Below are 113,116 nucleotides of genomic sequence, written 5' to 3' on the forward strand. Positions count from 1 at the left end.
GCCATGCGATGGACGACTTCGACGGCGACAACTTCGACCACGGGCCGCTGGGCTTCGTCGGCGGCGCGACCATCAACTGCATCAACACCGGCGGCCGGCCGATCCAGCAACTCGCGTTGCCGGCCGGCACGCCGACCTGGGGCGCGGCCTGGAAGAAGGCGGCCAAGGAGAACTACGTCTACCAGACCAGCGTCGGCAGCCAGGGCTCGGTCATGGCCTACCGCGACAACTACCTCGACCTCGACCCCACCTACAAGGACGCCTTCGGCCAGCCGCTGCTGCGCATGACCTTCGACTGGAAGGACAACGACATGGCGATGACTGCCTTCATCGGCACGAAGGTGGAGCAGATCGCCAAGGCGATGGGGCCGAAGCACATCAGCATGGGCTTCAAGAAGAAGGGCGAACACTACGACGTGCGGCCCTACCAGTCGACCCACAACACGGGTGGTGCCGTGATGGGCACCGACCCGAAGACCAGCGCCATCAACCGCTACCTGCAGACCTGGGACGTGCCCAACGTGTTCGTGATGGGCGCCAGCGCCTTTCCGCAGAACTTCGGCTACAACCCGACGGCCGTCGTGGGCGCGCTGGCATACTGGTCGGCCAAGGCGATCCGCGAAACCTACCTGAAGAACCCGGGAGCGCTCGCATGAACGCGGCCACCAAGACGCGCTTGCGGGTGACGGGGCTCGGCATCGTCGTGGCCGCGCTGCTGTCGACCTGGGCCTTCGGCCAGAAGGCGAACCCGGTGTCGGGTGGCGTACCCTCGACGCCTGCCGTGGCGACCACTGGCGCCAGCCAGGCGCCGTCGTCCGACCCGACGGTCGAACGAGGCCGCTACCTCGCGCGTGCCGGCGACTGCGTCAGCTGCCACACCGGCCCCTCGAACGTGCCCTTCGCGGGCGGTCTGCCGATGGCGACGCCCTTCGGGACGATCGTGTCGAGCAACATCACGCCCGACAAGGGCGCGGGCATCGGCGATTACACCGAGGCCGAGTTCGCCCGCGCGCTGCGCGAGGGCGTGCGGCGCGACGGCCAGCACCTGTACCCCGCCATGCCGTACCCCTCGTTCGCCAAGCTGAACGACGCGGACATGCATGCGCTCTACGTCTACTTCCAGCAGGGCGTGGCGCCTTCGTCCGCCAAGCCGCCGCCGACCGAGCTGCCATGGCCCTTCAGCCAGCGCTGGCTGATGACGGGCTGGAACCTGCTGTACCTCGACAAGCACACGTACCAGCCCGACAGCGCGCGCAGCGCCGAATGGAACCGCGGGGCCTATCTCGTCCAGGGCCTGGGCCATTGCGGCGACTGCCACACGCCGCGCAGCCTGGCCGGCGGCGTGAAGGCGTCCAACGAGCGGCAGGGCGACAGCTATCTGGCCGGTGCACTGATCGATGGATGGCTCGCGCAACCGCTGCGCCACAACGACCGCGGCGGCGCGGCGCAATGGTCGACCGACGACATGGTCGCTTATCTGCAGACCGGCCGCACCGCGCACACCGCGGCCTTCGGCCCCATGGCGCAGGTGGTGCAGAACAGCACGCAGTACATGCGCCGCGAAGACCTGGCGTCGATCGCGACCTACCTGCAGTCGATCGGCACGCCGCCCGCGACGCCGGCGCCGATGCAGGCTGCGGTGGTGGCTGCGGCCGAAACGCACACGAGCACGCAGAAGCTGCGTGCGGGCACGGTCGAAGATGCGGGTGGCATGGTCTATCTGAACAACTGCAACGCCTGCCACCGTTCGAGCGGCGCGGGCGCGGATGGGGTGTTCCCGTCACTGGCGGGCAACAGCGTGGTCAATGCGAAGGACCCGACCTCGCTGATCCGCATCGTGCTGGCTGGCTCGGCGATGCCGAGCACCGAGTCGCGCCCGTCGGCGCTTGACATGCCGGGCTTCGGCTGGCGGCTGAGCGACGACAACGTCGCTGCATTGCTGAGCTTCGTGCGCAGCAGTTGGGGAAACAAGGGAGAGGCCGTGACACCGGCCGAGGTGGCGAAGGTGAGAAAGACGATCGAACCCGACGAGAAGAGCGCGCAGCCCTCGAGCCGTTGACCGGCCCGCTTGTTGCGGCCGACGGGTCAGTCCTTGTCGGACGCTGCGCTGTCGTCGTCCTTGTCCGTGTGCTTCAGCGCCGGCTTCATGCCGGGCTGAGGCGCATGCTCGGCGTCAGGGGCGATCTCCTCGCCGTGGTTCTTCTTTTCCTGGTGCACTTTTTTGTCGTGCGCGACATTGCGTGGATCGGTCATGCCTCGACCATGCGTGCGCATGCAGAGGCGCCACGTCGGACGGCGTGCCGGCTGCGGGTCCGCCTGTCCTACCTTGCGACCGGTGGCGAGCTGTCGGGGTGCGATCCATTTCTGCGTCGGATGCGTATGCGTACGTGGATCCAGCGCGCCAAGTCCAGTATCCGGGCGCGCAACCCACGCATCCGGAGCAGATCATGACGAGCCCTGTCCACACCGTTTCCCGTCGCGCCTGGTTGGGCGCGCTGACGCTTCCCTGGCTGGTGGGCGGCTGCAGCACGCCGCTGCCGCTGGTCCCGTCGCCGGCTGGCGACGCGAATGCCGCGGCGCGACTGCGCGAGAGCGCGGACGCGCACGGACTCGACGCGTATCGGGCGCTGACCGACATCAACGTCAGCTACGACGGCCAGTGGCGACCGCTGATCAACCGCATCCAGCCCGAGGTCGTCGACCAGGGCTTTCGCGGAAGCTCTCAGGAACGACTGCTTCCTGCGGCCGGCATCGTCGCGCAGGCCTACACCGGGCCGATGGGCCGCAAGCAGGTCACCTGGCGCCGTGGACGTGGAGCGCCCGACGACCCGGGCGAGGTGGCGGTGTGGGTCAACGGCGTGCGCAGCGACGATGCGGCCGCGCGCGATGCCGCCGCGCTGGTGGCCGAGGGCTACGGGCTTTTCCTGCTCGGGCCGCTCTGGTTGGTGGACCGCGGGCTTCGTGTGCAGATGGCCGGCACGGAGCGGGTCGACGGCCGCACCTGCGACGTGGTGGACGTCTGGCTCACGCCGGGGCTCGGCCGCGTCGCGACCGACCGTGTGGCGCTGTGCATCGACCGCGTCGACCAGCGCGTGCACCGCATGCGCTTCACGCTCGAGGGCTTCGCCGGCACCCGGGGCGCGGTGGCCGAAGTCGACACCTTCGAGCACGAAGAGCGCTTCGGCGTGGTCTGGCCGATGCGATCCTACGAGCGCATCGTGCACCCGATCGCCTTGCCGGCGCACGACTGGCATGTCACCGGACTGGATGTCAACCGGCGCTACGGGCCGGGTGACGTGGCCGGGCCGTCGTTCACCGGCGCGGCGGCTGCGCCGGCACAGGCGCTGTAGCGCTACTGCGGCACCAGCCCCGCCGCCTTCACCAGCTCGGCATGGATCCGGATCTCCTCGCCGATGACCTGGCCGAGCGGTTTGACGTCGTCGACGGCGGGCTCCATCCCCACCTCCAGCAGCTTGGTCCTGGCGTCGCCGCGGAGCATCGACTTCACCGATTGGTTCAACCGGTCGAGGATGGGCTGCGGTGTCCGGGCCGGCGCCAGCAGCCCGATCCAGGCCGACAGCACGACGTTGTCGATACCGCCTTCACGCAGTGTCGGAATGTCCGGCGCCGAGACCGCGCGCTTCTCGCTCAGCACGCCGATCGGGAACAGCTTGCCGGCCTTGATGTGCGGCAGCGCCTCGGGCAGCGGCGCGAACGCCATGTCGACCACGCCGCCGATCAGGTCGGTGATGGCCGGGGCGCCGCCCTTGTACGGAATGTGCAGCAGCTTGGTGCCGGTGCGGCTCTCGAACATCAGGCCTGCCAGGTGCTGGGGGCTGCCGTCGCCCGAGGACGCATAGGTCAGTTTGCCCGGGTTGGCCTTGGCGGCCGCCAGCACGTCGGCCGCGGTGGCGAAGCGCGTCTTGTCGCGCACCACCAGCACCATCGCCTGGTTGACCAGCTTGGTCACCGGGGCGAAGTCGGCTTCGGGGTTGTAGGGCAGCGTCTTGAAGATGCTCTTGTTGGTGGTGAGGAAGGAGGCCGGCGACACCATGATCGTGTAGCCGTCCGGCAGCGCCTTCGCCACCACCGGCACGCCGATCTGGCCGGACGCGCCGGCGCGGTTGTCGATCACGAAGGGCTGGCCCAGGTCGGTCGACAGCTGCTGGCTCACCATGCGCGCGACCATGTCGACGCTGCCGCCGGCCGGCAGCGCGACGATGACCTTGACGGGGCGGCTGGGGTAGGGGTCTTGTGCCCAGGACGGCGCGACGATCACCAAGGCGGACGCGGCACCGAGTGCCGGGAGGAGGGAGCGGGCAAAGAACATGGGTCGTTCGCTTTCAAGAATCAGACAAGTCGGACGGGTCTTCAGCGCTTCGCCAGCATCGCGTCCGGCGCCGCCGCGCCGCGCTGCGCGCCGGTCAGCAGGAAGTAGCCGTAGGCCGCGGCCATCAGCGCGAGGAACAGCAGCGTCAGCATGCCGTTGAACCACACCATGGCGCCCAGGCAGACCACGCCCAGCCCGAGCGCGACGGCCGGGAACACCGGGTAGAAGGGCGCGCGGTAGGTGCGTTCCAGGCCCGGCTCGGTGCGGCGCAGGCGGAACAGCGCGGCCATCGACACGAGGTACATGACGATCGCGCCGAGCACCGCCATGGTCACGATGTTGGCGGTCAGCGTCTGGCCGCCGAAGCTCACCCATTCGTCGCTGAAGATCGCCACGATACCGATGACGCCACCGGCCAGCAGCGCGCGGTGCGGCGTGTTGAAGCGCGGGCTCAGCGCGGCGAAATAGGCCGGCAGGTACCCGGCGCGGGCCAGCGCGAAGATCTGGCGCGAGTAACCCATGATGATCCCGTGGAAGGACGCGACCAGCCCGAAGAGGCCGATCCACACCAGCATGTGCAGCCAGCCGCTGTTCTCGCCGACCACCACCTTCATCGCCTGCGGCAACGGGTCGTTGATGTTGGCGAGCGTGCGCCAGTCGCCCACGCCGCCGGCGAAGACCATCACGCCGAAGGCCAGCACCACCAGCGTGACGATGCCGGTGGTGTAGGCGATGGGGATGGTGCGGTGCGGGTCGCGCGCCTCCTCGGCCGCCATGGCGGCGCCCTCGATGGCCAGGAAGAACCAGATCGCGAAGGGGATCGACGCGAAGATGCCCGAAATGGCCGCGCCGTTGAGCACGTCGCCGCCCGCCCAGCCGTGGGCCACGAAGTTCGCCATCGACCAGCCCGGCGCGACCACGCCCATAAAGACCAGCAACTCGAAGATGGCCAGCACCGTCACGAAGAGCTCGAACGCCGCCGCGATGCCCACGCCGATCCAGTTGAGGCCGATGAAGAGCACGTAGGCCCCGAGCGCGAACCACTTGGGGTTGACGGCCGGGAACTGCACGTTGAGGTAGGCGCCGATGGCCAGCGCAATGGCCGGCGGCGCGAAGACGAATTCGACCAGCGTCGCGAAGCCGGCAACGAAGCCGCCGGTCGGCCCGAAGGCGCGCCGCGCATAGGCGAAGGGCCCGCCCGCGTGCGGGATGGCGGTCGACAGCTCGGTGAAGCTGAAGATGAAGGTGGTGTACATCGTGGCCACCAGCACCGTGGCGACCAGGAAGCCGAGCGTGCCGGCGGTGGCCCAGCCGTAGCTCCAGCCGAAGTACTCGCCCGAGATCACCAGCCCGACGGCGATGCCCCACAGCTGGAAGGGGCCGAGCACTTTCTTGAGACCTGTCGTCACGGGCTGTTCTCCTGGTTGGGACTAACCAGTGCACCCGTGCAAAAACAGTGCCACGGCAGGCCGCGGCGTGGCGCGAGGCCCTAGCCCGCCCGCGTCGCGATCAGCACGGCGTTGGTACCGCCGAAGGCAAACGAGTTGGTGAGCGCATGTCTGAGATGCGGCGCCGGACGCGCAGAGCCCCGCACGAGGTCGAGATGGATGTCGGGATCGACGTCAGCCCGGTTCGACATGGGCGGCAGCCGGCCATGGGTGAGGGCGCGCAGCGCGACGATCAGCTCCACCGCACCGCCGCTGCCCAGGAGGTGGCCGTGCAGCGGCTTGGTCGAGCTGATCGGCACCGCGCTGCCGAAGACGGCGGCCACCGAACTCGCCTCGGCCGCGTCGCCGGCCTGCGTGCCGGTGCCGTGCGCATTGATGTAGCCGATGTCCGCGGGCTGCAGGCCGGCGTCGGCCAGGGCGGTGCGCAGGGTCCGCATCTGGCCCGCCGGGTCGGGCTGGGTCATGTGGGTGCCGTCGCAGTGGGTCGCATAGCCGGCGAGCGACCATTCCACGGCGGCGCCACGCGCCTGGGCGTGCGCCGCCGATTCGATCACCAGGGCCGCGGCGCCCTCGCCGAGCGCGAAGCCGGTGCGGTCCGCCGCGAACGGGCGGCAACTGGTGCCGGGGTCGTCGCCCGGCGGCGCGGTCACGCGCATCGCGTGCCAGCTCGCGAGTGTCCCCGGCGTGAGCATCGCTTCGTGCCCGCCGACGATGGCGACGTCGATCCAGCCGCCGCGAATCGCCCGCATCGCCTCGCCGATGGCCACCGCGGACGAGGCGCAGGCACAGGCATAGGACAGCGCCGCGCCGCGCGCGCCGAAATGCAGGCCGATCTCGGCCGCCGCGGCGTTCGGCATGGTGGTCAGCACGGTGGTCGGCCGCACGCGCTGCGCATCGGCATACAGCCCGCGGGCCGTGGCGTCGAAGCTGGCGCTGCCGGCCATGCCGCTGCCCCAGTAGACGCCGAGACGATCGCCGTCGAACGCCTGCGCGCCCAGCCCGGAGGCCGTGAAGGCGGCGCGGGCGGCGCCCATCGCCATCGCCGTGCCCCGGTCGAGCGGCAGGCGTGAGCTGCTGCGCCCGCTGTCGTCGAAGTCGCACGCCGCAACGCCCATCGTGAAGGGCTCCATGCGCGGCAGCGCCACGCTGTGCGAGCGCACGGCCGAGCGCATGTTGAACAGGGCGTCGTCGAAGGCTTCCAGCGTGGTGCCCAGGGGCGTGATCAGGCCCAGCCCCGTGACGGCGATCTGGCCGGTGCGTGGCGCCGGTCGGCGTGGCGCGACCGCGGCCGCGGCATAGGGATCCCTCATGCGTGAGCGGCCAGTGGTGCGAGCACCGTGACGGGCTGGTCCAGCATCTCGTCGACCACGCCGCACAGCTGTTCGAGCGTGATGCCGGCCTCGCGCGGGTCGAGTCGGTCTTCCGGGATGCGAAGCTGGAAGGCGTCCTCCACGGCGAAGACGAACTCCATCAACGCCAGCGAGTCCAGGCCGAGGTCGACCAGCGTCGTGTCAGGGCCTATCTGTTCGGAAGGGATCTTGAAATCGCCTTCGAGGATGGCGGCGATGCTGTTGAAAACGGGGGATGGCATGCAAAAGACTCCTGCAGGTTCAAAGGCGAGCCGCGCCTTCAAGCGGTGTCGTGCGCGAGCGCAGCGGCGAACGCGGTCGTCGCACGGACGACCTCTTGACGGTCGTTGTCGATGGTGATCATGTGGAAGCTGTTGCCCAGCACCACGGCGCGGAACGAGCCACAGCAGAGGCCGCGTGCCAGGAGGGCCACGTTCGCGACGCTGGCCACCTCGTCCTCGCGGGCGTGCAACACGAGAATGCGGGCGCACACGACCTGGTCGAGGCGCGCGCGCACATGGCGCCGCAGGCGGTCGTGCTCGCGAAGATGGCCGATGTCGATCACGGCGCTGCCGGCGCGCGAGATCCGGCGCGCCTGAAGCTCGCGTGCGATCCAGGCGCGCACCCGCTCGTTCTTGACGCCATAGGGTGGGCATTCCCTATAGCGCCAGAAGCGACCGAGCGGGGTGTAGAGCGCCAGCGGCAGCAGCGCATGCAGCCGCGAAATGGCCCAGCCGTCGACACGCAGCGGGGTGGACATCAGCACCAGCGCATCGACGCGCGTGCCGCAGCGGATCGCCGTGCCCAGCGCCAGCGTCGCACCGGCGGAGAGGCCGATGAGCATCACGCGCGCATGCGTCGTACGGAGGGCGTCGACCCGGCGTTCGACGGCGTCGATCCAGCACGACCAGGGCGCAGCGGTCTGCACCGTGGCGGCGGGGTCGAAGGCATAGCCCTCGATGCGCGGCGCTTCGACGGTGTAGCCGAGGCTGCGCAGCGGGGTCTCCACGGCACGCAGTTCTTCGGGCGTGCTGCACAGGCCGTGCAGCAGCACGATGGCGGTGCGCGCGGTGGCCGAAGGGTCGCCCTGCAGCGCCTCGGACCAGGCATCGCGGGCGCTCATAAGGCAACCTTCGCCCTGCGGGCTGCGGTGCGAGCGCCTTCGGGCGGCCGGGCGGCATTCATGCCAGAAGCTCGAAAGTCATCGCCGGTTTATCGTCCCCGGGCCCTGACCGAGCGCTGACATGCCGTTTGTGGTGTTAATCGCCCGCCTGATAGCCTTGGCGCATGCGAATTCTGGTGGTCGAAGACGATGCGGTGCTCAGCGACGTGATGGTGCGCAGCCTCACCGACGCGGGCCACCGCATCGACCTGGCATCCAGTCTGGCCGACGCCGATGGCCTGTGGCAGGTCCAGGTCTTCGACGCCGTGCTGCTCGACTTGAACCTGCCGCAGGCCACCGGCGCGCATGCGATGGGCAACGACAGCAGCGGCCTCACCGCCTTGCGCAAGGCGCGGGCGCGCGGCGATCGCACGCCGGTGCTGGTGCTGACCGCACGCAACCGGACCGAGGAGCGCATCGCGGGCCTCGACGCGGGCGCCGACGACTACCTGGGCAAGCCTTTCGATCTCGCGGAAGTCGAGGCGCGCCTGCGTGCGCTGGTGCGGCGCGCCAAGGACACCGAGGACTACGTGTCGGTCGCCGAACTCAACCTCGATCGCAAGCTGCGCCGGTTCAGCATCGGTCGCGACCCGCTCGAGCTGCCGGCGCGCGAGTTCGAGGTGCTGGTCGAGCTGATGACGCCGCCCGGTCGGGTGGTGAGCAAGCGGGCCCTCTCCGACAAGCTGTCGAGCTTCGACGAGGCGCTGGGCGACAACGCCCTGGAAGCGTTCATCTCGCGCCTGCGCAAGAAGCTCATCGGCAGCGGTGCCGGCATTCGCACGCTGCGCGGCATCGGCTATCTGGTGGAACCCGAGACCTGATCGTTTGGCGGCCCCATCCCCCTGGGCATGGCGCATGGCAATAATGGCCACTTCCAACTCTGCAAGGAAGCTCTCGTGCGATCCATTCTCAAGGCGGCCTTCGTGTCGCTGTGCGCCATCTCCGCCGTCTCTGCCATGTCTGTCGCCTCGGCCCAAAGCGCCCCGGTCACCACGCCCAGCGGCCTGATCTACCAGTCGCTCAAGGAGGGCAGCGGCACCTCGCCGGCCGCCAGCGACACCGTCAAGGTGCACTACCGCGGCACCTTCCCCGACAGCGGCAAGGAATTCGACAGCTCCTACAAGCGCGGCGAACCGATCGAGTTCCCGCTCTCGGGCGTGATCCCCTGCTGGACCGAGGGCGTGCAGAAGATGAAGCCGGGCGGCAAGGCCAAGCTGGTGTGCCCGCCGAACATCGCGTACGGCGCACGTGGCGCCGGCGGGGTGATTCCGCCGAACGCCACGCTGAACTTCGAGGTCGAGCTGATCTCGGTCAAGGGGCGCTAAGGGGCGCTGAGCGCACGGGGCGCGCGGCCCAGCGTGCCCGTCACCAGTGCGGCGCCTACCACCAGGGCGCTGCCGAGCAGCATGGCGCTCGCGATGCCGCTGCCATCGACCACGAGGCCGCCGAGCAGCGCGCCCGAGGCGATCGCCACCTGGAAGGCCGTGACCAGCATTGCCTGGCCGGCTTCCGGCGCTTCCGGCAACGCGTTCAGCATCCAGCCGGTGGCGGCCACCGGCACCATCCCGAAGGCGACGCCCCAGGCCAGCACCACTGCCGCGCCGGCCAGCAGCCCGTCACCCACCACCGTCGACATCGCCAGCGAGGCGGCCAGCAGCACGGCGGTGGCCAGCAGGCCGAGCCGCGGGCTGCGCGCCACCAGTTGCCCGCCGATGAAATTCCCGATGAAGCCGGCGGCGCCGTAGGTCAGCAGCAGGGCGGTCACGAGCACGGGCGACAGGCCGAACACGGCCTGCAGCAAGGGCTTGAGGTAGGTGTAGGCCGCGAAGTGGCCGGCCACCAGCAGCACGATGGCGCCCAGGCCGACGCGCGACAGGCGCCGGGTCAGCGGCAGCAGCAGGTCGCGCGGGCGGATGGCGCGGGCGGCGGGCAGCGCCGGCAGCAGCCACAGCTGCATGGCGAGCACTACGACGGTCAGCGCTGCCGACACGGCGAAGGCCGAGCGCCAGCCGGCGACGCTGCCCAGCAGCGCCCCGGCCGGCACGCCGAGCACGGTGCCCACCGAGATGCCGGCCAGGATGATCGACATCGCGCGGGCCTGCGCCATCGGCGGCACCAGCTGCGTGCCCACACCCGGCGCGAAGGCCCAGAAGCCGCCCACGCACAGGCCAAGCAGCAGTCGCGCCGCCAGCATCGTTCCGAAGTTCGGCGCGAAGGTGGCGAGCAGGTTCGACAGCAGCAGCAAGGTGCTCAGCGCGATCATCACGGTACGCCGGTCGAGCCGGCCCGCGGCTACTGTCAGCGCCGGTGCGGCGATGGCGGCGAGCACGCCGGGCATGGTCATCATCAGGCCGGCGGTGCCGTCGGACACGTTCAGCCCGCGCGCGATGTCGGTGAGCAGGCCCACCGGCAGGAATTCGGTGGTCACCATCACGAAGGTGCCGACGGCGATCGAGCCAACAGCCAGCCAGGCGGCGCGCGAGGCGTCGGCCGGGGTGGTCGCGGCCCGTGCGGGCGGCGCGTCGAGCAGGTCGTCGCAGGTGGTGCAGGAGGAGGAAGAAGGCGTCATCGGGAAGGCGGGCGGCAGCGTGGCGATAGGGCCTCGCAGTGTGGTCGCCCTGCGTGACGAGACCAAGTGGCCGTGGGCCAGCAGTGTGTTTCCCTGCCGCCAACAATGCGCCGTGCGTCAACCGATCTCGGTGGGGTGGCCCGAGGCGAGCCAGGCGTCCAGGCCGCCGGCCAGCGGCCGGGCCTGCTTCACGCCGTGGGCCGCCAGCAGCCGCGCCCCCATGGCGGCGGTCACCTCGTTGGGACAGTTGCAGTAGAGGATGACATGGCGGTCGTGGGGCAGCGCGGGAATGCCGCGGTTCTTCTTCATGTCCTGCAGGTGCACCACCAGCGCGCCGGGAATGCGGCGGGGTTCCAGCTCGGCGCCGGCCGGCGAGCGCACGTCGATCACCACCGGCGGTGCCTCCGAGGCCATCAACGCGTGCAGTTCGTCGACCGTGACGCGCGGGATGTCGATGGCGAGCAGCATCGCGCGCCGTCGCCAGTAGCGCAGGCCGATCCCCGCGGCCACCGCCACCAGCAGCACCAGCAGCGCCGCCGCGCCGGCGTCGGCCATGGCGTCGAGCACCGCCTGGATCTGCGTGCTGAAGAGCCAGCCGGGAATCAGGAAGGCCGCCGACCAGATGGCCGCGGCGAGGGTGTCGAAGCCGATGAAGCGCGCCGTCGACATGTGCAGCGCGCCGGCCATCGGCGGCGCCACCACCGACACGCCCGGCACGAACTTGGCGGCGATCAGCGAGGCCCCGCCCCAGCGCGTGATGAGCGATTCGCTCTGCCGCACGCAGGTGTCCGGCGACAGCGACACCTTGCACAGCAGCCGCATCATCCGGTGGCCGAAGCGGCGTCCGGCATAGAACCAGGCGGCATCGCCCAGCAGGTTCCCGAGCAGCGCGCCCAGCACCGTGGACCAGAGGGGGATCTGCCCCATGGCGACCAGCCCGCCCGCCACCACCAGCACCGCCGACGCCGGGATCGGCGCACCCAGCCGCGCCGCGAGCGTGGCGAAAAAGACCACCGCGACGCCGCGCTCGGTGGCCAGGGACAACAGTTCTTGCATGCGGGCAATCTAACCGTTTCGTCCCCGCGTTGCCGGCGCCCATGCGCCGACCGAAAGAAACGTCAGGCGGCTTGCGCGGCCGAGTAGCTGGGAACGTGCAGCGTGGGCCGCATGAAGTGCGACGGCACGGGCAGGGTCGGGCGCCTCACCTCGCGTTCGATGGCGATCAGCCCGCGCCGCGACGCCACGGCGGCCGCTTCGGTGCGGCTGCGCGCATCGAGCTTGCCGAGGATGGCCTTGACGTGCGTCTTCACGGTGCCCACGGCGATGTCGAGCCCGCTGGCGATGGCCTTGTTGCCGCGGCCTTCGGCGATGAGCTGCAGCACGTCGAGTTCGCGCGGCGTGAGTGCCTCGTGGATCAGGCTGTCGGCCAGGCGATGGCTGACGGCCGCGCAGAGCGCCCGCGCCCCGCGTGCCACCGACCGGATGCCGTCGGCCAGCTCCTGCAGCTGGCAGCTCAGCAGCAGGTAGCCGTGCACGCCGGCCTCGAGGGCGGCGCGCACCTCGCGTTCGCGGTCGATGGTGGTGACGACCATCACCCGGCACAGCGGATGCGCATGCTTGCGCGCCTGCAGTGCCCAGGCAACGCCGCCGCTGTAGTCGGCGATGACGATGTCGGCGGAGGCCGGGTCGGCGTCGACGCCGTGCACCGAGACCTCGAAGTCCGGTTGCTGGCGCAGCGCGGTGGCAAGACCGATGGCCACCAGCGGCTCGTCGTGCATCACGAGCACCTGAAGTCGGTCGGTGAGATGTTGCATGGGCGTTCTCCGGAGCGTTGGGGGGGGCCACCAGTGTCGTGACGCCATGCTGGCGTCCCGTGTCGAAGCACCCCCGCCCATATGTCATCTGAAACAAAGCGGCCATCGATGCGTGACGCCGGTTCCCGCGGGCCGGGCCGGAGCGCATTTGTTCGGTGGTAGCGTCCAGGGCATGTTGCCGCCCGATGCGTCCGATGTTCCCTGCTGGGTCGTCCATTGCGACGGCAGTGCCCAGCCCAATCCGGGGCGCATGGGACTGGGTGCGGTGCTCGTCGCGCCGGACGGCAGCCGCCAGGCGCTGTCGGAAGCGGCCCCCGAGCGGGGCTGCAACAACGAGGCCGAGCTGCGCGCCCTGATGGCGGCGCTGCATCGGCTGATCGCCCAGGGCGCGACGGCGGCCCGTCTCTACAGCGATAACAGCATCCTGGTCGAGCAGCTTCGGGGCGCGGGCGAGATTCCGCCGGTGGCGCGCCTCGCGCCGCTGTTCGACGAGGCCCGGGCCTTGCTTGCACGGGTCGAGCGCAGCAGCGTTCAATGGGTGCCGCGACACCGCAACGCCGAGGCCGACGCGCTGGCCCGTGCGGCGCTGGGGCTGGCGCCCAAGCCAGCCCGCAAGCCGGGATCGGGTCGCAGGCGCTGACGTCCGCCGCGGCGAACGCCCGGCCGCATGCGCCGTCCCGTCTATCCTCGGGCCGTGTCCTGATGTCCTGATGTCCACCGAGGTTCTGCCAGCGCGATGAAAGCCATTCCGAAACAACAGGGGCCCGGCGTCCTGCGGTTCAACCTGTTCGTCTGGCTGCTGCTGGTGAGCCTGCTCGCCACGCTGCCCATGCTCACCTATTCGGTCTTCACGTTCCGCAACCGGGTGGCGGAGCGACAGGTGCAGGGTCAGGAGGCGCTCGGGCGCCGGGCGGCTGCCTCCGCCATGGCCATCCAGCAGGAACTCAAGAGCGTCGAGCTGGAGCTTCGTACGCTCGCGCAGTCCGACATCGTGATCAATGGCGACCTCTCCACGCTCCACGAATTCGCCCGACGCGTCGTGGTGGCCGACCCACGCATCGCGGCATTCCGTCTGGCCGACAGGAACGGCCGGCAGTTGTTGCGCACCGACGAACCCTTCGGCAAGGACCTGCCGCCCGTGCCCGCCGGCCAGGCGACGCTGCGGGTTTTCGCGCTCGGCGAGCCCGAGGTCTCGCCGGTCTTTCTCGACGAACGCAGCCGGGAAGGGCACGTGGCGTTGACGGTGCCGATGAAGGTGGGCGCAGACGCGCTCTATGCGATCACCGCCTTCCTGAAAAGCGGCGCGATCACGGGCCGGCTGAACGAAGCCGAGTGGCCGCCCGGGTGGGTCGCCGTCGTCCTTGATGGACAGCGCCGGATCGTGGCCCGTTCCCAGGATTCGCAGCGTTTCATCGGCGAACCGAGCACGCCGTCGCTGACCGACGCCCTCGATCGCGGGCTGACGTCGTTCAGGTCGCAGACGAAGGACGGCGTCGAGGTGATCACCCGGATCGCGGACGTCCCGGCGTTCGGCTGGAAGGTGGTGGTCGGCCGATCGTCGTCGGCGATCGATCGGGAGGTCCGGGCCGCGCTGGCCAGCGTGCTGATGGGCGGGCTCGGCTGTGCCGCGCTGGGCATCGTGTGCGCGCTCTATGTGGCGCATGTGCTGCGCAAGCGCATCCGCGCCGTCATCGATGCGGTGCGCGAAGGGGGCGACACGGTCCACACGTCCAGCGCCGTGAAGGAGATCGATCAGCTGGCGATGGCGCTGACCTCCGCCCGCAAAAGCGTGGGCCGCACGATCGCCGAGCTCGATGCGGCCCGGCGCGATGCACTGACCGGCCTGCGCGGCCGCGCGCTCTTCATGCAGGACGCTGCAGCCGTCATCGATGCGGCGCGGATCGGCGGCCCCGACGACCGGGTCGCGCTGCTCTACATCGACCTGGACGGCTTCAAGGAGGTCAACGACCGTTACGGCCACGAAGCCGGCGACCGGGTGCTCAAGGGCGTGGCCGAGGTGCTGCTGACGAGTCTTCGCGGCAGCGATGTGGTCGGGCGTATCGGTGGCGACGAGTTCGCCGCCTGCCTGTGTGCGCCGGCCGACAAGATCGCCAGTGTGAGTTCCCACGCTGCCGAGCGCATCGTCACGGCGGTCGCTGCCCTGGGGAACGGGGTCGGCTGCAGCATCGGGGTCGCGATCGGTGGCGACTCCGAGCTGGAAGTGCTGCTCGACCGCGCCGACAAGCGGATGCTGGCCGAGAAGAAGCAGCGCCGCAGTCGCAGCGGCTAAACGCCCGTCCGGGCGGCGCTAGGACGGCCGGTACTGGTAGAGCCAGGTTTCCGACAGCGCCTGGGTGCCGCGCCGCAGGAAGAGCCGCATGTCCACCGGTTCGTCGTCTTCAGCCGCATGGTCGAACTGCGCGCGCCAATGGCCCGGCACGCCGTTGGGCACTGGCTCGGCAAAGGTGTAAGAGAAGCTGCCGCGTGTGGCGGTCAGCACGAGTTCGGGCCGCGTGCCGAAGGGCAATGCGGCGAGCGGCGCGCCGACGAACTCGACCATGAACTTGCGCAGGCCGGCCGGCCGTGGCTTGCCCGGCTGCCCGCCGCGGCCGGTGCGGGTGGCCACGCAGCGCGCCAGTGGTGTGGGGTGGGGCTCGGCGTCGGTCCAGTGCAACCGGTAGCGCAGGCGGTAGCGCGCACCGGCGGTCGCCGGCGCCTGGGGCACCCAGAAGGCGACCACGTTGTCGTGGATTTCGTCGTCCGTCGGGATCTCGACGAGTTGCACCGCGCCTTCACCCCAGTCGCCGATCGGCTCGACCCACAGGCTGGGCCGCCGCTCGTAGTGCACGCCATCCAGGTAGTGGTCGAAGGCGCGGTCGCGTTGCAGCAGGCCGAAGCCGCGCGGCTTGGCATCGGCGAAGGCAGATGCCGTCGTCTGCGCCGGGTTGTTGAGCGGGCGCCAGACACGCTCGCCGTTGCCGCGCCACAACGCCAGACCATCGGAGTCGTGCACTTCGGGGCGCCAGTCGGCGGCGGTCGGGCGCGTTTCCGAATACCAGTACATCGAGGTCAGCGGCGCGATGCCCAGCCGCGCCACATCGCGGCGCAGGAACAGCCGGCAGTCCACCTCCATCACGACGGCCTGCCCGCGCTGCATCACGAAGCGGTAGGCGCCGGCGAGGCTGGGGCCTTCGAGCAATGCGAAGACCGTGACGCTGTCGCCGCCGTCCGCCGGCGGCTCGAAGTAGAAATGGGTGAAGGCCGGGAATTCCTCGGCCTGGCCCGGCACCGCCACGTTCAGCGCGATGCCGCGGGCCGATAGGCCGTACTGGTAGAGCGCACCGATCGCGCGGAAGTAGGAGGCGCCGAGGAAGGCGACCCAGTCGTTCTTGCGCCAGTCCGGCGCGCTGGCGTCGCCCCGTCGGCTCTCCTGGAAGCGGAAACCGGCGAAGCCGGCACCCGGGGGCAGCTGCCGCGCCGGGCTGTCGGCCGGCATGTCGAAATAGCCGGGGTCGTAGAGGATCTCGCGCTCGAAGCCGTCGCCGGCCGCGGTCTCGATCAGGTGCATGCGGACCGGTGTCGGGAAGAAGCGCCCGAGGTGGAAGAAGGTGACCGGGAAGGCGCCGGGGCCGTCACGAAAGAGAGCGCTGCCGGGGTCGAAGCGGATCTTCCCGTGCGCCTCGTAGTCGATCCGATCGAGCACGCCGGCGGGCGGCGTCGGCGCGGCCATGAAAGGGCGCCCCGCCAGCGACTCGGCTTGTGCGGCGAGGCGTTCGAAGGAAAAGGGGCCGGGGCGGCCCAGCCTCAGGCCGGTCGCGGCGAAGGCTGTCTCGGTGGTTCCCAGGGCGGCGAACGCGGCGGCGGCGCTGCCGGCCGCGAGAAAGGTGCGTCGGTCGAGCATGGCCGTCCATGCTGCCGAAGATGCCGTGCGCGCGCTGTAGGCGCAGGGCCGGCCTTGCTACAAATCAGTGAGGATCAGGCGAATTCCGCCGGGGCCTTGCCCCACGAGCGTGTCGACATGCGGCGCAGCAGGTCGAGCTGCCGAACTTCCTCGGCGTCGCGCAGGCTCTTGGCCGCCCGGGCTGCGACATAGTCGACGAACAGGGCGTCGACCCGGCCTGCCCATTCGCGCGCCGCCTCGGGGCAGGCAGGAATGTCGAGGCCACTCTTGCGGAGGATGTCGGCTTTCTGAACGGTGGTGAGCATGGCGTGGCCTGAAGAAACGGGACGATGTCAATCTATCGGCAGCGTAAGCCCTGAGCCATTGGCTACATGGCGTATGCAGGTGTCGGACGATGCCAACTACTACCGGAATCGGCATCTGCATGCGTCCGGCGGCGGGTTCCGGGCGCCGATCAGCCCGCCATCAGCTTCTGAACCAGTTCGGCCGTGGTCGCCGCGGCGTACTTGCGCATCAGCCGGGCGCGGTGCAGTTCGACCGTCCGGTGGCTGATGTCGAGCACCTTGCCGATCTCCTTGGAGGTCAGCCCCTGCATCACCTGCGCGGCCACCTCGCGCTCGCGCGGCGTGAGCTGGGCCTGCCCCGAACTGGTCGACGGGGCCTTGGCCGTCCGGCGCGAGCCGAGGTCCTCGAAGGTCCAGATGCCGGCCTCGTGCGGCGCGGCCCGGTTGAGCGCATGGCCGGTCACGTGGCACCAGAAGGTCTCGCCGGCGAAGGCGCCGTGCAGGTCGCCCAGGCGCCGCATCATGCGGTTGTCGGCATAGCGGCCGCTGGCGTTGAGGATCGGCACCATGCGCTTGCCGATGCGCTCGAATTCGGCGACGCTCGGGTACAGCACGCGGAAGGACTGGCCCACCAGCATCTCGCGGGCCGCACCGAACATCTCGCAAAGCCGTTCGTTGCAGTCGACCATCGTGCGGTCGCGCGACAGCACCATACCGACCGGCGCGTGCTCGAAGGCCAGCCGGTAGTCGATGACGGCGGTCGCTGCGGTGGCGCTCTCGGGTGTCTCCATTACGAAATACTACGTATGCGGGTACGTAGTATCGTCGCAGGCAGTTTCCCTCTCATTCACACGCACCTCGCGAGGATCACGACCCATGGTGAACAAGATCTATGCCTCCGCCAAGGAGGCACTGGCCGGCGTCGTCGCCGACGACCAGATGCTCGCCGTCGGCGGCTTCGGCCTCTGCGGCATTCCCGAGGCGCTGATCGACGCGCTCAAGGAAAGCAACGTACAGAACCTGACGGTCGTCTCGAACAACGCGGGCGTCGACGGTTTCGGCCTCGGCAAGCTGCTCGAAACGCGGCAGATCAAGAAGATGATCGCCAGCTACGTCGGCGAGAACAAGGAGTTCGAGCGCCAGTACCTGGCCGGCGAACTCGAACTCGAATTCACGCCGCAGGGCACGCTGGCCGAGAAGTTGCGCGCCGGCGGCGCCGGCATCCCGGCCTTCTTCACCAAGACCGGTGTCGGCACCCAGGTGGCCGAGGGCAAGGAACTGCGCGACTTCGACGGCGAGACCTACGTCATGGAGCGCTCGCTGGTGCCCGACGTGGCGCTGGTCAAGGCCGACGTGGCCGACACATCGGGCAACCTGCGCTTTCGCCTGACGGCGCGCAACTTCAACCCGGCCGCGGCGATGGCCGGCAAGGTCTGCATCGTCGAGGTCGAGCGCATCGTCGAACTGGGCGAGCTGGCGCCCGACGACATCCACCTGCCGGGCATCTACGTGCACCGCATCGTGCTCAACGCCAACCCCGAAAAGCGCATCGAGAAGCGCACCGTGAGCGCCGCGGCGAAGGTCGATGTCGAGGCCGCCAAGGTCGAGGCGCAGGCCGTGATCGCGCAGGCCGCGGTCATCGACGAAATACCCGTCCCCAAAGTCCCCGCCAACAAGAAAGAGGGAGCCTGACATGCCCTGGACCCAAGACCAGATGGCCGCGCGCGCGGCCCGCGAGCTCGAAGACGGCTTCTACGTGAACCTGGGCATCGGCATCCCGACGCTGGTGGCGAACCACACCGGCGACAAGGAAGTCTGGCTGCAGAGCGAGAACGGCATGCTGGGCATCGGCGCGTTCCCGACCGAAGACGCGGTCGATGCCGACCTGATCAACGCCGGCAAGCAGACGGTGACCACGCTCCCGGGCAGCGCCATCTTCGGCAGCCACGACAGCTTCGCGATGATCCGTGGCGGCAAGATCAACCTGTCGATCCTTGGCGCCATGCAGGTGAGTGCCAAGGGCGACCTCGCCAACTGGATGATCCCCGGCAAGATGGTCAAGGGCATGGGCGGCGCCATGGACCTGGTGGCTGGCGTGAAGCGCGTGATCGTGCTGATGGAGCACGTCGCCAAGAAGAAGGACGGCACCGAAGACCTGAAGATCCTCGAGCAGTGCACCCTGCCGCTGACCGGCGTGGGCGTGGTCGACCGCATCATCACCGACCTCGCGGTGCTCGACGTGACGCCCGAGGGCCTGAAGGTGATCGAACTGGCCGAGGGCGTCAGCTTCGACGCGCTGCAGGCCAAGACCGGCGTGCAGTTGATCCGCTGATCGACCCACCCGAACCTTCGAGGCGCTGACCCGCCAGAGCTGCCCTCAGTGCAGGTTCTGCGGCAGCGCCTCTTTCGTTGGCGCCTCGCCGGTGCGCATGCCCAGCCCCTGCCGCGGCAGCAGGAACGCCAGCGCCACGATGCCCAGCGTGACGACCAGCATGATGAGGAAGGTGAACTGCAGCGAGCCGGCCAGCGCGGCGCGGATGGCGGTGTCACTCACGGTGGCGGCGGTGCCGCCATGCGCGCCCTGCAGCAGCTGGCGCAGTTGCGCCTCCGAGATCATCGTGCCGCCGTTCGCACGGCTTAAGCCCACGTTGAAGATCGCACCGAAGAAGGTGGCCCCCAGCGCGCTGCCCAGATTGCGCGAGAAGATGTTCGAGGCCGTCGCGATGCCGCGCTGCGACAGCGCCACCGATTCCTGGATGACGATCAGCGAGCCGAGGCTGAGCAGGCCCATGCCGAGGCCGATCACGAACGAGCCCACGCCGGCCAGCACGGGCGAACTGCCGGGCCGCAACAGGGCGAAGGCCAGCGCGCCGAGCGGGATCAGTGCGGACCCCACGAACACGATGCGCCACAGGCCGAAGCGGTGGAAGGTGCGCGACGCCAGCGTCGCGCCCAGCGGCCAGCCGAGCATCACCATCGTGAGTGCCAGCCCGGCCACGACCGACGAGCGCTCGAGCACCACCAGCACGTACATCGGCAGGAAGGTCGTGATGCCGATGAGCGACATGCCCACCAGGATCGAGGCGCCGTTGACGGTCGCGATGACCCGGGCGCCCCATAGGCGGAACGAGACCATCGGGTCGTGCGCGCGGCGTTCCTGAAAGACGAAGAGCGTGGCCACCACGACGAAGCCGATGGCCCAGGCCACGGCCGTGCCGGTGTTGCCGATGCCGAACTCGGTGAGCGCGATCATCAGCGAGGCGATGCCGACGGTGAACAGGAAGGCGCCGACCAGATCGATCGAACTGCGGCGTGCCGCAGGCGCTTCGCGCAGGAAGAACCAGAAGCCGGCAGCGGCCGCCAGGCCGATCGGGATGTTGATCCAGAAGATCCAGGCCCACGACATCTCCTGCACGATCAGCGCGCCGAGCATCGGCCCGAGCACCGCCGACACGGCCCACACGCTGGCCAGGTAGCCCTGCACCTTGCCGCGCTCGCGCACCGGGTACAGGTCGCCGACGATGGTCAGCGACACCGGCTGGATGGCGCCGGCGCCGATGCCCTGGATCAGGCGGAAGGCGATCATCGCGGGCATCGACCACGCGAAGCCCGCGAGGATCGAGCCCACCAGGAAGATCGCGATGCCCACGAACATCACCGGCTTGCGGCCGTACAGGTCGGACAGCTTGCCGAAGACCACCGTCATGGCCGTCTGCGCCAGCAGGAAGGACGCGAAGACCCAGCTGTAGAGGTGCAGGCCGCCCAGCGACGAGGCGATCTGCGGCATCACGGTGGAGACGATGGTGGCCTCGATCGCCACCATGGCCATGGAGGCCATGATCGACGCGATGACCAGCGGCCGGTTCGTTGTTCTGGGGGTGGAGCGCATGCGATGCCGCGAGGGGCCGGTCTCTGTAAAGCCGAAATGCTACAGACAAGCGCTCATCCCCGTACGGCGCTCGGCCAATGCCGGCGCAGCGCGAGGCCCGGTGCGGATCAGCGCGCCGGGGGGACGACCGGTGCAGCGGCCGGGGTGTTGGACGGCGTGGCAAGCGGCGCCGTTGCCGCAGGCGCGGCGGCCGGCGGCGGGTTCGGCGGCAGCTGGTAGCTCCAGGTTTCGCTCAGCGCCTTGTCACCCTGCACCAGGGCTGCGCGCATCTCCACCGGCAGCGCGGGGTTCTTCACCTTCACGCGCAGTTGCACGCGCACGCCCTTGATGGCCGGGTTGCGCTGCACCGAATTCTCCAGCAGCTCGGCGTTGTCGCCCACGCTCACCAGCGCGCTCACCGCTGCACCCGGCGGCAGCTTGGCCAGCACCGGACCTTCGAAGTCGATCAGGAAGGCGCTGCTGCCGTCGAGTGCGCGGATCAGGTTGGCCTGCAACTGCTCGCCGTCGGTGTGGAAGGTCTGGCGCACCCAGGCGTTGTCCTGGCCGTGCAGCGCCGGTTCGTCGGTGGTCCAGTGCATGCGGTAGGCGAACTGCAGCATCTGGCCGCGCTGCGTCGGCGCTTCGGGCGTCCAGTAGGCGACGATGTTGTCGTTGGTCTCGTCGGGCGTCGGGATCTCCATCAGCGTGACCTTGCCCTTGCCCCAGTTGCCCTGCGGCTCGATCCACGCGCTCGGCCGCAGGTCGTAGCGGTCGCGCAGGTCTTCGAAACGCGAGAACTCGCGCCCGCGTTGCAGCAGGCCGAAGCCCTTGGGGTTGTCGACGCTGAAGGTGCTGATCGCCAGGTTCTTCGGGTTGTTCAGCGGGCGCCACAGCCATTCGTTGGCGCCGGTGTGGATGGCCAGGCCGTTCGAATCGTGGATGGCCGGGCGGAAGCTGCGCTTGAGGTCCGACTGCTGGTTCGGACCATAGAGGAACATGCTGGTCAGCGGTGCGACGCCCAGCGACTGGATGTCGCCGCGCACGAACACGTTGGCCTGCACGTCGACCACCGCGTCCTTGCCGCCGGGCTGCAGGATGAACTGGTAGGCGCCCGTGGCGCGTGGCGAGTCGAGCAGGGCGTAGATGACCAGCTGCTTGTCGGTGCCCGAGGGGCGCTGTACCCAGAACTCGCGGAAGTTCGGGAACTCCTCGCCGCCGGGCGGCGCGGTGTCGATCGCCAGCCCGCGGCTCGACAGCCCGTAGACCTGGCCCTTGCCGATGACGCGAAAGTAGCTCGCGCCCAGGAAGCTCATGATCTCGTCGTCCTTGCCCGCCTGGTTGATCGGGTACATCACCCGAAAGCCGGCGTAGCCGAGCGTGCTGGTCGCACCCTTGTCGAAGCTGAGGTTGCCGAAGTCGAAGCGCTCGGGGTCGTATCGGATCTCCTGCACCGCATCGCCGTTGATCTCGTTGATGCGCACCGGCGCGTTGAACTGCATGCCCTGGTGATAGAAGTTCAACCGGAACGGCGTGGGCTGGTCGCGCCACTCGAAGCGGTCGGTGCGCGGCTGCATCTTCTGGTAGTCGGCGAACTGCATGCTGCTGAACACCGGCGGCAGGTTGCTCACCGGCGCCACGTAGGGCTTTTCCATCAGCGCGCGCGCGCGCGCCGTCACGTCGTCGAGCGAGAAGGCATGCGCCTGCGCGGCGCACAACAGCGACGCGAGGACGCTGGTGCAGAGCAGGGCGATCGATGGGTTCTTCTTGTGGCGTGCGGTAGATGTCATGCGATGGCGTCCTGGTGGGACTGAAGGCAAGGGTCAGAAGGGGGCCAGGCAGCCGCGATGGCGGCTGTGGGTCAGCACTCTGTCAGAGCAGAAGCAATATCTCTGCCGGGCCCTGTCGCGTCACGTGGGAACGACGGCTCGTCAACATGGTCTTAGCTTAGCATCGCCGAATGTGAGGCCTTGTCGGCAAAGACCGGCTTCGCACCATCCTCCGAGAAAGAGACTGAATGAAGATGTCGTATCTGCTGGCCCTCGCGGCCGGCCTGGCCAGCCCGCTGGCCTTCGCCCAGCACGATCCCTCGGCGCTGGCCAACAAGGGCACGTTCATCGCCGACATCGTCGGGAAGATGACCCTCGACGAGAAGATCGGCCAGCTGCGCCTCATCAGCATCGGCCCCGAGATGCCCATTGCACAACTGGCCGACGAGATCACCGCGGGCCGCGTGGGCGGCACCTTCAATTCGGTGAACCGGCCGCACAACCGCCTGCTGCAGGACGCCGCCATGAAGGGCCGGCTGAAGATCCCGATGTTCTTCGCCTACGACGTGATCCACGGCCACCGCACCACCTTCCCGATCGGCCTCGGTCTGGCATCGAGCTGGGACATGGACGCGGTCAAGCTCATGGCCAGCACCGCCGCGAAGGAAGCCGCGGGCGACTCGGTCGACATGACCTTCGCGCCGATGGTCGACATCGCGCGCGACCCGCGCTGGGGCCGCACGTCCGAAGGCTTCGGCGAAGACCCGTACCTGGTGTCCGAGATCGCCAAGGCCACGGTCACGGGCTTCCAGGGCACGCTGCCGGTGCCGGCCGACCGCATCATGGCCAGCGTCAAGCACTTCGCGCTGTACGGCGCGGTCGAGGGCGGGCGCGACTACAACACGGTCGACATGAGCCCGATGCGCATGTACAACGAGTACCTGCCGCCGTACCGCGCCGCCATCGATGCCGGCGCCGGCGGGGTGATGGTCGCGCTCAACTCGATCAACGGCGTGCCGGCCACGTCGAACACCTGGCTCATGCAGGACCTGCTGCGCAAGGACTGGGGCTTCAAGGGCGTGAGCGTGAGCGACCACGGCGCCATCGTCGAGCTCATGCGCCACGGCGTGGCCAAGGACGAGCGCGAAGCCGCCAAGCTCGCCATCAAGAACGGCATCGACCTCAGCATGGCCGACTCGGTCTACCTGAAGGAGCTGCCGGCGCTGGTGAAGTCGGGCGACGTGGCGATGAGGGAGATCGACAACGCGGTGCGCGAGGTGCTCGGCGCCAAGTACGACATGGGCCTGTTCCACAACCCCTACCTGCGCATCGGCGTGGCCAAGGACGACCCGGCGGACCTCGATGCCGAGAGCCGTTTGCATCGCGCCGCCGCGCGTGACGTCGCGCGCAAGTCGATGGTGCTGCTCGAGAACCGCAACCGCACGTTGCCGCTCGCGAAGTCGAAGACCATCGCGCTGGTCGGCCCGCTGGCCGATGCGCCCATCGACATGCTGGGCAGCTGGTCGGCCGCCGGCAATTCGAAGAACGCGGTCACGCTGCACACCGGCCTCAACGCGGCCGTCGGCACGCAGGGCCGCGTGCTCTATGCGCGCGGTGCCAACATCACCAACGACGAAGGCATCGTCAAGTACCTCAACTTCCTCAACTGGGACACGCCCGAGGTCACGCAGGACAAGCGCACGCCCGCCGCGATGATCGAAGAAGCCGTGGCCGCGGCGCGCCAGTCGGACGTGATCGTCGCCGCCGTGGGCGAGGCGCGTGGCATGTCGCACGAATCGTCGAGCCGCACCAGCCTCGACCTGCCGCAGAGCCAGCGCGATCTGATCACCGCGCTCAAGGCCACCGGCAAGCCGCTGGTGCTGGTGCTGATGAACGGCCGCCCGCTCGCCTTGCAGCGCGAGCAGCAGGAAGCCGACGCGATCCTCGAGACCTGGTACACCGGCATGGAAGGCGGCCACGCCATCGCCGACGTGCTGTTCGGCGACTACAACCCGTCGGGCAAGCTGCCGCTCTCGTTCCCGCGCTCGGTCGGACAGATCCCGACCTACTACAACCACGCGCGCTTGGGCCGGCCCTTCACCGAAGGCAAGCCGGGCAACTACACCTCGCAGTACTTCGAGGAGGTCACCGGGCCGCTGTACCCCTTCGGTTACGGCCTGAGCTACACCGACTTCGCGCTGTCCGATGTGGTGCTGTCGGGCGCGACGATGGCGCGTGGCGGCAAGGTCGAGGCGGCGGTCACCGTGAAGAACATGGGCCAGCGCGCCGGCGAGACGGTGGTGCAGCTCTACATCCAGGACGTGGCCGCCTCGGTGGTGCGGCCGGTCAAGGAGCTCAAGGACTTCCGCAAGGTGGCGCTGCAGCCGGGCGAGGAGAAGGTGGTGCGCTTCACCATCGACGAGTCGAAGCTGAAGTTCTTCAACGCGCAGCTGCAGCATGTGGCCGAGGCAGGTGCCTTCAACGTGCAGATCGGGCTGGACTCGCAGGCCGTGAAGCAGAAGAGTTTCGAGCTGCAGTAGGCAAGAGGGTTTGCAAGTGATCTCCGATACCGATGCGATGACCCTTCTTCGGTCACTCTGGCAGCAGGCCAGCCTGCCCGAAGAGGCGCTTGCCTTCGCGCAGCTGGCGGGCGCCGACCCGGTGCTGCCGTCGTCCTTCGCCGTCGGCGCGGCGGCGCAGACCAGCATCGCGGCAGCGGCGCTGGCCGCCTGTGAGCTGGGCCATGCGCGCGGCACGCCGCGGCAGGCGGTGGCGGTCGACATGCGGCATGCCGCGCTGGAATGCACCGGCTGGTTCAGCCTCGACGGCCGGGTGCCCGATCTGTGGGATGCCTTCTCCGGCCTGTACCGCTGCGCCGACGGCCATGTGCGCATCCACGCCAACTTCCGCCATCACCGGGACGGCGCCTTGCGTCTGCTCGGCCTCGACCCCGAGGGGGCGCAGCGCAGCGATGCCGAGCAGGCACTGCTGGCCTGGCGCGCGCTGGACTTCGAGCAGGCCGCGGCCGAGCGCGGGCTGGTGGTGACGGCGCTGCGCCGCTTCGACGATTGGGACGCGACGCCGCAAGGCCGCGCGGTGGCCGCACAGCCGCTCTTCACCCTCGAGCGCATCGGCGATGCTGCGCCGCGCGCGCTGCCGCCGCTGGGCGACGACCAGCCGCCGCTTGCCGGCCTGCGGGTGCTCGACCTCACGCGCATCCTCGCCGGCCCCGTCGGCGGGCGGGCACTTGCGGCCTACGGCGCCGATGTGCTGCTGGTCAACTCGCCCGCGCTGCCCAACATCGAGGCCATCGCCGACACCAGCCGCGGCAAGCTGTCGGCGCATGTCGACCTGCGCAGCGATGACGGCCAGGCCTCGTTGCAGCGCCTGCTTGCCGACGCGCATGTCTTCGTACAGGGCTACCGGCCCGGTGGCCTGGCGGACCTGGGCTTCGGGCCCGAGGTGCTGGCCCGCTTGCGGCCGGGCATCGTCTGCGTGTCATTGAGCGCGTACGGCACGCAGGGCCCGTGGGCATCGCGGCGCGGTTTCGATTCGCTGGTGCAAACGGCCATGGGCTTCAACCACGCCGAGGGCGAAGCGAAAGGCGACGGCCAGCCGCGCCCGATGCCCATGCAGATCCTCGACGAGGCCACGGGCTACCTGATCGCCTTCGGGGTCGCCGCCGCGTTGTGGCGCCAGCAGCGCGAGGGCGGCAGCTGGCACGTGCAGGTGTCGCTGGCGCAGACCGGCCAGTGGCTGCGCAGCCTGGGCCGTGTGCCGGGCGGGCTCGACCTGCCCAAGCCCGGCATCGCCGATCTCGCGCCGTACATCGAGAGCACCGCCTCCGGCTTCGGCGAACTGCAGGCGCTGCGCCACAGCGCACAGCTCGGTCGCACGCCGGCCGTCTGGCGCCGGCCGTCGATGCCGCCTGGCACGCATCCTGCGCAGTGGCCATGAAGGGACCGCGGACCCAGGGGGATGGCACTGTCGAGCCATCCGCGCAGCGCAAAGGAGCAGATGTGAAGACGTGGTGGATCGGGGCCGTGGTGTTGGCCGGTGCGACCTGGGCTCAGGCGCAGAGCAACTGGTTCACCGTGGCCGGCAATCCCAATGACCCGACGGTCGACACCGTGCAGGTCGATCCCGTGTCCATCGTTCGGGAGCGCGAGGCGCGGGTCATGCAGCTGCGCGTGAGCCGCTCGACCCAGCGCCGCAATTGGGAAGGCGTGGCCTACCGCTCGTATGCATCGGAGGTGGTGTTCGACTGCCAAGCACGCCGCGCCCACTACCGGCAGGCCAGCTTCTATGGCGAGCCGCTGTGGCAGGGTGAGGCCCACACGCGGACCGACTACACGAACGCCCCCAAGCCCATGCTGTTCAAGGACATGGCGCCCAACCCGACCCAGCGCATCGTCCGGGCCGCTTGCGGTTAGCCTTCGATCAGCGCCCAGGCACCGCGCGCGTGAGCGCATCGCGCAGCGCCGCGGCCGTGTTGGCGCCCCGGGCCAGACTCAGGGCGTTCGTGGTGGCGTCGATCACGGTGCGGGTCTGGATCGACTGGTTGTTCAGCGTGTTCTGAACGACGGTCGCCGGCGAGCTGAACGTGGTGGTCGCGCTGCCTGCGGTGGCTGGACTCCCCGACGTGCCGGCATTGCCTGACGCGGCCGAACCGCCCGTGCCGCCCGAACTGCTGGCGACGCTCGTGCCGCCGTCTGCCGTCGGCGTCGTCGGTGTCATCGGCGCCGTGTTGCCGCTGCCCACCTGCACGACGCTGGTGCTGCCCAGGTAGCGCTCGAAGGCGGCGATCTGTGCGGCCGTGATGCGGCCGAGGTCGGGCAACTGGAAAGAGGTGCTGCTGAGCACCACGCCATTCACCGTGACCACGCGGCTGATGCCGAAGGACACCATCACGCCGCCGCCCAGGTCGAAGCCACCGCGCATCGCCGCCAGCGTGTCGTCGCCGACGGTCATCCAGGTGGTGTTGCGCGCGCCCGGGCGGGCACCGGCGTCGGCCGCGGCGCTGGCGGTCGCGCCGAGGGAGAGGCTGATGAAGAGGCCGAGGGTGGCGAGCCGATGGCGGGTCATCAGAATTGCCCCGGGCCGTTGCGTGGCAAGCCATTCGCAAAGGCGTCGCGGATCAGGCCGCTGGCCAGCGGTGCCGAGGGCGCAGCGCGCCAGTCGGCCGCCTGGTTGAAGCGCGCCAGGTCCATGCGGTTGTGCACGACGAAGAGCAGCTTCTGCTGCCACTGCGCCTCGAAGGTGGCGCGCGGCACGGCACGCGTGCCGCTGGCCGGGTCGCCGATCAGCACCCGGTCGCGGTCGAGCCCCTTCACCACGACGAAGTGGTGGTAGCCGTTCTCGGTGATCAGCGCAATGGCGGGCAGGCCTTCCTCGCGGAGTTTGTCCAGCGGTTGGCGAAAGCCATCGGCTTCGAAGCCGCGCGTCTGCAGGAAGCGCTTCATGTCGAGCAGCGAGAAGCCCTCGCGGCGAATCTTGGCCTGGTCGCCGTGGGCGTACATGTGCTCGAACACCTCGCGCTCAGTGGTCGGGCGGCCGTACTGGTGGGTCAGCAGGGTGGCGATGGCGGCCGAGCCGCAGCTGAAGTCGTACTGCTGGATCAGGGTGCCGGCCTGCTTGATCTGCTGCAGGGTGCGCACCGGCACGGCATAGCTGCCGCCGGCGATTTCGGTCATCTGCGGCACGCGCTGCTGCGCGTGCGCCACGCTGGCGGCGCAGAGCAGGGCGGCGGGCCAGAGGAGGAGATGGCGTGGCATGGCGTGCCTCTCTCATTCCATCTTCACGTTCACGATGACGGCGTTCTGAATCAGCACGTTGGCGCCCGAGTTCTGGACCACCAGCGGCAGGCCGCTCATGCCGGAAAAGGCGCCGCCGGCGATCGTGTTGGCGCCGGTCGCGACCTGGTTGGCCACGTTGCCGGCGGTGATGCCGTCGAGCCGCATGTCGTTGTGCGTGACCTCGCGGCCACCCCGCAGGGTCGAGAGCGTGTCGGGGTCCACCGGCTGGACGAAGGCGCTGGGCGACGGCGCATGGGATGCGGGTTCGATCGGGCCGGGCTGGGCCGCAAGGTGGAAAGGCAGCAACAAGGGCACCGCCGCCATCACCAGGTGGCCCAGGCGGCGTCGCAAAGGCAGGTTTCGCATGATCGCTCCTCGAAAAAGGAAAGACGCCACCGCACCGCGGCGCATGCCCCAAGCACGCGCCGCGGACGGCGGGTTGCCGTGCCTCAGCGCACGCTGAGGTTGGCCTGGACGTTCACGCTCTGCTGCACCAGGCTGCCGATGCCGCTCTGCTGGTTGGCGATCATGATGCCGGCTGCCGACTGGCCGACCGAGGTCATGGTGTTCGACATGTTGAAGGTGCCGGCGGTCACGCTGTTGACCCCGCCTGCACCGCCACTGCCGCCTTCACCCACGCCACCGGTGCCGCCTGCTGCGGTGTTGGTGCCACCGCTGCCTGCGCCACCTGCACCGCCGGTGCCGCTGCCGCCCGCACCGCCATTGCCGGCACTGTTGTTGCCGTTGCTGGCGCTGCCGTTGGTCGCGCTGCCATTGCTGGCCTCGCCGCCGTTGCCGCCCAAGCCGGTGCCGCCCGTGCGTGCGCCGGTGTTGCTGCTGGTGGCTGTGCCGCCCATGCCGCCGGCGCCGCCTGCCGCGCCGCTGCCCGTGCCGGTGCCGGTGCCGGAACCGCCAGCGCCGGCCGTGCCGGTGTTGCCGCTGGTGCCGCCGTCGGAGCCGCCGAGCAAGCCGCCGCCGCCGTTGGCGCTGCCGCTGCCGCCACTCACGCCGCCGTTGCCGCCGCTGCCGCTGCCGCTGCCGCTGCCATAGCCGCCGGAGCCGCCGTTGTCACCATTGGCACGCGCCTGTCCACCGGAATTGGCGCCCGAGGCACTGCCGCCGGCGCCGTAGGCGCCGTTGCCTGCACTGGCGCTGCCGTTGGTCGCGCTGCCGTGGCTGATGGCCCCGTTCGACGCACTGCCGCCGGTGGCCCCTACCGCGCCGGTGCCCACGGCGCCGTTGCCGCCCTGGCCGCTGCCGGACGACGAGCCGCCGTTGCCCCTGCCGCCATAGCCACCGTTGCCGGTACCGCCAGCCGCCGAGCCGGTGTTGTAGGCGTAATTGCCGATCCCGCTCACGTTGTTGCCGGTGACCACGCCGCTCAGGCTGCTGCTGGCGGTTGCCGTCGTCTGGTTGAAGGCGTTGGAGAAGGTGCCGGTCGAACCGTTGTTGATGGCCACCGAACGCGCTGCGCTGGCCCGGGCTGCGCCCGAGTCGCGGAACATGCTCTGGTCGCGACTGTCACTGGAGTTGGTGCTCGAGTCGGTGTTGGTCGTGGTCGTCGTTCGGGTTCGTGTGCTGTTGTCACTCAGGCTCAACTGCAGCGCGAGCGCGTCATCCGAGGCGCTCGCGCCACCGCCCGACTGGGTGGTGATCTGGGCCACTGCGGAGCCGGCCATGCCCAGCGCGAGCGCGATCGACGAAGCGAGAAGTGTCTTTTTCATGAGGTCTCCTGATGGTTGAGTTGAATTTCTCTGCCAATGGTTGTGCTTGCGCCCAACAAATGCCGAACTGCAAATTCAGTGCCAGCCGACACGCGCATTGAATTGGCCCTGTGAACGCCAACATGTCGGCGCCATTGACACGTTTGCGCTCATCTTTTTTTGGCGCCGACTGTCACATCGGTGTGACATCAAAAACCAGAACAGGGGAAAAAAGTGTTTGCGGACAAGGCCCTGGATGGGAGGGCAGCGAGAAATGGTGTCGCAGGCGCGTGGCGGCCAATCGATCTATGCGCAATGGCGGGGCGAAATATATAAGCCTGCGTTCTGAAGATTGGTGCAATTTTTCCGTCAAGGAATAATGAACATGCGCTTACGAATATTTCCAATTGCAAACCATGGAAGCAAATACGAAAAAGTTAGTATCCGCCGCGGACCAAAAGAAGTACGAGAGACAAGAGGGTTGGTATGAATAACTCGAAGGCTTTTTTGCGCGCGGCGGTTTGCGTCGGCGCGGCGAGCATCGGCGGCCTCACCGATGCGCAGACCACCACGACGCCGCGTCCCCCGGCTCGACGGCCGCCGCCATCGCCCGTGACCGAGCTCCAGCGGCAGGTGGCGGAGCAGGGTCGCGAGATCGAGGCGCTGCGCAAGTCGATCGCCGAGCAGGCCGCGCGCCAGCAGGAACTCCAGCAGTCCCTGGCCGAGCGCCAGAACCAGGCCCGCGAGTCGGAGCGCGCGGCGGTCGCGCCGCCCCCTGTCGAGCCGCAGCCGGTGGCGATGGCACCGCGTGCGGTGCAGGTCGGGCAGGCGCCGAGCCAGGACGCCCGCACCCTCAACGTGGCGCCGCTGTTCGAGCAGCCGGGAATCCTGACCCCCAAGGGCACGATCATCCTGGAGCCGTCCTTCCAGTACGCCTATTCGTCGAGCAACCAGGTGGCCCTGGTCGGCTACACCATCATCCCGTCGTTGCTGATCGGGCTGGTCGACGTGCGGCAGGTCAAGCAGAACACCTTCACCACCGCGCTGACCGGGCGCTTCGGCATCAGCAACCGGTTCGAGATCGAGGCCAAGGTGCCCTATGTGTACCGTTCCAACTCCACGGTCAGCCGCGAGATCTTCACCGGCTCGGCGATCGACAACGTGTTCAACACCAGCGGACGCGATCTGGGCGACGTCGAGATCACCGGGCGCTACCAGCTGAACGAGGGCAGCGCCTCGACGCCTTACATGATCGGCACCCTGCGCTTCAAGTCGCGCACGGGCAAGGATCCGTTCGAGGTCGTGACCGATTGCGTGACGCGCTGCATCGGCAACACCACCGGCACCGGGCTGCCGCTGGACCTGCCCACCGGCTCGGGCTTCTACACCTTGCAGCCCGGGCTGACCTGGCTGTTCCCGTCGGACCCGGTCGTGTTCTTCGGCAGTTTCAGCTACGCCTACAACTTCAAGCGCAACAACGTGAGCCGGACGGTGCGCGACGGCGGCAGCGAATTCCTCGGCGACTTCCGTGCCGGCGACGTGCTGGGCATGAACTTCGGCATGGGCCTGGCGCTGAATGACAAGTCGGCCTTCAGCATCGGGGTCGACCTGAACTCGGTGGGCCGCGTCAAACTGAACGGCGCCCCGGTACCGGGGTCGGTCCGCACCCAGCTCGCCACGCTGATGCTCGGCTACTCGTACCGCTACAGCCCCAAGACCAGCGTGAACATCTCCGTGGGCGCAGGCCTGACGCGGGACACCCCGGACCTCACCCTCACGGCGCGCATTCCCTTCACTTTCTAGGCAGGGACATGCTGGCGCGACGACTCCTCTGCGCGGCGCCGCATACGCGGCCGGCCGGGCTCGAGCGCCATCTGCGCGCCGAAGGGTGGGAGCTGGTCTGGGTCACCGATCTGTCGGCGGTGCAGCGGCTGCGCCAACGCATGGCGATCTCTTGCTGCCTGGTGTTGCTCGATCAGGTCGACATGGCGATCACGGCGGCACTCGACGCCGTCGTGCGGCCGACGGATGGGGTCGAATGGGTCGTTCTGTGCCCGGCGCGCGCGATGGAGTTGCCCGCCTTCCGGGAACTGGTGGCCGACGCCTTCTTCGACTACCACACGGAGCCTGTCGACCCGAGCTGCCTGCTGCAGATCCTGGCGCATGCGCACCGCCGCGCCAGCCTGCGAGCGACCTGCCGCGAAGCCACACCGACCGAGGGGGCCGACAGCCTCGGCATGGTCGGCCAGAGCGCCGCCATGGCGCGGTTGCGCACGCAGATCCGCAAGGTCGCGATCACCGAGGCGCCCGTGCTGATCGGTGGCGAAAGCGGCAGCGGCAAGGAACTCGCGGCGCAGGCCATTCACCGCGGTTCGGCGCGGGCTGACGCGCCCTTCGTCCCGGTGAACTGCGGCGCCATCGTGCCGGCGCTGGCGCAATCCGAACTGTTCGGCCACGAGCGCGGCTCCTTCACCGGCGCGCTGGCCGACCGGCGCGGGCTGATCGCCTCGGCCCAGGGCGGGACGCTCTTCCTCGACGAGATCGGCGACCTGTCGCTCGACCTGCAGACCAACCTGCTGCGCTTTTTGCAGGAGAAGACCATCCAGCGCGTCGGTGGCGCGCGCAGCCTGCCGGTGGACGTGCGCGTGGTGGCCGCGTCGCACATCGACCTGGCCGAGGCGGTGGCCTGCGGCAAGTTCCGCGAAGACCTCTACTACCGGCTGCACGTGCTGTCGATCACGGTGCCGCCGCTGCGCGAGCGCAAGGAGGACGTGCCGATGCTGGCGCAGCACTTCTACCGCCGCTGCAGTGCGGACCTCCGCACCACCAAGGTCGAAGGCTTCGGCCGTCAGGCGGTGGCCGCCATGCTGGCGCACGACTGGCCGGGCAACGTGCGCGAGCTCTTCAACCGCGTGCAACGCGCGGTGGTCATGACCGACAGCCGGCTCATTGCGCCCGACGACCTGGAGCTGGCCGGCGACGAGCACGAGCATGGCGTCTGCCTCGACGCGGCGCGCACCCTGGCCGAAAGGGATGCCATCCGCTTCACCCTCGATCGGACCGGCCGCAACGTCACGCATGCGGCACGCGAGCTGGGTGTCTCACGGATGACGCTGTACCGCCTGATGGAGAAGCACCGGATCGCTTCGCCGGGCTGATCGGCGGGTTGATCGCCGGGTCGACGGCGGCGCGTCAGGCCGGCCCTTGCAGCACGCTGCGCTGGGCTTCGACGGTCTCCCGCACGAAGCCCCACACCGCCTGCATGCGGCCCAGGTGCTTGGTCTCGGCCGGCATCGACATCCAGAAGGTGCGGGTGAAGTGCGCCTGCTCCGGCAGCACCGCCGTCAGCGATGCGTCGCGCTCGGCGATGAAGGCCGGCAGCACCGCGATGCCGGCGCCCGCCGCCACCGCCGCATGCTGCGCCAGGATGCTGGTGCTGCGCAGCGCGAAGGTGTCGGGCTTGTGCAGTTCGTCCAGGTACTGCAGCTCCTTGCTGAAGAGCAGGTCATCGACATAGCTGATGAAGGTGTGGCCGCGCAGGTCGTCGCGCGTCCGGATGGCGCCGTGCTTGGCGAGGTAGGCCGTCGACGCGTACAGCCGGAGGGTGTAGTCGGTGAGCTTGGTCACCACCACCGGGCCGCGCGCGGGCCGCTCCAGCGAGATCACGATGTCGGCTTCACGCCGCGACAGGTGCACCAGCCGCGGCATGGCGAGCAGGTCGATCACGAGCTTGGGGTGCCGGCCGGCGAAGAGCGCGAGCTGCGGTGCAAGCACCACGGTGCCGAAGCCCTCGGTCGCGCCGATGCGCACGACACCCGACAGGCCTTCGTGCGAGGCGGGTGCCGCGCTTTCGACACTGCGGAACGCGTTCTCCATCGCCTCGACCTGCGGCTGCAGGCGCCGGCCGGCCTCGGTCAGCCGATGGCCGCCGGCCTCGCGCGAAAACAGGGGCGAGCCGACCTGCTTCTCCAGCGCCTGGATGCGCCGCGCCACCGTGGTGTGGTCGACCACCAGTCGGCGGGCCGCACTCTGCAGCGTGCCGGAGCGTGCGAGCTCGAGGAAGAAGCGCAGGTTGTCCCAGTCCATGCGTTGCGATTATGCAGATCGCGGGTGCGTATTTGTCTATTGCTATGGCAAAACTGCAAAGCTAGCATCGTCCGTTCGCCGCCATCCGGCCCCAGATCTACAAGGAGACAAATCCATGGATGCCAAAGTCAAGCCGACCGCGCAGGTCGCCACCGTCAAGCTGCTCATCGGCGGCCAATTCGTCGAGTCCAAGACCACCGAGTGGCGCGATGTCGTCAACCCGGCCACGCAGGAAGTGCTGGCCCGCGTGCCGTTCGCGACGCCTGCGGAAGTCGATGCCGCCGTCGCGTCCGCGAAGGACGCCTTCAAGACCTGGAAGAAGACCCCCATCGGCGCCCGCGCCCGCATCTTCCTGAAGTACCAGCAACTCATCCGCGAGAACATGGGCGAGTTGGCGGCCATCCTCACGGCCGAGCAGGGCAAGACGCTGCCGGACGCCGAGGGCGATGTGTTCCGCGGCCTCGAGGTGGTCGAGCACGCGTCGGCCATCGGCAATCTGCAACTGGGCGAGATGGCCAACAACGTGGCCAACGGCGTCGACACGTACACGCTGCTGCAGCCGCTGGGCGTGTGCGCCGGCATCACGCCCTTCAACTTCCCCGCGATGATCCCGCTGTGGATGTTCCCGATGGCCATCGTCACCGGCAACACCTTCGTGCTGAAGCCGTCGGAGCAGGACCCGATGGTGACGATGCGGCTGTGCGAGCTGGCGCTGCAGGCCGGCATCCCGGCCGGCGTGCTCAACGTGATCCACGGCGGCGAGGCGGTGGTCAACGCCATCTGCGATCACAAGGACATCAAGGCGATCAGCTTCGTCGGCTCGACCAAGGTCGGCACGCATGTCTACAACCGCGCCATCCCCACCGGCAAGCGCGTGCAATGCATGATGGGTGCGAAGAACCACGCCATCGTCATGCCCGACGCGAACAAGGAGCAGACGCTCAACGCACTGGCCGGTGCCGGCTTCGGCGCGGCGGGCCAGCGCTGCATGGCGGTGTCGGTCGCGGTGCTGGTGGGCGATGCGCAGAAGTGGGTGCCCGACCTGGTCGCCAAGGCCAAGACGCTGAAGATCGGCGCGGGCACGGAGAAGGGCGTCGATGTGGGCCCGCTTGTTTCCTGCGCGGCGCACGAGCGGGTCAACGGCCTGATCGAACGCGGCATCGCCGACGGCGCCACGCTGGCGCTCGACGGACGCAAGCCGAATGTGCCCGGCTACGAGAAGGGCAACTTCGTCGGCCCGACGGTCTTCGCCGACGTGAAGCCCGGCATGGTGATCTACGAGCAGGAAATCTTCGGCCCGGTGCTGTGCCTGGCGAATGCCGCGACCATCGACGAAGCCATCGAACTGATCAACGCCAACCCGAACGGCAACGGCACCGCCATCTTCACGCAGTCGGGTGCGGCGGCGCGCAAGTTCCAGGAAGAGATCGACGTGGGCCAGGTCGGCATCAACGTGCCGATCCCGGTGCCGGTGCCGATGTTCTCCTTCACCGGTTCGCGCGCGTCGAAGCTCGGCGACCTGGGGCCGTACGGCAAGCAGGTCATCATGTTCTACACGCAGACCAAGACGGTGACGTCGCGCTGGTTCGACGACAGCACGGTGTCGCAAGGCGTCAACACGACCATCAGCCTCAAGTAACCTCGGCTGCATGGACTTCGAACTTTCCGAAGAGCAGCGCGCCTTTGCCGAGACCGCTCGCGAATTCGCCGCCAGCGAATTCGCGCCGCATGCCGCGCGCTGGGACGCCGAATCCTTCTTCCCGAAGGAAGCGATCGCCAACGCCGGCGAGCTTGGCTTCTGCGGCCTCTACGCGCCCGAGCGCATCGGCGGCCTGGCGCTGCCGCGGCTCGACGCCACGCTGGTGTTCGAGGAGATGGCCGCGGTCGATCCGTCGACCACCGCCTTCATCACCATCCACAACATGGCGACCTGGATGCTCGGCACCTGGGGCACCGAGGCCGTGTGCAAGACCTGGGGCGAGGACCTGACGAGCGGTCGCAAGCTGGCGTCGTACTGCCTGACCGAACCCGGCGCCGGATCGGACGCGGGCTCGCTCAAGACGCGGGCCGAGTTGCAAGGCGGCGACTACGTCATCAACGGTGGCAAGGCCTTCATCAGCGGCGCCGGCGCGACCGACGTGCTGGTGCTGATGGCGCGCACCGGTGGTGGCGGCGCGGGCGGCATCTCGGCCTTCGCGCTGCCCTCTGATGCGCCAGGCATCAGCTACGGCAAGAAGGAGCACAAGATGGGCTGGAACAGCCAGCCCACGCGCACCATCGCCTTCGACAACGTGCGCGTGCCGGCGGACCACCTGCTGGGCGCCGAAGGCGAGGGCTTCCGCATTGCGATGAAGGGACTCGACGGCGGGCGCATCAACATCGCGACCTGCTCGGTCGGCGCGGCGCAGGGCGCGCTGAACGCGGCGCGCAGCTACCTGCACGACCGCCAGCAGTTCGGCAAGCCGCTCGCGAGCTTCCAGGCGCTGCAGTTCAAGCTGGCTGACATGGCGACCGAACTGGTCGCGGCGCGGCAGATGGTGCGCATGGCCGCGAGCAAGCTCGATGCGGCGCACCCCGATGCATCCACCTACTGCGCGATGGCCAAGCGCTTCGCGACCGATGCCGGCTTCACGATCTGCAACGACGCGCTGCAGCTGCACGGCGGCTACGGCTACCTGGCCGAGTTCCCGCTGGAGCGGCTGGTGCGCGACACGCGGGTGCACCAGATCCTCGAAGGCACCAACGAAATCATGCGGGTCATCGTCGCGCGAAAATTGCTCGAAGGCGACAGCGACATCCGCTGAGCTCAACCACTCCATTACCCCGTTGCCCCATGACCGAACCCGTCGTCCTCTTCAAGGAAATCCCCACCGCCAACGGCCAGCGCTTCGGCGTGGCCACGCTCAACGCGCCGGCGTCGCTCAACGCTCTGTCGGTCGACATGGTGCGCCTGCTCACGCCGCAACTGCGTGACTGGGCCGCGGACCCCGACGTGGTCGGCGTGCTGATGGACGCGGCCGGCGAGAAGGCCTTCTGCGCCGGCGGCGACCTGCGCCAGCTCTACCAGACGCTGCGTGACTGCGGCCCCGCGCGCAACGAATACGCCGAGCGCTTCTTCGGCGAGGAATACGAGCTCGATTACCTGATCCACACCTTCCCCAAACCCTTCGTCTGCTGGGGCCACGGCATCGTGATGGGCGGCGGCGTCGGCCTGATGGCCGGTTGCTCGCACCGCGTGGTGACCGAAGGCAGCCGCGTCGCGATGCCCGAGGTCAACATCGGTCTCTACCCCGACGTCGGCGGCAGCTGGTTCCTGCGCCGCACGCCGGGCCGCACGGGGTTGTTCCTGGCCTTCACCGCCGCGCAGATCAATGCGGCTGATGCGATCTTCGCGGGCCTGGCCGACGTGCTGGTGCCGCACGCGGCCAAGGCGCAGGTGCTGGAGGCGATCACGACCGCCGGTTGGAAGGGCGCCCCCGACGCCGACCGCGCGCTCATGTCCAGGCTGCTGGCGCAGGCGGGCGAGGGCGCGGCCATGCCGGCATCGAAGCTGCGCGAGCACTTCGACCTCATCAACGCCACGCTGGCCGGCGACGACCTGCTGGCCATCGACCAGCGCCTGCGCGCCCTGCAGAGCGACGACCCGTGGCTGCAGACGGCCGTCAAGACCTATGCGAAGGGCGCACCGAGTTCGGTGGCGCTGTCGTGGGCACTGTGGCAGCGCGTGCCGCGCATGTCGCTGGCCGAGGTGTTCCGCCTCGAGTACTGGGCCTCGCTGGGCTTTTGCGCGCACGCCGACTTCGCCGAAGGCATCCGCGCGGTGCTGGTCGACAAGGACCGCAACCCGACATGGAACCCGGCGACGCTGGCCGAGATCACGCCGGCCTTCGTCGACGACCACCTGCGTGCGCGCGGCGAGATGGCGCCGGAGCTCGTGACACTGGTCTGAGCGCTTCCCTGAAAAAATCAATGGAGACAAAAAATGAAGATCGCATTCATCGGCCTCGGCAATATGGGCGGCCCGATGGCCATGAACCTGATGAAGGCCGGGCACACGCTCAGCGCCTTCGACCTGTCGAAGGAGGCCTGTGCCAAGTTCGCGGCCGAGGGGCTGCCGATCGCGGCGTCGGCGGCAGCGACTGTCCAGGATGCCGAGGTCGTCGTCAGCATGCTGCCGGCCAGCGCGCACGTCGAAGGGCTCTATCTGGGCAGCGATGGCCAGCCGGGCATCCTGGAACAGATCGCGCCCGGCACGCTGGTGATCGACAGCAGCACCATCGCCGCCGCCACCTCGCGCAAGGTCGCCGAAGCGGCCGCCAAGCGCGGTGTGGCCGTCATCGATGCGCCGGTGTCGGGCGGCACCGGCGGCGCCATCGCCGGCACGCTGACCTTCATGGTCGGGGGCAGCGAAGCCGACCTCGAACGCGCACGTCCCGTGCTGGAGAAGATGGGCGCCAACATCTTCCACGCCGGCGCGGCCGGGGCGGGCCAGACCGCCAAGATCTGCAACAACATGCTGCTGGGCATCCTGATGATCGGCACGTCCGAGGCCATCGCGCTGGGCGTGGCCAACGGGCTCGACCCCAAGGTGCTGTCGGAGATCATGCGGCGCAGTTCGGGCGGCAACTGGGCGCTGGAAAAGTACAACCCGCTGCCGGGCGTGATGGAGACCGCGCCCGCGTCCAAGAACTATGCCGGCGGGTTCGGCACCGACCTGATGCTCAAGGACCTGGGCCTGGCGCAGGAGAACGCCGCCGCGGTGCGCGCTGCCACGCCCCTGGGCGGCATGGCGCGCAACCTGTACGCCGCGCACAGCCTGGCCGGCCACGGCGCGCTGGACTTCTCCAGCGTCATCAAGATGGTGCAGAAGAAGGCCTGACCCGCGCCGGGCCGGCTACTCGGTGTCCTTCGATTCCTGATTCGGCGGCAGACGCCAGCCGGGAACCGAGGGCATCGCCTCGGCCACGATCTGCTCGTCGCCGGCGCCTTCCCACGCGAAGTGCACCGTCGAATCGCCGACCGTCAAGACGTCGCCATCCGTCAGCGGCTCCTGCGCCAGCTTGCGGCCATTGAGCCACACGCCGTTGGTGCTCCCCAGGTCCTCGATGGTCACGAAGGCATGCTCGACCGTGATGGCCGCATGCACGCGACTTACGCGGCGGTCGTGCACCACCACCTTGTTCGATGGCGCGCGGCCGAGGGTCGAGCGGCCCGTGGGCAACACATGCACTTCGAACAGGCCCGACGGCAGAAGGATGGCGAGTGTGGGTAGCTTGGCGCCGCTCATGCCTCCATGATCGCAGCAAAATAAGGCATTGGGTACTCAGTCAGGTCCGCGGCTTGATGGCCGCGCATTCATGGTCATCCGGCGCGTGCTTGGCGCACCGCTGCGCCCATGCTTTCCAGGGTTGGGGGTCGATGGCAGCGTGCCACCAATCGCACGAACGCCCAGCAATCGTTTTTCCGATCCGAAGGAAGTGCGCGATGAAGGGGAACAGCAGGTATTCGAACATCGACAACGGCCCTTGTCGGAGCCACAAATAGCCCAGGACGAAGATGAAGGCAATCAGCGCGACGTTGATGTTGATGAACGCCAGCCGCCCAAGAAAGTGCTGTCGTGGATCGACCGTTGCCCGGCCTCGCGGCCAGCCGAATACGAGCATGGGAGCGATGAGAAACACCATGCCCGCTCGATGCAGGATGCTTTGCCACCAGCTCAACGGGCGTGGTGGCGGCGGCTCGATCTCGGTGAAGTAGTGATTCCAGAGCGTGAGCACCGCCACGGTGGAGATCACGCTGATGATGACGAACAGACTGCCGTGACTCGTCAAGTCGTCAAGATCGAAATCGCCTGCCTGCTTGTACTTCCCTTCGAACGTGATCAGGTTGTCGAGTGCCATGGCGTGGGCGTGAACGCCCGGTATCGGTCCGTGGATGGGCGAGGTGACCTTGTCGCCCGTTCCGATGACATCCGCGCCTAGAACGACGATCTTGTTGGCGAACGCGGCACCGAGTTCAAGATCGGAGAAGCCCTTTCCATTGAAGGCTCGCAGGGGGATGACCTGATGGTACGGGCAGGGGGGCATTTGTCTCACCAACGCTTCGCGCTGGAGCTGCTGCGCGCGATTCGTGTCGGGTTGGAGCCGGATGACCCATCGGGTGATCAGGTTCTCGGCAAACACGACACCGGGCACCGCTTCCAGGAGTGGGATGCCGTCACGACACGCCGGCTCGTAGGTGGCCGGCACCGTCTTGGGTTCCTGTTCCCGGATCATCGTCTGCACATTGGTCGGGAACGAGCGGGCGGGCCAGATCATCGCGAGCGGTGGTAGCTCTTGCTTGTCCTGGGGGCATCGATCGGGTTCCTCCCGGCAGAAGATGTCGAGCGCTGCCGAACGGACGTGCCGTGGAGGTGCTGCGCTCGTCTGGATCTGGATGGGGTAGTCCCATTGCGACTGGTCATGCTTGTCCGGCGTCACCCGCGCGTCCACCGGGATGGCGCAGACACTCATCTTCAGCGGCGAGTCGGGTGTTGGTCGGGGCTCCGGATGTTCCTTGAAGAGCTCGGCCTCGGTCGGGGAATCGGGGACCAACCCGCGAAGGGATGCGATGTAGACCTTCGTCGTCCCGCGCGCCTTGCAGAGGGTGTCACGCAGGGCGGCAATTTGCGCCGGCGAACTTTCGCGCTTGAGAAGCAAGTCGATGAACAGAACCCGCGGCTTCTTTGCCAGCAGGACTTCCACGCGACGGCTGAAAAAACCAAGCTCCAGCGGCCACTTCTCTCCAAAGGTATCCAGGTCGGCGTCGTCGATGGTGACGACCGTGATTGCCCGGTTGCCGCTCTCGCCGTAGATCGGCGTCAACGCCGGTGACACCGCGCGCGTCACGGCCCGCTTCGCGAGTTCCTGCTGAGGGATCTGCGCCGTTATCCAGGCCAGAGCCAAACCCGTCGCCACCGTGACGATGGCCACCCAGAGATCCCAACGCCAGTTCCTTTTCTTCCATCGGGTTTCACCCGCGGCGCTCATTTCTTCAGCGCCTTCTCGCAGGCCAGGCGCATCTGCGCCTGCTTGCGCCGACATTCGACGACGACGTTGGCGGCTTCATCCTTCATGCCGTACCGCGTGTACAGGGCAACGAGACGCGGATACGCCGACGGCGCGTTGCTGAATTTGGCCAGGGCGTTGCGGCCGATCTCGGTGATGGCCGCTTTTTGGTTGCGAGCGCCGTAGTAGGCCGCTGCAGAGTCGAAGGGCTCCCAGGTGGGCTCCGATGCTGCCAGGCTGCGCCGCAGCACCTGCTCGTTGGCCGCGCCGCTGCTGCCGCCGCGCTGCGCCTCGAAGAGCAGGTAGTTGGGCAGGGCGTGCGACGCGATCACGCCGCCGCCCGTCAGGCGTCGCAGCGTCGGCAATGCCTGCGCGAACTTGCGATCGACGACCTGGTTGCGCGCCATGAAGGCTTCGCGGTAGCCATCGACCGTGGCCTTGACATCGCGCTGCTGCATGAATTGGGTATAGGGCGCGACCGTGGCCTTGCGAGCGACCTCCGAGTTGGCATGGACCTTGTCCAGGTAGACGTCGATTTCCTCCAACCGCTTGCTGCCGTCGTCGTGCGCGCGCGCCATCTCTCCGAGGACATCTTTCATCGCGCCGTCGAGCGCCATCTTGGCCGACGCATCGATGCGCCCCTGGCTCGACAGCGCCTCGATGCTGGCCTGTCGCTCGGCCGCGAGTTCGGCGCGCAGCTTCGCTTGCTGCGCATCCCACTCGGCAACCTTGCCCAGCCAGGGCAAGGTGCCGTCGGCCACGCTGTAGCCGGCCTTGATCATCAGGTCGACGCCCAACCGGTCCGCCTCGGCTTCCTGCCGCCGCCCCCACGCCGGTTGCAGGGCCCGGTCGTTGAGCTTGACCAGCAGCAGCATGCGGTCGAGTGTTTCCTGCTGGCCCGACGTGTAGGGTTTGGTCGTTGCATTGTTGCCGGAGACCACGTTCTCCAAGGTGTTCTTGAGCAGCGCGCTGTCCTCGAAGAAGGACATCATTTCCTTCTGCTTTCGACCGATCCAGCTGCTGTCGTGGTGGTGCAGCAGCACATGGCTGAGCTCATGCGCCAGCAGGGCGGCGAGTTGGTCCTCGTTCTGCAGATTTCGCAGGTAACCCAGCGACACGAAGATGTTGCCGTCGGGCGTGGCGCCGGCGTCGAGCTGGTCGTTGGCAACGACGAACACCTTGCCGGGCACGTTAGTCACGCCGCTGGCGGCCTTGAGCTTGTCGAGCACCTGGTTGGCGTAGGTCGTGGCGGCGGGCAGTGGCACCAGGCCGTGGCTCACGCGCTTGTCGTTGACGTCGATCTCGTCGCCGATGGCTTCGTTGGACGGCTCGTAGGCGCCCGGCTTCAGGCGCGAGATCATCGGCTTGCTGTCGAGGCCACCCAGCACGTTCGACAGCGCTTCCCTGCCGCGGTCAAGCAAGCTCGGCTCGGCTGCAGCGCCAGAGCCCGTCCCAGAGCCGGTGGGTGCGGCGCACCCCCACAGGGCGGCCACGAGGGCTGCCGACACCATGCACGCAGGACGCATCTCGCAAGCTCCTCGGACTTTTGTTGTTTGGGGTGTCAATCGCACCCCGGCGGTCTCGGAAAAATCAGCAGGCTGCTGCAGCCGAAGTCGCTACTTCCGTCGGCAAGCCTCGTTGGCATTGCGCGTGGCACCCGCATGGACCGAGGCGACCGCGGTCGAGCACATGTCGCGCACGCTGACGGCCATCTCGTCCGGTCTAACGTCTCGCTTGGCAACCCACGCGTCCTTGCCTGCAACTTTCAACCGGTAGCGCTGACCGTCCGGCGATTCCTCGAACACGGGAAGGGTGAAACCGCCTGACGGAATCTCGTCGCCGCGCTCCGGGCCTCGGTCCTGCTTGTAGGTCTGGATGACCTTGCCGGGATGGATGGGCACGACCGCCGACGGCAGTGACTGGGCCGCCGCAGACCCACCCACCATCGCGAGCACCAGAAGAAAAATCCGCGGTCTCATGCGCACACCCCGTTTCTGGAAGAGGTCCGAAATTGCAAACTATTGTGTCCAAAACACAGGGGAACTGCAATCCTTCTTCTTAATGAAGACGCAGCCGAAGACATCCGTTCCACGCCGCCGCCGTCCCGAACTATTTCTTGCCTCCCCTGCATCCAGAAGCCGTTCCCGCGGGTAGTACCTGCAGCAGCAAGACGCTGCGCACCCGCAACTGCAACCACTTCGAAGGAGCAACCATGCAAGCACTGATCTCTACCCGCACCCTGGCCGTGTCCGCCATTGCCGCCTCGGCCGCCGTCCTGGCCGCCTGCGGCTCGATGGGCCCGGGCATGCCGATGTCGACCTTCTCGCAGACCAGCCTGCCGCCGACCATCCAGGTGCCGACGGGCAACAAGGTGGCACTGGAAACCGTGGGCGTGGGCGACATCACCTACGAATGCCGCGACAAGGTCAACATGCCCGGCCAGACCGAGTGGGTCTTCGTCGGCCCCAACGCCGTGCTGAACGACCGCATGGGCAAGCAGGTCGGCAAGTACTACGGCCCGCCGGCCACCTGGGAAGCAATGGACGGCTCCAAGCTGACGGCCACGCAGCTCGCCGTCGCGCCTTCGGGCCCGACCAGCCTGCCGTACCAGCTGGTGAAGGCCAACCCGGCCATGGGCATGGGCGCCATGACCGGCGTGACCTACATCCAGCGCGTGGCCCTCACCGGTGGCGTCGCCCCCGCGTCGATGCCCTGCACCCCGATGACCAAGGGCCAGAAGGCGACCGTGAAGTACCAGGCCGACTACATCTTCTGGAAGGCGGCGTAAAGCGCACCAGCGCGGGGCAGGGGCCTTGCGGGGAAACGGAGAGGGCTCGACTACCATGCGGGCTCCCACCGTTCCACCCCGGGCTTCCTGTTGCCAGCTCCCGACGATTTCGATTACGACGCCGCACTCGCCGCCTGCGCGCAGGGGCAGTCCCAGGCGCTGGCGCAGATCTACGCGCGTGAAAGCCGCTACCTGCTCGGCGTGGCGCTGCGCATCGTGCGCCAGCGCCAGCATGCCGAAGACGTGCTGCACGACGCCTTCGTCGCCATCTGGCAGCGCGCCACCACCTTCGACGCCGCGCGCGGTGCGGGCCGCGGCTGGATCTACAGCGTGGTGCGCAACACCGCGCTGAACTGGGTTCGCAACCACGCGCGCGACGTGCCGGTCGACGAAGAGGCCGGCGCGGCGCTCGAGGACGAGATGGCCCTGCAACACCATGCGAGCACACGCGATGCCGCGGAAACCCGCGTCGACCTCGGCCGGCTCGACGGCTGCCTCGCGCAGCTGGAGCCGGGCCGGCGGGAATGCATCGTGCTCGCCTACGTCGACGGTTGCTCGCACGGCGAGATCGCCGAGCGCACGAAGACACCCCTGGGCACGGTCAAGGCCTGGATCAACCGCGGCATGCGTGCTTTGCGCGAGTGCATGACATGAACCCGAACACACCCATTCCCTCGCCGAACGACGACGACCTGCAGTCGCTGGCGGGTGAGTACGTGCTCGGTACCCTGTCGGCCGCGAAGCGGCGTGAGGTCGAGGCCCGCATGGCGGTCGAGCCGACGCTGCGCGAGGCGGTCGAAGGGTGGGAGCAACGCCTGCATCCACTGACCGCGCTGGCCGAACCGGTGGAGCCGTCGGCCGCGCTCTGGGCGCGCATCGAGCGCAGCGTGGCACCGCAGGCCGCGGCGGCCGCCGACAGCGTGCGGCGCGCCGCGTCGGGCGTGCAGACCTGGTGGAACAACCTGAAGCTCTGGCGTGGCCTGGCCGGCACCGGCTTCGCGGCGGCGGCCATCCTCGCCGCCGTGCTGGTGGTGCGCATCCAGACGCCGGCCACGCCGCAGTACCTGGTCGTGCTGGTCGCGCCGCAGGACAAGGCGCCCGGCTGGGTGGTGCAGACCAGCGGCGGCTCCCGGGAACAGCTGAACCTCATCCCGCTGGGCACGGTCGCCGTGCCCGCCGACAAGTCGCTGCAGTTCTGGACCAAGGCCGACAGCTGGCGCGGGCCGGTGTCGCTGGGTCTGGTGCAGCCGGGTCGTGCGCTGCGCGTGCCGATCGAGAAGCTGCCGCCCTTGGAGCCCAACCAGCTCTTCGAGCTGACGCTGGAGCCGGCCAACGGCTCGCCGCTGGACCGGCCGACCGGGCCGATCCAGTTCATCGGGCGCGCCGTCAAGGTGTTGTAGCCCCGTTCCCTCTGCGCCCCATGACACGCTCGAACACCTCCACACGCGTCGGCCTCATCGGCTTCGGCGCCATCGGCCGCTCGGTGGTCGACGCCTGGTCGGCAACGCCGGTTCGCGGCCACACGCTCGCCGCGCTGCTCGTGCGCGAACACCAGCAGGGCGAAGCACTGCGCGCGGTGCCTGCAGGCGTGGCCGTGTGCACCGACATCGCTTCGTTCCTGGCCGCCGATCTGCAGCTCGCGGTGGAAGTGGCCGGGCACGGCGCGGTGATCTCGCACGGCGAACGCATCCTCGCAGCTGGCATCGACCTGGCGTTGATCTCGGTCGGCAGCCTGGCCGACGATGGCTTTCGCGCGCGCCTGGAACACGCGGCGGCGCAGGGCGGCAGCCGCCTGCTGCTGCCCATCGGCGCCATCGCCGGGCTCGACGGCCTGCTGGCGCTGCGGCGCGCGGGGCTGTCTTCGGTGAAGTACACGTCGACCAAGCCGCCCGCGTCGTGGAAGGACACGCCCGCCGACGGCCCCTTCGACCTCGACGCGCTGACCGAGCGCACCGTGATCTTCTCCGGCACGGCGGCCGACGCCGCACGGCGCTATCCGAAGAACGCCAACCTGGCCGCCGTCGTCGCGCTGGCTGGCCTGGGTCTGGACAAGACGAAGGTCGAGCTTGTCGCCGACCCGGCAGCCACCGGCAACTCGGGCCTGATCGAGGCCGTCGGGCCGTCGTCGACACTGACCGTGAAGGTCGCCGGCGCGAGCGCCGCGTCCAACCCCAAGACCTCGCAGATCACCGGCATGAGCGTGCTGGCGGCGCTGGACAACCGCGGCAGCACGTTCGCGTTCATCTAGGGCGTCAGGAACCCCGATGCGACGGCCCTTCATCCGCGGTGCGACGCTGTCCAAGATCGGTTGTGCGCTGGTCCTTGGTGCCGCGCTGATCGGCTGCAGCGCCGTCAAGCTGGCCTACAACAACCTGCCGGAACTCGGCTTCTGGTGGCTCGACAGCTACGTCGATTTCAACGGCGCGCAATCGCCGCGCGTGAAGGAGCAACTCGGCCAGTTGCTCGAACGCCACCGCCGCACCGAGCTGCCCAAGCTGCTGGCGCTGGTCGAGACCGCGGAGCGGCTGGCGCCTGCAGATGTCACGCCGGCCCAGGTCTGCGCCGCGAGCGACACGCTGCGCCAGAGCCTGCTCGCAACGGCCGTCGACGCCGCCGGCCCCGGCGCGGAGCTGGCGCTCGGCCTGGGCGATGCGCAGTTGCAGCACCTCGAGGGCAAGTACGCGAAGATCAACGCCGCGTACGCGAGCGATTGGCTGGAGCGCAGTGCCGACGCGCAACACCGCAAGCGCTACGACACCTTCCTCGAACGCAGCGAAGACTTCTACGGCGCATTGGACGACGGCCAGCGCAAGCTGCTGCGCCAGATGGCCGACCGGTCGATCTTCGACCCGCGGCGTGTGGACGCCGAGCGGCGCCAGCGCCAGCGCGAATCGCTCGACATCCTGCGCGGCTTCAGCAACAGCGGTGCCCGGCCGTCCGACGTGCAGGCCGCACTTGTGGCCTATGCCAGGCGCATCGCCGAGCCGCCGCCCGGCCCCTGGCGCGACCACCAGCAGGCCCTTCTGCAGGAAAGCTGCAGCAACATCGCCCGGTTGCACAACGCCACCCGCCCGGCGCAACGCGAGCAGGCGATGCGTCGGCTGCAGGCCTATGCGCAGGACATTCGGGATCTGATCGCGGCGCACTGAACGTGCCCTGGCGCAGGGCCGTTGCGGTCGGCCAACATGCGTGTTGCGTGTCACATGCCCTGTTCACAATGCCGGTCCATGGCACGCCGACTCCTCTCCCTCGCCCTCACCGTCGATCAGCACGACAGCGGCGACTATGCGTGGCGGATTCTCGAATCCCCGGACCATCTCGCGGAATTCGAACCGCTGGTCGAAGGCGCACTGCCGCATGCCACCTACGTCGATGCGCTGAAGGCGGGGTGCGATGCCCTGCTCGCGCTGTGCGAGGACCCGTTGGTGGGGCCGGTGGAGGACGCAATGCCGGATGATTTCCAGGGGGACGACGATCTTTGAGGAGGCTTGCGCGGCGCCTCGGGCCGCGCGTGTGCTGCCGACGCCCCTCAATCGTCGGCACGCCGTACCCACAGGCCATTCGGCGCCTGCTTGGCCGCATGCTTGGCCTGTGCCGCTTCGCTGGCGATGCCTTCGGCGTCCTGAGCGGTGTCGCGTGCCACGCACACGGCACCGATGGACAGCGAGGTGAGTGGCGTGAAACGCAGCACCCCATAGCGATCCTCCGCCTCGATGCCGCCGGCCTGTTGCGCCGCATCGTCGTAGAGGGCGCGCGCCCCCCCGTTGAAGGCTTCGATCAGCCGTTCGCAACGCGCCTGCCAGTCCGAACTCTGGAAGAGGATCAGAAAGTCATCGCCCCCAATGTGCCCGACGAAATCCACCTGCGGATCGGCGTGCGAGACGGCCAGCCTGGCGAGCAGGCGGATCATCTCGTCGCCGCGCCAGTAGCCGAAGCGGTCGTTGAAGACTTTGAAGTTGTTGAGATCGGCATAGCAGGCCACGAAGCCGACACCGCCCTCCAGCAGGCGCTCGATATGGATGCTGATGGGAATGTTGCCCGGCAGAAAGGTCAGCGGATTGGCATGTCGCGCGGCTTCCACGCGTGCTTCGGTGACGGCGCGCACCAGCTGGTCGCCGGTGCCAAGCCCGACGTAGCGGGTTCGCTCCGTGACGATGAAGCCTTCGCGAAGGTAGGCCTGGTCCTCCGACGTCAGGATGCCGACGAGACGCTCGACGCTGTCGTCGAGCTCGACGATGCGCGGCTTCGAATTGCCATATGACAGGCAGGGCCGGCGCCCATGCACCTCGCGAAAGTACAGGCGGGCATAGTCGTTCATGAACGACTGCCGATTGATCAACGCGACCGGCTGCCCGTCATCGACGACCGCGAGTGCATGCAGTTCGGGTCGGGCCTGAAAGATGACGGAGACCTCGTCGATCGGCGTTCCCGGGCCGAGTGCCGGTGCGTCGATGACGGCGATGCCGCGCAGCACGTCGGGCTGCGCGTGGCGCCTGGCATGCGGCACCACGGCGATCCGCGGGTCGCGGATCGCGGTGCCGACCCCCTCCGGAATCGCCTGCCGCAACGCCCGCTGCGGGCGCCCGAACAGGTAGCCCTGACCGAGCTCCACGCCGAGTTCGCGCAGGATGCCCATGTCGCGGGCGTCCTCCACACCTTCGGCCACCAGAATCGTGCCGAAGGTCTGGGCAAGGCGCGCAAAGGTGCGCACCAGCTCGACGCGTTGCGGCTGGCTGGCGATCCCCTGCACGAAGAACTTGTCGATCTTCACGAATTCCGGCTGCAGGTCGGTCCACCGACGCAGGTTCGAATGCCCCTCGCCGAAGTCGTCCAGCGCGATCCGCGCGCCCACCGCCCGCAGCCTGCTGACGGCCTGCCGCAGCCCCTCCGCGGAGGCATGCGCCGGGCTTTCGGTGAGTTCCACGACGATCGACCGCGCGTCGAGGGCGTGGTGCGCCATCGTGTCTTCGAACCACGAGCGACCCGCCTCGTCGGCGGACATGGCTTCGACCAGCGCGTCCGCGCTCATGTTGATGAAGAGCTGTCCCGGCGACGCCATGCGCTGCCATTGCGCCAGGATCGTCTGCACGCAGTGCATCTCGAACCCCGTCAGGAACGACGCCTCCGAAGCCCACGCCAGGAGTGCGAGGGGCGTGTGCAGTGGTGTGTCTGCGGGGCCGCGTATCAAGGCCTCATGGCCGAGGATCGTGCCCTCGCGCAGATGCACGATGGGCTGGAACACGGCATGGAGCGCCGGAATGCCCGCCCCGTGCACGGGGGCGCTTTGGGAGTTATTCATTCATCGTTGCGGCGAGCGTGCTGATCGACGCAGCTTGAACGATGTGTGTGACAGCGTACTGCTTGCCTGTGTTCAACCTCCGCTGCCAGGCCGCCGCGCGCGTCTGTTCCGGCCCGGCTACAGCGCCGTGATGCGGTTCGTCGCCGGTGGCGCCAGCGGGTCGTTGGCCTTGATGTAGGCCTCCAGTGCGTCGATGTCCTGGTCGCCGCCCAGCGTGTTCGTGCCCTGGTTGAACACGGTGAAGTTGTCGCCACCCGTCGCGAGGAAGCTGTTCATCGTCACGCGGTAGGACGTGGCGTCGACCATCGGCACGCCGCCGAGCGCCATGGCCGTGATGCGGGAACCGGCGGCTGCGGCCAGGTCGTAGGTGTAGGTGAAGCCGGCCGAGGGCAGCAGCACGCGCGGCGCGGCCACGGTGTTGCTGCCGCTGTTGAACTGCTGCTCCAGCAGCGCGCGAATCTGCGCGCCGGTCATCGTCTTCACCACCAGGCTGTTGCCGAAGGGCTGCACGCTGAAGAGCTGGCCGTAGGTCACGCTGTTGTCGGCGGCGGGCACCAGGTCGGCACGCACGCCGCCCGGGTTCATGAAGGCGATCTGCGCGGCGCCCTTGCCGGCGGGTGCGGTGGCGGCCAGTTGCGCATCGGCGATCAGGTTGCCCATCACGTTCTCGCGCGAAGGTGCGTTGGTGCGTGTGGCCGGGCCGGTGACCTTGCCCACCACGCGCTGCACCAGCGGCGCCGCGACCGCCTGGTACTGCGTGACGAGTGCGGCGATCTCGGTGTTCTTCGCGAAGATCGGGTACTGGTCGGTCAGCGCCACGGTGGTCGCGCCGCTGGTGTACGCCTCGCCCTGCACGATCACGTTGTCGGCCTTCTTGGCCGTGACCTTGCGCGTGGCGGTATCGACGGTGAGGTCGATGTCGGTCACCAGCGTGCCGTACTGGCCGGCGCTCGTCAGCAGGAAGGGCTTGGCGGCGTTGGTCTTGGCGTAGTCGCAGACGTAGGCGCGGTGCGTGTGGCCGGAGACGACCACGTCGACGCTCGCATCGAGCCGGTTCAGGATGGGCAGCAGGTCGCCGCTCAGCCCGGCGCAGCTCTTGTCGTTGTAGCCCGTCGTCACGGTCGCGCCTTCGTGTACCACCACCACGATCACGTCCGCGCCCTGCGCGCGCAGGCCGGGGATCAGCGCGTTGGCCGTGTCGGCCTCGTCCTTGAACGTGAGGCCGGCCACGCCCGACGGCGTGACGATGCTCGGCGTGCCCTTGAGCGTCATGCCGATGAAGCCGACCTTCACCGTCGCGCCGTCCTGGGTGAAGGTCTTCATGCCGGTGGCCGGGAACAGCGTGGTGCCGTCGGCCTTCACCGTGTTGGCCGCGAGGAAGCCGAAGTTGGCGCCGGGGAAGGTCTTGTTCACCTGGCAAGGCTCCAGCGCCGTGTTCTTGGCGCAGCCGCCGTTCTTGATGCGCAGCAGCTCGGTCTGGCCCTTGTCGAACTCGTGGTTGCCGACGGCGTTGAAGTCGATCTTCATCACGTTGACCGCCTCGATGGTCGGCTCGTCGAGGAAGAGGGCCGACACCAGCGGCGATGCGCCGATCATGTCGCCGGCCGACACCACCGCATGGTTCGGGTTCTTGGCCCGCAGCGATGCGATGGCCGACGCCATGTAGGCCGCGCCGCCGGCCGGCACCGCCACCGTGCCGCCAGCGGAAGAGGGCGCGGTGATCGAGGTCTTGGGCGGCTCGAGGTTGCCGTGCAGGTCGTTGAAGGCGATGAGCTTGAGGGCCATCGTGGCCGGCACCGTGGGCGCGGGCGTGGTGGGCGGCGGTGCGGTGGCGACATCGTCGTCGCCCCCGCCGCAGGCGGCCACCGACAGGGTCAGAAGGATGCTGGCCAGCAGCAGTCGATTTCGGTGCATGTCCATCGCAGCCTCCGCAGGTGGTGATCGGCAGATGCTAGGCAGCCGGGATGACGCAACCGTGACGCATTTCACGGGCGCGTCATGCGCGGTGACTTCAATCGGGGCTCCCCACCCGGAGCATTCGAATGACAACCCGCCACATCCCTCCCGCACCGCAGCCCGATACCGGCATCGACCCCCGCGAGGTCGCCAACCGTCGGCGGCGCGACTTCCTCGACTTCCTGGTCAAGTCCTCCTCCAGCGCGGTCGCGCTCGCGGCGGTCGGCTCGCTCGCGGCCTGCGGCGGCGGCGGGAACGACTCGGCGCCGGCCCCGGCACCGGCCCCGCCGGCGGCCACGCCCGCCGCCTTCGCCTTCGGCGTGGCCAGCGGCGACCCGCTGACCGACCGCGTGATCCTCTGGACGCACGCCAAGGTGCCCGACAGCACGGCCGACGTGGCGCTGACCTGGGACGTGGCGAGCGACGCTGCCTTCAAGGCCATCGTGCGCAGCGGCACGGTCAGCGCGACCGAAGCCGCGTCCTTCACCGCCAAGGTCGACGTGACCGGGCTCACGGCCGGCGCCAGCTACTTCTACCGATTCCGCGATGCCACCGGCGCCACGTCGACGGTCGGCACCACGCGCACGCTGCCCGCGGCCGACGTCGCATCGGTGAAGTTCGCCGTGTTCTCCTGCGCGCTGTATTCGGAAGGCTACTTCCACGCCTACGATGCGGCCGCCCAATCCGACGCGCAGTACGCGCTGCACCTGGGCGACTACATCTACGAGTACGGCTCCGACCCCAAGAAGTACGGCAACGGCAGCATCCCGGGCAACCGCGTCACGAGCCCCGCCAACGACATCGTGACCATGAACGACTACCGTTTGCGCCATGCGCTGTACAAGTCCGACCTGAACCTGCAGGCCGCGCACGCCCGCATGCCGTGGATCACCGTGTGGGACGACCACGAGATCGCCAACAACGGCTACGTGAACGGCGCCGAGAACCACGACCCGGCCACGCAGGGCGACTGGGTGACGCGCAAGAACATCGCGGCCAAGGTTTATCACGAGTGGATGCCGATCCGCACGCCCGACCCGGCCAACCTGCTGAAGATCTACCGCCGCTTCGACTTCGGCAGCATCTTCACGCTGCACATGCTCGACACCCGCCTCGAGGGCCGCGACCGCCAGTACGACAACTACGGCGACGCCGACGGCGGCATCGCGCGCTACCTGGCCGGCATCACGCCCAACGCCAACGGCATCCGCCCCGACGCATCGCGCCAGATGATGAGCGTCGAGCAGCAGAACTGGCTCACCGGCGGCATGCAGGCATCGAGCGCGACCTGGCAACTGCTGGGCAACCAGACCATCATGGCCCGCATGTGGCTGCCGGGCTCGGTGCTGTCGACCGTGCTGGCCAGCCCCGCCACCGCGCCCGCGGCCATCACCGCCTTCCTGACCGCGAAGGCCACCCGCGCGGCCGCCGGGCCGGGCGCGCTCACGCCCACGCAGACCGCGCTGCTCGACCCGGCGACCAACCCGCGCCTGCCCTACAGCCTGGATTCGTGGGACGGCTACCCGGCCCAGCGCGAGGCCATCCTGCAGACCGTCAAGACGCAGGGCAAGCGCCTGGTGACGCTCTCGGGCGATTCGCACAACGGCTGGTTCACCCAGCTCACCACGCTGGCGGGCGACAAGGTCGGCGTCGAATTCGCGGGCACCTCGGTGAGCTCGTCCGGCTTCGAAGGCGCCGGCCTCGGTACGCTGGCCAGTTCCATCGACGGCAGCGCGCTGGTGCCGCAACTGGGCAACGCGGCCATCGGCGCCGGGCTCGGTCTGGTCGACGACGTGAGCTACTGCGACACCACGCGCCGCGGCTACCTGGTGATGACCGTCACACCCGCCCAGGTGAAGGGCGAGTACGTCTACGTGAGCAGCGTGAAGGAGCCGACGTACACCACCACGCTGGGCCGCACCATCACCGTCGCGGCTACTGCCGGCGGCACGGCGGTGCCGGTGATCGCCTGAGCCGGCACGCTGCGGCTTCAGGCCAGCAGCTTGCCGTTGAAAGCGATGCGCAGGGTCCGCACGGTGAGGACGGCCATCGCCAGGCTCAACAGGCCCAGCAGCGCGACGGCGATGACCCACAGCGGCATGCTGTCACGCAGTTGCGCATAGCGCAGGGCGGCGTTGGCCAGTGCGGCGATCGGGAAGCCGATCGCCCACCAGGCCGGTGAAAACGCGATGTCGCGGCGGAACACCTTCGGCGCCACCACGGCGAACATGAAGAGCGCGAAATAGAACAGCAGGGCCGCGAAGCGGTCGATGCTGCCGACCACGTTGGTGTAGGCGAGAAAGCCCACGGCAAAGGGCGCCACCAGGATCATCAGCGAGGGCGTCATGGCCGCCGGGAAGCGGTCGCGATGCACCAGCCGGCTGACGATCATCACGAACAGCGCGAGCGCCAGCATGGCGCCGATGGCGCTGGCCAGCAGGTTGACTTCGGCTGCCCAGGCCATCGGCATGTGGCCACCGGTCACGGCGATGTCGAGCGTCGCCACGCCGGGAATGAGCCAGGCCGGCACCGCATGCGATGCATCGACCTCGCCCTTGAGCAGGCGCGAGACGACGATGAAGCTGAGGATGAAGGTGGCCAATGCGCCCACGGTCCAGAGGGTGCGCGCAGCCGGTTCGCTGTACGGTGCGACGACCGACGACAGCAGCAGGACGGCGATCACGATCGTGCCGAAGAAGTTGCCGGCCACCGGGTGATGAAACTCGGCATGCACGACCTCGGGGTGCAGCGTGAGCTTCGTCAGATAGGCCACGGCGAGCAGCAGGAAAACGACCACCGCGAGCGCCCCGACGGCCTCGCCGACGACGGCGGGCAGGCCCAGGCTCGTGTGCGCAACGCGCCAGGCGAGCGTGAGCCCCGACAGGCCCATGACCGACGCGAACAGGTTGACGGGCAGGTGGCGAACGGATGCCTTGCCGCGCGGCTGCACGGCCGAGGCTGACGAGGAAGACGACGAGGGCAGGGTCCGGGTTTGCACAGCAGGCCTTTGGCTGAATTTGCAGAAGTGGCTAGTTTCTGCCAAGCTCGCGAAACCGTCTTGGACATACGGCGGCATTTGCTGCCAATCACCGGGCCTTCTCCGCCATGCGCGTCGCCATCCTTGCGTTTCCCCGTTTCCAGCTGCTCGACGTCGCCGGGCCGGCGGATGTCTTCGTCGAGGCAGCGCGCCAGCTCGGCCGGCCCTCGGCCTACCGGGTGCAGCTGATCGGCACCCGGCCGGGCTTGCTCCAGAGCAGCAGCGGGTTGCGGCTTGCGGCCGACGCCACCGTGGCCACGCACCGCGGGCGCATCGACACGCTGCTGGTCGCGGGCAGCCCGAAGCTCGACGACATGGCGAGCGACACACCGCTGCAGGACTGGTTGCGTCGCCAGGCGCGCAGCGTGCGGCGCTACGGCTCGGTGTGCACCGGCGCCTTCGTGCTGGCGGCCACCGGCTTGCTCGAGGGCAAGCGCGTGGCGACCCACTGGAATTCGGCGGCACGGCTCGCGGCCGATTACCCGGGAACCTGCGTGGAAGCGGACGCGATCTATGTGCAGGACGGCAAGCTCTTCACCTCCGCCGGCGTGACGGCCGGCATGGATCTGGCCCTCGCGATGGTCGAGGCCGACCATGGCCGTGACCTGGCGCTGCGCGTGGCGCGCGAGCTGGTGATGTTCCTCAAGCGGCCCGGCGGTCAGAGCCAGTTCAGCGCCCACCTGGCCGCGCAGACCTCGGAACGCTCCGGCGTGCGGGACCTGCAGGACTACGTGCTGGCCCATCTGAAGGACGACCTCTCGGTCCCGGCGCTGGCGGCACGCGCCGGCATGAGCGAACGCAGCTTCGCGCGCATCTTCCGCAGCGAAGCCGGCACCACGCCGGCGGAGTTCGTCGAGAAGGCGCGGATCGATGCCGCGCGCCGCATGGCCGAGGAGTCCGACCTGCCCGCTAAGCGCCTCGCCGACGCGGTGGGCTATGCGAACGTCGATGCCTTTCGTCGTGCCTTCGGCCGGCGCCTGGGCGTGAGCCTGACGCAATACCGCAAGCGCTTCGCCGGCTGACGGAAGCGTCGCCCTCAGCGCTGCGGCATGTCCTTCACCGAATAGCCCAGGCTGATCGTCGCGTCCGCCGGAATCGGCGGCATGCCGGCGTTCCAGGCCTCCCAGGCGGCGCGCATGCGGGCCAGGCGCTCGGGCGCTTTCTTGCCGAGGTTGGCGCGCTCGCGCTCGTCGGCGGAGAGGTCGAAGAGGTAGTCGTTGCCGTCCACGCGCAGGTACTTCCAGTCGCCGTCGCGCATGGCCTGCTGGCCGCGGTGGTTCATGCGCCAGTGCAAAGGCCGCTCGAAGCGGTGGCCCGCATCGCGCAGCACCGGCATCAGCGACACGCCGTCGAGCGGGTAGGCCGCATCGGCCGGCACACCGGCCGCATCGAGCATCGTGGCCGACCAGTCCATCGTCATGCACAGCTGCCGGCTCTCGCCGCCCGGCGCGATGACGGCGGGCCAGTGCGCGATCCACGGCACGCGGATGCCGCCTTCGGTCAGGTCCATCTTGCCGCCCACCAGCGGCCAGTTGTCCGAGAAGCGCTCGCCGCCGTTGTCGCTGGTGAAGACGACCAGCGTGTTGTCGGCCATGCCATGCGCTTCGAGCGCCGCCATCAACCGGCCGATGCCTTCGTCCATGTGATGGATCATGCGGCGGTACACATGGATGTTGCCGCCGGCCAGGTCGAACAGGTTGTCCTTCACAGCCGGCGCCTTGGCCGCGTCGTCGCGCGTCTCCCACGGCCAGTGCGGCGCGGTGTAGTGCAGGCTGAGGAAGAAGGGCTTGGCGTCGTCGGCCGGCTGCTGCGCCATGCGGCCGACGTAGTCGACGGCGCGCTGCGAGAGCAGGTCGGTGAGGTAGCCCTCGGCCTGCGCTTCTTCGTCGCCGAGCCACAGGTCGTGCGTGCCGCGCGAGTCGCAGTGGGTGAAGTAGTCGACCCCGCCCGACAGCGGCCCGAAGAACTCGTCGTAGCCCGAGCGCAGCGGCCCGAAGTGCGGCGGATAGCCCAGGTGCCACTTGCCGATGAGCGCGGTGCGGTAGCCGCTGTCGCGCAGCAGCGAGGGCAGCGTGGGGTGCGCCGGCGGCAGGCCGAGCGCGGTGTTGCCGCGGCTGTCGCTGCGGATCGGTTCCTCGGCGGCGCCGCGCAGCCGGTACTGGTAGCGGCCGGTGATCATCGCGAAGCGGGTGGGCGAGCACACCGGCGAGTTCGCATAGCCCTGCGTCAGCTTCAGCCCGTTCGCGGCCAGGCCGTCGAGCACCGGCGACACCGGCCCGAAGACCGCGTTGCGCCCGCCGTAGCAGCCGAGGTCGGCATGGCCGAGGTCGTCGGCGACGATGAAGACGATGTTCGGCCGTTTCGCTTGCGTTGCCATCCTGTGTCCGTCCTCGATCAAGGTTGGTAGCCAGATTTCTGCACCACCGGCGCCCATTGCGCGCGGTAGGCCTTCAGCATCGCCACGGTCTGCGCCTGCGTGCTCACCACCGGGGTCATCAGCGACTCCTTGAAGCGGCGCGTCGTGTCCGGGTCCTGCATCACCGCGTGGATCGCGGCGGCCAGCCGCTCGACCTTGTCCTTGGGCATGCTGGCCGGTGCGAAGAAGGTGTTCCAGCCGGTGGCCGACAGGTCGAGGCCGGCTTCCTTGAAGGTCGGGATCTTGGGTGCGAAGGCCGAGCGTTGCGCGCCCGACAACGCGAGGATGCGCAGCTTGCCGGCCTCGTGCTGCGGCAGCACCACGTCGGCCGTGTCGACCGCCACCGGCACCTGGCCGCCGAGCAGGTCGTTCAGCAGCGGCGCCGAGCCGCGGTAGCCGATCACCTGCGTCGGCACCTTCGCCTTCTCGCCGACCATCAGCGCGAAGAAGTGCGGCAGGCTGCCGGTGGCCGGCACGCCGACGTTGGCTTGCGTCGGGTTGGCGCGCATCCAGGCCAGCAGGTGGCTCAGCTCGCGCACCGGCAGCGTGGGCGACACGGCCAGCGCGAAGTCGTAGTCGTTGACGTGGGACACCGGCACGAAGTCGCGCTCGGGGTCGTAGTTGTTGTCCTTGAAGACCAGCGGCGCGACGACCATCACCGCCGGATTGGCCAGCATCAGCACGTTCTGGTTGGCCGGCGTGGCCTTGACCTGCTGGGCCGCGAGCCGGCCGCCGGCACCGGGCTTGTTGTCGACCACCACCGGCACGCCCAGGCGCGTGGCGAGCTTGTCGCCGACGATGCGCGCGACCCGGTCGGTGGCGCCGCCGGGTGCGTAGCCGACCACGATGCGCAGCGGGCTGTCGAGCTGCGGCTGGGCCTGCGCGTGCGCGCTCGGCAGGGCGGCGGCGATGACGCCGGCCACCGCGGCGAGGGTGGCGATGCGGCGGGTGAGCAGCCGGCGCGGGTATGAAGGGAAGGGCGTCATGGGGGTCTCCAGGGGGTGATGCGATGCGGCGTTTCGGGCGCGCGGCGGCTGCCGGCGATTCTGGTGAGGCTACAGTCGATTGATCAAATCAACCATCGTCCGGACTAACCCGGACCAGCCCGGACCAGCCCGGATGAAACGGACCCACGGAGCCCTGCCCCCATGACCTTGCCACCTCGCGAACCGCTGGAGGCGCTGCTGCTGTACCGGCTGTCGCGCCTGGTCGTCGTCGCCGGCCGCATGGTCACGCGGCTGTGCGAAGGCCGCTTCGGCATCACCCGGCGCGAGTGGCGGCTGCTGGTCACGCTGGCGAGCCTGGGTGAACTGAGCTCGTCGCAGCTGGCCGAGCATGCGCAGCTCGACCGCGCGCGCACCTCGAAGGCCGTGGGCTCGCTGGTCGCCAAGGCCCTGATCTCGCGCGAGCCCCGCGCCGGCGACCGCCGCCAGGTGACGCTGGCGCTGACCGAGCGGGGCCGCGCGCTGTACGACGAGCTCTTTCCCCTGGTGAGCGCGATCAACACCGAACTGGGCGCGGTGCTGGATGCGGAGGAGGCCGCCCGCTTCGACGCGGCCCTGCGGCGCCTGCAGGCCCAGGCCGATCGCATGCTCGACACCGCGGTGCTGCCCAAGGCCGACCGTGGCCGGCGCGGTGCGGTGCCGCCCGCTGTATCGTCGTTGTCCAACTTGTCGACGGAGCCACGCAGCCATGTTCTCGATCCGCAAAGCCACGCCAGCCGATGAAGAGGCCCTGTGGGGCATCCTCGAGCCCGTCATCCGCGCCGGCGAGAGCTACGATTTTCCACGCGACACCGACCGCGCTTCCGCGTTGCGCGCCTGGCTGGCACCCGTCAACGACTGCTTCGTTGCGCACGACGGCGAGCGCGTGCTGGGCACCTACGTGCTCCACGCCAACCGCAACGGCGGTGGCGCACATGTCGCGAACTGCGGCTACATGACGGCCGCCGATGCGCAAGGCCGCGGCGTCGCGCGCGCGTTGTGCGCGCATTCGCTCGACGCGGCGCGCGCCGCCGGCTTTCGCGCCATGCAGTTCAATTTCGTGGTCGCCAGCAACCATCGCGCGGTCGCGCTCTGGCACCGCATGGGCTTCGACACCGTCGGGCGCGTCCCCGAGGCCTTTCATCACCCGGTGCTCGGGTACACCGACGCGCTGGTGATGTACCGGCGGTTGTGAGGCTGTGAACGGGCGGGGGGCCCGGGCCGCCTTGCCTGGGCTCAGGCGGCGCCGTGCGCGAGGGGCAGGCTCGCAAAGCTCGCGTCGATGGTCCGGTGGGGACCGCAGTCGCTCCTGATCTGCACCCGCCCGCCATGCGCCTGCGCGATGGCCTGCAACATCAGCGTGCGACGGCGGGCTTCGTCTTGCGCCTGGCGCGCGACATGCGCGGTGGCCGGCGGCAGCGCCGCGCGTCGCGTGCCGTCGCCGTGCACGGCGATGCGGAAGCGGTCGCTCGCCACTTCGCTGATCACGATGACCAAGGCCGATGGCGCGCTGGCCGTGATCTCGTCGATCGCCAGGGCGATGAAGCGCGCAATGCGCGACGGGTCGGCGATGCAGTCGCCTTCGCCGAGCCGGTCGTGCTCGATCGCCGCCGCCGAACCCGGCAGGGCGTCGAGCGCCTGCCGCACCGCGGCATGCAGACCGAAGCGACGCGGGTGCAGCACCAGGTCGAGCCCCGATGCGAGGCGGCATGCGTCGGCCAGCTCGTCCGACAGGGCGTTGGCGCGCTGCGCCGCGCTGTCGATGTGCGCCAGCACCGCCGCGGCAGGGGCCGGCACCGTGCCGTCGGTGCGGTTCATCAACTCGACACCGATGCGGATGGCCGACAGCGAATTGCGCAGGTCGTGCACGGCGCGGTCGACCAGCCAGCCGAAGGCGTCGGGCGCCGCGCCGGCACGCGCGCGGCGTGCCGCCTGTCGCACCCGGATGAGGGGCATGCCCGCGGGAAATCGAGCGTCGACGGGCGATGGCTTGGGGGCGGGCATCGCGATATGCTGACTGACGAACGGCCGTGTTGGCCGTCGCCTGAAGCCACAGCCTGTGTAGGCCGGCACCTATCGGCCAGATTGAGAGTCCCTATTCGCCGGACCGCTCGTTCGAGACAACAATCGACACGTCTCTCGCCATAGCCAAAACCTAGAAGGAGTATCCCCATGAGCACTCAGACCAACGAAGCGAAATGCCCGTTTCACCAGGCCGCCGGCGCCGGCACCAGCAACCGTGACTGGTGGCCCCAGCAACTGCGCGTGGACCTGCTGCACCAGCACTCGTCCAAGTCCGACCCCATGGGCGAATCCTTCGACTACGCCGCCGAGTTCAAAAGCCTCGACCTGGCCGCCGTGAAGGCCGACCTCGCCGCGCTGATGACCGACTCGCAGGACTGGTGGCCGGCCGACTTCGGCCACTACGGCGGCCTGTTCGTGCGCATGGCCTGGCACAGCGCCGGCACCTACCGCATCGGCGACGGCCGGGGCGGAGCAGGGCGCGGCCAACAGCGCTTCGCGCCGCTCAACAGCTGGCCCGACAACGTCAGCCTCGACAAGGCGCGCCGCCTGCTGTGGCCGATCAAGCAGAAGTACGGCCGCAAGATCTCGTGGGCCGACCTGATCATCCTCACCGGCAACGTCGCCCTCGAAACCATGGGCTTCAAGACCTTCGGCTTCGCCGGTGGCCGCGCCGACGTGTGGGAACCCGACCAGGACGTGTACTGGGGCCGCGAAACGAAATGGCTCGGCGGCGACGTGCGCTATTCGCAAGGCTCGCCCGGCGTGGAGAAGGCCGGCGGCGTGCTGGTGAAAGACGACGACAGCAAGGTGCCCGAGTCGCGCGACCTGGAGAACCCGCTGGCCGCCGTGCAGATGGGCCTGATCTACGTCAACCCCGAAGGCCCGGACGGCAAGCCCGACCCCATCGCCTCGGCCCGCGACATCCGCGACACCTTCGCCCGCATGGCGATGGACGACGAGGAAACCGTGGCGCTCATCGCCGGCGGCCACACCTTCGGCAAGACCCACGGCGCCGGCCCCGCCGACAACGTGGCGGACGAACCCGAAGCGGCCGGCCTGGAAGCGCAAGGCTTCGGCTGGAAGAACAAGTTCGGCAGCGGCAAGGGCGGCGACACCATCACCAGCGGCCTCGAAGTGACCTGGACCACCACGCCCACGCAGTGGAGCAACGACTTCTTCAAGCACCTGTTCGGCTTCGAGTGGGAACTGACCAAGAGCCCCGCCGGCGCGCACCAGTGGGTGGCCAAGGGGGCTGAAGCGACCATCCCGCATGCACACGATCCGTCGAAGAAGCTGGTGCCGACCATGCTCACGTCCGACCTGGCGCTGCGCATGGACCCGGCCTACGAGAAGATCTCGCGCCGCTTCTTCGAGAACCCCGACCAGTTCGCCGACGCCTTCGCCCGCGCCTGGTTCAAGCTGACCCACCGCGACATGGGCCCGCGCGTGCGCTACCTCGGCCCCGAAGTGCCTGCCGAAGAACTCATCTGGCAAGACCCGCTGCCCGCCGTCGACCATGCGCTGGTCGACGCGCAGGACGTGGCCGCGCTGTCGCAGAAGGTGCTGGCCTCGGGCCTCGCGCCATCGCAGCTCATCGCGACCGCCTGGGCCTCGGCATCGACCTACCGCGGCTCCGACATGCGCGGCGGCGCCAACGGCGCGCGCATCCGCCTCGCGCCACAGAAGGACTGGGCCGTCAACCAGCCCGCGCAGCTGGCCCAGGTGCTGTCGGTGCTCGAAGGCATCCAGGGCGAGTTCAACGCTGCGCAGACCGGCGGCAAGAAGATCTCGCTCGCCGACCTGATCGTGCTGGCCGGCGGTGCCGCCGTCGAGCAGGCCGCCCGCGACGCCGGGCGCGAAGTCAAGGTGCCCTTCACCCCGGGCCGCGCCGACGCATCGCAGGAGCAGACCGACGTGCCCTCCTTCGCGCCGCTGGAACCGGTCGCCGATGGCTTCCGCAACTACACCAAGGCGCAGTTCGCCGTGCCGGCCGAGGCACTGCTCATCGACAAGGCGCAACTGCTGACGCTCACCGCGCCCGAGATGACCGTGCTCGTCGGCGGCCTGCGCGTGCTGGGCGCGAACACCGCGCAGCGCAAGCACGGCGTCTTCACGCAGAAGCCGGGCGCGCTGAGCAACGACTTCTTCGTCCACCTGCTCGACATGGGCACGGCATGGACCTCGGTGGACGGTGCCGGCGAGCAGTTCGAAGGCCGCGACCGCAAGACCGGCGAACTGAAGTGGACCGGCACGCGCGCCGACCTGGTGTTCGGATCGAATGCGCAACTGCGCGCGATCGCCGAGGTCTACGGCAGCGCGGACAGCCAGGCGAAGTTCGTGGATGACTTCGTGGCGGCTTGGGTCAAGGTGATGGAGCTGGATCGGTTCGATATCGCTTGATATCGCTTTAACTCAAAAGGCCCGGCGCACTTCGCGTCGGGCCTTTTGCATGGCGTGCGTTAGCTGAGCAGCGCCATGCCTACTTAAAGCCGGTACATTCGTCGTGTATTTCAAACCGAGTGCGTGGCGATGCTGCGTGGTACCGACTCTGGTCCCGTTTCATAGGTATTTATGCACTCCCGGTTTTTTCAACGCCTGTCATGGGGCGCAGCGGGCGTGCTCGCCACACTGTTTTTGAGTGGATGTTCGGGTGGCGGCGGTGATCCCGTGGTTGCTCCGACGGCGCCCACTTACACCATCAGCGCAACGGTCTCCGGTCTGGCTCCGGGGGGCACGGTCACCTTGCAGAACAACGCTGCCGATACGAACTCGCGCACGGCCGACGGCCGCTTCAGCTTTGCGACACCCTTGCCCGGAAATGGCAGTTATGCGGTCACCGTCAGCAGCCAGCCCGCGGGCCAGACGTGCACGGTCTCCAATGGCAGTGGCTCCGGCGTCTCGGCCGATGTCAGCAATGTGCAGGTCACCTGCTCTGCGAATACCTACAACGTCGGCGGCACCGTCTCCGGACTGGCGCCTGGCGCCACGCTGACGCTGCAGAACAACGCCGCCGATGCGACCACGCGCACAGCTGACGGCATTTTCAGCTTCCGCGTTCCCGTCGCTTTCGGCAGTGGCTATGCAGTCACGGTGAGTACCCAGCCCGCGGGTCAGACCTGTACTGTCGCCAACGCCAGCGGTGCAGGCGTCACGGCCAACGTGGTAGATGTCCAGGTTGCCTGTTCGGTCGACACCTATGCCATCGGTGGCACAGTCTCCGGCCTGGGTGTGGGCACCACAGTCACTCTGCAGAACAATGCAGCCGACCCCACCACGGTGGCTGCCAACGGCAGCTTCCGCTTTGCCACCCCGGTGGTTGCCAACGGCGGCTACGCCGTCACCGTGGGCACGCAACCCGTGGGGCAGACCTGCACGGTTGGCAACGGCACGGGCGTGGGGCTTGCATCGAACGTCACCAACGTGCAGGTCACCTGTGCAGTCAACGGCTACACCATCGGCGGAACGATTTCCGGCTTGGCGTCGGGGCGTTCGGTCACGTTGCGCAACAACGCTGCCGATCCGACCACTGTTGCAGCCGACGGCAGCATCGGCTTTGCCACCCCCGTCGCCTTCAATGGAAGTTACGCGGTGACGGTGGGCACCCAGCCTGTCGGACAGACCTGCACGGTGATCAATGGGGCCGGCGCGGGCGTCACCGCCAATGTGAACAACGTGGTGGTGACCTGTGTGAACCGGGCCTTGTTCGCGTACGTGTCGAACGTGAGCAGTTCGAATATTTCGCAATACAGCGTCGGCGCCGACGGCAAGCTGGTGCCACTGAGCCCCGCGACCGTCGCCACCAGCACCGAGCCATACGGCATCACAGTCGACCCGACCGGGCGCTATGCCTACGCAACCGGTTTCGCTAGCAATACGGTGTCGCAATACACCATCGGGGTCGATGGCAGGTTGACGCCGATGGGCATTGCGACGGTGGCGACGGGGCGTGTACCCACCGTGATCGTCGTGGACCCCACCGGCCACTATGCCTACCTGACCAACCTGGACGACGACACGGTTTCCCAGTACAGCCTGGGCGCCGGTGGCGCGCTGACGCCCCTGACACCTGCAACCGTGGGGACGGGATCGCATCCGTTCGGCATCACCGTCGATCCCACGGGGCGGTTTGTCTATGTGACGAACTTGAACGATCTAACGGTATCGCAATACAGCATCGGACCGAACGGCGCACTCGTTGCGCTGAGCGTTTCCACGGTGGCGACAGAAGCTGGGCCGTTCCGCGTGACGGTCAGCCCTTCGGGCCGCTATGCGTATGTGGCAAACATCGGCACCAATACGGTGTCCCAGTACAGCATCGCCGCGGACGGTGCGCTCGCGCCGTTGAGCCCCGCCAGCGTGGCCATCGGCCCGGGTCCATCGTCGGTCGCCATCGATCCTTCCGGTGGTTATGCATATGTGACAGCGGACGGCGGCAACTTTGTCGCGCAATTTAGCGTGAATGCCGACGGAACATTGGCGCCGTTGAATCCCGCCTCGCTGGCGACCGGCAACAATCCCACGGCAGCCGCTGTCGACCCCACAGGTCGGTATGTCTATCTGGCGAACTTGAACAGTGCTTCCGTGGCGCAATACAGCATCGGCGCAGGCGGCTTGCTCATGGCCTTGAGCCCTGACACGGTGGGGGCCGGGAGCCTGCCGTATGCCCTCGTTATGACGTTCGGGCCTTAAGGGCGTGTCCAGGAGTTCAGGCGCATAGCCTGTCGGTGCGGACGTGGCGGGAAAGCAGTTTGAACGGCGTGATGGCAAGTCGCGCGCTCCGTTGGCTTATTCTTCGCGACGATGTCTCCATCCAGTCTGATCACAGCGGTCATTCGAACCCACCTGCGGCCTGTGTTGACCACCCGAGGATTCACGTCCTCCGGTTCGACCTTCAGGCGTCGGGTGGGGGAGGCCACACAGGTCGTCAACGTGGAGCGCAGCTCGCGCAACGGTGCGCTCGCGGCGCGGTTCTACATCAACGGGTCCGTGTACCTCCCGGCGCTCGACGCGGTAATCGGCGAGCCCATCATCGAAGACCCCGACGAGCCGTCGTGCCATGTGCGCTTGCGACCGAACGACGCGGACGCCGGCGCTCGCCGGGAATACGACGTCACCTTGGACACGGATGCCGAGGCCCTCGGCGCGGAGATCGCACGCGATGTCACGGCGCTGCTCGACATGCTCGATGGCCTGACGACGCCGCAGGGCGCGGCGGCGCATCTTGCGGGCCACAAGCTCGCTCAGTACGAACGCGTATTCGGTTGGTACCTCAGCCAGAACGAGCTCGATCAGGCGAGCCGCTTCGTGAAGTCGCTCCACGCGGAGTTCGGCGGGGAAGGTCGCTGGGCGATCTTCGCGCGTCGGCTCGATGATGTTGCGTGTCGGGTGCGCAGCGACGTGTCGTGGCGCGAGTGGATTGGCTGAGGCGTGAGGGGCATCGGTTGCCCGATGCCCCTTGCTTGCTTAGCCTATTACTTCTTAGGCGGAGCTTGGGTCAGAGCCGACGCGGCTGCAGATTTCGCAGCAGCCGAGCTCTTCGGATCACGGAGCACCTTGCTGGCGGCCGTTGCAGCGCGCGAAGACGTCTGCTCGTTACGGGAGGATTTGGTCGTCATAGCGATTTCCTTCTACATTTCGAATGGATTGAACCGGCTGTACCGAGCCCGTAGGCCCGCGCCGACCTCGGTATAAATGTTGCACCGACAGAACATGGCATGAAGCCATCCAGGGCAAGCGGCCGACAAAGGCCGACCGCCCCCTAGAATCCACGCACCTGATCCCAATGTCAGGTGCGTGCGAATAACGGTGATGAGATGGTTCTTTTAAGCATCAGTCCCCTCCGCACGATCATGCAGACGTGCTCTGCGTCCCTGCCAGGACATAGTTGGAACCGAGGGGCTGGACGTACCATCGTCCGGCCCTTCACCTTTTTGGAGTTCACTGTTCCACCACCGCGTGGTCATGACCCAGCGCCGTGATGAACGTACACAGCCGCGACGCCTCGTCCTTCGTCATGTCGCGTGGCACGATGATTTGCACCAAAAAATTCGGCCTAAGCGGGAACGGCATCATCAAGCTCGACTCCGTGGCAGCAGTCAGCCGCTGCTGTTGAGGCGCGGGTTCGGGCATCGCTGCAGACTCCGCCGGCGGCAACTGTTTCACGACGAACTTCTTGTTGTCCTTCTTGGAAGTCGGCTTCGTCGAAACGCTGCTTGCGACGGGCCCGCGGGACATTCCCTTGTAGGTCGTCGGGCTCGCCTGATATTTCGCGAACTCGCTCAAGATCATGATCACGCGCTTCTGGTACTGCGCAAGGGTGTCAGGCGATAGCTGGCCGGGGTGACGGTTGTGATAGCGGAGAACCTCGGCGGGCACGTCGATTTCGGCAACGTCATCGTCGTCCTGGAAGTCTTCCAAGATCTTCGTGGCGGCTGCCTTCAAACCACCGCCTGTGTTGGAGTTAACGAGACCCTTGGCGATGGAATAACCCAGAAACTCCATGACCGCCTTCTTCGTTGCAGCTGCCATTTCGCGCATCCTTTCCTAGTTGCGTTGAAATGTACTGCAGAAACCGCCGTTGTATGTGGCCGGATGGATAGGCGATTTTTCTTGCGAATACCTTTGCATTTGAAATGGGTCTGTGCGTATGCTGATGATGCTTGAAGTATGGGTTATGTAAGTTGTTGATAATAAAGAGAAAAGTATCGGTTTTAGACGTGTTTAAGGTGAGTGGTGGGGTGTGTGTCTCGTTATAAATGATTCAAACGGTGATGAAAAAGGTGCTGCTTAGGTCTTTTTCTTGTTGCGTTATGTGTCAATTGTTACGCTTAGATTGCTTTCGCGATTCCGCCGATGCCGCCCGATGAGCTGTTGTCGCGACTTGTAGTACGGCTTCCATGCGCAAGTCGAAGGGTCGCCCGTGGGTCATTTAGTAAGCGAGGCCCGCGTGTCCGAACCGCGTGCGAACTTCTGTTACGCAGGATTCACTGGGCAAGTGACCCTGTTCGAGGCACTTTCTTGCACCTGTGGCTGCCCCCTGGACGTAGCTGTAACGCGCGTTGCCGCCCCCCTGGGTCGAACTACTGAACCGACAACTGTTTTTGCATAGAAACAGCCAAGTGCCTTGGGTATGCTGACAGGCAGTTGCGAAGCAAACCTGAGCGGGCTTCATTGCTGCGGCCATCTAGCTCGTTTGGAATGGCGTCCTGATCGCGGGCGGGAGCAGACGCCTGAGCGAGTCCGAGGTAGCCCGTATACGACCAACGTTTCAGTGTCTTGACATCTGGCTATCGACCCTGATGTTATGTCCCCGTGCCCCAAGCATCGTTCCACCCCGCCGTCACCAATTGGTTCACCCGAACCTTCCCCGCCCCCACACCCGCCCAATCCGCCGCGTGGCCGACCATCCGCGCCCGCCGCGACACCCTCGTCGCCGCACCCACCGGCTCGGGCAAGACGCTCACCGCGTTCCTCGCTGCGCTCGACGATCTGGTCGTGCGGGGACTCGCGCCCGGTGGCCTGCCGGATGAAACGGCGGTTGTCTATGTATCGCCGCTCAAGGCGCTCTCCAACGACATCCGCCTGAACCTCGACGCGCCGCTGGCCGGCATTCGGGCGGAGTTGGCGGCGCTGGGGCTGCCCGATGTCGACATCCGCACGGCGGTGCGCACGGGCGACACGCCGCAGCGGGAGCGGCAGCAGAGCCTGCGTCGGCCGCCGCACATCCTGGTGACGACGCCGGAATCGCTCTACGTGCTGTTGGGCTCGGCGTCGGGCCGCAAGATGCTCGCGACGGTGCGCAGCGTGATCGTCGACGAGATCCACGCCATCGCCGCGAGCAAGCGCGGCAGCCACCTGGCGCTGTCGCTGGAGCGGCTGCAGGCGCTGTGCATGGAAGGCGGTGGCGAGCGGCCGGTGCGCATCGGCCTGTCGGCCACGCAGAAGCCGATCGACGAGGTGGCGCGCTTCCTGGTCGGCGCGGGTGCGACGAACGATGGTGTAGCCGATTGCGCGGTCGTCGACATCGGCTACGTCAAGCAGCGCGACCTGGCGCTGGAACTGCCGCCCACGCCGCTGGCGGCGGTGATGTCGAACGAGCAGTGGACGCAGGTGTATGCGCGCGTGGCCGAACTCGTGTGGCTGCACAAGACGACGCTGGTGTTCGTCAACACGCGCCGCATGGCCGAGCGCGCGGCGCGGCACCTGGGCGACATCCTCGGCAAGGACGCGGTGGCGGCGCACCACGGCAGCCTTTCGAAAGAGACGCGGCTCGACGCCGAGCAGCGGCTCAAGCGCGGCGAGCTCAAGGTGCTGGTCGCGACCGCCTCGCTGGAGCTGGGGCTGGACATCGGCGACGTCGACCTGGTCTGCCAGCTCGGCTCGCCGCGTTCCATCGCGACCTTTCTGCAGCGGGCCGGTCGCTCGGGCCACGCAGTGGGCGGCGTGCCAAAGGCGCGGCTCTTTCCGCAGTCGCGCGACGAGCTGGTCGAATGCGCCGCGCTGCTCGACTGCATCCGCCGCGGTGAGCTCGACGCGCTGCGCGTGCTGCCCGCGCCGCTCGACGTGCTGGCCCAGCAGATCGTGGCCGAGACGGCCTGCCGCGAATGGCATGAGGACGATCTCTTCGCGCTGGTGCGCCGCGCTTGGCCCTATGCGCAGCTGACGCATGCGCGCTTCATGGAAGTGGTGCGGATGGTGTCGGAAGGCTTCACCACGCGGCAGGGCCAACGTGCGGGCTATGTGCATCGCGACGCGGTGAACCATTTGCTGCGCGAGCGCAAGGGCGCGCGCATGACGGCGCTGACCTCCGGCGGCACCATCCCCGAGACGGGCGACTACACCGTCATGCTGGAGCCGCAGGCCGACAAGATCGGCACGGTCAACGAAGACTTCGCGGTCGAGAGCCTGGCTGGCGACGTGTTCCAGCTGGGCAACACCAGCTATCGCATCCTGAAGATCGAACCCGGCCGCGTGCGGGTGGAAGACGCGCAGGGCGCGGCGCCCAACATTCCCTTCTGGCTCGGCGAGGCGCCGGGGCGTACGGACGAGCTGTCCTTCGGCGTGTCGCGCCTGCGCGAAGAAGTCGGCATGGTGCTGGCGCTGAGCGGCCGCGCCGGCGCGATGGCCTTGCTGACGACGACGATGGGCCTGGCCGAGGAAGCCGCGCGCCAGATCGTCGAGCACCTCGCGCATGCGGCAGCCGTGCTCGGCACGCTGCCGACGCAGCACACCATCGTGCTGGAGCGCTTCTTCGACGCCTCGGGCGGCATGCAGCTCGTCATCCATTCCCCGTACGGCAGCCGGCTGAACCGCGCCTGGGGCCTGGCGCTGCGCAAGCGCTTCTGCCGCACCTTCAACTTCGAGCTGCAGGCGGCGGCGACCGAAGACGCGATCGTGCTGTCGCTGTCGACCAGCCACAGCTTTCCGCTCGACGAGGTGGCGCGCTACCTGCATTCCAACTCGGCCCTCGACGTGCTGGTGCAGGCGCTGCTCGACGCGCCGCTGTTCGGCGTGCGCTGGCGTTGGAACGCGACCACGGCGCTGGCGCTGCCGCGCTTCAGCGGTGGGCGCAAGGTGGCGCCGCAGCTGCAACGCATGCGCTCCGAAGACCTGCTGGCGGCGGTGTTCCCCGACCAGGTCGCTTGCCTGGAGAACATCGTGGGCGAGCGCGAGGTGCCCGAGCATCCGCTGGTTGCGCAGACGATGGACGACTGCCTGCACGACGCGATGGACGCCGACGGCTGGCTCGCGCTGCTGCGCCGCATGGAGTCGGGCCAAGTGCGCGTGCTGGCGCGCGACCTGCCCGGGCCGTCGCCCCTGGCGATGGAAGCGCTCAACGCGCGGCCCTACGCCTTCCTCGACGACGCGCCGCTGGAAGAGCGCCGCACGCAGGCCGTGCAGAACCGCCGCTACACCGACCCCGAGAGCGCCGACGACGTCGGCCAGCTCGACGCCGACGCCATCGCGAGCGTGCGCGACGAAGCCTGGCCGCAGCCGCGCAACGCCGACGAGATGCACGAGGCGCTGGGCATGCTCGGCGCGGTGAGCGACGACGAGGTGGCTGCGCAGGCAGATTGGAAGAAGTGGCTGACCGCGCTGGCCAAGGCCGGGCGCGCGACGCGCCTGCTGATCGAGGGCAAGGCCCGCAGTGCGCGGGGCGTGTGGGTGTCTGCCGAGCGCCTGCCGCTGCTGCAGGCCATCGCGCCCGAGGCGCCGATGCAGCCCGCCATCACCGCGCCCGCCGATGCCGAGCGGCCCGACGACCGCGACGCCGCGCTGCGCGAACTGCTGCGCTCGCGCCTCGGCGGGCTCGGCCCGGTCACGGTCGCGCAACTGGCGGCGCCGTTGTTCCTGCGGGTCGCCGATGTCGAAGCCGCCTTGCTCGCGCTGCAGGCCGAAGGCAGCGTGCTGCAGGGGCGCTTCACGCCGGGCACCGAACACGTCGAATGGTGCGAGCGCCATCTGCTCGCGCGCATCCACCGCTACACGCTCAAGCGCCTGCGCCGCGAGATCGAGCCGGTGGAGCCGCGCGACTTCGTGCGCTTCCTGTTCGAGTGGCAGCACGTCGGCGCCGCATCGCGCGTGAGCGGGCCGGAGGCGCTGTCGGGCGTGCTGTCGCAGCTCGAAGGCTACGAGGCGCCCGCGCCGATGTGGGAGGCCGAGGTGCTGCCTGCCCGCGTGACCGACTACGCGGGCGCGTGGCTCGATGACCTGTGCACGGCCGGCCGCGTGCTGTGGACGCGGCTGCGGCCGAACGCCACGCCGGCGGAAGGGCGCAAGGGCGCAGGCAGCCTCTCGCTGCATGCCACGCCGGTCGTGCTGCTGCCGCGCCGCAGCGCCGCGCTGTGGACGGCGCTGGCGCCCGCGCCCATCGACGACGACAACCTCGGCTCGCGCGCCTCACGCGTGGCCGAGCATCTGAAGCAGCACGGCGCCTGCTTCTTCGACGAGATCGCGGGCGGCACGCGGCTGCTGCCGGTCGAGATCGAAGAGGCGCTGACCGAGCTGGTCGCCAAGGGGCGCGTGCGCTGCGACAGCTACGCCGGTCTGCGTGCGTTGCTGGTGCCCGCGTCGAAGCGCGCGTCGGCCGACACGCGCCGCCGGCGTCGCGTGCCGCTGTTCGGCATCGAAGACGCGGGCCGCTGGACGCTGGTGCGTCCGCCGTCTGCCAATGAATCAGCCAACCCCGGCTCGGCCGAAGCGATCGAGCAGGTCGTGCATGTGCTGCTGCGTCGCTATGGCGTGATCTGCTGGCGCTTGCTGGAGCGCGAGGCTGCGTGGCTACCGCCGTGGCGTGATCTCGTGCGTGTGTGCCGGCGGCTCGAAGCGCGCGGCGAGATCCGTGGCGGGCGCTTCATCGCCGGCGTGTCGGGCGAACAGTTCGCGCTGCCCGAGGCGGTGGCGTCGATGCGCCGAGTCCGGCGCGAAGCGCACGACGGCGCCTTCATCGCGCTGGCCGCCAGCGACCCGGCCAACCTGCTGGGCACGATCGTCGTCGGCCCGAAGGTGCCGCGCGTCGCCGGCTCGCGCGTGCTGTGGCGCGACGGCGTGCCGGTCGCGACCAGCATCGCGGGAGAAGTTGCGCTGCTCGAACCGCTCGACGCGGCCGAGACGCAGGCCGCGCGGCGTGCGTTGGCGCTGGACCCGTCGCTGCGCTTCCTCGACAGCGCCGCGGCGCAGGCGCTCAGCGCTTCGGAATGATCCGCTCGGCCTCGAGCCGCTGGAACAGGTCGACGAACGCGTCCGGCGTGCTCTGGAAGTCGAGGAAGCCGGCCTGGCGGCTCTTGGTCATGTCGGCCAGCACTTCCATCGGCCGGCCGAGGTCGGCGTCGGTGTGCCACCACGAGGCGAGCTTGTCGATGTTCGGTTCGGCTAGCTGGTGCTTGGCGGCGATGGCGGCCCACTGCGCGGGCGCATCGGCCATGCGGTCGGCCAGTGGTCGTGTCGTGCCGTCGAAGGGCGCGGCCTCGATACCGAAGTAGTCGGCCAGGCGCGGCCACAGCCACTTCCAGCGGAAGACGTCGCCGTTGACGACGTTGAAGTCTTCGTTCTTGCCGCCTTCGTTCGTCGATGCCCATTCGAGGTGGCGCGCCAGCAGCCGCGCGTCGGTCATGTCGGTGAGGCTGTTCCACTGCGCAGCCGAGCCGGGGAAGACGAAGGGTTGGCCCGTTTCTTTGCACAGCGTGGCGTACACGGCGAGCGTCACGCCCATGTTCATCGCGTTGCCTACCGCGAAGCCGATGATGGTGTGCGGCCGGTGCACGCTCCAGCCGAAGCGGTGGCGCTCGGCGGCTTCGAACAGGCGGTCTTCCTGCTCGTAGTAGAAATTGTCGACCGCCTGGCGGCCCTGTTCCTCGCGGAAGGGCGTCATGGGAACAGCGCCGGTCGCGTAGGCCTCGAAGGGGCCGAGGTAGTGCTTGAGGCCGGTGACCAGCGCAGCATGGCCACCCTGGAGCGCCGGCCCGACGGCGTCGAGCACGTTGCGCACGATGGCACCGTTCACGCGGATGTTCTCCTTCTCGTTGGCCTGGCGCGACCAGGCGGCGAAGAACACATGGCTGACGTCGAGCCCTTGCAGCACGTCGCGCAGCTGCGCCGCATTCGTGAGGTCGGCGACCAGGGGGATGCAGCCGGACGCGACTTGGGTGCGCCCGCGCGACAGGCCATGGACGGACCAGCCCTTGCCGAGCAGCTGCTCCGACAGGGCGTTGCCGATGACGCCGCTGACGCCGACGATGAGGGCCTTGCTCGCCATCAAGTCATCACGGCGACGGGTGTCGCGGCTTTCGGGGTCTTGGGCGTGGGGTCGCAGGCGGCGAGCGCGAATGCCGCGAGGCCGACGGCGGCAGCGAGGAGAAGATTCTTCATGGGGTCTCCGTGCTCAGTAAGTGGATCGTCATGGTGAGCAGCGTGGCAGGGCGGCAGCGCACGCCCAGGCCGCGTACCGGCGTAGGAAAGCAAGCGAGTCGGCGGATCAGTGCGGCGCCGGTCGTGGGCTGAACCAGTACACCGCCGTGCCCAGCACCACCAGCGCCGATGCGCACAGGAAGATGCCCGTGTACGCGGCCGGGGCGCCCGCGCCGCTGCGTTGGCCGGCGTCGGCGATCAGCCCGAAGGCCGAGGACGTGAGCCCCGAGCCCAGGAAGACGAAAGTGTTGAGCACGCCCAGGCCGCGCCCGCGCAGCGCCTGCGGCACCAGGCCGCGGCCGTGCGCCATGACCAGCGGGTGGCACATGCCGAAGGTGGCGAGCAGCGTCAGCAGCAGCACGCCGGGCAGCAGGCCGAGGTCGGGCACGGCCGACAGCACCAGGCCGCCGACCAGCGACATCAGGGCCCAGCCGATCACCGTGGTCTTGAGCGTGTGGCGGCGCACCAGCACCGGCAGCAGCAGGGCGGTGGCGAAGCCGCCCAGGCTGACGAAGGCCAGCGCCAGGCCGCGCGCGTCGGCGCCCAGCCCGTACACCTGCGCCAGGTAGGGGCCGCCCCAGGCATTGCGAAAGGTGGTGCCGGCCGCCAGCGCGACGCACAGGGGGATGAGCGTCCACATCGCGGGCACCGTCAACAACCGCGCGCTGCCGGCGAACAGGTCGCCCAGCTTTTCCTGCTGCGCGTCGGCATGGCCTTCGTCGTGCACGTGGCGCCACACGCCGATGCAGGCCAGCAGCATGAAGACGGCAGCCACGCCCATGGCGGCGCGCCAGCCGAAGCGGTGCGCCGCCCAGCCCAGCGGCGCGGTGGCGCACAGCGCGCCGACCATCGAGATCGCATTGGCCCGGCCCACCACCGTGGCGTAGCGGTGCACCGGCAGGTGCTCCGACGCGTAGTGCATCAGGCCCATGAAGACCGGCGCGCAGGCCAGGCCGAGCCCGGCCTGCGCCACCATCGCCGTGGCACCGTTGGGCGCCACCACGAAGAGCAGGGCGGCCAGCACGCCCACGCCGGTCAGCAGGCGGGTCGGGCGGCCGACGCCGTAGCGGTCGAAGGCGATGCCGATCGGGATCTGCGCGACCGCGAAGGCCAGGAAGAAGCATGACGACAGCGTGCCGAAACCGGCGGGCGAGAGCGACAGGTCGTGCTGAAGCTCCGGCGCGATGACCGCGAGGCAGGTGCGGAAGAACTGGCTGAGCGTGAAAGCGAAGATCAGCGCGCGAAGGCCGCGCGCGGTGTCGTTGGAGGGCATGGAGAAAGCGTGCGCGGCCAGGGGCCGAAGAGGTGGTCGAGCATAAGCGGTGCGGCTGCAGGGGGTTCCTGGGTGCATGGCGTCACGCCGTCGGCTCTCAATGTATCGAATATGATAAGTAAATATATAACGTATTCAATTCGCAACATATTAGTGTTGCAAATGCGATAAGCTATTCATCAAATACTTGAATACGCAACATCATGAGCACCTTGCTGGAAATGGCCGAACGCGTGGAAGCCGCCCGACAGGCGAGCGGGCTGACGCGTCAGGCGCTGACCGAGAAGGCCGGCGTCAGTCGCCAGGCCGTTTACCGGCTGCTCAAGGGCAACGACGTGCAGGTGTCGACCCTGCTGGCCGTGATGGAGGTGCTGCAGCTGGACCTGGTCACCGTGCCCCGTGCGCTGGAGCGCGCTCTGCCGGAATTGCGCCCGTCCGCCGAGGGCAGCCCGACGCACGCGTTGTCGGCGGTCCAGCAGCGGCTGGCCCGCATCAAGGAAGGCCGCCGATGAACGTGCCCGTCTTGGTCATCAAGCTGCACGGCCGGCGCATCGGCTGCCTGTTCAAGTATGCGCAGCCGGGCCTGCCGCCGATCCTGCGCTTCGTCGCCGACGAGGCCTATGCCCGCATCCCCTGGGCCGAGGCCGACGTGCTGTCGGAGTCGATGCGCGCGGAAGACCCGGCGCAGCAGCAGTCGTTCTGGCTCGACGTGACCCGGCCTGAATTCAACAGCACGTCCGGCAGCAAGGGCGACGCCCAGTTGCCGCCGTTCTTCCAGAACCTGCTGCCCGAAGGCATCTTTCGGCGCTTCGTGGCCGACGAGGCGGCCATCGATCCGATGGACCACATGGGCATGATCGCGGCCTGCGGCAAGAACATGCCGGGGGCGGTCACGGCGGAATGGGAAGACATCTCCCGCGACACGCTGCAGCGCCTGGTGACCCAGAACCAGGACGCGCTCGAGGCCTCGGTCTGGTCGGAGCCCTTCCAGGACGCGCTGTCGATCTCCGGCGTGCAGCCCAAGATCGGCGTCAACCGGACTGCCGAAGGCCGCTTCGTCGGCCGCACCTCGCAGGGCGACGCCGCCATCATCGCCAAGCTGCCCTCGGCCGAGTACCCACGCATGCCGCAGCTCGAGAACCTGGGCATGACGCTGGCGGGCCTGGCCGGTGTCGACGTGTGCCGCTTCGAACTGGTGCCGATGACGGCGCTGACGGCGCCGCACCGCTACGACCTGGGCGACGAGGTCGACGGCCAGTTCCTGGCGGTCACGCGCTTCGACCGCGACCACGGCGACAAGGTCCACTTCGAGGATTTCGCGCAGGTCTTGGGCAAGCCGCCGGAGCACAAGTACACCGAGTCGTACCTTGCCATCGCAGCCGTGCTGCTGGGCCTGCCGCAGTGCGACGTGCCCGCCGTGCACGAGCTGCTGCGCCGCATCGAGGTCAACGAGCTGCTGGGCAACGCGGACATGCACCTGAAGAACCTGGGCCTGATCTACCGCGACCGGCGCCAGGCCGCCCTGGCGCCGGCTTACGACATCACGGCCACCTTCCTCTACGCCGGCGCACGCGGTCATGCGCTGCTGCTGATGCCCGATGCACAGAAGCAGCACGTGGAGCCGATCTTCAATCCGGCCCGGCTGCAGGCCTTCTGCAATGCGCTGGGCTTGCAGGTGGCCGGCGCGTCGAAGGTCGTACGCGACGTGGCGGCCGAGGCCGGCCGGCAATGGCTGGCGCCGATCCTGGCCAGCGGCCTCACGCCGCGGCAGAAGCAGCAGTTGCTCGCCCGCGTGGCGAACCATCCGCACCTGCGGCAGGCGCTGCAGCGGCTGCGCCGGCCGGACCTGCTCGCCGCCTGGGACGAGGCCGCGCGCGCGTAGCACTCAGATCAGCGCGATACCCGGCAGGCTCACGAAGCAGCTTTCGCGCGTGATCTGCACGAAGTCCGCCAGCCACGGCCGGGCCGAGGTGGCCGCGCTGCACGCCATGTGCAGCTCGCCGGTCAGCCCCTTGGCGCCGACCCGCCGGGCCGTGACGTAGCCGCGGTCGAGGTAGCCCTGCACCGCCCACAGCGGCAGCGTGGCGATGCCGCGGCCGCTGGCCACCAGTTGCAGCATCGCGACCGTGAGCTCCGTGGTGCGCCGCTGCGCGGGCTGCACGCCGGCCGGCGCCAGCACCTGTCGCACGATGTCGAGCATGTCGTCGGGCACCGGGTAGGTGATGAGCGTCTGGTCGGCGAAGTGCCGCGCCGTGAGGTGCATCTTGGACACGAGCGAATGGTCGTTGGCGAGCAGCGCGACGATCTCGAACTGGAAGAGCGGGTGGTAGTCGACCGCCTCGGCCGGGTCCTGCTCGGAGACGATCGCCACGTCGGCGCGGTTCTGCAGCAGCAGCGCGATCGGGTCGGGGTGGAAGCCCGAGACGATGTCCAGCTCGATCTCGGGCCAGCGGCTGCGGAAGGCGTCCATCGCCGGCATCAGCCAGTCGAAGCAGGTGTGGCACTCGACCACGATGCGCAGCTGCCCCGCGCCGCCCGCTGCGAGACGCGCCACATCGCGCTCGGCTTCTTCCACCATCGGCAGCGCCGCGTCGGCCAGTTGCAGCAGCCGCAGGCCGGTGCCGCTGAACTGGGGCGGCACCGACTTGCGCTCGAACAGCGGCGTGCCGTAGCGGTCTTCCAGCAGCTTGATCTGGTGCGACAGCGCCGACTGCGTGAGGTTGAGCAGCTGCGCGGCGCGCACCAGGCTGCCGGTGTCGCGCAGCGCGACCAGCGTGCGCAGGTGGCGGATTTCGAGGATCGATTGCGACATGAATGAAATTCAAGTTGATGGGCAAAAGGTTTCGTTTGAATCATAGTGCCGGAAGCCCGACCATCGCGGCATGACACGCATCCCCACCCTCGTCCACACCCTCGGTTTCCCGCGCATGGGCGCCCAACGCGAACTCAAGTTCGCCCTCGAACAACACTGGCGCGGCGAGATCGACCGCGACGCGCTCGAAGCCGTCGGCGCCGACCTGCGCGCCCGCCACTGGCAGGCCCAGCGCGACGCCGGCCTCGACTTTGTGACGGTCGGCGACTTCGCCTTCTACGACCATGTCGCCAACCACATCCAGCTGCTGGGCTGCGAGCCGGAACGCTTCGGCTTCGGCGGCGACGAGCCTGCGCTGTCACGCTACTTCACGATGGCGCGCGGCGTCGCGGCCGAAGAAGCGGCACCCGTCGGGCACGAAGGCTGCGCGCATGCGCACACCGGCACCTTCGCACTGGAGATGACCAAGTGGTTCGACACCAACTACCACTACCTGGTGCCGGAGTTCACCTCTGCCACGCGCTTCGCGCTGGGCTCGGAACGTCTTTTCGAGGAGGTGGCGCAGGCGCAGTCGCTCGGCCACCCGGTCAAGGCCGTGCTGCTGGGGCCGTTGTCCTTCCTGTGGCTGGGCAAGGAGAAGGCCGAAGGCGTCGACCGCTTCTCGCTGCTCGACGCGCTGCTGCCGGTGTACGAACAGGTGCTGGCGCGACTGAAAGCGCAGGGCGTGGAATGGGTGCAGATCGACGAGCCGATCCTCGGCCTCGACCTGCCCGACGTGTGGCGCCACGCCTTCGAGCGCAGCTATTGGCAGCTGGCCCGCAGCGCGCCCAAGCTGATGCTCGCGACCTACTTCTCGCCATTGGCCGAGAACCTGCGCCTGGCCTGCCAGTTGCCGGTGGCCGGGCTGCATGTCGATGCGGTGCGCGCGGCGGACGAACTCACCGGCGTGGCCGACTGGCTGCCGGGGCACAAGGTGCTGTCGGTCGGTATCGTCGACGGTCGCAACATCTGGCGCACCGACCTCGACGCGGCGCTCGCCCGCCTGCGGCCGGTGGCGGACAAGCACCCCGGCGAGCTGTGGCTCGCGCCGTCGTGCTCGCTGCTGCACGTGCCCTTTGGCCTCGCGGCGGAACACAGGCTCGACCCGGAGGTCAAGTCGTGGCTGGCCTTCGCCGTGGAAAAGCTCGACGAATTGCGCGTGCTGCGCGCCGCGCTCGACGGGGAGGAGGGCACGGTCGCGTCGGCGCTGCAGGCCGCGCGCACGGCCGTCGCGGCGCGGCGCGCCAGCCCGCGCGTGCACCGCGCCGACGTCGCGCTGCGCCTGGCGCGCAGCGTCGACGGCGACGACCGCCGGGCCACGCCCTTCGCCGAGCGCCAGGCGGTGCAGCGCGCCCGCTTCGCGCTGCCGCCGCTGCCGACCACCACCATCGGCTCGTTCCCGCAGACCGCGGCCATCCGCGCCGCCCGCGCCGCCTTCAAGCGCGGCGCGCTCGACGCCGCCGGCTACGCCGAGCAGATGCGCGCGGAGATCACGCTGGCCGTGCGCAAGCAGGAGGCGCTGGACATCGACGTGCTGGTGCACGGCGAGGCCGAGCGCAACGACATGGTCGAGTACTTCGGCGAGCAGCTCGACGGCTTCGCCTTCACGGCCAACGGCTGGGTGCAGTCGTACGGCTCGCGCTGCGTGAAGCCGCCGATCATCTACGGCGACGTGGCCCGGCGGGCGCCGATGACGGTCGAATGGACGGCCTTCGCGCAGCGCCTGACGACGAGGCCGATGAAGGGCATGCTGACCGGGCCGGTGACCATCCTGCAATGGTCCTTCGTGCGCGACGACCAGCCGCGCAGCGTGACGACCGAGCAGATCGCCTGGGCCATCCGCGACGAGGTGGTCGACCTCGAGCAGGCCGGCATCGGTATCGTGCAGATCGACGAGCCCGCCATCCGCGAAGGCCTGCCGCTGCGCCGCGCCGGCTGGAAGCCCTACCTGCAGGGCGCGACGCGCGCCTTCCGCATCAGCGCCTCGGGCGTGGCGGACCGCACCCAGATCCACACGCACATGTGCTACTCGGAATTCAACGACATCCTGCCGGAGATCGCGGCGATGGACGCCGACGTGATCACCATCGAGACCAGCCGCTCCGACATGGAACTGCTGCGCGGCTTCGGCGCGTTCGCGTACCCCAACGAGATCGGCCCCGGCGTGTACGACATCCATTCGCCGCGCGTGCCCACCACCGACGAGATGGTGCGCCTCCTGCGCAAGGCCGCCGCCGTGGTGCCGCCCGCGCACCTCTGGATCAACCCCGACTGCGGCCTGAAGACCCGCGGCTGGCCGGAGACCGAGGCGGCGCTCGCCAACATGGTGGCGGCGGCGAAGCAGTTGCGGGCGGAGCTGGCGGGCTGATCAGCGTGGCGACGCGATCGGGCGCAGGCGCCATGCAATGGCCGCCAGCGCGATGCCGGTCAGCAGCAGCGCCAGGTCGACGACTGCGACAACGGGAACGGACCCGAGCGCCACCGCCGATGTCGCCATCCCGATGAGCGGTGCGCCGATGAAGCCGACGGCGGCGAGCGCAAGCTGCGCGCACCACATGCCGCGCGAGGGCCGCACCAGCGCGAGCAGCAGCACGGCGCCCCAGGCGATGAAGAAGCCGTCGATCTCCCACGCGGCGCGACCGGCCATCGCTGCCGGCAGCAGCCGGTTGGCGCAGAACAGCACCGCGATCGCGGCCGGCAGGCCAGCGATCGTGGCGAGGTTGAGGCTGTCGACAAGCCGAAGCCCGCCGACCGCCCCCGGTCGGGCACGCCGCTTGGTCGACCACAGCAGCAGGCCGGTGGCGACCATCGCGCTGCCCGCGAGGCCGCAGACGAAGAACATCAGCCGCAGCGGGCCGTCGGCGAAGCGCGCCAGGTGCAGCCCATAGAGCACGCCGCGCGTCTGCGCGGGCCCGGCCTGCCGGCCGTCTTCCTCGGCGATCAGCGTGCCGGACACGCCGTCGTATTGCTGCAGCCTGCGCACGTTCGACAGCCTGCCGCCATCGGAGGGCGTGACGACGACGCGCGCATTCGCGTCGTTGGGCCGCAGCACGGTGAAGCCGTCCGGCGCGGCGCCGCCCCCGTGCGCGGAGGCTTTCGCGAGAAGCGCCGGCAGATCCGTCAGCGGCCGCGCTTCGCCAGCGGCCGGTGGTGGTCGAACCGCCTGCGGCAGAACCTGTGCGAAGAAGGCGCCGGTCTGTTCGCCATACAACGTCTTGAGCCCGGCCGGCATGGTGAGGAACATCAAGGTCACGAGACCGCTGTACGTGATCATCAGGTGGAAGGGCAGGGCCAGCACGCCGACGGCGTTGTGCGCGTCGAGCCACGAGCGCTGGCCCTTGCGCGGCCTGAAGGTGAAGAAGTCCGCGAAGATGCGGCGATGCGTGATGACGCCGCTCACGAGTGCGACGAGCATGAACATGGCCGCCGCGCTCACCAGCCAGCGGCCGAGCCGGACCGGCAGGTAGTGCAGCGTGAAGTGGAAGACGTAGAAGAAGTCGCCGCCCCAGGTGGCGCGTGCCGGCGCTGCGGCGATGCCGGTGACGGGGTCGAGCACCGCACCTTCGAAACGGCCGCCCGCGCGTGCTGCACCCGGCGACAGCGTGCGGCCCTGCGCGCTCGACCAGCGCACCTGCAGCAGGCCGTCGCGGTCGTCGGGCAACTGAACGATCCAGCTTTCCGCCTCTGGCGCGGTGCGCTGCAGGAAGGCCACCGCGTGCGCGGCGGCCAGGCCACGGTTGGCGCCGGGGTGCGCGGCCGCATGGAGCTCGGGCCGCATCCAGAGCGAGAGTTCGCTGCGGTAGTAGGCCGCCGTGCCGGTCACGAACACGGCGAACAGCAACCAGCCGGTGAGCAGCCCGGCCCAGGTATGGAGCCAGGCCATCGAGGCGCGGAAGCTGTTCTTCATGGCGGCGTACCTCGGCGCCGCGCGCTCCAGGGGTGCACGGCTTAGAAGTCGAAGGACGCCGAGAGGCGCACCGTGCGCGGCGACCCCATCGTGAGCACGCCGCGCGAGGCCGCGGCCCAGTAGTTCTTGTCGAGCACGTTGTCGATGTTCAGACGCAGCACCATGGGCGTGTTGCCGGCCTTGGTCGCGTAGCGCGCGCCCAGGTCGTAGCGCGTCCAAGCGGGGATGCTGCGCGCCTGGGTGTTGGTGACGTCGATGTATTCGCGTGTGGTGTGCACGGCGCGGCCGGTCAGCGTCAGGCCGGTGATGGCGGGCACGTCCCATTCGGCGCCAAGGTTGAGGTTGGCGCGCGGCGCACCGCGTGCGCGCTTGCCGTCGTTCAGCCCGTCCTGGGTCTTCTCCATCGTCGCGTCGAGCAGCATCAGGCCGCCGAGCAGCCGCACGCCGCGCATCGGCTCGCCGTAGACATTCAGCTCCAGCCCGCGGTGGCGCTCCTTGCCGTCCTGCGCCAGCGTGGGCCGGCCGCCGGTCACGGCGCTCGGGACTTCGAGCTGGCTGGGCACGCTCACGTCGAACAGGCTCGCCGTGGTGGTGAAGGTGCCGAAGTCGTACTTGAGGCCGGCTTCCTTCTGCTTGGTGATGTAGGGCGGCAGCACCAGGCCCGCGTTCGCATAGAAGGTGCTCACGGTGCCGCCGGGGTTCAGCGACTCGATGTAGCTCCCGTAGGCCGAGAGCCCCGGCAGCAGCTTGTAGACCACGCCGAGCGATGGCGACACCCGGTCTTTCGTGTAGCCGACGGTGGCGGCGCCGGACGGGTAGGCGTAGTTCTGGAAGCCGAGCTTCTGCTTGCGCGCGCCGAGCATGACGATCAACCGGTCGTCCAGCATCTTCATGATGTCGGCCACGGCGAAGCCCGAGTAGTCGTAGCGCGTGGTCATCTGCAGGGCGTCGGAGCCGGGGTCGACGGCATTCGGTGCCGGGTAGTAGACCGGCGTGTAGAGGTTCGACCGCAAGCAGCCGGTGGCGCAACCCGTGACGTTGTAGGTCAGCTGTCCGCGCGCGGCTTGGTTCTTCGACGCGATCATCGACAGGGTGTGCGAGACCGGGCCGGTATCGAACATCCCCTTGATCGACACTTCCTTGGTGGTGTTCTTGCTCTGCGCCGGAATCCAGTAGGGCGTGCCCGTCTTGTTGCCGTTCACGTTGTTGATGGTGTCGACGTTCTGCAGATAGGTTTCGTCGGAGGTGTTGTCGCCCCAGGCGGCGCCCACCGTCCAGTTCGGCGCGATGTCGTATTCGGCGCGCAGCATCGTGTAGCGGCTCCGTCCGTCGAAGAATTCCCAGGGCTGCTTGGAATTGAGCTTGGCCTCGGGCGCCTCGGGGATGGCGATGGTGGAGCTGATGCGTGTGCTGCTCCAGCCGCCGTGCAGCAGGCGGTCCTGGTAGCCAAAGTCGCCGAACAGCCGCAGCTTCTCGCCGCGGTAGTCCAGCGCCAGCGCCGCCATCGATTCCCTGTTGTCGGTGTGGTCCACCGCCAGGTCGCCGTCGCGGTGCACCGCGTTCAGGCGCACGCCGAATTCCTTCTTCTCGCCGAAGCGTCGGCCCAGGTCGAGGTGGGCGCCCAGCTGCGAGTCGTTGGCGTAGCTGGTCGTCAGGCGCGTGAGCGGCGTGTCGCCGGCGCGCTTGAGCACGTAGTTGACCGAGCCGCCGGCCGAGGAGCCCCAGGGGCTGACGCCGTTGAGCATCGCACTCGGACCCTTGTGGATCTCGATGCGCTCGGCCGCCTCGAGCATCGTGCCGCGGGTGTCGGCCATGCCGAGCATGCCGTTGATGAGCGCTTCGCGGCCGTTGAACTCGAAGCCGCGGATCGTCATCTGGTCGCTCTCGCCGCCGCGCGGCGCGCTGGCACGCACCGAGGGGTCGTTGTCGAGCACGTCCTTGAGCGAGGCCGCTTGCTGGTTCTCGATCAGCTCACTGGTGTAGCGCGTGACGTTGAAGGGCGTCTCCATCACGTCGACGTTGCCCAGCAGGCCGAGCTGGCCGCCGGTCGCGACCTGGCCGCCCGCATAGGCGCGCGGCAGGCGGTCGGCATCGGCCGTCACGGTCACGGTGTCGAGCGTGGTGCCGGTGTGGGCGGCGCCCGGTTCGGGGCGCTCCACGGTGTAGGTGTCGAGGCCGCGTGCGCGCACCACCAGGCCGGAGTCGGCGATGAGCCGGTCGAGCGCCTCGCGCACGGTCAGGCTGCCTTTCAACGCGGGCGCGCGCCGGGCAGCGGCCAGCTCGGTCACGAAGACGATCTGCACGCCCCCCTGCCGTGCCAGCGACTGCAGCGCGCGGTCCAGCGGCTGGGCCGGCATGTCGATGGGCAGCGCGGTGCCCTGGGCCAGCGCATTCAGCGCCAGCATCATTCCTGCGGCGAGCACCGTCCATTTGCCGGGCCGTCCGCGTCGTGCGTGTTGTGTCTGTTCGTTCACTCGTCACTCCTGTTGATCTCAGGAGGTATGCCGTTTCGGCGCAGGCCGATGTACACGTCGCGTCGCGAAATTTCCTCAGCGATGCGCCACGCGGGCTTCGATCCGCACCGAGCCGTCCGGGCGGCGCAGCACGTCGACCGGCGTGAGCGAGGGCAGGAGGTCGATGAGCTGGTCCAGACGGTCGAGGTCGAACTGGCCGGACATGCGGATGTCACCGATCGGCCCGCCCCGCAGGTCGATGGGTGGCTGCCGGTAGCGCTGGATCTCGTCGACCACCTCGCGCAGCGGCACACCGTCGAGCACCAGGCGCCCGTTGCGCCACTCGGCGGCGCCGGGTCGCGCAGCGGCGACGTCGGCGTCCGAGGCGAAGCGGCCGTCGCGGGTCGCGAGCGATTGTCCCGCCGTGAGCTCGCGGCTGAGGCCGTCGTCGGTCTCGACGCGCACACGGCCCTGCAGCACGCTCACGTCGGCGCCGGTTGCGCGGTTGCGCACATTGAAGACGGTGCCGATGTCGTGCACCGTCGTGCGGTGCGCCCGCACCACGAAGGCCCGCTCGAGCGCGCGCAGCGGGGCGTGCGCCACGTCGAACAGTGCCTCGCCTTGCTCGAGCGTCACGCGCCGCGAGCGCAGGTGCATCGACACCGTGATGCGCGACGCGGTGTTGAGCGTGACGCTGCTGCCGTCCGGCATCTCCCAGGTGGCACGTTCGCCGATGGCGGTGGCGACGGTCTCGGTCTTGTAGGCCGGGTCGAACCAGAGCACGCCGGCGCAGACCGCGGCCAGCACGAGCGCTGGCAGCACGGTCTTCTTGCGCGACGCGGCGAGGCGGCGGTCGGCGGCCGCGCGCAGGATGTCTTCGGCCGAGTGCAACTGCTGGCGCAGGCCTTCCTCGAAAGGCGCGAGCGCGTCTTCGAGCGCGCGGGCGTTACCGCCACGTTCCGGAGAGCTCATGCCGGACGCCGCCGAGCCATTGCGTGCCATCGTGGCGCGGCTCAGCGGCCGTCGCGCAGGATCGGCGCGAGGTCGTCGTAGGCGCGGGCCAGGTGGCGCGTCACCATGCCGCGCGAGATGCCGAGCTGTTCGGCGACGGCCGCCTGCGGCATGTGATAGAGCTGCGTGAGGATGAAGACGTCCTGGCTGCGCGGCGGTAGCGACTGCACCGCCTTCACCAACGTGGCCTGGCGCTGGTTGAAGGCCACCGCCAGTTCGGGCATCGAGTAGGTGGAGGTGCGCTGCGCGCGGCCGGCATCGCTGGCGTCGTCGTCGAATTCGATGAGTTCGGCCTGCGCGTGCTGGCTGCGTCGGCGGTCGATGGCAAGGTGCGTTGCGATGTGGCGCAGGAAGGCCATGGGCGTGTGCACCGGCTCGCTCGGCGGCTTTTCGAGCACCCGCACGCACAGATCGTGGATCACCTCGCGCGCGAAGTTCTTGTCGCCGAAGCGGCCGCGCAGGTGCTCGACGAGTTCGGCATAGCGGGCTGAAAGCGTGGCAACCAGTGCCGAATCTGACGACGACCCGCTGGACACAGGCAACTCCGGAAAAGGCTACGAAAGCGGGGAGTATATTGCAAATGAGAATTGTTCTTATATGGGTGGCCTCGGTGTCGTGGTGTGATTCGCAACGCAGGCGTGCCACTGGACTTGCGTGCGTGGGCCGCTGGAGATGCCCCAGAACCATCCTTTGACCGACCCGTTATGCATCCCTCCGCTTTTCCCGACACATTCCAGACCGCCCGCCTCAAGCTCCGCCCACCGGAAGCCGAAGATGCTCAGGCGATGTTCGACTCGTACACCCAGGACACCGACGTCGCTCGATACATGGTCTGGCGGCCGCATGCATCGTTCGAGAGCACGCGCAATTTCGTCGCCAACTGCGTCGTTCAGTGGCGTGCCGGCTCCGAGCGCGCCTACGTCATCACCGACCGGGCCAGTGGTCGGCTTATTGGCATGCTCGCAGTTCGTCATTGCGGCCACATCGTGAACATCGGCTACGTACTCACACGAAGCCGATGGGGTCAAGGCTTGATGGTCGAAGCGATCGAAGCATTCACCGCAGTCGCTTTCAGCGTCCCGGAGGTCTTCCGTGTTGAAGCAACGTGCGATGTCGACAATCGCCCCTCTGCACGTGTCTTGGAGAAGAGCGGCTTCGTTCTGGAGGGACGGCTCGCGCGTTACACGGTCCATCCGAACATCTCGGCCGAGCCTCGCGACTGCTTCATCTACGCGCTGTGTCGGCCATGACGCAGGCAGGAGACGGCCAGAGCGGAAGTTCTTGCTGGGCCTCTGGCGGCGCGGGATAACCCTCGTGCCGGTGCCGGGTGTTTGACAGCTTGCCTGCCTACGATGGCCGCACGCAATCAACGACCTGGAGACACCATGGCACCCACCGCTTCGATCACTCGCCCGATTACTCGCCGCCTCGCGCTGCTGGCCGGCGCCCTCGCGCTGGCCGGCTGCACCAGCCTCGGCGGCAAGCCGGCCGGCACCGACATCCACGTGATGACCTCGGGCGGTTTCACCGCCGCCTACAACGACCTGCGACCGGACTTCGAGAAGCGGACCGGCCACACGGTGAAGACCGCCTATGGCGCGTCGATGGGCAACGCCGCCGACGCGATTCCCAGCCGCCTCGGCCGTGGCGAGCCGGCGGACGTCGTGATCCTCGCGCGCTCGGCCCTCGACGCGCTGGTGAAAGACGGCAAGGTCGTCGCCGGCAGCCAGGTCGACCTGGTGCGCTCGTCCATCGGCTTCGCCGTCAAGCGCGGCGCGCCACGGCCCGACATCTCGACGGTGGAGGCACTCAAGCGCACGCTGCTGGCGGCGCCGTCCATCGCCTATTCGGCCAGCGCGAGCGGCACCTACTACGAGACCGAGCTGCTGAAGAATCTCGGCATCGAGGCGCAGGTCAAGCCCAAGAGCCAGCGCATCCTGAGCGAGCGCGTGGGTACCGTGGTGGCGCGTGGCGATGCCGCGTTGGGTCTGCAGCAGGTGAGCGAGCTGCTGCCGATCGAGGGCATCGACTACATCGGCCCGCTGCCGGTCGAGGTGCAGCGCGTCACCGTGTTCTCGGCCGGCGTGGCAGTGGGGTCGAAGCAACCCGCGGCGGCGACTGAACTGATCCGCTACCTGGCGTCGCCGGCCGCCGCGCCCGCCATTGCCAAGACTGGCCTGGAGCCCATCACGGCCAAGTGACCGCCCCGGCGACGGATCAGCCCGCCGGCTCCGGCCGGCGCCACAGCCACGCCAGCACGACGGCCATGCAGCCGATACCGGTGGCGGCGATCCAGGGGCGATAGGCCGTCCACACCAGCACGACGGCGCCGACGGCCATGGTGGCCGTGGCGCTCCATTTGGCGCGTCGGCTCACGCAGTGGCCGTTTTCCCAATCGCGCAGCATCGGGCCGAACAGGCGGTGGTCCAGCAGCCAGGCATGGAGCCGCGGCGAGCTGCGCGCCGCGGCCCAGGCCGCCATCAGCAGGAACACGGTGGCCGGCATGCCGGGCAGGATCACGCCGATGACGGCGAGCACCAGGCACAGGCCGGCGAAGGCGAGCAGCAGCCAGCGGGCCACCCGCGGCAGCGGCCGGATGGCGGGGCGTTGGGGTGGCGGCTCTCCTTGGATGGGCATGCCGGCCCATTGTCGTGCCATCGCCGCTTGCAGAATCGTTGCGGATGTTTGCACGATGGTCCACCAAACGCGCCGGGGTAGAGACAGGCCGCGCCGCGCCGCCTAAGCTTCGGTCCATGCTGACATCCACCCCTCCATCGCTGCGCACCGAGCGTCCCATCGACCAGATGCAGGTCACGGTGATGCGGGCCGAACTGGCCGCGACCATCGATCGCCTGACACGGGTGGACGGTTCGCACGAAACGGCGATTCCGCGGCTCGCGCTGGCGCGGTTTTCGCAGATGCAGCACCCGGTGCACGCCATGTACGAGCCGGCCTTCTGCGTGCTGGCGCAGGGCAGCAAGCGCGTGCTGCTGGGCAACGAGGTCTACATCTACGACGGCAGCCGCTATCTCGTGGCCTCGCAGAACCTGCCGGTGTCGGGGCAGGTGATCGACGCCTCGCCCGAGTCGCCATATCTGGGCCTTCGCCTTCTCTTCGACGTGAAGGACATCGCCGCCCTCGCGCTCGAGTTCGGCCTGGGCGACGCGTCGCCCCCCAGTGCGCCGGAGCGCGGCATCTTCACCGGCGAGCTGTCGACCACGCTGCTCGACCCGGTGCTGCGCCTGGTCAAGCTGCTCGACACGCCGGAGGATGTGGCCGCGCTCGCACCGCTGGTCTCGCGCGAGATCCTCTACCGACTGATGCGCTCGAGCGACGGGTGGCGGCTCGCGCAAATGGCCGTGGTCGACAGCCACAGCCAGCGCATCGCGCAGGCCATCGGTCTGCTGTCGCAACGTTTTCGCGAGCCCCTGCGCATGGAGGACCTGGCCGAGGCGATCCACATGAGCGTGTCGTCACTGCACCAGCATTTCAAGGCGGTGACGTCGATGAGCCCGCTGCAGTTCCAGAAGCAGCTGCGGCTGCAGGAGTCGCGCCGCATCATGATCAGCGAACGCCTCGACGCCGCCACCGCCGGCCATCGCGTGGGCTATGAAAGCCAGTCGCAGTTCAACCGCGAGTACAGCCGCTTCTTCGGCCTGCCGCCGGCACGCGACGTGAAGCGATTGCGTGAGATGCAACTGGGGCAGCTGGGCCGTTGACGGCCCTGCGCTGACCCCCCGAGGCGCGCCCCTGCGGGCCTTCGCGCCGGCCCATCCGATGCCGTCAACGTGGCACCGCCGCTGCGGTGCCGCGGGCGGCGCCCGTCCTGCGCACCGCGCGTGGGACGCCCTGACGAGGTCCACCATGAAGATTCATCTGACGCTCGATGGCCGGGTCATTCCCGCCACCCTGGCCGACAACGGCGCGGCCCACGCCTTCGCGGCCATGCTGCCGCTCGCGATCACGCTGCACGGCCTGTTCGGCCGCGAAAAGTTCGGCCCGTTGCCGGGTGCCATGCCGGCGGCAGAACTGCGCACGCGCCCCTACGAGGTGGGTGACATCGTCTGCTGGTCGGCCGGGCCCGACCTGGCCATCCTCCACGCCCAGGACGGCCAGGCGATCAGCGGCGGCTTCCATGTGCTCGGCCGCATCGACTCGGGGGCGGAGTCCTTCGGCGCCCCGGGGCCGCTGGACGTGCGCATCGAGCTGGCACCCGGCGATGAGATGGCGTTGCCGGGGGTGGCCGCCTTGCTGCGCACGCCGGCGTCGCCATGCCGCCCGAGCCTTTGACGGCCCACCGCGCAACACCGCGCACTCAAAGATGGACAAAGTTTTTGCGTCATCCGTGAAATAAGCCGCATTGCAGTGTTTTGCGATTGCTAAACGGCTCGTTACATTCAGCGCAGACCGTTTCTAGAACCTCGTTGGCACAGGCCACAAGGGGTCGGGACGGTACAAGAATTTTGTAGCAGGGAGGAAAAAATGGATCGTCGTACGTTCTCGTTGTCGATGGTGGGCGCCGCCGTGGCGTCTCTTTACGGTTGTGGCGGTGGAGGCGACTCCGCATCGGCGCCCACACCCACACCGGTGGCGACGGCATCGCCCTTGCCGGAGGTCGTTCCGCCAGCGCCGGCGCCAGCCCCCGAACCGGCGCCCCCACCCGCACCAACCGCGCCACCCCCCGGGCCGCAACTGGCCACGGCCACCGCGCTGCCCGCGGCGACGGTGTTCCTGCAGACGCTCGAGGCCACCGATGGCGACAGCTATATGGCGCCCGGGCAGGCCAATTGCTGGGACCTGTACGCGGACTTCTCGATCGGCGATGGTTCGAACGACCAACTCGACGGCGCATTGATGGTGAGCGTCGATGTGGCTGGCACGGTGGTGTCGTTTCCCAGCGACCAGGATTACACCGAACTCACCGCGATGGGCCCGGAGATGGGCGCGCCCGAGGGCGTGAAGAGGGTGTCATTCGCCACGGATCCGCAGTTCCTGATCGCGGGCACGGCCTCCGCGACGCTGCACCCGGTGCCGAACGCGCGGCTGCAGCAGACGCTCGACCTGACGGCTGCGGCCGGCCATGGCGTGTCGCTGACCTGGAGCGGCGGCGCTCAGGGAGGCTCGAGTTTGAGCAACGTGGCCAACGAGCCGCTTTTCCTGCAGGTGGTGGTTCGCGACCTGAGCGGCGCGTTGCTGTCGACGCTCTTCCGGAGTGACACCACCACCACCAACACCACCACCAGCGGGAGCTGGGGAACGGCATCGCTGAGTGCGTTCGCCGGGCAGACCGTGGTGCTGTCCTTCGAGCAGCGTTTGGCCTACTGGGGCACGCAGCTGGACGACGTCTCGGTGAAGGACACGACGACCAACGCCGAGTTCGTCGTCAACGGCGACTTCGAGGCGGGCGCCCTGGGTTGGACCGTGCCGGTGGAGAAGGTGTCGCAGAACGTCAGTTCCGGCGTGCGTTTTCTCAATGGCCTGCAGGTGCAGCGCAGCTTCTACACGCAGCCCAACCAGCTGTGGGGTCGCATGACCGACGTGTACTTCAACCCGACCGGCGCACCGATCACGGCCGCGGTGACGTATTGGACCAACCTCGGTTCGGACTACTACGGGATCATCTATCCCACACCTGGCGCCACGGGCAAGGCGCTCAGCACCTGGGACGGCGGCACCGGCGACCGCGACGTCGGCTGGATCTTCGGCGCGGCGGACAGCGTCGTGTACACCTCGGCGACGGCGGTCGGCACCCCCGATGGTGACGAGAACATCGGCGTGGCGTTCAACCTCACGGTGCCGGCCGGCGGCATGGTCACGCTCATCAACTTCCTGGTGCTGACCGGGACCGACACGCGTCTGACGGCGCTGGACGCGAGCGCACGCGCGACCGAGGTCGACACCGCAGCGGCGGCGATCGCCAACAACTTCCGCACCGACTTCGCCTACCAGCGTGGCTTGACGCAGGCGCAGCTCGATTCGCTGAAGAACTTCTGAGCGGGCGCGGCCGCCGCGCCGCTCACTTCGGCAGGAAGCCCAGCATCTGCGCCGCCAGCGCGCCGTAGTCGCCGCCCAGGTGATGCCCACCCGGCATCGCCACGGTGCGGCTCTGCGACGCGTCGAGCAGCGGGCACAGCGCATCGGCCTTCTCGTCGGTGCCATAGAAGCACACGGTGTTGGCGGCCTTCAGCTTGACGGCCTCCGGCAGGATCGGCTTGTCGCCGCTCTTGCCGAGCCAGTTCGCCACATGGAACTCGAAAGCCGCCTTCTGGCCGGGCGCCAGCAGCACGTTCAGCCGGATGCTGTCCCGCGTGCGCTGCGGCAGCCGGTTGTAGACGAAGGGCAGCACGTCGGCGCCCTGGCTGAAGCCGATGAACACGACCTCGCTGCGCTGCCAGCGTGCGGCGTAATAGCGGATCACGCGGTCCATGTCCTCGGTCAGGCCTTCGGGCGTGCGGGCCTTCCAGAAGTAGCGCAGCGAATCGATGCCGACCACCGGCACGCCGTCCTTCGCGAGCGCCGCGGCGAGCGCCTTGTCGATGGAGGCCCATCCGCCGTCGCCCGAGATCAGCACCGCGAAGCGCTTGCCCGGCGTCTTGGCCGGCACTTCGACCACCGGCAGGTCAGACAGTTGTGCGGGTGGCGCGCCGAGCGCGGCGCGCTGCGACGCGAGCTTCTCGTAGGCCGCGACGAAGCCGGCGGGCAGGGCGTCGGCCGCGCCGGCGGTCGAGGGCGCGACCCAGGTGGCGTCGGGCACCGCCTTGACGAAGGCGGCCGGTGATGCGGCCACCGAGGTGGCGGGGCAGGCGGCCGCCGGGGCGGGCGGCGTCGCGCTCCAGGGTGCGACCAGTCGCTTGGCCGGCTCGAACTCGATGCCCTTGTCAGCGGCGGTGCGAAACTTGAATTCGTTGGCCGTGCACAGCGGCATCGGCAGGGTCATGCGCGGGCAGAAGCCGACCGACAGCGCGCCGGTGAAGTTGTCGGCCGGCGACTGTGCCAACAGCACATACGGGAAGGCCGCGGCAGCGCCCGTGCCGACCAGGATGGGTTCGATGTAGGTCTGCATCCGGTCCTGCGCCTGAACGTGGCGCGCGAAGTTGTCGACCGAGCCGCCGCCGTAGACGCACTTGGACACCTGGCTGTCGGCCGCGAGCCGGCGGTAGAACGGGTCGAGCGGCACCAGCGCCACCATGGCGCCGCGCGCGACCATCGTGTCGGCCAGCTGACGGTCGCCCGGCGCGGGCGCTTCACCGCCGGTGAAGAGCATCACGAACTGCTGCACCGTGCCGGCCGGGCGCAGCAGCAGGATGTTGTCGAACTGCCCGTGCGACACGGTGCTGGCCGACGGCGCCGCCAGCGGCTGGGCCTGCGCACGGCTGAAGGCCGGCACCAGCAAAGCGATGCTGCAGATCGCGAGCATGCAGAGCTCGCGCACGCCGTGTTTGCGGAACGGCTTCTTCATCGAGAACTTCGAGGCGGCTTCGGGGGGGCCGCCGTCGCCGATCAGCGCCGCCACGTCGGCCAGCACCAGCAGCGGCGAGATGCCGCCCGGCGCGGTGAGGTAGCGCGCTTCCCAGCTCGGCTCGAACTTGTCCTTGTAGTTGTACAGGCCGCGGAAGCTGTAGAAGCGCTCGCCGTAGGTGAACAGCAGCCGGCCCAGGCGCTGCCAGCGCGGTGCGCGCGGGCGCGTGGCCATGCCGGCCATCGGCGACATGCCCAGGCCGAAGTTGCGGAAGCCGCGCTCCTGCATGTGCAGCAGGACCTTGGCGAAGAGGTAGTCCATGGTGCCGGGCGGTGCGTCGGGCGCGTAGCGCATCAGGTCGACACCCGCGTCCTCGGCGGCCTCGGTCATCTGCAGGCTGGCGAAGGCGATCACGCGGCCCTCGCGCCGCACCACGGCCACCGGCAGGCGGCGCAGGTAGTCCTCGTCGAAACGGCCGACCGAGAAGCCTTTTTCGCGCGTGGCCTGGCGCTCGAGCCAGGCGTCGGACACGGCGCGCAGCTCGGCCATCACGGCATCGACCTGTGCCGGGGCGAGCACCTCGAACACCAGGCCTTCGCGCTCGCCGCGGTTCATGCCCGAGCGCAGGTTCGCGCGCTTGGCGCCCTTGAGGTTGAAGTCCTGCAGTTCGATCTGGGCGTACTCGCCGAGCTTGAAGGCGTGCAGGCCACAGTCCAGGTAGAGCGGCAGGGTGGACGGCCGCACCTGGTAGAAAGCCGGCCGGCCGCCGTTGGAGGTCGCGAGTTCGACGAAGCGCCATACCAGGTCGGCCCACTCGCGTTTGTCGCCGATGGGCCCGAAGAGCGATATCCACGAACGGCCTTGCCGGCCGAACATGAGGAAGCTGTTGCCCGAGGGCGAGAACATCAGCTGCTTGTCGCCGGTCAGCGCGTAGCAGCCTTCCGAGGACGGGTTCGCCCGCACGATCGCGGCGGCACGGTCGAGCTCGGCGGCGCTCGGGCGTGCCAGGGGGCTGCTGGCCGTCGGCCGCAACAGCTGCCAGAGGCCCAGGGCCAGCGCCGCCAGTTCGACGGCGAGCAGCGCGCGCAGCGAGCGCGGTGCTTCCGCGTCGAGCTCGAACTGCCACCACAGGCGGTTGGTGTAGCGCACCTCCTGGTAGGCGAAGACCAGCAGCCAGGTGCAGGCGATCAGCACGCCGGCCAGCGTGAGCAGCCAGCCGGGCTCCAGGCGCTGGGCGAACAGCGAGGACGGCCGGTCGAACTGCCGCCGCGACATCAGCAGCAGCACGGCCAGCGTCGACAGCAGAGCGGCTTCGTTCAACGCGATCCCCTTGGGCAGCGCGAGCACCGCGGAGATGACCGACAGCACGAAGGCGGCCCACCAGGCGGCATCGAGCCGGTGAAACAGGCCGCGCGCCACCAGCACGAAGCCCAGCCCGGCGATGCTGCCCAGGAAGTGCGAGGCCTCGATCAGCGGCAGCGGCACGTGCAGCGTGGCCAGCAGGTCCTTGGCGTCTTCGGTGAGCGGCGTGACGCCCGACACCAGCAGCCAGATGCCGGCCACCAGCGCGAGGGCGGCCAGCAGCCGGGGGCTCAGGCGCACCGCGGCCCGCGCGATGGGGGCGGCCACGCCCGAACGCACTTCGTAGGCGACGACCAGGGCCGTGGCCACCACCAGCGGCAGCACGTAGTAGATCCCCCGGTTGAGCAGCAGCGCGCCGAGCATCGCGTCGGTGGCCATGTGCGACTGGGTGGCCAGCAGCATCACCGCCTCGAACACGCCGACACCGCCCGGCACATGGCTCACGATGCCGGCAGCGATGGCGATGGCGTAGAAGATGATGAAGGTCGGCAGGCTGATCTGCCCGTCGGGCAGCAGGAACCACAGCGCCGCCGCCGAGGTGCCCAGCTCGACCGCCGAGATGACCAGCTGGCGCACCGCCAACTCCGCCGTCGGCAGGCGCATCGTCCAGCGCGGCCCGATGCTGAGCACCCGCCGCCGCGTGCAGAGCCACAGGAAGGCGCCCAGCGCCAGCAGCGCTGCCGCAGCTGCCACCTGCAGCAGCACGGCCGGCAGGTGCAGCAGCGGCGCGACCTCGCGGGCGCCCCACAGCACGCTCAGTGCGCCGAAGGCCGTGATGCCGAGGCCGAAGGCGATCAGGTTGAAGACGATGACCTGCGCGATCTGGTGCGGCGTCAGCCCGGCGGCGGTGTACATCCGCGTGCGGATGGCGCCACCGGTCAGCGGCCCCAGGCCGATGGTGTTGGACAGTGCATAGGCCACGAAGGAGGTGACGAACACCGTCGGGCGCGGCACCTTGGCGTGGGCGTAGCCGAGCGCCGAGAAGTCGTAGCCGGCCAGGATCAGGTAGCTGAGGGCGGTCGCCAGCACGGCCATCGCAATGTTCAGGTCCGGCGTGGCCGAGACGGCCTTCATCACCTCGTCGTAGCGCACCTCGTTCATGAAGCCGTGCAGCGCCTTGGCCATCAGCGCACACAGCGCCAGGCCCGCAGCGGCCAGCAGCCAGGGACGCAGGCGCGGCCACCAGACACCGAGCCAGAGGGCTGGCGTCGCAAGGGGCTTGGAGGGAGCGGATTCCATCGGGTCGGTCGAACGTTCGCGCATCGAAGCGCAGCGGGAGCAGTCGGTTATTCGTTGACTAACGTTTGTTTCCTGCGTTTGGCGGACCGGCACCGACTCCGGTCTGCGCATTTTTTCGCGGTAACGGCCGCGGCAGGCCTCAACGCTCGCCCTTGCGGTACGGCTTCATCAGCGCCTGGGGGTAGCTGGCCTTGCGCGCCACCAGCACCAGCGCCAGGATCGACAGCAGGTACGGCAGCATCAGGTAGAGCTGGTAGGGCAGCACCGCGTCGCCCGATTGCTGCAGCCGCAACTGCAGCGCGTCAAAGAAGGCGAAGAGCAGGGCGCCGAGCAGCGCCTTGCCCGGCCGCCACGACGCGAACACGACCAGCGCCACGCAGATCCAGCCGCGGCCGTTGACCATGTTGAAGAAAAACGCATTGAAGGCCGATAAGGTAAGGAAGGACCCCGCCACCCCCATCAGCGCCGAGCCCGCGACGATGGCGCCGGTGCGCGTGGCCGCAACCGACACGCCCTGGCCTTCGGCCGCCTGCGGGTTCTCGCCGACCATGCGCACCGCCAGCCCGACCGGCGTGCGGTAGAGCGCCCACGCGACCAGCGGCACCAGCACCAGGGCCAGCAGGGTGAGCGGCGTCTGCGCGGCCAGCACGGGGATGGGCAGCCATTCCATCGGCGCGAAGGGCGTGACCGTCGGCGGCGTGTTCACCTTGGGAAAACTCACGCGGTAGCCGTAGTAGCTGAGCGCGGTCGCCAGCAGCGTGATGCCCAGCCCCGAGACGTGCTGCGACAGCGCGAGCCCGACCGTGAGAAAGGCGTGCAGCAGCCCGAACGCCATGCCGGTCATCGCCGCCACACCGACGCCGACCCACAGCGGCGCACCGGCGTACACCGCGAGCCAGCCGGCGAAGGCGCCTGCGACCATGATCCCCTCGATGCCGAGGTTGAGCACGCCCGCCCGCTCGCACAGCAGCACGCCCAGCGTGCCGAAGATCAGCGGCGTGGCGATGCGCAGCGTGGCGACCCAGAAGGACGCGTTGGACAGGATGTCGAACAGATCGCTCATTTCATGCGCACGCGGAACTGGGTGAGCAGCGTCGCCACCAGCACCGCGATCAGCGAGGCCGCGACGATCACGTCGGCGATGTAGGTCGGCACGCCCACCGCGCGGCTCATGGTGTCGGCGCCGACCAGCACGCCGGCAACGAACACGCCCGCCGCGATCACGCCGAGCGGATGCAGGCCCGCCAGCATCGCGATCACGATGCCGGTGTAGCCGTAGCCCGGCGACATGTCGAGCGTGACGTAGCTGGTGCGCCCGGCCACCTCGATGGCGCCCGCCAGCCCGGCCAGCGCGCCCGAGAGCAGCGCAACCATGACGACGGTGCGCGTCACCGGCACGCCGGCGAAGGCGGCGGCGCGCGCATTGGCACCGACCGCGCGGATGTCGAAGCCGAGCACCGTGTGCTTGAAGATCGCCCACACGACGACCGCGAGCGACACGGCCCAAAGCAGCCCGGTGTGCACGCGGGTCTGCGCGATCAGCTTGTTCAACTCCAGATCGGATTGCAGCGACACGCTCTGCGGCCAGCCCATGGCAGTCGGGTCCTTCATCGGGCCGTCGAGCAGTGCAGACACGGCCAGCAGCACGATGAAGTTGATGAGCAGCGTGGTCACGACCTCGTCGACGCCCAGCTTGTTCTTCATCAGCGCCGGGCCGAGCAGCATCAGCGCACCGGCCAGCGCGGCGGCCCCCATCATCAGCGGGAACAGCAGCCACGGCGATGCTTCAAAACCGGTGGCGCCATGCATGCCGCCCACGGCCACCGCGGCGAGCGCGCCCGCATAGAGCTGGCCCTCGGCGCCGATGTTGAAGAGCCGTGCCTTGAAGGCGACAGTCGCGGCCAGGCCGGTGAGGATCAGCGGGATGGCGCGTGTCAGCGTCTCGCTCCAGGCGAACACCGAGCCGAAGCCGCCCTGCAGCAGCAGCGCATAGGTGCGTCCCACCGGCGCGCCCGCCCACAGCACCAGCAACGCGCTGACGGCCAGTGTGAACGCGACCGCGCCGATGGGCGCGAGCACGAGCGCGGCGCGCGAGGTTTCATGGCGGCGTTCGAGCCTCATGCGTGCGTCCCGGCCATGGCGAGGCCGATGGCTTCGCGCGTCCATGCGGCGGCCGGGCGCGGCTCGCCGAGCCGGCCGCCGTGCATCACCGCGACACGGTCGCCCAGCGCCAGCACTTCGTCGAGGTCGTCGGAAATCATCAGCACCGCCGCACCGGCATCACGCGCGGCGATCAGTTGCTGCTGCACGTACGCGACGGCGCCGATGTCCAGGCCCCAGGTCGGCTGGTGCGCGACGATCAGCCGCGGCGGCTTGCGCGGGCCGCTGGCCGATTCGGGTGCCATCAGCGCGCGGCCGAGGATCAGCTTCTGCATGTTGCCGCCGGAGAGCGAACGCGCCGGCGACTGCAGGCCGGCGCCGCGCACGTCGTACGCCTTCTCCACACGCAGCGCATGCGCGCGCGCCGCGGCACGGCGCACCCAGCGGCCGAGCGGGCTCCAGCGCGAGAACGCCGGGCTGCGCAGGCGTTCGGACACGGCGTTTTCCCACACCGGCAGGTCGCCGATCACGCCCACGGCGTGGCGGTCTTCGGGGATGCGCGCGACGCCGCGCGGCACCAGCTGGGCAGGGGAGGGCGGCAGTGCGCGGCCCATCAGCGTGACCGTGCCGCGTGTGGTCTTGCGGGTGCCGCTCAGCAGTTCGGCGAGCGCCACCTGGCCGTTGCCGGACACGCCGGCGATGGCGACGATCTCGCCGGCCTTCAGCGTGAGCGTGACGTCGTCGAGCCGGTCGTGGCCGCTGCCGGTGGTCGACACATGGTCGAGCACGCAGACCGCATCACCGACCGTGTGCGCCGGTCGCCGCGCGGTCTTCTCGACCGCATGGCCGACCATCCACAGCGCCAGTTCGGCCTGCGTGGTGTCGGCCGCACGCGCCTCCGCCACCAGCTTGCCGCCGCGCAGCACGGCGATGCGCTGCGACACGCGCAGCACCTCGCCGAGCTTGTGGCTGATGAAGATGATTGACAGGCCCTGCGCCACCATCTGCGCGAGCGTGGCGAAGAGCGCCTCACTCTCCTGCGGCGTGAGCACGGCGGTCGGCTCGTCGAGGATCAGGATGCGCGCGCCGCGGTACAGCGCCTTGACGATTTCCACGCGCTGCCGCTCGCCGACCGACAGGTCGCCGATGCGCGCATCCGGCTGCACCGGCAGGCCGAAGCGCTGCGCCACCGCCAGCAGCCGGGCGCGCGCAGCGCTGCGGCGCGAGAAGGGTTGCCACAGCGGCTCGGTGCCCATCAGCACGTTGTCGAGCACGCTCAGGTTGTCGGCCAGCGTGAAGTGCTGGTGCACCATGCCGATGCCCGCGGCCAGTGCGGCCTTGGGGTTGCCGGGGGCCAGCGGCCGGCCGAAGACCTCAATGTCGCCTTCGTCGGCCGTGTAGTGGCCGAACAAAATCGACATCAGCGTCGACTTGCCCGCGCCGTTCTCGCCGAGCAGCGCCAGCACCTCGCCCGCGTGCAGGTCGAGCGAGATCGCGTCGTTGGCGGTGAGGGCGCCGAAGCGCTTGGTGATGCCCTGCAGCCGGAGCACCGGCGCGGCGGATGCGGTGGCGTTCACTTCCACGCCGCCAGGAAGGCCAGCAGCACCTTCGCGGCGTTGTCGGCCGCGATGTTCATGAAGGTCCGCATCTCGTTCTCGCCCTGGCCGCCGCCGGCCAGGTCGCTGAGCGAGCGGAAGGCGATGTAGGGCACGCCGTTGGCGTACGCCACCATGCCGACCGCCGCGGTCTCCATGTCGAGCACGTTGGCCTGGAAGGTGTTGAAGGTGTAGTCGCGGAAGGCCGCGTTGTCGACGAAGGCCGGGCCGGAGACGCCGTTGCCGCCGATCACCAGCTTCGGTCGCGTGTCCAGGCAGTGGCGGGCGCTGTCGCACAGGGCCAGTTCGACGCTGGCGATGTTGCGGGCGGTGGCCAGCATCGCCGGGTCGACCTCGAACCAGAACTTGCGCTCGGCACCGCCTGCGGCGGAGCGCACGTGGACGGTGCCCGGGTACATCATCCCGAAGTTGGGCAGGCGCACCGCATCGCGCGTGGGCCGCGGGCTGTACAGGCCCGGCGCGGTCTCGCGCGCCATCAGCACCTCCAGGTACTGGCCCCACTGCGCAGGCACCGTCACGTCGCCGATGTGCAGCGCCGGGTTGACGCCGCCGGCGATGCCGCTGAAGACGATGCCGCTGACCGCGAATCGGTCGAGCACCAGCTGCGTGTTCATGGCCGCGTTGGTCATGCTGATGCCCGAGAGGAACAGCACGACCGGCTTGCCCTCGAGCGTGCCGGTGACGAACTCGACGCCGTTGACGCTGTACGACGCGGGCTGCTGCAACCGGGCGCGCAGCAGTGCCAGTTCGGGTGCGAAGGCCGACACGACCGCCAGGCGTGGCGTGTTGTCGAGCCGCACGGCACCCGCGGGCGGTGCGCTGGCGCAGCCGGCCAGCGTCAGACCGATCAGCAGCGCGGCGCCGAGTCGGGCGACTCGGCGGACAACGCCTTTCACTTCGCCGTCGACTTCGGCTGGCCGTCGTCCACCTTCACGGTGTACTTGCCCGCCAGGATGTCGGCCTGCTTGGCTTTCACCTTGGTCACGATCTCGGCCGGAACTTTCTTCTCGAAAGTGCCCAGCGGTGCGAGTTCGGAGCCCTTGAACTTCATCATGGAGTACGGGCCGTAGTCCTCGGCGGCGAACTTGCCTTCCTTCACCAGCTTGATCGCGCGGTCGGCCGAGGGCTCGAAGTTCCACAGGGCCGAAGCCACCACCGTGTCGGGGTACTGGGCCTGCGTGTCGATCACGTTGCCGATGGCGAGCTTGCCCTTTTCCTTGGCCGCGTCGCTCACGCCGAAGCGCTCGGCGTACATCACGTCGGCGCCCTTGTCGATCATGGCGAAGGCGGCTTCCTTGGCCTTGGGCGGGTCGAACCAGCTGTTGATGAAGCTCACGCTGAACTCGACCTTCGGGTTGGTTTCCTTGGCGCCGGCCATGAAGGCGTTCATCAGCCGGTTCACTTCCGGGATCGGGAAGCCGCCGACCATGCCGATCTTGTTGGTCTTGGTCATGCCGCCCGCGACCATGCCGCTCAAGTAGGCCGGCTCCTGGATGTAGTTGTCGAACACGCTGAAGTTCGGCGCCTGCGGCTTGAGCGACGAACCCATCAGGAAGGCAACCTTCGGAAAGTCCTTGGCCACCTTGCGGGCGGCGGCTTCGACGCCGAAGACCTCGCCCAGGATCAGCTGGTTGCCGGCCGTGGCGTACTCGCGCATCACGCGTTCGTAGTCGGCGTTGGCCACGTTCTCGGTCGCCTTGTATTCGATCTCGCCACGGGCCTCCGCGGCCTTCAGGGCCTTGTGGATGCGGCCCACCCATTGCTGCTCGAAGGGCACGGTGTACACCGCCGCAACCTTGAGCTTGGCCTGCGCCAACGCGAGACCGGGTGCGCCGGCGGCAAGCGCGGCGGCGATGGCGATGGAACGGACGATCAACTGTCGACGTGCGTGCACGGTGCTTCTCCTCGGGTTTTGAAATGGGGGCGCTGCGCGCCTTACTTGGTGCCGAAGATGCGGTCGCCCGCATCGCCCAGGCCCGGCAGGATGTAGCCGTGGCTGTTCAACTCGCGGTCGATGGCCGCGGTGTAGATCGGCACGTCGGGATGCGAGGTCTGCAGGTTCTTCACGCCTTCGGGGCAGGCCAGCAGGCAGACAAACTTGATCGACTTGGGGTTGAGCTCCTTCATGCGCTCGACGGCGGCGATGGCCGAGTTGCCGGTGGCCAGCATCGGGTCGACCACGATGATGTCGCGGTCCTGCATCTCGCTGGGCATCTTGAAGTAGTACTCGACGGCGGTGAGCGTCTTGGGGTCGCGGTACAGGCCGATGTGGCCGACGCGCGCGCCGGGCACCACACTCAGCATGCCTTCCAGGATGCCGTTGCCGGCCCGCAGGATCGACACCAGCACCAGCTTCTTGCCGTCGATCACCTTCGAGGTCATGGTCTCGAGCGGCGTCTCGACCTCGATCTCCTGCATCGGCATGTCGCGCGTGACCTCGTAGGCCATCAGCATGCTGAGCTCGTTGAGCAGGCGGCGGAAGCTGTTGGTGGAGGCGTCCTTGCGGCGCATCAGGGTGAGCTTGTGCTGGACGAGGGGATGGTCGATGACGTGTACGTTGCTCATGGTGTCGGAAGCGTGGCGGCGAAGCCTTGTTGTGGTTTTCAAAAAGAAGAAGAGTCTAGAAGACGGTGCCGTCGCTTTCGATCTGCAGGGGAGGCGAACCGTCTCGCAAGCGCTGTGCCAGCACCCGGCCCGCGGCCCAGGTGCCGCCTTCGAGCACGCAGGCCAGCGGCAGTTCGTCGGCACTGCGGCCCAGCAGCGTGCGCACACGCGGGGCCAGTTCGTCGAGCAGGGCGACCGTCAGCGCGCGCCATTCGACGATGAACGCGTCCCCGGCCCTCCAGGTGCGCGCCGCCAGCGCCGGGTCGCGCAGGTGGATCACGCCGCTGTCGATCAGCAGGCCGCCGTTGCGGTACTCGGGCAGGCCGGTGAGCGCGTCGAGCCCGCGCACCTTCACGCCGGCCCATTCGAAGGGTTCGAGCAGCGAGTAGGTCAGCCACTGCGACAGCTTGTGGAAGGGCATCCAGCCGTTGGTGAGGCCCGGGCCGTGCACGCCGGGGTGGCGCCAGCAGTCACCCAGCGCGAAGTCGGGGTTGCCCGAGCCGAGGCCGCCGGGCGTGTCGCTGCCGTCGGCGGCGATGCTGTCGACGAAGTTGGCAGCCGGCCAGATGCGCGAGAGCGACGCCAGCAGCAGCGACAGCAGCTCGTGCGCCGTGATCTCCGCGGTGGGCGGGGCAGCGGGGCCGACCGGCCCGACCAGCGCGTCGAACAGACCGCCGGGGCGGCCCTCTTCACCGAAGACCTCCGGCTGCTCGGCCAGTGCCTCGCCCAGCCGGCGCAGCAGCGTCGTGCGGCCGGCAATGCCGACCAGCGGGTTCACGTCGCTGACCTGGAAGGCCTGGCCGAGGCGGTCGGCGATCAGCCCGCGCAGGCCGGCGGCGTCGACCTGCAGCGGCCGGTCGGCGTTGGACGAGAAGAGGCCGCTGGTGAAGGCATGGAAGCTCGCGACGCCCAGCCCCTCGGAGCGCGTGAAGCGCTGGCCACTGGCCGACTCGACGTAGTGCCAGTCGGGGCCGGCACCGGCGTCGAGCAGCACGCTGACCAGCACCAGGTCGATCTGCACCCGCGCCCGCTCGCGCGGCGTGACGCCGTCGCCCAGCAGGCGGTCGAGCGCGGCCAGGCGGTCGATGCCGCCCGCCTCGAAATGGCGCCAGCGGCTGTGGAAAGGGATGCGGCCGGACGGGTAGCGCTCGCGCGTGACCTCGGCGACGACCTGCGCCGCGTCGTCGAGCGCTGTGTCGCCGCCGATGGTGAACCAGGCCGAATCGCCCTGGCGCGCGCGGGCCAGCAACTGCGCGGCGCGTTCGCGCACGGCGGTGGTGGTGCGCAGGTAGGCGGCGGCCGGGCCCGGCTGCGCGAAGTCGGTGGCGGGCGCCTGCGCCGCATCCAGGTTCAGTCCGTAGTTGTCTTGACTCATCATTCGCTCAGTCCGCGGCCCTTGGCCTTCTTGAGTTCTTCGGCGTCGGGCACGGCGCCCGGCGTGAAATAGCCGGCGGCCATCTTGGCATCCATCTCGACGCGGGCGTCGGCCGGGATCAGTTCGTCGGGGATGTTCACCCGCTCGCCGATCTCGATGCCCGAACCGGTGATGGCGTCGAACTTCAGGTTGCTCATCGAGACCAGGCGGTGGATCTTGCGGATGCCCAACCAGTGGAAGACGTCGGGCATCAGCTCCTGGAAGCGCATGTCCTGCACGCCGGCCACGCATTCGGTGCGGGCGAAGTACTGGTCGGCCGTGTCGCCGCCGACCTGGCGCTTGCGCGCGTTGTAGACCAGGAACTTGGTGACCTCGCCGAGCGCGCGGCCCTCCTTGCGCGAGTAGGCGATCAGCCCGACGCCGCCGCGCTGTGCGCCGCGGATACATTCCTCGATGGCGTGCGTGAGGTAGGGCCGGCAGGTGCAGATGTCGGAGCCGAACACGTCGGAACCGTTGCACTCGTCGTGGATGCGGGCAGTGAGTTCGACCTCCGGGTTCGCCAGGTCGCGCGGGTTGCCGAAGATGTAGAGGGTCTGGCCGCCGATGGGTGGCAGGAACACCTCCAGGTCGGAGCGCGTCACCAGCTCGGGGTACATGCCGCCGGTCTCCTCGAACAGCACGCGGCGCAGGTCGGTCTCGGAGCAGCCGAAGCGCCGCGCCACCTCGGGCAGGAACCACACCGGTTCGATGGCCGCCTTGGTCACCATCGCGGCCCCGCCGGCGGTGAGGAACTTGCCGTCGGCTGTCAGGCGGCCGGTCTGCAGCGCCTCGATCACCTCCGGCAGGATGACGTGCGCCTGGGTCACGGCGATGGTCGGGCGGATGTCGTAGCCGGCCGCCAGCTCGGTCGAGAAGACGTCGGCCACCGCCGCGCCCCACGGGTCGAGCGACACGATGCGCCCGGGGTCCGACCATTGCGGGTACGGGCCGATGAGGTCGGTCGGCGAGGTGTTGGTGAGGTCGGCCTTGTGCTGCGGGTTGAGCGCCCCGGCCGCCACGGCCAGCGCGCGGTACACGCTGTACGAGCCGCTGTGCGTGCCGATCACGTTGCGATGCGCGCGCTTCGTGGTCGTGCCGACGATCGGACCGCGCTCGGTCGCAGTCGCTGCGCCCCAGCGGATCGGCAGCGCGCCGAAGCCGCCGGCGTGCGAGGTCAGCCGGATGTGCCGCGGTGCGCCGGCGTTGGGCGAATAGACCGGAGAGAGCGAAACGGAGGCGGCCGCCGCATCAGCGGGCGTGGCGGACGAGGAGGACTGCGGGTTCGGTGCGCTCGGCGAGCTGGGTGAGGAAGGGTTGGGGGAACTCGAGACGGTGTCGACAGACATTGCAGGCCCTCAAAAAATGCAATGTAGCGACCGACTCCATGGCTGGCAAGCGCAGCGGTCTATGGCCTGCCTGTAACCTTCGGCACGCATGAAACGAACAACACCAGGAGCGCCGACGCCTCTGCAGGACGCCGAAGCTGCGCTGCATGCGCTGTTCGTGCGCGGGCTGGGCGGCGACGCGGCCGCCTATCGCCTGTTCCTGCAGAAGCTGGGTGCTCATTTGCGGGCCTTCCTCGGCCGGCGCCTGTTCGGGTGGCCGGATGACGTGGAAGACCTGGTCCAGGAATGCCTTCTCGCCGTGCACAACCAGCGCCACACCTACCAGAGCGACCAGCCCTTGACGGCCTGGGTGCATGCGATCGCGCGCTACAAGCTGATCGATCTGTTGCGCGCCAAGGGCAGCCGCGAGGCGCTGCACCAGCCGCTCGACGACGAGCTGGCGGTGTTCGCCGAATCGGCCACCGACGCGAGCGATGCGCGGCGCGACCTGGGGGGATTGCTCGAGAGCCTGCCCGACCGGCACCGGCTGCCGATCGTCCACGTGAAGCTGCACGGCCTGTCGATCGCCGAGGCGGCGCGCGCCACCGGCATGTCCGAGTCGGCGGTGAAGGTCGGCATCCATCGCGGGCTCAAGGCGCTCGCGCTCAAGATCAAGGACAGCCGATGAAGACCGACGAACTGATCGCCCTGCTGGGGGCCGACGCCGCACCGGTGCCGCGGCGTGCGACCACCCGCCGGCTCGGGCTGGCGCTGGCCGTGTCGCTGCCGATCTCGGTGGCCTTGCTGCTGCTCGAATTCGGCCCGCGCCGCAACCTGGTCGAGGCCATGTTCTGGCCGATGTTCTGGGTCAAGGTGATGTTCCCGGTGGCGATCGCCGTGGCCGGCTTCGTGCTGGCGCAGCGGCTGGCGCGGCCGGGGGTGCGCGGTGGCGGGGCCTGGCCGGCCGCCGTGGCGCCGGTGCTGCTGATCTGGGCGCTGGCGGCCGTCGACTGGAGCATGGCCGCCCCCGCCGACCGGGGTGCGATGCTCTGGGGAGCGACATGGCGCAGCTGCGCCTTCAACATCCTGGCGCTGGCCACGCCGACCTTCGTCGCCACGATGTGGGTGCTGCGCGGCCTGGCGCCGACGCGGCTCGCGCTGGCAGGCGCAGCTGCGGGCGCCCTGGCCGGCGGGGTGGGCGGGGCCGTGTACGCCGTGCACTGCATGGAACTCGCGTCGCCGTTCCTGGCCGTCTGGTACGTGGCGGGGATCGCCTTGCCGGTGGTGCTGGGCGCCGTGCTGGGACCGCGCCTGCTGCGCTGGTGAAGCTGGTGAAGGGGCGGCGGGGCGGTCGCCAGCAGAGATCGGCGGTGCGCACGACAATCGCGCGCACATTCATCCGGAGCATCCCATGGCGCTATCTCTCTACGACCTGTCCGTCCCTGTCTTCACCCGTGGCCTGGGCCAGCTGGCCCATCTGCTCGACAAGGGGCTGGCGCACGCGCAGGCCCACGACATCGACACGGCGACGCTGGTCGGCGCGCGGCTGGCGCCCGACATGTTCACGCTGGCCGGCCAGGTGCAGAGCGCGAGCGATGCATCCAAGCTGGGTGCGGCGCGGCTCGCCGGCATCACGGCGCCGAGCTTTCCCGACACCGAGACGACGTACGAGGAACTGCAGGCGCGCGTCGCGAAGACGATCGACTTCTTGAAGACCGTCGAGCGCGCGCAGATCGACGGCTTCGAAGCGCGCGACGTCGTCGTGAAGAACCGCCGCGGCGAGATGCACTTCACCGCCGACCGCTACCTGTTGCAATTCGCGCTGCCGAACTTCTTCTTTCACGTCACGACCGCGTATGGCCTGCTGCGCCACAGCGGCGTGCCGGTCGGGAAGATGGATTACCTCGGCACGTTCTGACCTGACGCACCCGTCGCATCGACCGGCAGCGGCTTCGTCGGCCAGCCGGCGAGGTGGCGTTCGGCGATGCCGGCCAGCGCGGTGATCCACGCCGGGCTGTCGTTGAGGCAGGGGATGTAGTGGAAGTCCTTGCCGCCCGCGTGCAGGAAGGCCTCGCGGCCTTCCATCGCGATCTCTTCCAGCGTCTCCAGGCAATCGGCCGGGAAGCCCGGGCACATCACGTCGACCCGCGCCGTGCCTGCCGCGCCCAGTTCGCGCAGCGTCGGTTCGGTGTAGGGCTCCAGCCACTTGGCGCGGCCGAAGCGCGACTGGAAGGTCACGCGGTAGGCGCTGGGCGGCAGGCCCAGGCGCGCGGTCAGCAGGCGGGCCGTTTCCAGGCATTGGCCCTGGTACGGGTCACCGAGCCGGATGTTGCGTTCGGGAATGCCGTGGAAGCTCATCACCAGCTGGTCGGGGCGGCCGTTCTGCTTCCAGTAGGCCTCCACGCGCTGCGCCAGCGCCTCGATGTAGCGCGGGTCGTCGTGGTACTGGTTGACGAAGCGCAGCTCCGGCAGGCTGCGCTTCGTGCGCGTCCATGCCGTCACGGCATCGATCACGCTGGCGGTGGTGGTCGCGGAATACTGCGGGTAGGCCTGCATGACGAGCACGCGGGTCGCGCCCTCGGCCTGCGCGGCGTCCAGCTGCGAGGCGATCGACGGGTTCGCATAGCGCATCGCATGGCGCACCGACAGCCGGTGGCCGCGCTCGCCGAGCCAGCCCGCCAGCAGCTTGGCCTGCTTCTCGGTCCAGACCTTCAGCGGTGAGCCTTCGGGCAGCCAGATGCTCTTGTACTTGGCCGCCGACTTGGCCGGCCGCACCCGCAGGATGATGCCGTGCAGGATCAGGCACCAGATGGCGCGCGGGATCTCGATCACGCGGTGGTCGTGCAGGAACTGCGAGAGGTAGCGGCGCACCGCGGGGGCCGTGGGCTCGTCGGGGGAGCCGAGGTTGCACCAGAGGATGGCGGTGCGGTCTTCGGCGAGGTGGGCGTGGGGTGCCCCGCTGCCGGATGTCGTTTTGGAAGGCATGCGATATTCTGGGCCATGACCTTGGAGACAACGGCCCCGCCGGGCCATGACGGACTCGACGTGAAGCGCATCGCGGCGATCTCGCTCGACCTGGACGACACCCTGTGGCCGATCTGGCCGACCATCGAGCGGGCCGAGCGCGTGCTGCACGCCTGGCTGCTGCGCGAGGCGCCGAAAACCGCTGAGTTGCTGGTCACGCCCGGCGTGCTGCGCGAGCTGCGGCAGGCCACGGAGCGGGAACGCGCCGACCTGGCGCACGACCTCAGCGCGCTGCGCCGCGAGTCGATCCGTGCCGCGCTGCGGCGCGCCGGCGAAGACCCGGCGCTGGCCGACCCGGCCTTCGACGCCTTCTTCGAAGAGCGTCAGCGCGTCGAGCTCTACGACGATGCGCTGCCCGCGCTCAAGTGGCTGAGCGAACGCTATCCGCTGGTGGCCGTTTCCAACGGCAATGCGGACATCCATCGCACGGGCGTGGGCCGCTGGTTCCGCACCGCCTTCAACGCCCGCGCCTTCGGCAGCGGCAAGCCGCACGCACCGATCTTTCGTGCAGCCGCGGCCTCCGTCGGCCTGCTGCCGCGCGACGTGCTGCACGTCGGCGACGATGCGATGCTTGATGTGGTCGGTGCGCTCGATGCGGGCATGCAGGCGGCCTGGCTGGTGCGCGATGCCGACGACGAGCGCAAGCCTTGGGCGTATGGGGCGCGGCCGCAGCTGGTCGTGCCGAACCTGCATGCGCTGTGCATGGCGCTGGACGCGCAGTAGCGTCAGTCGATGGCGAATGCCGCACGGAAGGTGGCGCAGAAGTCCGCTGAACCGACGATCGACAGGCTGACCGTGTGGCGCGGCGCGCCGGCGGCGCCGGGGCGGACGTCGAGCTGGCCGCTGCCTTCGTCGTAGGTCAGCGTTTCGGCCAGGCTCCACTCCTGCAGCGACTGCAGGTCGAAGTCCCACGCACCGCCGTCGTCCAGCGGCGCGCGCTGGCCGGCGAAGGCCGCATGGGCCCAGTCCAGCACGGCGACGATCTCCGCATGCACGGCCGCAAGTTGCTGGGGCCCGACCGAAGCCACGGCGTCGAAGCTGCCACTGCCGTCGGCTTCCTCAGTGAAGTCGAAATCCAGGTAGTCGAGCGTCGTCATGGGCCGACCCAGCGTGCCGCCGCGAGGCCGCTGCGCACCGCGCCTTCGAGCGTGGCGGGGTAGGGCCCGTCGACGTAGTCGCCGCAGGCCGCGAGGCCGGGGGCGATCTGCATCCAGGGGCGACGAAGGCCCGGCGTGCAGGCAAAGGTGGCACGGCGCTCGATCACCGTTTGCACGATGCGCAGCCGCGTGGCGCCCAGTTGCGTGGCGGCTTGCGCCAGCACCTGTTCTTCCAGCGCCTCGCGTGGCAGGTCGCTCGCGCTCACGACCAGCGCGACGAGGCCGTGCGGCCCGCCGAGCTGGCCGCGGTCGAAGGCGAACTGCGCGGGTGCGCCGGGGCCGGTGCGCAGCGCGACCATCGGCGCCGCCAGCGCGGGCGCGCCGTCGGCATACAGCGTGGCGATGGCTTCGTAGCGCAGCGCGTCGGTGACGGCCAGCCAGTCGTCGGCATCGATGGTGGCGCCGCGCACCAGGCGCGCGGCGTCCCACGGGGCGCCGGCGATCACGACGCGATCGAAATCTTCGCCGTCGACCTGCCAGTGGGTGTCGGTGCGCACCAGCGTCTGCACGCGGCAGCCGGTGCGCACGGTGGCGGCGCGCAAGCCGAGCCAGCGCACCGCGGCGTCGGGCAGCAGGGCGCCCAGGTCGACGCGTGGCAGCAGCAGGTCGGCGCCGCCGCGCTCGGTGAACAGGGCGTCCTCGAGCACGCGCAGGAAGACGGTGCCGCTCGACGCGTCCACCGGTGTGTTCAGCGCGGAGACGCACAGCGGCTCGATCAGCTCCTGCATGACGCGCCGCGTCAGCCCGCGGCACAGCGTCGCCACCGTCGCTTCGGGCGTGCAATGGAAGCGCGCGCGGCGCCAGCGCAGCGCGGTGCGCAGCAGGGAAGCCTTGTCGGCCCAGGTCCAGTCGCGCGCGGTCGCGATGCCGGCGAGCAGGTCGAGCGGCGCCGCCATGCGCGGCAGCGCCAGGCCGCCGCCGTCGGCGAAGCGCAGTGACAGCGGCGTGCGATGCAGCGCCTCGTCGGGGTCGACGCCGACGGTGCGCATCAGCGCCAGCGTGTCGCGGTAGGCGCCGATCAGGATGTGCTGGCCGTTGTCCAGCGGCGCGCCGTTGTGGCCGGCATCGATGCGGCGGGCACGGCCGCCGGGCATGCGGGCGGCGTCGAACAGGGTGACGAGGTGGCCGGCGCGGGTGGCGTCGACGGCACAGGCCAGGCCGGCCCAGCCGGCGCCGATGACGGCGATCCTCAAATCCGCCCCAGCGCCTGCACGCGCCATGCGAGCCAGAACTTGCGCAGCGGCGTGAGGCTCACGCGCTGGTTCAGCACCTGAAAGTCGTCGCGCTCGATCTCGCGCAGCAGCGCGCGGTAGATGCTGGCCATCATCAGGCCCGGCTTCTGGCTGCGGCGGTCGGCGGCGGGCAGCAGCGCCAGCGCTTCGTCGTAGGTGCGGTGCGCGCGCTCGGCCTGGAACTTCATCAGCGCCACGAAGCGGTCGGAGTGGATGCGGTTGAGCAGTTCGTGCGCCTTGACGTCGAACTGCTGCAGCTCGTTCACCGGCAGGTAGATGCGGCCACGCAGCGCGTCTTCGCCGACGTCGCGGATGATGTTGGTCAGCTGCAGTGCCAGGCCCAGCGTGTGGGCGTAGGCGGTGGTCGCCGGGTCGGTCTGTCCGAAGATGCGCGCCGAGACTTCGCCGACCACGCCGGCCACCAGGTGGCAGTAGCGCTTCAGGCCGGGGTAGTCGAGGTAGCGGGTCTGCGTCAGGTCCATCTCGCAACCATCGATGATCTGCTGCAGCTGCGCGGCTTCGATGCCGTGCTCGGCGGTCAGCGGCATCAGCGCCTGCATCACGGGGTGGCGCGGTTCGCCGGCATAGGCCTGGGCCACCTCGGTGCGCCACCAGGCCAGCTTGGTGGCGGCGACGCCGGGGTCGCGCACCTCGTCGACCACGTCGTCGATCTCGCGGCAGAAGGCGTAGAAGGCGGTGATCGCGGCGCGGCGGCGCGCGGGCAGGAACAGGAAGGCGTAATAGAAGCTGCTGCCCGAGGCGGCCGCTTTCTGCTGGACGTACTGCGCGGGGGTCATCGATCGGGGGCGCTCGGCTTCTTGAAAGTCATTGCGTCGATTGTCTCCGCATCCGCAGCGCCCGCCAGGCGAGGAGCGGGGCATCGGCCTTGCCGACCGTGGGGCGCTGTGTGAACGTGTCGAAGCCCAGCGCTTCGATCTTGTCGAGGATGCGCAGCCCGCCCTGGACCACCAGCCGCAGCTCCCAGCCCATGCGCCCGGGCAGGCGGTGCACGAGCGGCGCGCCCTGTTGCATGAGCGCACGCGCCCAGGCGACCTCGGCGGCGACGAGCGACAGCGCCTCGCGTGGCGGCGGGGCGTCGCCACGTGGACGGAAGGTGTCGACGGCCGCGGCCGACAGCCCATGCGCAGCGCAGTCGTCGACCGGCAGGTAGAAGCGGCCGCGCGGCAGGTCGACGCTCAGGTCCTGCCAAAAATTGATGAGCTGCAGCGCGCTGCAGATCGCATCGCTCTGCGCCAGCGCCATGGCGTCGTGCACGCCATAGAGATGCAGCAGCAGCCGGCCGACCGGGTTGGCGGAGCGGGCGCAGTAGTCCAGCAACGCGGCGCGGTCGGGGTAGCGGGCGGCGTCGCGGGTCTTCTCGATGTCCTGTATGAAGGCCGACAGCAGGTCGGCCAGCAGCGCTTCGGGCAACGCGAAGGCGCGCATCGCATGCGCCAGCGGGCCGAAGACGGCGGGCCAGCGCGCCGAGGCCGCGTGGCCCTGCGCGATCGCGGCGAGGTCGGCGCGAAAGGCGTGCAGATCGGCCAGCCGTTGCTCGGGCGACGCGTCTCCCTCGTCGGCGATGTCGTCGGCCGTCCGGGCGAAGACGTAGATGGCGGCGATGGGCGGGCGCAGCCGCGGCGGGCAGAGCCACGACGCCACCGGGAAGTTCTCGTAATGCGTCGGTGGTGGCGCGAGGGTTGGCGCGGTTGCGGCGGTTTCGGAAGAGGGGGACATTGGCACGCGGCGATTGTCGGTGAAGGGCGTGGCACGCCTCGGTTCGTTGACAGTCCGGGGGGCATCCCACAAAATTACTAACCCTTCGGTCATTAATGGCCCGTCAGTTCTCAAGGTGGTTCATGGCCGTATCGATCGTTTCCGTCGCCCCCTCGCTTCCCGTCGCCGCCCTGCTCGTCGCCGCGGCCTTGGCGGGCTGTTCCAAGCCACCCGTCGCCGAAGACCCGGTGCGCGCCGTCAAGGTCCAGACCGTGGGCGCCAACGCCTACGGCACCGCACCCGAGTTCTCGGCCGAGGTGCGAGCCCGCGTCGAGACGCCCGTGGGCTTTCGTGTCGCCGGCAAGATCCTTCGGCGCCAGGCCGAGCTCGGCCAGCGGGTGCAGGCCGGCCAGGTGCTGGCGCAGCTCGACCCGCAGGACTACCGGCTCGCCGCCGATGCGGCCCGCGCGCAGCAGGCATCGGCCCAGACGAACCGCGACCTCGCGGCGGCGGACCTCAAGCGCTACCGCGAACTGCGGGCGCAGAACTTCATCAGCGGCGCCGAACTGGAGCGCCGCGAGACCACTTACAAGTCGGCGCAAGCCCAGTTCGAGCAGGCGCAGGCGCAGCTCGCCTCGCAGGGCAACCAGACCAGCTACGCGACCCTGGTGGCCGATACGGCCGGCGTGGTCACGGCCATCGAGGCGCAGCCCGGCCAGGTGGTGTCCGCCGGCACGCCGGTGCTGCGCATCGCCCAGGACGGCGCCCGCGACGTGGTCTTCGCGGTGCCCGAAGACCGGGCGGCGCAGATCAAGCCGGGCTCCGATGTGGCCGTGCGCGGCTGGGCCGGCGGCCCCGAGCTGCAAGGCAAGGTGCGCGAGGTGGCGGCCAGCGCCGACCCCGTGACGCGCACCTACGCGGTGAAGGTCGCGATCGACGCCGCCACGGCGCCGCCGCTCGGCGCCACCGTCTATGCGCGGCCGCAGGCCCTGTCGCACGTCGGGGCGCCGGTGCTCAAGCTGCCGACCAGCGCGCTGCGCCAGGAAGGCAACGGTTCCGCGGTGTGGGTGCTCGACAAGGGCAGCATGACCGTGCGCTCGCAGGCGGTGCAGGTGGCGACGGCGGACGGCAACGAGGCGGTGATCGCCCAGGGCCTGGAGCCGGGCATGCAGGTGGTGGTGGCGGGCGTGCATGTGCTGGCGCCGGGGCAGAAGGTGTCGATCTACCAGGGCAAGTCCACGCCCGCGGCCGCCGGCGCTGGTCTCGCGGCGGCACCGGCTTCGGCCGCCTCGCGCTGAGGACGGCGCGATGACCACCCCCAGCCAAGCGACCGGCAAGGCCGGCTTCAACCTGTCGAAATGGGCGCTCGAACACGCGGCGCTCACGCGCTACCTGATGATCGTGCTGATGGTGCTGGGCTTCGCCTCGTACTTCCAGCTGGGCCAGGACGAGGACCCGCCCTTCACCTTTCGCATCATGGTGATGCGTACCTACTGGCCCGGTGCGACCGCGCAGCAGATGGCCGAGCAGGTGACCGACAAGCTCGAGCGCACGCTGCAGGAGGCGCCGTATGCCGACAAGATCCGCAGCTACTCCAAGCCCGGCGAGTCGATGATCATCTTCCAGATCAAGGACTCGTCGAAGCCCGGCGAGGTGGCGAACGTCTGGTACACGGTGCGCAAGAAGATCGGCGACATGCGCGCCACGCTGCCCGGCGGCGTGCAGGGGCCGTTCTTCAACGACGAGTTCGGCGACGTGTACGGCGTGATCTATGCGCTGCAGACCGACGGCTACTCGACCGCGGAAATCAAGACCTTCGCCGACGAGGTGCGCCAGGGGCTGCTGCGCGTGAAGGACGTGGCGAAGGTCGAGCAGTTCGGGCTGCAGGACGAGAAGATCTATGTCGAGGTCTCGCAGAAGCGTGTGGCGCAACTGGGCCTGGACATGAACGCGGTGCTGCAGCAAATCGGGGCGCAGAACGCGGTGGAGAGCGCCGGCACGATCCAGTCGCCGCTCGACATGGTGCAGGTGCGCGTCGCAGGGCAGTTCACCAGCGTCGAGCAGCTGCGCGAGATGCCGATCCGCGGTACCTCGGGCAACCAGTTGCGGTTGGGCGACATTTCCGAGATCCGCCGCGGAACGATCGACCCGCCGGCCGTCAAGGTGCATCACGAGGGCAAGGAAGTCGTCGCGCTGGGCGTCTCCATGTCGAAGGGCGGGGACATCATCGCGCTGGGCCAGGCGTTGCGCGTGGCGGTGGCCGACATCGGCCAGCGCCTGCCGGCCGGCGTGACGCTGGCCCAGGTGCAGGACCAGCCGGTCTCGGTGGCGACCTCGGTCAACGAGTTCGTGCATGTGCTGATCGAGGCGGTGGTGATCGTGCTGGCCGTGAGCTTCATCGCGCTGGGCCTGCACAAGGGCGGGCGCTTCGGCTGGCACATCGACATGCGGCCGGGGCTGGTGGTGGCGATCACGATCCCGCTGGTACTGGCCGTCACCTTCCTGGCCATGAACTACTTCGGCATCGGGCTGCACAAGGTGTCGCTCGGCTCCCTGATCATCGCGCTGGGCCTGCTGGTGGACGACGCGATCATCGCGGTGGAGATGATGGTGCGGAAGATGGAGGAGGGCTACGACAAGGTCCGCGCCGCCACCTTCGCCTACGACGTGACGGCCAAGCCGATGCTGACCGGCACGCTCATCACGGCCGCGGGCTTTCTGCCCATCGGCCTGGCCAAGTCGACCACCGGCGAGTACACCTTCGCGATCTTCGCGGTGACGGTCATCGCGCTGGTGCTGTCGTGGATCGTTTCGGTCTACTTCGTGCCGTACCTGGGCACGC

The 113,116-nt window shown here is 69.0% G+C and carries 98 protein-coding genes (2 of these 98 running past the window's edge); 46 read left to right on the forward strand and 52 right to left on the reverse strand.

The window, feature by feature from the left end; genetic code table 11:
- Together ACSFA2_RS14385 and ACSFA2_RS14390 are read left to right on the forward strand one after the other, a co-directional pair.
- A protein-coding gene (locus tag ACSFA2_RS14385; protein ID WP_435455994.1) for a GMC family oxidoreductase crosses the window boundary here: on the forward strand, positions 1–656 show its 3' end. The gene continues 1,117 nt to the left of window position 1, outside the view; only the last 656 of its 1,773 coding nucleotides appear in the window; its start codon lies off the left edge, out of view; its stop codon occupies positions 654–656.
- Positions 653–2,059, forward strand: a complete 1,407-nt coding sequence (locus ACSFA2_RS14390; protein WP_435455995.1) for a c-type cytochrome — start codon at positions 653–655, stop codon at positions 2,057–2,059. Before ACSFA2_RS14385 ends, ACSFA2_RS14390 begins: the two co-directional genes overlap by 4 nt.
- Positions 2,060–2,085: 26 nt before the next feature.
- On the opposite strand, the gene ACSFA2_RS14395 is transcribed toward ACSFA2_RS14390, so the two are convergent.
- Positions 2,086–2,253 (reverse strand): hypothetical protein, encoded by a 168-nt coding sequence (locus ACSFA2_RS14395; protein ID WP_435455996.1) that lies wholly within the window; start codon positions 2,251–2,253, stop codon positions 2,086–2,088.
- 194 nt (positions 2,254–2,447) lie between these two features.
- On the opposite strand from ACSFA2_RS14395, the gene ACSFA2_RS14400 reads away from it, so the two are divergent.
- The gene (locus tag ACSFA2_RS14400; protein WP_435455997.1) at positions 2,448–3,350 is read left to right on the forward strand and encodes a hypothetical protein; all 903 of its coding nucleotides are present in this window, start codon (positions 2,448–2,450) and stop codon (positions 3,348–3,350) included.
- A 2-nt stretch (positions 3,351–3,352) separates the two neighbouring features.
- Here the strand turns inward: ACSFA2_RS14400 and ACSFA2_RS14405 are convergent, their stop codons facing one another.
- From ACSFA2_RS14405 to ACSFA2_RS14425, 5 genes are all read right to left on the reverse strand, one after another.
- Positions 3,353–4,330: a Bug family tripartite tricarboxylate transporter substrate binding protein gene (locus ACSFA2_RS14405; protein ID WP_435455998.1), complete on the reverse strand. Its 978-nt coding sequence runs from the start codon at positions 4,328–4,330 to the stop codon at positions 3,353–3,355.
- Positions 4,331–4,371: 41 nt separating this feature from the next.
- Positions 4,372–5,739 carry an ethanolamine permease gene (gene eat, locus ACSFA2_RS14410; RefSeq protein WP_435455999.1) on the reverse strand — a complete coding sequence of 456 codons (1,368 nt, stop codon included), beginning with the start codon at positions 5,737–5,739 and terminating at the stop codon, positions 4,372–4,374.
- A gap of 80 nt (positions 5,740–5,819) precedes the next feature.
- On the reverse strand, positions 5,820–7,088 hold the full coding sequence (locus ACSFA2_RS14415; protein ID WP_435456000.1) for a beta-ketoacyl-[acyl-carrier-protein] synthase family protein: 1,269 nt from the start codon (positions 7,086–7,088) through the stop codon (positions 5,820–5,822).
- On the reverse strand, positions 7,085–7,369 hold the full coding sequence (locus tag ACSFA2_RS14420) for an acyl carrier protein (RefSeq protein WP_435456001.1): 285 nt from the start codon (positions 7,367–7,369) through the stop codon (positions 7,085–7,087). Before ACSFA2_RS14420 ends, ACSFA2_RS14415 begins: the two co-directional genes overlap by 4 nt.
- Positions 7,370–7,407: 38 nt before the next feature.
- Positions 7,408–8,250 (reverse strand): alpha/beta hydrolase, encoded by an 843-nt coding sequence (locus ACSFA2_RS14425; protein ID WP_435456002.1) that lies wholly within the window; start codon positions 8,248–8,250, stop codon positions 7,408–7,410.
- Positions 8,251–8,414: 164 nt separating this feature from the next.
- Here ACSFA2_RS14425 and ACSFA2_RS14430 point away from each other — a divergent pair, with 164 nt between their 5' ends.
- Both ACSFA2_RS14430 and ACSFA2_RS14435 read left to right on the forward strand, forming a co-directional pair.
- Positions 8,415–9,110 carry a response regulator transcription factor gene (locus tag ACSFA2_RS14430; protein ID WP_435456003.1) on the forward strand — a complete coding sequence of 232 codons (696 nt, stop codon included), beginning with the start codon at positions 8,415–8,417 and terminating at the stop codon, positions 9,108–9,110.
- Between the two features lie 135 nt (positions 9,111–9,245).
- Entirely contained in the window at positions 9,246–9,614 is a 369-nt protein-coding gene (locus ACSFA2_RS14435; protein WP_435456249.1) for an FKBP-type peptidyl-prolyl cis-trans isomerase, read from the forward strand.
- On the opposite strand, the gene ACSFA2_RS14440 is transcribed toward ACSFA2_RS14435, so the two are convergent.
- The 3 genes from ACSFA2_RS14440 to ACSFA2_RS14450 all read right to left on the reverse strand — a co-directional run bounded on the left by ACSFA2_RS14440 (position 9,611) and on the right by ACSFA2_RS14450 (position 12,672).
- On the reverse strand, positions 9,611–10,858 hold the full coding sequence (locus tag ACSFA2_RS14440) for an MFS transporter (protein WP_435456004.1): 1,248 nt from the start codon (positions 10,856–10,858) through the stop codon (positions 9,611–9,613). The genes ACSFA2_RS14435 and ACSFA2_RS14440 overlap by 4 nt on opposite strands.
- A gap of 117 nt (positions 10,859–10,975) precedes the next feature.
- The gene (locus tag ACSFA2_RS14445) at positions 10,976–11,914 is read right to left on the reverse strand and encodes a VTT domain-containing protein (RefSeq protein ID WP_435456005.1); all 939 of its coding nucleotides are present in this window, start codon (positions 11,912–11,914) and stop codon (positions 10,976–10,978) included.
- Positions 11,915–11,976: 62 nt separating this feature from the next.
- Complete coding sequence (locus ACSFA2_RS14450) at positions 11,977–12,672, reverse strand: LuxR C-terminal-related transcriptional regulator (RefSeq protein WP_435456006.1); 696 nt, start codon at positions 12,670–12,672, stop codon at positions 11,977–11,979.
- Positions 12,673–12,844: 172 nt separating this feature from the next.
- On the opposite strand from ACSFA2_RS14450, the gene ACSFA2_RS14455 reads away from it, so the two are divergent.
- Positions 12,845–13,312, forward strand: coding sequence for a ribonuclease HI family protein (locus ACSFA2_RS14455; protein ID WP_435456250.1), 468 nt, complete (start codon positions 12,845–12,847; stop codon positions 13,310–13,312).
- 96 nt (positions 13,313–13,408) lie between these two features.
- A complete protein-coding gene (locus tag ACSFA2_RS14460) occupies positions 13,409–14,962 on the forward strand; it encodes a GGDEF domain-containing protein (protein WP_435456007.1) in 1,554 nt (517 codons plus the stop codon).
- 18 nt (positions 14,963–14,980) lie between these two features.
- Here ACSFA2_RS14460 and ACSFA2_RS14465 read toward each other — a convergent pair whose 3' ends face one another.
- The 3 genes from ACSFA2_RS14465 to ACSFA2_RS14475 all read right to left on the reverse strand — a co-directional run bounded on the left by ACSFA2_RS14465 (position 14,981) and on the right by ACSFA2_RS14475 (position 17,648).
- The gene (locus tag ACSFA2_RS14465) at positions 14,981–16,573 is read right to left on the reverse strand and encodes an OpgD/OpgG family glucan biosynthesis protein (protein WP_435456008.1); all 1,593 of its coding nucleotides are present in this window, start codon (positions 16,571–16,573) and stop codon (positions 14,981–14,983) included.
- A gap of 74 nt (positions 16,574–16,647) precedes the next feature.
- Positions 16,648–16,878 carry a hypothetical protein gene (locus tag ACSFA2_RS14470; RefSeq protein WP_435456009.1) on the reverse strand — a complete coding sequence of 77 codons (231 nt, stop codon included), beginning with the start codon at positions 16,876–16,878 and terminating at the stop codon, positions 16,648–16,650.
- 149 nt (positions 16,879–17,027) lie between these two features.
- Positions 17,028–17,648, reverse strand: a complete 621-nt coding sequence (locus ACSFA2_RS14475) for a LuxR C-terminal-related transcriptional regulator (protein WP_435456010.1) — start codon at positions 17,646–17,648, stop codon at positions 17,028–17,030.
- Between the two features lie 88 nt (positions 17,649–17,736).
- Here ACSFA2_RS14475 and ACSFA2_RS14480 point away from each other — a divergent pair, with 88 nt between their 5' ends.
- A complete protein-coding gene (locus ACSFA2_RS14480) occupies positions 17,737–18,549 on the forward strand; it encodes a CoA transferase subunit A (RefSeq protein ID WP_435456251.1) in 813 nt (270 codons plus the stop codon).
- Between the two features lies 1 nt (position 18,550).
- Positions 18,551–19,189: a 3-oxoacid CoA-transferase subunit B gene (locus tag ACSFA2_RS14485; RefSeq protein WP_435456011.1), complete on the forward strand. Its 639-nt coding sequence runs from the start codon at positions 18,551–18,553 to the stop codon at positions 19,187–19,189.
- Between the two features lie 45 nt (positions 19,190–19,234).
- Here the strand turns inward: ACSFA2_RS14485 and ACSFA2_RS14490 are convergent, their stop codons facing one another.
- Positions 19,235–20,746, reverse strand: a complete 1,512-nt coding sequence (locus ACSFA2_RS14490) for an MFS transporter (RefSeq protein ID WP_435456012.1) — start codon at positions 20,744–20,746, stop codon at positions 19,235–19,237.
- A gap of 107 nt (positions 20,747–20,853) precedes the next feature.
- The gene (locus ACSFA2_RS14495; protein ID WP_435456013.1) at positions 20,854–22,512 is read right to left on the reverse strand and encodes a glucan biosynthesis protein G; all 1,659 of its coding nucleotides are present in this window, start codon (positions 22,510–22,512) and stop codon (positions 20,854–20,856) included.
- Between the two features lie 233 nt (positions 22,513–22,745).
- Here ACSFA2_RS14495 and bglX point away from each other — a divergent pair, with 233 nt between their 5' ends.
- The 3 genes from bglX (at position 22,746) to ACSFA2_RS14510 (ending at position 26,924) form a co-directional block, all read left to right on the forward strand.
- On the forward strand, positions 22,746–25,031 hold the full coding sequence (gene bglX, locus ACSFA2_RS14500; RefSeq protein WP_435456252.1) for a beta-glucosidase BglX: 2,286 nt from the start codon (positions 22,746–22,748) through the stop codon (positions 25,029–25,031).
- A 37-nt stretch (positions 25,032–25,068) separates the two neighbouring features.
- Positions 25,069–26,448 (forward strand): CoA transferase, encoded by a 1,380-nt coding sequence (locus tag ACSFA2_RS14505; RefSeq protein WP_435456253.1) that lies wholly within the window; start codon positions 25,069–25,071, stop codon positions 26,446–26,448.
- Positions 26,449–26,510: 62 nt separating this feature from the next.
- Positions 26,511–26,924 (forward strand): surface-adhesin E family protein, encoded by a 414-nt coding sequence (locus ACSFA2_RS14510; RefSeq protein WP_435456014.1) that lies wholly within the window; start codon positions 26,511–26,513, stop codon positions 26,922–26,924.
- A 7-nt stretch (positions 26,925–26,931) separates the two neighbouring features.
- On the opposite strand, the gene ACSFA2_RS14515 is transcribed toward ACSFA2_RS14510, so the two are convergent.
- The 4 genes from ACSFA2_RS14515 to ACSFA2_RS14530 form a co-directional block, all read right to left on the reverse strand.
- On the reverse strand, positions 26,932–27,576 hold the full coding sequence (locus ACSFA2_RS14515; RefSeq protein WP_435456015.1) for a hypothetical protein: 645 nt from the start codon (positions 27,574–27,576) through the stop codon (positions 26,932–26,934).
- Complete coding sequence (locus ACSFA2_RS14520) at positions 27,576–28,265, reverse strand: C39 family peptidase (RefSeq protein WP_435456016.1); 690 nt, start codon at positions 28,263–28,265, stop codon at positions 27,576–27,578. The genes ACSFA2_RS14515 and ACSFA2_RS14520 overlap by 1 nt, the downstream gene beginning before the upstream one ends.
- A 12-nt stretch (positions 28,266–28,277) precedes the next feature.
- Positions 28,278–28,652 carry a hypothetical protein gene (locus tag ACSFA2_RS14525; RefSeq protein WP_435456017.1) on the reverse strand — a complete coding sequence of 125 codons (375 nt, stop codon included), beginning with the start codon at positions 28,650–28,652 and terminating at the stop codon, positions 28,278–28,280.
- Positions 28,653–28,735: 83 nt separating this feature from the next.
- Positions 28,736–30,010, reverse strand: a complete 1,275-nt coding sequence (locus ACSFA2_RS14530) for a hypothetical protein (protein ID WP_435456018.1) — start codon at positions 30,008–30,010, stop codon at positions 28,736–28,738.
- 465 nt (positions 30,011–30,475) lie between these two features.
- Between ACSFA2_RS14530 and ACSFA2_RS14535 the strand changes: the two genes are divergently transcribed.
- Both ACSFA2_RS14535 and ACSFA2_RS14540 read left to right on the forward strand, forming a co-directional pair.
- On the forward strand, positions 30,476–31,792 hold the full coding sequence (locus ACSFA2_RS14535; RefSeq protein WP_435456019.1) for a coiled-coil domain-containing protein: 1,317 nt from the start codon (positions 30,476–30,478) through the stop codon (positions 31,790–31,792).
- Between the two features lie 8 nt (positions 31,793–31,800).
- Complete coding sequence (locus ACSFA2_RS14540) at positions 31,801–33,147, forward strand: sigma-54 dependent transcriptional regulator (RefSeq protein WP_435456020.1); 1,347 nt, start codon at positions 31,801–31,803, stop codon at positions 33,145–33,147.
- 34 nt (positions 33,148–33,181) lie between these two features.
- Here the strand turns inward: ACSFA2_RS14540 and ACSFA2_RS14545 are convergent, their stop codons facing one another.
- Positions 33,182–34,075 carry a LysR family transcriptional regulator gene (locus tag ACSFA2_RS14545; RefSeq protein WP_435456021.1) on the reverse strand — a complete coding sequence of 298 codons (894 nt, stop codon included), beginning with the start codon at positions 34,073–34,075 and terminating at the stop codon, positions 33,182–33,184.
- Positions 34,076–34,190: 115 nt separating this feature from the next.
- Here ACSFA2_RS14545 and ACSFA2_RS14550 point away from each other — a divergent pair, with 115 nt between their 5' ends.
- From ACSFA2_RS14550 to mmsB, 4 genes are read left to right on the forward strand one after another with little or no spacing between them, the layout of a single operon-like run.
- Positions 34,191–35,714, forward strand: coding sequence for a CoA-acylating methylmalonate-semialdehyde dehydrogenase (locus ACSFA2_RS14550; protein ID WP_435456022.1), 1,524 nt, complete (start codon positions 34,191–34,193; stop codon positions 35,712–35,714).
- 10 nt (positions 35,715–35,724) lie between these two features.
- Positions 35,725–36,879, forward strand: coding sequence for an acyl-CoA dehydrogenase family protein (locus ACSFA2_RS14555; RefSeq protein ID WP_435456023.1), 1,155 nt, complete (start codon positions 35,725–35,727; stop codon positions 36,877–36,879).
- Positions 36,880–36,908: 29 nt separating this feature from the next.
- Positions 36,909–38,024 carry an enoyl-CoA hydratase/isomerase family protein gene (locus tag ACSFA2_RS14560; protein ID WP_435456024.1) on the forward strand — a complete coding sequence of 372 codons (1,116 nt, stop codon included), beginning with the start codon at positions 36,909–36,911 and terminating at the stop codon, positions 38,022–38,024.
- A 33-nt stretch (positions 38,025–38,057) separates the two neighbouring features.
- On the forward strand, positions 38,058–38,954 hold the full coding sequence (gene mmsB / locus ACSFA2_RS14565; protein ID WP_435456025.1) for a 3-hydroxyisobutyrate dehydrogenase: 897 nt from the start codon (positions 38,058–38,060) through the stop codon (positions 38,952–38,954).
- A gap of 15 nt (positions 38,955–38,969) precedes the next feature.
- On the opposite strand, the gene ACSFA2_RS14570 is transcribed toward mmsB, so the two are convergent.
- The 4 genes from ACSFA2_RS14570 to ACSFA2_RS14585 all read right to left on the reverse strand — a co-directional run bounded on the left by ACSFA2_RS14570 (position 38,970) and on the right by ACSFA2_RS14585 (position 43,100).
- Entirely contained in the window at positions 38,970–39,362 is a 393-nt protein-coding gene (locus ACSFA2_RS14570) for an FHA domain-containing protein (RefSeq protein WP_435456026.1), read from the reverse strand.
- A 40-nt stretch (positions 39,363–39,402) separates the two neighbouring features.
- Complete coding sequence (locus ACSFA2_RS14575) at positions 39,403–41,103, reverse strand: CHASE2 domain-containing protein (RefSeq protein WP_435456027.1); 1,701 nt, start codon at positions 41,101–41,103, stop codon at positions 39,403–39,405.
- A complete protein-coding gene (locus ACSFA2_RS14580; RefSeq protein ID WP_435456028.1) occupies positions 41,100–42,542 on the reverse strand; it encodes a M48 family metalloprotease in 1,443 nt (480 codons plus the stop codon). Before ACSFA2_RS14580 ends, ACSFA2_RS14575 begins: the two co-directional genes overlap by 4 nt.
- Before the next feature lie 195 nt (positions 42,543–42,737).
- Entirely contained in the window at positions 42,738–43,100 is a 363-nt protein-coding gene (locus ACSFA2_RS14585) for a hypothetical protein (RefSeq protein WP_435456029.1), read from the reverse strand.
- Between the two features lie 233 nt (positions 43,101–43,333).
- Between ACSFA2_RS14585 and ACSFA2_RS14590 the strand changes: the two genes are divergently transcribed.
- The 6 genes from ACSFA2_RS14590 (at position 43,334) to ACSFA2_RS14615 (ending at position 47,391) form a co-directional block, all read left to right on the forward strand.
- The gene (locus ACSFA2_RS14590; protein WP_435456030.1) at positions 43,334–43,909 is read left to right on the forward strand and encodes a DUF3455 domain-containing protein; all 576 of its coding nucleotides are present in this window, start codon (positions 43,334–43,336) and stop codon (positions 43,907–43,909) included.
- An 87-nt stretch (positions 43,910–43,996) separates the two neighbouring features.
- The gene (locus ACSFA2_RS14595; protein ID WP_435456254.1) at positions 43,997–44,563 is read left to right on the forward strand and encodes a sigma-70 family RNA polymerase sigma factor; all 567 of its coding nucleotides are present in this window, start codon (positions 43,997–43,999) and stop codon (positions 44,561–44,563) included.
- A complete protein-coding gene (locus ACSFA2_RS14600) occupies positions 44,560–45,309 on the forward strand; it encodes an anti-sigma factor (protein WP_435456031.1) in 750 nt (249 codons plus the stop codon). Before ACSFA2_RS14595 ends, ACSFA2_RS14600 begins: the two co-directional genes overlap by 4 nt.
- A gap of 20 nt (positions 45,310–45,329) precedes the next feature.
- Positions 45,330–46,157, forward strand: coding sequence for an aspartate dehydrogenase (locus ACSFA2_RS14605; RefSeq protein ID WP_435456032.1), 828 nt, complete (start codon positions 45,330–45,332; stop codon positions 46,155–46,157).
- 16 nt (positions 46,158–46,173) lie between these two features.
- Positions 46,174–47,058, forward strand: a complete 885-nt coding sequence (locus tag ACSFA2_RS14610; RefSeq protein WP_435456033.1) for a DUF6279 family lipoprotein — start codon at positions 46,174–46,176, stop codon at positions 47,056–47,058.
- Between the two features lie 78 nt (positions 47,059–47,136).
- On the forward strand, positions 47,137–47,391 hold the full coding sequence (locus ACSFA2_RS14615; RefSeq protein ID WP_435456034.1) for a hypothetical protein: 255 nt from the start codon (positions 47,137–47,139) through the stop codon (positions 47,389–47,391).
- A 47-nt stretch (positions 47,392–47,438) separates the two neighbouring features.
- On the opposite strand, the gene ACSFA2_RS14620 is transcribed toward ACSFA2_RS14615, so the two are convergent.
- On the reverse strand, positions 47,439–49,208 hold the full coding sequence (locus ACSFA2_RS14620) for an EAL domain-containing protein (protein ID WP_435456035.1): 1,770 nt from the start codon (positions 49,206–49,208) through the stop codon (positions 47,439–47,441).
- Positions 49,209–49,325: 117 nt separating this feature from the next.
- Positions 49,326–51,128, reverse strand: coding sequence for a bifunctional metallophosphatase/5'-nucleotidase (locus ACSFA2_RS14625; RefSeq protein WP_435456036.1), 1,803 nt, complete (start codon positions 51,126–51,128; stop codon positions 49,326–49,328).
- Between the two features lie 122 nt (positions 51,129–51,250).
- Between ACSFA2_RS14625 and ACSFA2_RS14630 the strand changes: the two genes are divergently transcribed.
- Positions 51,251–53,137 (forward strand): alkaline phosphatase D family protein, encoded by a 1,887-nt coding sequence (locus ACSFA2_RS14630; RefSeq protein ID WP_435456037.1) that lies wholly within the window; start codon positions 51,251–51,253, stop codon positions 53,135–53,137.
- A 17-nt stretch (positions 53,138–53,154) separates the two neighbouring features.
- Here the strand turns inward: ACSFA2_RS14630 and ACSFA2_RS14635 are convergent, their stop codons facing one another.
- Positions 53,155–54,162: an SLAC1 anion channel family protein gene (locus ACSFA2_RS14635; RefSeq protein WP_435456038.1), complete on the reverse strand. Its 1,008-nt coding sequence runs from the start codon at positions 54,160–54,162 to the stop codon at positions 53,155–53,157.
- A 107-nt stretch (positions 54,163–54,269) separates the two neighbouring features.
- Between ACSFA2_RS14635 and ACSFA2_RS14640 the strand changes: the two genes are divergently transcribed.
- Entirely contained in the window at positions 54,270–55,223 is a 954-nt protein-coding gene (locus ACSFA2_RS14640) for a GlxA family transcriptional regulator (RefSeq protein WP_435456039.1), read from the forward strand.
- Positions 55,224–55,237: 14 nt separating this feature from the next.
- On the opposite strand, the gene ACSFA2_RS14645 is transcribed toward ACSFA2_RS14640, so the two are convergent.
- Positions 55,238–56,578 (reverse strand): sulfatase family protein, encoded by a 1,341-nt coding sequence (locus ACSFA2_RS14645; protein ID WP_435456040.1) that lies wholly within the window; start codon positions 56,576–56,578, stop codon positions 55,238–55,240.
- A gap of 17 nt (positions 56,579–56,595) precedes the next feature.
- Positions 56,596–57,603: a Bug family tripartite tricarboxylate transporter substrate binding protein gene (locus ACSFA2_RS14650; protein WP_435456041.1), complete on the reverse strand. Its 1,008-nt coding sequence runs from the start codon at positions 57,601–57,603 to the stop codon at positions 56,596–56,598.
- A gap of 162 nt (positions 57,604–57,765) precedes the next feature.
- On the opposite strand from ACSFA2_RS14650, the gene ACSFA2_RS14655 reads away from it, so the two are divergent.
- Both ACSFA2_RS14655 and ACSFA2_RS14660 read left to right on the forward strand, forming a co-directional pair.
- Complete coding sequence (locus tag ACSFA2_RS14655; protein ID WP_435456042.1) at positions 57,766–58,344, forward strand: MarR family winged helix-turn-helix transcriptional regulator; 579 nt, start codon at positions 57,766–57,768, stop codon at positions 58,342–58,344.
- Positions 58,310–58,795, forward strand: a complete 486-nt coding sequence (locus tag ACSFA2_RS14660) for a GNAT family N-acetyltransferase (protein WP_435456043.1) — start codon at positions 58,310–58,312, stop codon at positions 58,793–58,795. Before ACSFA2_RS14655 ends, ACSFA2_RS14660 begins: the two co-directional genes overlap by 35 nt.
- A 41-nt stretch (positions 58,796–58,836) precedes the next feature.
- Here the strand turns inward: ACSFA2_RS14660 and ACSFA2_RS14665 are convergent, their stop codons facing one another.
- The gene (locus ACSFA2_RS14665; RefSeq protein ID WP_435456044.1) at positions 58,837–59,556 is read right to left on the reverse strand and encodes a histidine kinase; all 720 of its coding nucleotides are present in this window, start codon (positions 59,554–59,556) and stop codon (positions 58,837–58,839) included.
- A gap of 216 nt (positions 59,557–59,772) precedes the next feature.
- Here ACSFA2_RS14665 and katG point away from each other — a divergent pair, with 216 nt between their 5' ends.
- From katG to ACSFA2_RS14680, 3 genes are all read left to right on the forward strand, one after another.
- On the forward strand, positions 59,773–62,025 hold the full coding sequence (katG, locus tag ACSFA2_RS14670; protein ID WP_435456045.1) for a catalase/peroxidase HPI: 2,253 nt from the start codon (positions 59,773–59,775) through the stop codon (positions 62,023–62,025).
- 216 nt (positions 62,026–62,241) lie between these two features.
- Positions 62,242–64,314, forward strand: a complete 2,073-nt coding sequence (locus ACSFA2_RS14675; protein WP_435456046.1) for a beta-propeller fold lactonase family protein — start codon at positions 62,242–62,244, stop codon at positions 64,312–64,314.
- Between the two features lie 162 nt (positions 64,315–64,476).
- Positions 64,477–65,049, forward strand: a complete 573-nt coding sequence (locus ACSFA2_RS14680) for a DUF4304 domain-containing protein (protein WP_435456047.1) — start codon at positions 64,477–64,479, stop codon at positions 65,047–65,049.
- 513 nt (positions 65,050–65,562) lie between these two features.
- Here the strand turns inward: ACSFA2_RS14680 and ACSFA2_RS14685 are convergent.
- A complete protein-coding gene (locus ACSFA2_RS14685) occupies positions 65,563–66,153 on the reverse strand; it encodes a hypothetical protein (protein ID WP_435456048.1) in 591 nt (196 codons plus the stop codon).
- Between the two features lie 783 nt (positions 66,154–66,936).
- On the opposite strand from ACSFA2_RS14685, the gene ACSFA2_RS14690 reads away from it, so the two are divergent.
- Positions 66,937–71,325, forward strand: coding sequence for a DEAD/DEAH box helicase (locus ACSFA2_RS14690; RefSeq protein ID WP_435456049.1), 4,389 nt, complete (start codon positions 66,937–66,939; stop codon positions 71,323–71,325).
- Here the strand turns inward: ACSFA2_RS14690 and ACSFA2_RS14695 are convergent.
- Positions 71,309–72,379 carry an SDR family oxidoreductase gene (locus ACSFA2_RS14695; RefSeq protein WP_435456050.1) on the reverse strand — a complete coding sequence of 357 codons (1,071 nt, stop codon included), beginning with the start codon at positions 72,377–72,379 and terminating at the stop codon, positions 71,309–71,311. The genes ACSFA2_RS14690 and ACSFA2_RS14695 overlap by 17 nt on opposite strands.
- Before the next feature lie 219 nt (positions 72,380–72,598).
- Positions 72,599–73,804, reverse strand: a complete 1,206-nt coding sequence (locus ACSFA2_RS14700) for an MFS transporter (RefSeq protein ID WP_435456051.1) — start codon at positions 73,802–73,804, stop codon at positions 72,599–72,601.
- A 203-nt stretch (positions 73,805–74,007) separates the two neighbouring features.
- On the opposite strand from ACSFA2_RS14700, the gene ACSFA2_RS14705 reads away from it, so the two are divergent.
- Together ACSFA2_RS14705 and ACSFA2_RS14710 are read left to right on the forward strand one after the other, a co-directional pair.
- A complete protein-coding gene (locus tag ACSFA2_RS14705; protein WP_435456052.1) occupies positions 74,008–74,316 on the forward strand; it encodes a helix-turn-helix domain-containing protein in 309 nt (102 codons plus the stop codon).
- Entirely contained in the window at positions 74,313–75,686 is a 1,374-nt protein-coding gene (locus ACSFA2_RS14710) for a type II toxin-antitoxin system HipA family toxin (RefSeq protein ID WP_435456053.1), read from the forward strand. The genes ACSFA2_RS14705 and ACSFA2_RS14710 overlap by 4 nt, the downstream gene beginning before the upstream one ends.
- Before the next feature lie 3 nt (positions 75,687–75,689).
- On the opposite strand, the gene ACSFA2_RS14715 is transcribed toward ACSFA2_RS14710, so the two are convergent.
- Positions 75,690–76,616, reverse strand: a complete 927-nt coding sequence (locus ACSFA2_RS14715) for a LysR family transcriptional regulator (RefSeq protein WP_435456054.1) — start codon at positions 76,614–76,616, stop codon at positions 75,690–75,692.
- Positions 76,617–76,686: 70 nt separating this feature from the next.
- Here ACSFA2_RS14715 and metE point away from each other — a divergent pair, with 70 nt between their 5' ends.
- Positions 76,687–79,023: a 5-methyltetrahydropteroyltriglutamate--homocysteine S-methyltransferase gene (metE, locus tag ACSFA2_RS14720; protein WP_435456055.1), complete on the forward strand. Its 2,337-nt coding sequence runs from the start codon at positions 76,687–76,689 to the stop codon at positions 79,021–79,023.
- Here metE and ACSFA2_RS14725 read toward each other — a convergent pair whose 3' ends face one another.
- The 4 genes from ACSFA2_RS14725 to ACSFA2_RS14740 all read right to left on the reverse strand — a co-directional run bounded on the left by ACSFA2_RS14725 (position 79,024) and on the right by ACSFA2_RS14740 (position 84,562).
- Positions 79,024–80,562: a PepSY-associated TM helix domain-containing protein gene (locus ACSFA2_RS14725; RefSeq protein ID WP_435456056.1), complete on the reverse strand. Its 1,539-nt coding sequence runs from the start codon at positions 80,560–80,562 to the stop codon at positions 79,024–79,026. It abuts the gene before it with no gap.
- 41 nt (positions 80,563–80,603) lie between these two features.
- Positions 80,604–83,036 (reverse strand): TonB-dependent receptor, encoded by a 2,433-nt coding sequence (locus tag ACSFA2_RS14730; RefSeq protein ID WP_435456057.1) that lies wholly within the window; start codon positions 83,034–83,036, stop codon positions 80,604–80,606.
- Between the two features lie 75 nt (positions 83,037–83,111).
- Entirely contained in the window at positions 83,112–83,987 is an 876-nt protein-coding gene (locus ACSFA2_RS14735) for a FecR family protein (protein ID WP_435456058.1), read from the reverse strand.
- Positions 83,988–84,028: 41 nt separating this feature from the next.
- A complete protein-coding gene (locus ACSFA2_RS14740) occupies positions 84,029–84,562 on the reverse strand; it encodes a sigma-70 family RNA polymerase sigma factor (protein WP_435456059.1) in 534 nt (177 codons plus the stop codon).
- Positions 84,563–84,730: 168 nt separating this feature from the next.
- Here ACSFA2_RS14740 and ACSFA2_RS14745 point away from each other — a divergent pair, with 168 nt between their 5' ends.
- A complete protein-coding gene (locus tag ACSFA2_RS14745) occupies positions 84,731–85,276 on the forward strand; it encodes a GNAT family N-acetyltransferase (RefSeq protein ID WP_435456060.1) in 546 nt (181 codons plus the stop codon).
- 135 nt (positions 85,277–85,411) lie between these two features.
- A complete protein-coding gene (locus tag ACSFA2_RS14750; protein ID WP_435456061.1) occupies positions 85,412–86,227 on the forward strand; it encodes a substrate-binding domain-containing protein in 816 nt (271 codons plus the stop codon).
- A gap of 16 nt (positions 86,228–86,243) precedes the next feature.
- Here the strand turns inward: ACSFA2_RS14750 and ACSFA2_RS14755 are convergent, their stop codons facing one another.
- A complete protein-coding gene (locus ACSFA2_RS14755) occupies positions 86,244–86,663 on the reverse strand; it encodes a YbaN family protein (RefSeq protein WP_435456062.1) in 420 nt (139 codons plus the stop codon).
- A 116-nt stretch (positions 86,664–86,779) separates the two neighbouring features.
- Between ACSFA2_RS14755 and ACSFA2_RS14760 the strand changes: the two genes are divergently transcribed.
- From ACSFA2_RS14760 to ACSFA2_RS14770, 3 genes are all read left to right on the forward strand, one after another.
- Positions 86,780–87,745, forward strand: coding sequence for an AraC family transcriptional regulator (locus ACSFA2_RS14760; protein WP_435456063.1), 966 nt, complete (start codon positions 86,780–86,782; stop codon positions 87,743–87,745).
- Between the two features lie 145 nt (positions 87,746–87,890).
- The gene (locus ACSFA2_RS14765; protein ID WP_435456064.1) at positions 87,891–88,316 is read left to right on the forward strand and encodes a cyclophilin-like fold protein; all 426 of its coding nucleotides are present in this window, start codon (positions 87,891–87,893) and stop codon (positions 88,314–88,316) included.
- 192 nt (positions 88,317–88,508) lie between these two features.
- Complete coding sequence (locus ACSFA2_RS14770; protein WP_435456065.1) at positions 88,509–90,020, forward strand: immunoglobulin domain-containing protein; 1,512 nt, start codon at positions 88,509–88,511, stop codon at positions 90,018–90,020.
- A gap of 22 nt (positions 90,021–90,042) precedes the next feature.
- Here ACSFA2_RS14770 and mprF read toward each other — a convergent pair whose 3' ends face one another.
- The 9 genes from mprF to ACSFA2_RS14815 form a co-directional block, all read right to left on the reverse strand.
- Positions 90,043–94,086: a bifunctional lysylphosphatidylglycerol flippase/synthetase MprF gene (gene mprF, locus ACSFA2_RS14775; RefSeq protein ID WP_435456066.1), complete on the reverse strand. Its 4,044-nt coding sequence runs from the start codon at positions 94,084–94,086 to the stop codon at positions 90,043–90,045.
- Positions 94,087–94,225: 139 nt separating this feature from the next.
- Positions 94,226–95,149, reverse strand: a complete 924-nt coding sequence (locus ACSFA2_RS14780; RefSeq protein WP_435456067.1) for an ABC transporter permease — start codon at positions 95,147–95,149, stop codon at positions 94,226–94,228.
- Entirely contained in the window at positions 95,146–96,207 is a 1,062-nt protein-coding gene (locus ACSFA2_RS14785) for an ABC transporter permease (protein WP_435456068.1), read from the reverse strand. Before ACSFA2_RS14785 ends, ACSFA2_RS14780 begins: the two co-directional genes overlap by 4 nt.
- Positions 96,204–97,769 (reverse strand): ABC transporter ATP-binding protein, encoded by a 1,566-nt coding sequence (locus tag ACSFA2_RS14790; RefSeq protein WP_435456069.1) that lies wholly within the window; start codon positions 97,767–97,769, stop codon positions 96,204–96,206. The genes ACSFA2_RS14785 and ACSFA2_RS14790 overlap by 4 nt, the downstream gene beginning before the upstream one ends.
- Positions 97,760–98,698, reverse strand: a complete 939-nt coding sequence (locus ACSFA2_RS14795; protein ID WP_435456070.1) for a 5'-methylthioadenosine/S-adenosylhomocysteine nucleosidase — start codon at positions 98,696–98,698, stop codon at positions 97,760–97,762. The genes ACSFA2_RS14790 and ACSFA2_RS14795 overlap by 10 nt, the downstream gene beginning before the upstream one ends.
- Complete coding sequence (locus ACSFA2_RS14800) at positions 98,695–99,696, reverse strand: BMP family protein (RefSeq protein WP_435456071.1); 1,002 nt, start codon at positions 99,694–99,696, stop codon at positions 98,695–98,697. Before ACSFA2_RS14800 ends, ACSFA2_RS14795 begins: the two co-directional genes overlap by 4 nt.
- A 41-nt stretch (positions 99,697–99,737) precedes the next feature.
- A complete protein-coding gene (upp, locus tag ACSFA2_RS14805) occupies positions 99,738–100,367 on the reverse strand; it encodes a uracil phosphoribosyltransferase (protein ID WP_435456072.1) in 630 nt (209 codons plus the stop codon).
- Between the two features lie 55 nt (positions 100,368–100,422).
- A complete protein-coding gene (locus ACSFA2_RS14810; RefSeq protein ID WP_435456073.1) occupies positions 100,423–101,781 on the reverse strand; it encodes a URC4/urg3 family protein in 1,359 nt (452 codons plus the stop codon).
- Positions 101,781–103,166: a GTP cyclohydrolase II gene (locus ACSFA2_RS14815; protein ID WP_435456074.1), complete on the reverse strand. Its 1,386-nt coding sequence runs from the start codon at positions 103,164–103,166 to the stop codon at positions 101,781–101,783. The genes ACSFA2_RS14810 and ACSFA2_RS14815 overlap by 1 nt, the downstream gene beginning before the upstream one ends.
- 88 nt (positions 103,167–103,254) lie before the next feature.
- On the opposite strand from ACSFA2_RS14815, the gene ACSFA2_RS14820 reads away from it, so the two are divergent.
- The 3 genes from ACSFA2_RS14820 (at position 103,255) to ACSFA2_RS14830 (ending at position 105,063) form a co-directional block, all read left to right on the forward strand.
- Positions 103,255–103,833 carry a sigma-70 family RNA polymerase sigma factor gene (locus ACSFA2_RS14820; RefSeq protein WP_435456075.1) on the forward strand — a complete coding sequence of 193 codons (579 nt, stop codon included), beginning with the start codon at positions 103,255–103,257 and terminating at the stop codon, positions 103,831–103,833.
- The gene (locus ACSFA2_RS14825; protein WP_435456076.1) at positions 103,830–104,471 is read left to right on the forward strand and encodes a DUF1109 domain-containing protein; all 642 of its coding nucleotides are present in this window, start codon (positions 103,830–103,832) and stop codon (positions 104,469–104,471) included. The genes ACSFA2_RS14820 and ACSFA2_RS14825 overlap by 4 nt, the downstream gene beginning before the upstream one ends.
- Before the next feature lie 85 nt (positions 104,472–104,556).
- Complete coding sequence (locus ACSFA2_RS14830; RefSeq protein ID WP_435456077.1) at positions 104,557–105,063, forward strand: DUF1993 domain-containing protein; 507 nt, start codon at positions 104,557–104,559, stop codon at positions 105,061–105,063.
- Here the strand turns inward: ACSFA2_RS14830 and hemH are convergent.
- The gene (gene hemH / locus ACSFA2_RS14835) at positions 105,045–106,130 is read right to left on the reverse strand and encodes a ferrochelatase (RefSeq protein ID WP_435456078.1); all 1,086 of its coding nucleotides are present in this window, start codon (positions 106,128–106,130) and stop codon (positions 105,045–105,047) included. The two genes, ACSFA2_RS14830 and hemH, sit on opposite strands and share 19 nt — an antisense overlap.
- A 15-nt stretch (positions 106,131–106,145) precedes the next feature.
- Between hemH and ACSFA2_RS14840 the strand changes: the two genes are divergently transcribed.
- On the forward strand, positions 106,146–106,892 hold the full coding sequence (locus tag ACSFA2_RS14840) for an HAD family hydrolase (RefSeq protein ID WP_435456079.1): 747 nt from the start codon (positions 106,146–106,148) through the stop codon (positions 106,890–106,892).
- A 2-nt stretch (positions 106,893–106,894) separates the two neighbouring features.
- On the opposite strand, the gene ACSFA2_RS14845 is transcribed toward ACSFA2_RS14840, so the two are convergent.
- From ACSFA2_RS14845 to hpnC, 4 genes are read right to left on the reverse strand one after another with little or no spacing between them, the layout of a single operon-like run.
- Entirely contained in the window at positions 106,895–107,266 is a 372-nt protein-coding gene (locus ACSFA2_RS14845) for a hypothetical protein (RefSeq protein WP_435456080.1), read from the reverse strand.
- Positions 107,263–108,546 carry a hydroxysqualene dehydroxylase HpnE gene (hpnE, locus tag ACSFA2_RS14850; protein ID WP_435456081.1) on the reverse strand — a complete coding sequence of 428 codons (1,284 nt, stop codon included), beginning with the start codon at positions 108,544–108,546 and terminating at the stop codon, positions 107,263–107,265. The genes ACSFA2_RS14845 and hpnE overlap by 4 nt, the downstream gene beginning before the upstream one ends.
- The gene (hpnD, locus tag ACSFA2_RS14855; RefSeq protein WP_435456082.1) at positions 108,516–109,355 is read right to left on the reverse strand and encodes a presqualene diphosphate synthase HpnD; all 840 of its coding nucleotides are present in this window, start codon (positions 109,353–109,355) and stop codon (positions 108,516–108,518) included. The genes hpnE and hpnD overlap by 31 nt, the downstream gene beginning before the upstream one ends.
- 28 nt (positions 109,356–109,383) lie before the next feature.
- Positions 109,384–110,295, reverse strand: a complete 912-nt coding sequence (hpnC, locus tag ACSFA2_RS14860) for a squalene synthase HpnC (RefSeq protein ID WP_435456255.1) — start codon at positions 110,293–110,295, stop codon at positions 109,384–109,386.
- Between the two features lie 122 nt (positions 110,296–110,417).
- Between hpnC and ACSFA2_RS14865 the strand changes: the two genes are divergently transcribed.
- Both ACSFA2_RS14865 and ACSFA2_RS14870 read left to right on the forward strand, forming a co-directional pair.
- Entirely contained in the window at positions 110,418–111,572 is a 1,155-nt protein-coding gene (locus tag ACSFA2_RS14865) for an efflux RND transporter periplasmic adaptor subunit (protein WP_435456083.1), read from the forward strand.
- A 10-nt stretch (positions 111,573–111,582) separates the two neighbouring features.
- On the forward strand, positions 111,583–113,116 hold the 5' end (the start) of the coding sequence (locus ACSFA2_RS14870; protein WP_435456084.1) for an efflux RND transporter permease subunit. 1,619 nt of this gene lie beyond the right edge of the window; the window shows 1,534 of its 3,153 coding nt (coding positions 1–1,534); it begins with the start codon at positions 111,583–111,585; its stop codon lies beyond the right edge, outside the window.

The sequence above is a fragment of the Variovorax cryoconiti genome (genome assembly GCF_051216395.1).
Lineage (GTDB): Bacteria > Pseudomonadota > Gammaproteobacteria > Burkholderiales > Burkholderiaceae_C > Variovorax.

Coding starts and splice junctions, on each gene's coding strand:
- ACSFA2_RS14390 (WP_435455995.1), top strand. CDS start 653: ATGAACGCGGCCACCAAGACGCGCTTGCGGGTGACGGGGCTCGGCATC.
- ACSFA2_RS14395 (WP_435455996.1), bottom strand. CDS start 2,253: ATGACCGATCCACGCAATGTCGCGCACGACAAAAAAGTGCACCAGGAA.
- ACSFA2_RS14400 (WP_435455997.1), top strand. CDS start 2,448: ATGACGAGCCCTGTCCACACCGTTTCCCGTCGCGCCTGGTTGGGCGCG.
- ACSFA2_RS14405 (WP_435455998.1), bottom strand. CDS start 4,330: ATGTTCTTTGCCCGCTCCCTCCTCCCGGCACTCGGTGCCGCGTCCGCC.
- ACSFA2_RS14415 (WP_435456000.1), bottom strand. CDS start 7,088: ATGAGGGATCCCTATGCCGCGGCCGCGGTCGCGCCACGCCGACCGGCG.
- ACSFA2_RS14420 (WP_435456001.1), bottom strand. CDS start 7,369: ATGCCATCCCCCGTTTTCAACAGCATCGCCGCCATCCTCGAAGGCGAT.
- ACSFA2_RS14425 (WP_435456002.1), bottom strand. CDS start 8,250: ATGAGCGCCCGCGATGCCTGGTCCGAGGCGCTGCAGGGCGACCCTTCG.
- ACSFA2_RS14430 (WP_435456003.1), top strand. CDS start 8,415: ATGCGAATTCTGGTGGTCGAAGACGATGCGGTGCTCAGCGACGTGATG.
- ACSFA2_RS14435 (WP_435456249.1), top strand. CDS start 9,246: ATGTCTGTCGCCTCGGCCCAAAGCGCCCCGGTCACCACGCCCAGCGGC.
- ACSFA2_RS14440 (WP_435456004.1), bottom strand. CDS start 10,858: ATGACGCCTTCTTCCTCCTCCTGCACCACCTGCGACGACCTGCTCGAC.
- ACSFA2_RS14445 (WP_435456005.1), bottom strand. CDS start 11,914: ATGCAAGAACTGTTGTCCCTGGCCACCGAGCGCGGCGTCGCGGTGGTC.
- ACSFA2_RS14450 (WP_435456006.1), bottom strand. CDS start 12,672: ATGCAACATCTCACCGACCGACTTCAGGTGCTCGTGATGCACGACGAG.
- ACSFA2_RS14455 (WP_435456250.1), top strand. CDS start 12,845: ATGTTGCCGCCCGATGCGTCCGATGTTCCCTGCTGGGTCGTCCATTGC.
- ACSFA2_RS14460 (WP_435456007.1), top strand. CDS start 13,409: ATGAAAGCCATTCCGAAACAACAGGGGCCCGGCGTCCTGCGGTTCAAC.
- ACSFA2_RS14465 (WP_435456008.1), bottom strand. CDS start 16,573: ATGCTCGACCGACGCACCTTTCTCGCGGCCGGCAGCGCCGCCGCCGCG.
- ACSFA2_RS14470 (WP_435456009.1), bottom strand. CDS start 16,878: ATGCTCACCACCGTTCAGAAAGCCGACATCCTCCGCAAGAGTGGCCTC.
- ACSFA2_RS14475 (WP_435456010.1), bottom strand. CDS start 17,648: ATGGAGACACCCGAGAGCGCCACCGCAGCGACCGCCGTCATCGACTAC.
- ACSFA2_RS14485 (WP_435456011.1), top strand. CDS start 18,551: ATGCCCTGGACCCAAGACCAGATGGCCGCGCGCGCGGCCCGCGAGCTC.
- ACSFA2_RS14490 (WP_435456012.1), bottom strand. CDS start 20,746: ATGCGCTCCACCCCCAGAACAACGAACCGGCCGCTGGTCATCGCGTCG.
- ACSFA2_RS14495 (WP_435456013.1), bottom strand. CDS start 22,512: ATGACATCTACCGCACGCCACAAGAAGAACCCATCGATCGCCCTGCTC.
- bglX (WP_435456252.1), top strand. CDS start 22,746: ATGTCGTATCTGCTGGCCCTCGCGGCCGGCCTGGCCAGCCCGCTGGCC.
- ACSFA2_RS14505 (WP_435456253.1), top strand. CDS start 25,069: ATGACCCTTCTTCGGTCACTCTGGCAGCAGGCCAGCCTGCCCGAAGAG.
- ACSFA2_RS14515 (WP_435456015.1), bottom strand. CDS start 27,576: ATGACCCGCCATCGGCTCGCCACCCTCGGCCTCTTCATCAGCCTCTCC.
- ACSFA2_RS14520 (WP_435456016.1), bottom strand. CDS start 28,265: ATGCCACGCCATCTCCTCCTCTGGCCCGCCGCCCTGCTCTGCGCCGCC.
- ACSFA2_RS14525 (WP_435456017.1), bottom strand. CDS start 28,652: ATGCGAAACCTGCCTTTGCGACGCCGCCTGGGCCACCTGGTGATGGCG.
- ACSFA2_RS14530 (WP_435456018.1), bottom strand. CDS start 30,010: ATGAAAAAGACACTTCTCGCTTCGTCGATCGCGCTCGCGCTGGGCATG.
- ACSFA2_RS14535 (WP_435456019.1), top strand. CDS start 30,476: ATGAATAACTCGAAGGCTTTTTTGCGCGCGGCGGTTTGCGTCGGCGCG.
- ACSFA2_RS14540 (WP_435456020.1), top strand. CDS start 31,801: ATGCTGGCGCGACGACTCCTCTGCGCGGCGCCGCATACGCGGCCGGCC.
- ACSFA2_RS14545 (WP_435456021.1), bottom strand. CDS start 34,075: ATGGACTGGGACAACCTGCGCTTCTTCCTCGAGCTCGCACGCTCCGGC.
- ACSFA2_RS14550 (WP_435456022.1), top strand. CDS start 34,191: ATGGATGCCAAAGTCAAGCCGACCGCGCAGGTCGCCACCGTCAAGCTG.
- ACSFA2_RS14555 (WP_435456023.1), top strand. CDS start 35,725: ATGGACTTCGAACTTTCCGAAGAGCAGCGCGCCTTTGCCGAGACCGCT.
- ACSFA2_RS14560 (WP_435456024.1), top strand. CDS start 36,909: ATGACCGAACCCGTCGTCCTCTTCAAGGAAATCCCCACCGCCAACGGC.
- mmsB (WP_435456025.1), top strand. CDS start 38,058: ATGAAGATCGCATTCATCGGCCTCGGCAATATGGGCGGCCCGATGGCC.
- ACSFA2_RS14570 (WP_435456026.1), bottom strand. CDS start 39,362: ATGAGCGGCGCCAAGCTACCCACACTCGCCATCCTTCTGCCGTCGGGC.
- ACSFA2_RS14575 (WP_435456027.1), bottom strand. CDS start 41,103: ATGAGCGCCGCGGGTGAAACCCGATGGAAGAAAAGGAACTGGCGTTGG.
- ACSFA2_RS14585 (WP_435456029.1), bottom strand. CDS start 43,100: ATGAGACCGCGGATTTTTCTTCTGGTGCTCGCGATGGTGGGTGGGTCT.
- ACSFA2_RS14590 (WP_435456030.1), top strand. CDS start 43,334: ATGCAAGCACTGATCTCTACCCGCACCCTGGCCGTGTCCGCCATTGCC.
- ACSFA2_RS14600 (WP_435456031.1), top strand. CDS start 44,560: ATGAACCCGAACACACCCATTCCCTCGCCGAACGACGACGACCTGCAG.
- ACSFA2_RS14605 (WP_435456032.1), top strand. CDS start 45,330: ATGACACGCTCGAACACCTCCACACGCGTCGGCCTCATCGGCTTCGGC.
- ACSFA2_RS14610 (WP_435456033.1), top strand. CDS start 46,174: ATGCGACGGCCCTTCATCCGCGGTGCGACGCTGTCCAAGATCGGTTGT.
- ACSFA2_RS14615 (WP_435456034.1), top strand. CDS start 47,137: ATGGCACGCCGACTCCTCTCCCTCGCCCTCACCGTCGATCAGCACGAC.
- ACSFA2_RS14620 (WP_435456035.1), bottom strand. CDS start 49,208: ATGAATAACTCCCAAAGCGCCCCCGTGCACGGGGCGGGCATTCCGGCG.
- ACSFA2_RS14625 (WP_435456036.1), bottom strand. CDS start 51,128: ATGGACATGCACCGAAATCGACTGCTGCTGGCCAGCATCCTTCTGACC.
- ACSFA2_RS14630 (WP_435456037.1), top strand. CDS start 51,251: ATGACAACCCGCCACATCCCTCCCGCACCGCAGCCCGATACCGGCATC.
- ACSFA2_RS14640 (WP_435456039.1), top strand. CDS start 54,270: ATGCGCGTCGCCATCCTTGCGTTTCCCCGTTTCCAGCTGCTCGACGTC.
- ACSFA2_RS14645 (WP_435456040.1), bottom strand. CDS start 56,578: ATGGCAACGCAAGCGAAACGGCCGAACATCGTCTTCATCGTCGCCGAC.
- ACSFA2_RS14650 (WP_435456041.1), bottom strand. CDS start 57,603: ATGACGCCCTTCCCTTCATACCCGCGCCGGCTGCTCACCCGCCGCATC.
- ACSFA2_RS14655 (WP_435456042.1), top strand. CDS start 57,766: ATGACCTTGCCACCTCGCGAACCGCTGGAGGCGCTGCTGCTGTACCGG.
- ACSFA2_RS14660 (WP_435456043.1), top strand. CDS start 58,310: ATGTTCTCGATCCGCAAAGCCACGCCAGCCGATGAAGAGGCCCTGTGG.
- ACSFA2_RS14665 (WP_435456044.1), bottom strand. CDS start 59,556: ATGCCCCTCATCCGGGTGCGACAGGCGGCACGCCGCGCGCGTGCCGGC.
- katG (WP_435456045.1), top strand. CDS start 59,773: ATGAGCACTCAGACCAACGAAGCGAAATGCCCGTTTCACCAGGCCGCC.
- ACSFA2_RS14685 (WP_435456048.1), bottom strand. CDS start 66,153: ATGGCAGCTGCAACGAAGAAGGCGGTCATGGAGTTTCTGGGTTATTCC.
- ACSFA2_RS14695 (WP_435456050.1), bottom strand. CDS start 72,379: ATGGCGAGCAAGGCCCTCATCGTCGGCGTCAGCGGCGTCATCGGCAAC.
- ACSFA2_RS14700 (WP_435456051.1), bottom strand. CDS start 73,804: ATGCCCTCCAACGACACCGCGCGCGGCCTTCGCGCGCTGATCTTCGCT.
- ACSFA2_RS14705 (WP_435456052.1), top strand. CDS start 74,008: ATGAGCACCTTGCTGGAAATGGCCGAACGCGTGGAAGCCGCCCGACAG.
- ACSFA2_RS14710 (WP_435456053.1), top strand. CDS start 74,313: ATGAACGTGCCCGTCTTGGTCATCAAGCTGCACGGCCGGCGCATCGGC.
- ACSFA2_RS14715 (WP_435456054.1), bottom strand. CDS start 76,616: ATGTCGCAATCGATCCTCGAAATCCGCCACCTGCGCACGCTGGTCGCG.
- metE (WP_435456055.1), top strand. CDS start 76,687: ATGACACGCATCCCCACCCTCGTCCACACCCTCGGTTTCCCGCGCATG.
- ACSFA2_RS14725 (WP_435456056.1), bottom strand. CDS start 80,562: ATGAAGAACAGCTTCCGCGCCTCGATGGCCTGGCTCCATACCTGGGCC.
- ACSFA2_RS14735 (WP_435456058.1), bottom strand. CDS start 83,987: ATGAGCTCTCCGGAACGTGGCGGTAACGCCCGCGCGCTCGAAGACGCG.
- ACSFA2_RS14745 (WP_435456060.1), top strand. CDS start 84,731: ATGCATCCCTCCGCTTTTCCCGACACATTCCAGACCGCCCGCCTCAAG.
- ACSFA2_RS14750 (WP_435456061.1), top strand. CDS start 85,412: ATGGCACCCACCGCTTCGATCACTCGCCCGATTACTCGCCGCCTCGCG.
- ACSFA2_RS14755 (WP_435456062.1), bottom strand. CDS start 86,663: ATGCCCATCCAAGGAGAGCCGCCACCCCAACGCCCCGCCATCCGGCCG.
- ACSFA2_RS14760 (WP_435456063.1), top strand. CDS start 86,780: ATGCTGACATCCACCCCTCCATCGCTGCGCACCGAGCGTCCCATCGAC.
- ACSFA2_RS14765 (WP_435456064.1), top strand. CDS start 87,891: ATGAAGATTCATCTGACGCTCGATGGCCGGGTCATTCCCGCCACCCTG.
- ACSFA2_RS14770 (WP_435456065.1), top strand. CDS start 88,509: ATGGATCGTCGTACGTTCTCGTTGTCGATGGTGGGCGCCGCCGTGGCG.
- mprF (WP_435456066.1), bottom strand. CDS start 94,086: ATGGAATCCGCTCCCTCCAAGCCCCTTGCGACGCCAGCCCTCTGGCTC.
- ACSFA2_RS14780 (WP_435456067.1), bottom strand. CDS start 95,149: ATGAGCGATCTGTTCGACATCCTGTCCAACGCGTCCTTCTGGGTCGCC.
- ACSFA2_RS14785 (WP_435456068.1), bottom strand. CDS start 96,207: ATGAGGCTCGAACGCCGCCATGAAACCTCGCGCGCCGCGCTCGTGCTC.
- upp (WP_435456072.1), bottom strand. CDS start 100,367: ATGAGCAACGTACACGTCATCGACCATCCCCTCGTCCAGCACAAGCTC.
- ACSFA2_RS14810 (WP_435456073.1), bottom strand. CDS start 101,781: ATGAGTCAAGACAACTACGGACTGAACCTGGATGCGGCGCAGGCGCCC.
- ACSFA2_RS14815 (WP_435456074.1), bottom strand. CDS start 103,166: ATGTCTGTCGACACCGTCTCGAGTTCCCCCAACCCTTCCTCACCCAGC.
- ACSFA2_RS14820 (WP_435456075.1), top strand. CDS start 103,255: ATGAAACGAACAACACCAGGAGCGCCGACGCCTCTGCAGGACGCCGAA.
- ACSFA2_RS14825 (WP_435456076.1), top strand. CDS start 103,830: ATGAAGACCGACGAACTGATCGCCCTGCTGGGGGCCGACGCCGCACCG.
- ACSFA2_RS14830 (WP_435456077.1), top strand. CDS start 104,557: ATGGCGCTATCTCTCTACGACCTGTCCGTCCCTGTCTTCACCCGTGGC.
- hemH (WP_435456078.1), bottom strand. CDS start 106,130: ATGCCTTCCAAAACGACATCCGGCAGCGGGGCACCCCACGCCCACCTC.
- ACSFA2_RS14840 (WP_435456079.1), top strand. CDS start 106,146: ATGACCTTGGAGACAACGGCCCCGCCGGGCCATGACGGACTCGACGTG.
- ACSFA2_RS14845 (WP_435456080.1), bottom strand. CDS start 107,266: ATGACGACGCTCGACTACCTGGATTTCGACTTCACTGAGGAAGCCGAC.
- hpnE (WP_435456081.1), bottom strand. CDS start 108,546: ATGGCGCGTGCAGGCGCTGGGGCGGATTTGAGGATCGCCGTCATCGGC.
- hpnD (WP_435456082.1), bottom strand. CDS start 109,355: ATGACCCCCGCGCAGTACGTCCAGCAGAAAGCGGCCGCCTCGGGCAGC.
- hpnC (WP_435456255.1), bottom strand. CDS start 110,295: ATGTCCCCCTCTTCCGAAACCGCCGCAACCGCGCCAACCCTCGCGCCA.
- ACSFA2_RS14865 (WP_435456083.1), top strand. CDS start 110,418: ATGGCCGTATCGATCGTTTCCGTCGCCCCCTCGCTTCCCGTCGCCGCC.